This window comes from Hyphomicrobium sp. CS1GBMeth3 (genome assembly GCF_900117455.1).
Lineage (GTDB): Bacteria > Pseudomonadota > Alphaproteobacteria > Rhizobiales > Hyphomicrobiaceae > Hyphomicrobium_C.
The window spans coordinates 168,140-280,232 of record NZ_FPHO01000003.1 but is presented as its reverse complement, the minus strand read 5'-3'; the positions used below and the strand labels follow the sequence as shown (position 1 = coordinate 280,232).

The window sequence follows — 112,093 nt, the reverse complement described above, 5'->3', positions numbered from 1 at the left end:
GAGCATCCTGATGCCGATCTACGCGACCGTCTACTTTCCGGCACTGCTGCGGGCGTTCGGCGCCAAGATCGGCAAGGGCGTCGAGATCTCGACCGTCTCTCAGGTTTGCCCCGATGTGCTTGAGATCGGCGACAATAGCTTCCTCGCCGACGCCTGCCTCGTCGGCGGCGAGCGCATTCACAACGGCATGCTTGAGACCGGTGCGGTCAAGATCGGTTCGCGCACGTTCATCGGCAACAGCGCCGTGGTGACCGGTGGCCATACGATCGGCGACGACGTGCTGATCGGCGTATCGTCGACGCCGCCGGCCGGCGATCCGGTGGTTCCCGACGGCACGCGCTGGCTCGGCGCGCCTGGCTTCGCGCTACCGAACACGCAGCAGGTGTGCTGCTTTGCGGAAACGCAGATCTTCAAGCCGAGCTTCTTCGCGCGCACTGAGCGGGCTTTCACGGACGCGTTGCGTATCGTGCTTCCGGGCATGATCACGGTGGGATGCACGATCCTCTTTGTCGTGTATCTCGTCGCGGGATTCCGCTCGTATCCGACCTGGAGCGTACTCGTCGGGATGCCGTTCGTCGCCGCCGCGCTGGCGTTCGTCTCCATCGTGCTCAGTGCGATGGTCAAGGAGGCATTCACCGGGACGCACACGGCCGTCGTGAAACCGCTCTGGTCGCGTTTCGTGTGGCACAACGAGCTCGTCAACGGCGTCTACGAGAGCGTGGCCGCCAACGCCATGCAGCCGCTCATGGGAACGCCGATGGTTGCTACGTGCCTGCGTTTGATGGGCTGCAAGGTCGGCAAGTGGTGCTTCATCGAGACCACGCTGTTCTCGGAGTTCGATCTCGTCGAGATCGGCGACCGGGCGTGCCTCAACCTCGGCGCCACGGTGCAGACGCATCTGTTCGAGGACCGCATCTTCAAGGCGGATCGCCTGCGGATCGGCGACGGCTGCTCGGTCGGAAACATGGCGATCGTGCTGTACGGGACCGAGATGCAGGCCGGGTCTGTGCTTGGGCCGCTATCCGTGCTCATGAAGGGCGAGGAGCTGCCGGCGTTGACCCACTGGCACGGGGTGCCCTGCGAGCCGATCGTCCCCGTCGCGGAGCGGCGCAGCGCTGCTGCCTAGGCCTCGGCTTTTGCTCCTCCCATGAGGCAAGGCCCGCCGCCCGAACGAGGGACGGCGGGCCTTATCTCTCCTGGCCCGGTGTTTTTGATTCCTTTAAGCTTGGGGCAAGGAGTCGCCGAAGCGCGCAGGATCAGAAGGGAACCTCATGGCCGTCACAAGGACCGCTCTCGTCTCAGGCGCAAACCGTGGAATCGGGTTCGAAATCGCGCGGGGGCTGGCACGGCTCGGTGTGTTGGCCGTGATCGGGGCACGCGATCCAAAGGATGGCATGGTCGCGGCCGAGAAGCTGCAGTCGGAAGGCCTCGATGTTCCCGTCGTGGCGCTCGATGTCGACAACGAGGACAGCGCCCTCCAGGCCGTGGCCGAGGTCAAGCGCATCTATGGACGCCTCGACATCCTGGTCAACAACGCGGGCATCCTGATCGACGAGCCGGGCGGCTTCAAAGCCAGCCTCTTCGACCTCAAGCCGGAGACGCTGCGGCGCACGATGGAGACCAATCTGCTCGGGCCGATCCGCCTCATCCAGGCCGCGGCGCCGCTGATGCGCGAACAGGGATACGGTCGTATCGTCAACCTGTCGTCGGGCGCGGGCCAGCTTGCCGAGATGGGGAGCGGCTATCCGGCGTACCGGATGTCGAAAGCGGCGCTCAACGCGCTTACCCGCATTGCCGCCAACGAGCTCGGTGGCGGTAACATCAAGGTCAATGCCATGTGCCCGGGCTGGGTGCGGACCGAGATGGGCGGCCCCGAAGCGCAGCGCAGTCCTGAAGAAGGGGCCGACACGGCCATCTGGCTCTCCACGCTGCCGGATGATGGCCCGACCGGCGGTTTCTTCCGCGATCGCAAGCCGATTGCGTGGTAGGCGGCGCCGTGCCGCCGGCTAGAGGCCGCGTACGAGGTTGCCGACCATCAGCGTCAGATAGGCCGTGATCGACAGCCAGAACTCCTGGTGGGGCAGGTAACGCGGCACGGGCACGAAGCCGAGCTTGGTGATCAGCGCCAAGGTCGCGAGAACGAACGAGATCAGGAAGATCAGGATCGTGGGGGGATTGAGCCTCATGCCGCGAACTCCGTTCCTGGCCTCGATTGCCGACGCCTACCGTCGCGCGGACGCCCGATGCGCAGCGCGCCCGCGGCCGCATCATAGGCAGTGAAACTTGGCGTGCAACGGGGAGCGCGTCTGCGACGTACTTCGGCCGGAGCCATGGGGTCGCTCGGCCACATCACGGCGGTGGTCGGGATTGTCGGGGATGAAGCCGGCCGATCGTTTTGGCGCGGGCAACAGCCGGCACCTAGGTGGTGCGGGCTGCCGGATCCGCCGGGATGATGAAGGTCAAGGACCGACCGTCAGTGTCGCGGCAGGTCACGGCGAGATCGCGCGCGCCGTTGGTCGGGGTACCTTCCGCAGGCTCGACGTTCGTCACGGAGATCACCTCGAGGACACGCTTACCCTTGGCCCCCGAAAAGGTGATGCGATCTCCCACGGTCAGATCCGCAGCGAACGGCGCGACCGACCAGGCTGCAGGCTCAAGCGCCGCGCCGGCTGCGTTGGGATGACGTTTCTCCGTCAGCCAGTAGGCTTCGCTGCCGGCGACCAGCGGCCGCTTCGGGTCGGTTTCGATGGCCACCTGCTGGGCTGGTGCCTCAAGGGCCGCCGTAAAGCGTCCGACGACCAGGGCTTCCGTATTGGCGGCGGCAATTCCCGCTCCGATGAGGGTGAGCAGGGCCAAGCCCGTGCTGGCGCGGGCGGTCGGCGTTGCGGGGAGCGAGAAGCGGCGAAGCGTCATGTAAGCAGCCCTCTGACAAACTCCGGATCACGATATTCTGTAACGCTTATAGCGTGGTCGTGGTTCACGCGCGAGCCCGGTGGCCGATTGTCGGGGCTCCAGATAGTTAAAGCTTTACACACGCGGGAGATTTTCGTTGCGCTGAACGGGCCGAGCGCCGGTTTTGCTGGTGGTGGCATAGGCCCGGCGCAGGTGACCCACGAAGGCGACGTTGAAGACCACGATGGCCGTCACGGCACCGGCGAGAAGCACGGCCGAGGCGTTTCTGTCGAGCATGGCGCCGGCCGAGGTGCCGGAGCTGGCTGCGATACCCAGGTGCCAGGCCGTCAGCCCGGCGAGCAGAGCAAAGACCGCAAGTCCCGCCAGCAGATCAGGCAGGTGCTTGCGAAAATGCGGAGATAGGTCCTTACGCGGCATGCGATGGATCCTCCTTTCCAAAGATTCGAGCCTCACGTGATCCGAAGCCGATGACACCGCCGCGCTGTGGCGGGGGTTAGCCCGGATTGTGGCGATTGCAGGCTATTCCTTGGGACGGAAAATTTAATCTTGTGTTTGTGCCCATTGCGACACGTTGGGATTGTCAAAGCCTGTTAGGCCTTAGGCGTATTGAACTTCCGAGGCGCTAAGCGTAGCGTCCGCGCCGCTTGCTGGCACACCACAAGCCAAATCTCTGTCCAACCGGGAAAGATCGCCGCTATGGGCTTTTTTGCCGACAGCCTGAACCGTATACAGCCATCCGCCACCATCGCCGTGTCCATGAAGGCGCGCCAGCTCAAGGCAGAGGGGCGGGACATCATCTCCCTTTCGGCCGGTGAGCCGGACTTCGACACGCCGGACAACATCAAGCAGGCGGCGATCAAAGCCATCAATGACGGCAAAACCAAGTACACCGACGTCGACGGCATTCCGGAGCTGAAGGCGGCCATCGTCGCTAAGTTCAAGCGCGACAACGGGCTCGAGTACAAGGCCTCGCAGGTGTCGGTCGGCACCGGCGGCAAGCAGGTGCTCTACAATGCGCTGCTCGCGACTCTGAATCCCGGCGACGAGGTGGTCATCCCGGCGCCGTGCTGGGTGTCGTATGCCGACATCGTGCTGCTCGGTGGCGGTAAGCCGGTGTTTGCCGAGACGAAGCTCGAGGACGGCTATCGCCTCAAGGCCGAGGCGCTCGACCGCGCCATCACTCCGCAGACCAAGTGGCTGATCCTGAACTCGCCGTCGAATCCGACGGGCGCGGCCTACTCGCACGCCGATCTCAAGGCGCTCACCGATGTGCTCCTGCAGCCGAAGAACAAGCATGTCTGGGTGTTGACCGACGACATGTACGAACACTTGATCTACGACGGGCACAAGTTCTTCACGCCGGCGCAGGTGGAGCCCGCCCTTTACGACCGCACGCTGACCATGAACGGCCTCTCCAAGGCCTATTGCATGACTGGCTGGCGGCTTGGTTATGCGGCGGGTCCGGAGCCGCTGATCAACGCCATGCGCAAGCTGCAGTCGCAGTCGACCTCGAACCCGAACTCGATCACGCAGTGGGCCGGCGTCGAGGCGCTCAACGGACCGCAGGACTTCATCGCCAAGAACAATGCCGTGTTCGTGCAGCGGCGCGACCTCGTGGTCGGCATGCTGAATCAGGCCAACGGGCTCACGTGTCCGAAGCCGGAAGGCGCGTTCTACGTCTATCCGAGCTGCGGGGGCACCATCGGCAAGACCACGCCCAAGGGCGTCACGATCAAGACCGACGAGGACTTCGTGACGGCTTTGCTCGAGGACGAGGGTGTGGCCGTGGTGCATGGCGCGGCCTTCGAGGGCTCGCCGGCGTTCCGCATCTCGTATGCGACCTCGACGGAAGCGCTGACGGAAGCCTGCACGCGCATTCAGCGCTTCTGCGGGAACCTGAAGTAGGCTGTCAGTAGAGCGCGAGGCGGCCGCCCAAAGCCAGGATGCCGCCGAAGACGATCGCGATTGCTCCGGCAAGGCAGCGGCTCATCGACCTTGGTCGCTCATCATGCGTGGAGCCAAAAGAAAACGGGCCGCATTGGCGGCCCGCCGCATCGGATCTTGGATGCTCTCAGCGGCTCGGAAGCAGTGCACGGGGGGAATGCACGCGGATGTCCGAGAGCGAGAGCATGTGCGCGATCCAATGCTCGAACCGCGCGAACGGCAATGACATGCGCCGCGCGGCAGTCGCTGCGGCGGCATGGCCGTTACGCAGCGCAACCTCAGGCTGGAGCAGCGTCCAATCCGTCAAATCTTCCTCTCGCGACGCCATGGCATAGCCCGCCGCGTCCGCTGCTCGGAGAAGAGATTTGTTTAGTGATTCCTTACTCATTGGGGCACGTCCTTTTCAGCGTAAGCGCTACACCGGGCCGTTTGGTTCCGCCAACTCGCCCAACTTTTTCGCCTAGCTTCCGCCTCTCCCAAGGCGACGTTTCTTTTTGCCGTGTCAGTGCCGTTCGGTCTGTTCTCCAGAGCCTTATTGGGCCCTTGCGATGACACGTTCATGATGCTGCCGAAGCGCATTTTCTTCAAGTAATTTTTCGTAACAAACTTCACGAACCGTGCTTGCGCATGTGCGAATACTTGTTGCATTGCAGCAGTTTGCATCGGCCGTCAGGCCCGGGCCCTCAAGACACGGGGCCTTGAGTTTGATCAGCAATGATCAGTGCAAGACTAAGTAGGAAGCCTCTTGCGTCTTTTCTGTCCCGGCGCGACGATCAAGAGGTTGCGCTCCTTCGGGAGGCGCGGGGGTGCGCGACGCGCATCCCTTCGCGCCTCGTAGCGCTCACCCGGAATAAACAATCCGGGAAGCGGGAAGGAGGACACCATGGGGCAATCCGACGGCCCGAGAGGCACTACAGGTGCCGGCTCAGGGCATACTTCGGGCCGCAGCACCCGCTGCATCGCACTGATCGGCCCGTTTCTTTCCGGCAAGACGACGCTGCTTGAAGCCATCCTGGCGCGCACTGGCGCTATCCCGCGCGCGGGCGCGGTGGCCGACAAAACAAGCGTGGGTGACGCGTCGCCCGAGGCGCGGGACCATAGCATGAGCGTCGAGCTCAACATCGCAGACGCGAACTTCCTTGGAGATACATTCACATTTGTCGATTGTCCTGGGTCGATCGAATTCCAGTACGAAGGCGCCGGGGCGCTGACGGCTTGCGACGCGGCGGTCGTCGTCTCTGAACCTGATCCGAAACGCGTTCCGGCGCTGCAGGTGATCCTGAAGCAGCTCGAGGACCGCGGCATCCCCCACCTTCTGTTCCTGAACAAGATCGATGCCTGCACGACGCCGATCCGCGAGATCATCCCGGCGCTGCAGCCCGCATCCACCAAGCCGCTCGTGCTGCGGCAGATCCCGATCTGGGAGAACGGCGTCGCGACCGGCTTCATCGACCTCGCGCTCGAGCGGGCGTTCCTGTTCCGCAAGAACGCGCCATCAGAGATGGTCGAGATCCGCGCGGCCGACATCGAGCGCGAGAAGGAAGCGCGCTTCCACATGCTCGAGCAGCTCGCCGACTACGACGACGACTTAATGGAAGCCCTTCTGTCGGATGCGGCGCCCGAAAACGGAATGGTGTTTGCCGATCTCTCGCGTGAGTTCGAGCATGGGCTGATCTGCCCGGTGCTGATCGGCTCGGCGCAGAACGGCAGCGGTATCCTGCGGCTTCTGAAAGCGATCCGGCACGAGGTGCCGTTCGTCGAGACGACCGCGAGACGGCTCAAGGTCGAGAATGCCAAGAGTGCGGCTTTCGTCCTCAAGACATTGCACACGGGGCACGGCGGCAAGCTCTCGATCGCGCGCGTGCTGACGGGCGAGCTTCCCGACGGGGCCAGCGTGAGTGGCGGAGAGGCGGTTGAGGAACGTGTGGCCGGCGTCCATGCGCTCAAGGGCGAGGAGACGCAGAAGCGTGCCGCGGCGCAGGCCGGCGATACGGTCGCGCTCGGCCGTCTCGACGGCGTCAGGACCGGCGATACGATCACGGCCGAGAAATCCGGCATCGTGCAGATCGCGGCGCCGCGACCGCCCGAGCCGGTGCTGGCATCCGGTATCGGGCTCAAGGACCGCAAGGACGAGGTCAAGCTGTCGTCGGCGCTCGGCAAGCTGATCGAGGAGGATCCGTCTCTCGTCATCGAGCACAACAAGGACACGCATCAGGTGCTGCTCAAGGGGCAGGGCGAAATGCATCTCCGCGTTGCGTTCGAGCGGCTGAAGCGCAAGTACGGTGTCGTTGTCGATCGGCAAAAGCGGCAGGTCCCTTACAAGGAGACCATTCGCAAGCCGATCGAGATCCGCGGTCGGCACAAGAAGCAATCCGGCGGGCACGGGCAGTTCGGAGACGTCGTGCTCACGATCCGGCCGCAGCCACGCGGGGCGGGCTTCGCGTTCGACGACACGATCACGGGCGGCGTGGTGCCGAAGCAGTTCATCCCGTCGGTCGAGATCGGCGTTGCCGACTACATGAAGCACGGTCCGCTCGGCTTTCCCGTCGTCGACGTGGCGGTGACGCTGACGGACGGCTCATTTCATACCGTCGACAGCTCGGACATGGCGTTCCGGCAGGCGGGGCGCCTCGCCATGAGCGAGGGACTGCCCAAGTGTCAGCCGGTGCTGCTCGAGCCGGTGATGGCGGTCGAGATCTCGGTGCCGTCGGAGGCGACGGCGCGCGTCAACGGGCTCATCTCGCAGCGCCGCGGGCAGATCCTTGGCTTCGATGCCCGGGACGGCTGGCCGGGGTGGGATGTCGTGTCGGCGCACATTCCGGAGGCCGAGATCGAGGATCTGATCGTCGAGCTGCGCTCAGCGACCGCGGGCGTCGGCACCTACACGGCGGCGTTCGATCACCTCGCCGAGCTGACAGGACGGCTTGCCGATCAGGTGCTGATCAGCCACGGCGAGGCGGCGGAGTAGGGCGGTCAGGACGCAAGGGCGCCAACGCCCTTGCGTCTTTATTCGGTCCGCTTTGTCTAGCGACGGCGGTCATCACGCTGCTTTGAGCGTGACCACGTTTCTTGAGGAGGCTTCATGCCGGCGAACGGCTTGTAATCGGCGCGCCACCAGCCAGGTTTGCGCTGGCCGGGAGGCGGCGCGCGCCAGCCCGGTCGAGGACGAGGCTTGAACGCGTACCAGCGGTTGCGTTCGCCATACCAAGGCTGCTTTGTGTAGTGGCGACCCCAATAGTCGTTGGCGACGAAACGGATGGCCGGAATGCGGATGGCGGTCAGGCCGATATCCGGCAGAGGCATATATTGGCCGCGATACTCGAAGGCGAGATATTCGCTGACCACCCAGCCGCGGCTGCCGCCCCAAACGACGTCGCACCAGGATTCGTCGCTAAGGCACCCTCGAATATCAACCGGCGTTCCTTCGGGAATGAGATTGACTCTCGGGAAGTCGATATCCGGGCCAGCTCGCATATTGACGTTGGCGGTGGAGTAACCGGGGGCTGCGTGCGCTGCTGCGCCAGCTCCGACGACAATGCCCATCGCGGCAATTATGAGTTTAAGTTTTCTCATTGATGACCCCTCGTCATGGCGTGCGCCGCTAGGAGTCATCGAACGTGGGCATGAAAATGACCTTCAAGATGGCGATTTATTACAATCACCGTAAGATTTTCTGTGCGCAGTCGGAGGGCCCGTAGGTTTGCGGTTCTAAAAGCGAAGTGGAACGCGGCGCGCGACCGTGATCTCCGCGGGCGACAGCTCGCAAGCATAAGCGATGGCTTCGACGCCCGCTTCGCGTGCCACTTGAAACGCCGCCGCGTAGCGCGGGTCGATGTCGGCTGCGAACGTGAAGCTCTGGGCGTCGGCGCGCTGGATCAGATAGAGCATGACGGCGCGGTGGCCGGCGGCGACCATGTTTCCCAATTCGACCAGATGCTTGACGCCGCGCTCGGTCACCGAATCCGGAAACTCGGCGAGGCCATCGTTGCGCGACAAGTGCACGTTCTTGATCTCGACGTAGGCTAGGCCCTTGCCGGGGTCTTCGAGCAGGATGTCGATGCGGCTCGAGAGGCCGTATTTCACCTCGCGCCGGAGGGTGGCGTAGCCCGCAAGTTCGGGGATTTGGCCCGCCGTTATGGCCTCGGTGACGAGGCGGTTGGGGTGGTTGGTGTTGATGCCGACCAGCACCGGGCCGCTGCCCAGGTCGGCCTCGACCAGCTCCCAAGTGTGCGCATACTTGCGCGCTGGGCTGGCGCTGACCGAGAGCCAGACGATGGCGCCCGGCACGGCGAGGCCCATCATGGAGCCCGTGTTCGGGCAGGTGGCGGTGACGATCTCGCCCGTATCGAGGCTCACGTCGGCTAGGAACCGCTTGTAGCGCTTGAGGAGGCGACCGCGGACGAGGGGGGAAGGGAATTGCATGGCCGGCGAGCATTAGTGGCGCCGGCGCGCGTCCGCAATGCCAATTGCGATGGCACGTTCTATATAGATGCGGTCACCAACGAGGAAACGCACGTGTCTGAACCCGTCACCGCCGCGGTGCTCATTATCGGCGACGAGATCCTTTCGGGCCGCACCAGGGATTGCAACAGCAGTGCCATCGCCGCGCACCTGACCGGCATCGGCATCGCGCTGCGCGAGATCCGCGTCGTGGGCGATGTCGCCGAGGACATCATCTCCGCCGTCAACGCGTTACGCGCCCGCTATACCTATGTCTTCACAACGGGCGGCATTGGTCCGACCCACGACGACATCACCGCCGATGCCATCGGTGCCGCGTTCGGTGTTGCGGTCGATATCGATCCGAGGGCGGTGGCGCTGATGGCGCCGGCGTATGCGGCGCGCGGCATCGAGCTCACGGCTGCGCGGTTGCGCATGGCGCGGATTCCGGCCGGCGCCGAACTCGTAGAAAGCGACATCTCGCCGGCCCCGGGCTTCCAAAAAGGCAACGTCATCGTCATGGCCGGCGTGCCGGACATCATGCGTTCTATGTTGGTTGCTGTGACAAACCACCTCAGGACCGGGCCAAAACTTAACGCTGTTTCGATCGTCGTGGCGCAGGCCGAGGGTGAGATCGCGGATCTTTTCTCGGCGCATCAGGCGGCCTACCCCGACGTCGCCATGGGCAGCTATCCTTCTTTTGCGGAAGGGCGTTATAGGACCGAGCTGGTCTTGCGCTGCGCCGATCCGGGTCGCCTCGAGGAGGCGCGTGCAGGCCTCGCGCATCTGCTCGCGGAGCGAGAATTGCTCTGAAACGGGGCGCCGGCGAACGGCGTTAACTTTTAACCATGCGGCAACATCGCCGCTCCCTTGCCATCGTTGCAGCTGCTTCCTTCCGCCCGCTTACACGGGCGGCCGAGGGACACAAGCGGCCGTCTTTCCCGAAAACAACGATGGAGCTGATCGATGAGAACCCCTTCGACCAGGCGCGCGGCCTTGGGCGTTCATAAGATCGGACGGGTGGGACTTGCTTCTCTCGCGCCGGCCGTTGGAGCTTTGCTGCTGGCCTCCGGCATGGGTGATGCCCAGGCCAAGACGCCGGGTAAGACCTACTGCTTTTATGGCAAGTGCCACCGCGTGAAGACGGTCGCCGAGACGCAGGCGCTGATCGGCAAGGAGGAGGTTCTGATGGCCTCCCATTACGATTCCTGTAAGCGTGACCGTTACAACCCGTGTGGCCTGACCTCGTCAGGCGAAAGGTTCAACTCCGAGGCGGCCGACAACGCGGCGAGCCCGATCTACCCGGACGGCACGACGCTGCTCGTCTGGTCGCCGGACACCAAGGTTTCAATCGTGCTGCGCGTCAACAACGCCGGCCCCTACTGGGGCAATCGTCGGCTCGACGTCTCGCGCCGGGCTGCCGAGAAGCTCGGCTTTGCCAAGCGCGGCGTCGCCAAGCTCCAGGTCCGCGTGATCTCCGCGCCGACGGCGGCGGAGGCCCGTTACAAGCGTAACCGCAAGTACGATCCGGTTCCGGGCTACATCGGTGAGTTCGCGAGCCTCGACGAGGCTCAGGCCGGGGCTGCGACCGCCTACATGGTGGCCGGGCTGCCGTCGCCGTTCCCGCAGACAAGCGCGCCGACGGTCGTCGCCGCGGTTAATCCCGCGCAGGTGGCAGGCTCTGCCGGTACGCAGAGCGGCGCGACGCTCGAGACGCCGACGGTACTCGCAGCCGCAGCCGCCGTGCCGGCTGAGGCCGCCCAGCCCGTGGCCATCCAGCTGGCGGCGACGCAGGCTGTCATCCCGACGGCCAAGGTGGCCGGCTTCGTCGCCGTGGCCGAGGTCGAAGAAATTGCCGTCAAGGAAGCCAAGCCGGTGGTCGTGGTGGCACAGGCTGCCGAGGCCGACGCTGCTGAGGCTCCCATCGTGCGCCAGCGCAGCCATGCCGAGCGCACGGCCAAGCGCAACTCGCGCTCTCACCGGGTCGCCGCGCGGCAGAAGAAGCGTCAGGTCGTTGCCAAGCAGCGCCAGGTGGTCGTCGCGAAGCGCGAGCGTACGGTCGTCCAGAAGCGTGCGGTCGCGACGGCGGAGCTACGCGAGCCGCCGGCCCGCAAACAGACGCCGGGCCGCAAGCCGGTTACGCAGGACGGCACCAACGATATGTCGATGTTCTCGCGGCATGTGCATGCCGGCCAGGAGCGGTTGGCATCGCAGGAGCCCAAGCGCCGTCGTCCGGCCTACACCAGCTTGGCGCACTCGCGTGATGGTCACGAAGGCTGATCCGCGTTCGCGGCTCGAAGCATGACGTAGCTGCAGGGGGGTCGTCCCCGTCCGCGGCGCGCGACTACGACGATGCGTCCGTGTCTCCGGGAGGAGATGCGGGCGCTTTCTTTTTTAGACGGTCACGCCGTTCGTCGGCGAGCGCACAGCCTCTCCGGCGGCGTCGCGCCGAGGTTGATCGTAAAGCTCGTAGTGCGTCTCAAGCATGTCGAGGAACATGGCGACCAGGTCGAGTAGCGCGCCGAGCTCCATCTTGCCAGCGACCAGATACTGCTCGGTGACGGTCAGGCTTGCGGCTTCGAGCGGCGCGGGGTCGTCCTCGGCGATGAGGCCGCGCGAGCGCAGGTAGGTCGTAACGCCGTCGCCGGCGTCGAACGCGTAGGACGTCTCGTCGGTGAGGCTCTTGGCTGCGTCCGCGACGATCTCGGTGCTGCTCGTGTAGAGCCGCGTGATCAGTTTGAACTGGCTGTCCACCTTCGCGAGCTGCTGGGCGCTCTTGCGCGACTTCAGAACGCGGGCGAGCAACAGCATCTCGAGCGTGCGCGCGGCCTCGATGGCGGCGCGCTCCTCGTGACGCTGCTCGGTCAGGCCGTCGGAGGCCCTCGCGTCGCCGGCGTTCCAGCGCAGCGTGGACTTCAGGAGATCTTCGCCCGCGGCGAGCGCAGAATCGAGATGGTCGGCCAGAAGGTAGACGATGGCGGGGGCCGCGTGATCGGCGGACGACATGGATGGCTCCCAACTGCTTCCGGCGCGCCGGTCCCTCTCGTGCGTTCGGGATGCTTCGGCTCGTCCGGTCGACTGTTTGACATTCGTTCGACGCAATAGTGGACCGATTCGGGGAGCCTCGAAGGGGCCAGCGCCACGGCATCGACAGCAATGTCGTCAGCTTTCGCATATCTTGGCGAGGTGTTGCGCGAAGTGGTGCGCGGGCGGATGAAGAGCGTCGGGACCGCTTATTTGCTGAGCCAGGCCGCGAACGGCGCAAGCGGCGCAGGATGTCTGGGGGCTGCGCGCTGAACCGCAAGTTCCGCTTCATTGCGGGAGGCGTAGATGCCGACGGGGTCGGCTGCCTCACCGTCATTGTCCGCTACCGCTTCAAGCGGTGCGAAGGAGCCAGCGATCAATCTCGCGGCTGCTGCTGCGGGCCGCGCGACGTAACAACGTCCATCCGGCAGATCGAGCAGTTCGAAGAGAGATGCGGCTGTCGAGAAGTGAGGCGGCATCGCGGGCTCCGGTCTCATGGTCAGCGTGATGTCATGGTCGCCAAAAGCAGGCGCATACGCAGGAGCACATTTCGTCGCTCTTAAACGGAAGAGGGCGGGACCTTGCGGCCCCGCCCTCGTTGTCTCAGCTGCAGCCGCTGGTGGAGCCGCAGGTATCGCATTTGAGGCAGGTGCCGTTTCGAACCATCGTGAAGTTCTGGCACTCGGGGCATGAGACGCCCTCGTAGCCTCTGAGCCGCGCCTCCGCGACACGGTCGTTCGACGAGCGAGACTTCACCACCTGCGTCTCCGAGACCGTCGTGCGCCGGAACATCACCTCGGTGTCGGCCTTGAGCGCGGTCGCGCCTTCGCTGGCGTAGAGCGCGGTGGCGCCCTCGCTCACCGGATAGGCTACGAGATCGGGACGCAGCGAGGACAGGCTCAGCGCCGGGTCGGTCTCGGCGTGGTGCGCGCGACCGCCAGCCGCGGCGAGCCGCAGGTTGCCGCGCATGAAGCCCTTCGACACGACCTTGGTCACGCTCTCCGGCAGGTCGAGGTCGAGTTGCTCGTCGGTCTCCTCGTCTGAGGAGCCGAGGCCGGTCTCGCCCACGATCTCGCGCGGATCGACATGCGCGAGATCGTTGCGGCCGAGATAGGACACGGCGAGCTCGCGGAAGATGTAGTCGAGGATCGAGGTGGCGTTCTTGATCGTCTCGTTGCCCTGCACGAGGCCCGCGGGCTCGAAGCGCGTGAAGGTGAAGGCCTCCACGTACTCCTCGAGCGGCACGCCGTACTGCAGGCCGAGCGAGATGGCGATGGCGAAGTTGTTCATCAACGAGCGGAAGGCGGCGCCTTCCTTGTGCATGTCGATGAAGATCTCGCCCAGCGAGCCGTCGTCGTATTCGCCCGTGCGCAGGTACACCTTGTGGCCGCCGACAGAGGCTTTCTGCGTGTAGCCCTTGCGACGGCCGGGCATCTTTTCGCGCTCGCTGATCTTCGAGCGGCTCTCTGCGAGCTTCAGCTCACGCTCGAGCTCGGTCACGCGCTTTGCGAGCTTCTCGGCCGCGGCCATGATGCGATCGACCTGCGGCTTGTCGGCCGTCATCTGCTCGACGGCCTCGTCCTGCTCGTCGACATCGTCGCCGAGGACCTGCGCGTTCAGAGGCTGCGAGAGCTTGGAGCCATCGCGGTAGAGCGCGTTGGCCTTGAGCGCGAGGCGCCAGGAGAGCTTGTAGCTCTCTTTGCAGTCTTCGACGGTCGCCTCGTTTGGCATGTTGATGGTCTTCGAGATGGCACCCGAGATGAACGGCTGCGATGCCGCCATCATGCGGATGTGGCTCTCGACCGAGAGGTAGCGCTTGCCCTTGCGGCCGCAGGGCGAGGCGCAGTCGAACACCGGCAGATGCCCGGGCTTGATGTGCGGCGCATCCTCGAGCGTCATCGCGCCGCAAACGTGCTCGTTGGCGGCCTCGATATCCTTCTTCGAGAAGCCGAGGTGGGCGAGCAGATCGAACGTCGGGTCGTCGAGCTTCGAGGCTGGGATGCCGAGCGTGCCGGTCAGGAACGCGTCGCCGATCGTCCAGCGGTTGAACACGAACTTGATGTCGAATGCCGTGCCGAGGCTGGCCTCGATCTTCTGGATGATCTCCTGCGTGAAGCCGCGCGACATGAGGGACGCGTGGTTGATGTGCGGCGCCTGCGCCAGCGAGCCGTGGCCGACGGCGTAGGCCGTGATCTCCGCGATCTCGCTTTCGCGATAGCCGAGGTAACGCAGCGCCTCCGGCACGGCGCGGTTGATGATCTTGAAGTAGCCGCCGCCTGCGAGCTTCTTGAACTTCACGAGCGCGAAGTCCGGCTCGATGCCCGTGGTGTCGCAATCCATGACGAGGCCGATGGTGCCGGTCGGCGCCACGACGGTGGACTGGGCGTTGCGGAAGCCGTGCTTCTGTCCGAGATCGATGGCGAGATCCCAGGCGCTCTGCGCGGCGGCAACGAGGTTCTGGTCGGGGCAGCCTGCGACGTCCAGCGGCACCGGCGCGATCGACAGGCGCTCGTAGCCATCCGCCTTGCCATAAGCCGCGCGGCGGTGGTTGCGGATCACGCGCAGCATGTCGGTGCGGTTCGGCTCGTAGTCCGGGAACGTTCCAAGCTCGCCGGCCATCTCGGCCGACGTAGCGTAGGACACGCCCGTCATCTGCGCCGAGATGGCGCCGCAGATGGCGCGGCCGGCATCCGAGTCATAGGGGATGCCCGAGGCCATCAAGAGGCCGCCGATGTTGGCGAAACCGAGACCGAGCGTGCGGTAGCGATAGGAGAGCTCCGCGATCTGACGCGAGGGGAACTGCGCCATCAGCACCGAGATCTCGAGCACGATGGTCCAGAGCCGGCAGGCGTGCGCGAAGCTCTCGGTGTCGAAGCTCTTGTCCTCCGGCTTGCGGAAGGTCAGCAGGTTCAGCGACGCGAGGTTGCACGCCGTGTCGTCGAGGAACATGTACTCAGAGCACGGGTTCGAGGCGCGGATCGGGCCCGACTGCGGGCACGTGTGCCAGTCGTTGATGGTGGTGTGGAACTGGATGCCGGGATCGGCGGACGCCCACGCGGCATGGCCGATCTGCTCCCACAGATCGCGGGCGCGCACCGTCTTCACGGTCTTCTTGCTGGTGCGCGAGGTCAGCGCCCACACCTTGTCCTCTTCGACGGCGTTGAGGAACTCGTCGGTGACGCGCACCGAGTTGTTCGAGTTCTGGCCGGAGACGGTGAGGTAGGCCTCGCTGTCCCAGTCGGTGTCGTAAGTCGCGAAGTCGATGTCCTTGTAGCCCTGGCGCGCGAACTGGATGACACGGTGCACGTAGTTCATCGGCACGTCGTCACGGCGTGCGTCCTTGATGGCGCGCTTCAACGCCGGGTTCTTGGCGGGGTCGAAGCAGGCATCACCTTCCGCCTCGCAATTGACAGCGGCTTTCATCACGGCCTTGAGGCGCTTCTGGCAGATGCGCGAGCCGGTGACGAGAGCGGCCACCTTCTGCTCTTCCTTCACCTTCCAGCCGATGTACTCCTCGATATCGGGATGGTCGACGTCGACAACGACCATCTTGGCAGCGCGACGCGTGGTGCCGCCCGATTTGATGGCGCCGGCTGCGCGGTCGCCGATCTTGAGGAAGCTCATGAGGCCCGACGAGCGGCCGCCGCCGGACAGCTTCTCGTTGGCGCCACGCAGGCTCGAGAAGTTGGAGCCGGTGCCCGAGCCATACTTGAAGAGGCGTGCCTCACGGACCCAGAGATCCATGATGCCGTTCTCGTTGACGAGATCGTCGTTCACCGACTGGATGAAGCAGGCGTGCGGCTGCGGGTGCTCGTAGGCGGACTGCGAAACCGTCAGCTCGCCGGTCTGGTAGTCGACATAGAAGTGGCCCTGGCCGGGGCCGTCGATGCCATAGGCCCAGTGCAGGCCGGTGTTGAACCACTGCGGCGAGTTCGGCGCTGCCATCTGACGAGCGAGCATGTAGCGGTGCTCATCGTAGAAAGCGCGCGCGTCCTCCTCGGTGGTGAAATAGCCGCCCTTCCAGCCCCAATAGGTCCAGGTGCCGGCGAGACGGTCAAAAACCTGGCGGGCGTCCGTCTCACCGCCGAAGCGCTCGTCCTCCGGGAGCGCTGCGAGCGCGCGCTCATCCGGAGCCGAGCGCCACAGCCACGACGGGACCTGCGTCTCCTCGATCTTTTTCAGGCGGCGCGGCACGCCGGCTTTGCGAAAATACTTCTGGGCCAGGATGTCGGCTGCGACCTGGCTCCAATCCTCGGGCACCTCGAAGCCTTCGAGGCGGAAAACGACGGATCCATCGGGGTTCTTGATCTCGGAAGTCGCGCGGCGGAACGTGATGCTCTCGTACGGAGATTTGCCGGCAGTGGTGAAGCGCCGCGTGATCTTCATCTTTCCCTCGTGCAGTTTCGATGTTCGGACGGGCGGCGCAACGAGCTACGGAATGGCGACGCGATTTATCGGTTGTATTTCGGACACACTTCACCTGCGGACCGCCAAGGCATTTGACGGCCCTTCGGACAGCTTCCCGTGCTGTCGTAGACGCAGGCGCTACTATGTCTGATGAGCACTTTTGAGCTCGCCGCCCGCTTCCCCAGATTTCCCCCTCAGGCAGGGCGGCGATGGGTCAAAGCTAGCCTGATTCGAGTCAGGGCGAAATAGTGGCGGCCTAGATTTTGTGGGTCGCAGAGGCAGCCACATCTATATCTAGTGGTGTTGGCAAGTTGGGGATTGGGGGCCGGAAAAGCCCGAAAAATCAGGCTTGGCGCCGAATGCCGCAAAAATGAGCGTGTGTAAAAGCTCGCATTCCTGGGTTTCGGGCCGGCTCCCAGAGCCTAATCCGATTCCGTTTGTCGCAGGTACCCAGGCGCATGTTGTAATTCTGCCGCAAAGGCTGTGGCAGCAACTCGGGCCGCATGCTGTTCCGTGGCGGCCGGCGCGGGACAATGCGCACTGGCGCTCCGGCAAGCGACAGGTTAATCCCAATGGAATTGCGGTGCGGAGGCGCGGTTCATGGGCATCTTCAGCGAGATCTTCAGCTGGTGGGGCGGCAATACGTGGGGAACGCGGCTCACCATCGCGCGGCAGGGCCGGTACGTCGGCAGCGACGACTTCGGCAACCGCTACTATGAGCAGATCAAGGGGGTCGGGCCTGAAGGTCCGCTCGGCCGCCTTCGGCGCTGGGTGACGTACACCGACCTCGCCGAGCCGTCGAAGGTGCCGCCGGAATGGCATGGCTGGCTGCATTATACGTTCGATACGCCTCCGACTGAGGAGCGCTATACGCCGAAGCACTGGGAGAAGCCGCATCGTCCCAACATGACGGGCACGCCGGAAGCGTATCGCCCAGCCGGGTCGATTCTCGGAGCGGGCCAGCGGCCCCGCGCGACGGGCGATTACAAGCCGTGGCGGCCGGAATAGCCTAAAACGGCGCCGATGGGGTTGCCCAGCCATGGCTACGCCATCGTTGCGTCGCAGTTGAGCATTCGGCGCATGCGCGTCAGGTGTGCCGCGTCTCCAATCGCAAATGCAGGATTCGTTTTCATGATCGGCCTCGGAACAGGCATCCGGCACGTCGCGATGAAGGGAAGGGTACGTTTCTGTGGGCCGCTCGTCGTGGTGGTTGCAGCTGTCGCGGCCACGCCGGCGGGTGCCAACGAGCGGCTCGAGAATCGCGTCGCGGTGTTCTCGGCCCTCGACAAGGTGACGGCGACCATCAAGACGCTCGAGATCCCGATCAACGAGACGGTGCAGTTCGGGGCGCTGAAGGTTACGCCACGGGTCTGCTACACGCGTCCGCCGACCGAGCAGCCGAAGACGACAACCTTCGTCGAGGTCGACGAGGTGCAGCTCGACGGCAATGAGAAGCGCGTCTTCTCCGGCTGGATGTTTGCGCAGAGTCCGGGGCTCAATGCCGTCGAGCATCCGGTGTTCGACGTCTGGCTCACCGATTGTCAGAAGCCGCGCAACGCTGTCGCTCAGCGGCCGGTGCCCAGTCCCGACAATCCCGAAGGGGCGGTACCGTGGGGCGTCGAAACCGAGCCGACGGACGAGCCGCAGGAGCTACAGCGGCGGCGCGTGCGGCGCTGAGATAGGTCACCCGCGCTCACAACTGTGTCGGCCAGGACTCACGCCAGTAAGGAATGACGCGTGCGGTTACCAATCCCCCGTCTTTTCTCTACCGCGAATCCCTCTTCGCGAGCATTCTCCGCATCAAACAACACATTGCGCCGCCCTAGGGGCCTGATCCATCGGAAGTTCCTCGTGGAACCGACGATTGCGTGACGGTTTATTAACGTGAGCGCAACCGTTGGCTGGCTTCTTGCGGCCGAGACATTGGGAGCCTCCGCATGTTCGATACCCGCTCCATCGCGTATGACGCGACTTTCATGATCCTCTACATCGGGCTCGCCGCCGCGATGGCGGTGCTGTCGCTGTTGCTACTGGCGTTCGCCGCGCTCGACATCGAGTTCGGGCCGCACCAGGTCTGGGCTGCGGTGGTGAACATTGCCGGCTGGGCTTTGCTGCCCTTTGCGCCGCGTCTGTACCGGCGGCTCGTCGGCCACCGCTTCTCGTGGCGCGCCAACAGTGCGCTGGGCGGCCAGATCTAGGATCTAGGCTTTGGTTCTGCGCATTTTCTAACGACGAGCCGATGCCGCTTCGCCGGAAAATGCTTTATCCGATCAGCTTGGCGGCGTGCGGCGCGAAGTAGGTGAAGATGCCTGACGCGCCGGCGCGCTTGAACGCCAGCAAACTCTCCAGGATCGTCTTGTCGGCATCGAGCCAGTCTTTTTCGGCGGCGGCCATGATCATCGCGTACTCGCCCGAGACCTGATAGGCGAAGGTCGGCACGCGGAACGTCTCCGAGACGCGGCGCACGATGTCGAGATAGGGCATTCCAGGCTTCACCATCACCAGATCGGCGCCTTCGGCGAGGTCGAGCGCGACCTCGCGCAGCGCCTCGTCGCTGTTTGCCGAATCCATCTGATAGGTGCGCTTGTCGCCTTTGAGCAATCCGCCGGAGCCGACCGCGTCGCGGAACGGGCCGTAGAACGCGCTCGCGTACTTGGCGGCGTACGACATGATCTGCGTATCGGCGTGTCCGGCTTCCTCGAGCGCACGGCGGATGGCGCCGATACGGCCGTCCATCATATCCGATGGCGCCAGGATATCGGCGCCTGCCTCGACCTGGACCAGCGATTGACGGACCAGCACGGCGACGGTCTCGTCGTTGGCAACGTGGCCGTCGATCAGGAGGCCGTCGTGTCCGTGGCTCGTATAGGGATCGAGCGCGACGTCGAGGACGACTCCGACGTCGATGCCGGCGGCCTTGATGGCGCGCGTGGCGCGGCAGACGAGGTTGTCCGGGTTCAGGGCCTCGCGGGCGTCGTCTGTGCGCAGTTTCGGATCGGTGCTCGGAAAGAGCGCGATGGCCGGAATGCCAAGGGCTTCAGCTTCGCAGGCGGCTTCGACGATGAGATCGACGCTCAGACGCGAGACGCCGGGCATGGAGGCGACCGGCTCGCGTTGCCCTTCGCCTTCGATCACGAACAGTGGCCAGATCAGGTCATTGGGCGTGAGGCTGGTTTCGGCGACTAGGCGACGCGACCAGGCCGCGCGCCTGTTGCGGCGCGGGCGGACGGCCGGATAGCCGCCGATCGCGGTCTGGTGCGCCGCCGTTGCGGCGCGGGGCGATAAGGGTTTGTGCAGGGTCAACGCGAAGCCTTTCGTCCGGGATCGGCGCGACCATCCCGCCTCCGGCCCCCGAGCGCAAGCCCCTTGTTAGACCGATGATTTACGCTCCGGACTGATAGGTTCCGACGCGATCGTGGTCTGGGCTGTGTAAATCAAATCAGTCGCAGATCTTGCGGAATTTGCGCTCGGCCATGTCCACGTGGAAGTGGTTGCGGTGGGCCTCGTTGGCCTCGGGGCCAAGCGTCGTGCCGAAGATCTGGCAGCCCGAGGCGTGGACCCCGTGCAGGAAACGGGCGGTCGCGTTTTTGGGGGGCGGCGCCTTGACCTTGGCGGCCTCCTCGGGCGGCAGGGCGGCGACCAGGGCCGCTTCCTCGCGCGAGAGGCGGCGTTTGCCGGCCTGCTTCTGGCGGTCCGCTTTCTTGGTGCGCTTGTCCTTGTTGGAGCCTTTGGCCTCCTTCGTGCCGGTAAGGTTTGTAGACTGGGTTTCGATGTCGCCGTCGCGGGTGACGGACGCGTTCACGGCCAACGAGGATTTGGCGTCCTTGGCCAGACCTTCGGCTAAGGTCTTGCGCGGCAGCGAGGTGACACGCCCCTCGGCGGCCGCGTCGGCCACCTCCGCGCGCTCCTTGGCAGCTTTCTCAGCGGCGATCTTTGCCGCTGCGGCCTTCTCGGCGGCGGCGCGGGCGGCCACGACCTCTTTCAAGACGTCGCGCCGCGTCTCGCCCCAGTGGGCCAGCACCACGGCCTGGTCGCCCTTGCGGGTGGTGAAGCTGCGAATGTCGAGCGCATTGGCCTTGCCGTGCTCCGAGAGCTTGTTGCCGATGCGGCCGTAGGCCATGCGGCAGGAATAATCGCTCATGGATTCCATGCGGATGACCTCGGAGCCGAGGTGGCGCTTGGCGGCCGGCTGCACGTCCTCCTTCACCCATTTGGTGAGTGCGACGACCAGTTCGCAGGAGACGACGGGCGGCGGAGAGAGCGCGACCTCAGGGCTTTTTCCGATCGATACGAGGCGGACGGGCGCCATGCTTCCGCAATCCCCCTGGCGCATCGGCGGCTCGGGGATCGTGACCGCGTCCACGCCCTTCAGGAGCTGGGTACAGCGGGCCCGCGCCAGCTCGACCTCGGCGGCCGGCCATTCGTTGGCGTTGGTGGGCTTCTGCTTCTCTGCGTCAGCCTTTTTGTCGGCTTCGGGCTTTGCAGTGGGTGCAGGCTCCGCTTTGGCGGCTTGTGCAGCACTTTCTGCTGCCGCCTTGTTCTTCGCGATAACGGCGGGCTTTTTTGGATTTCGCTCGGGAAGCGGAATGTCGGCCGTCTCGTCAGCCGGGGTTTCAGGCTCCGTCTCGTCGGTAGCAGGCTTTTTCTTGCGGGACTTCGATTTGCGCGGCTCGATGGCGTTCTTGGCGGCGGTGGCGGCTTTCGACGCGGCCTTGGTGGCATCGATCACGATCGTCTCGAAGGCGTTCGTCACCGTCTCGGGGATCGACGGGTCGGCAGCGTGCGCACCGGTGGCGACAGTCGCGGCGAGGGCGAAGACAACGGCGGAGCGATACCGCATACGGGGTGCGATGCTGAGGCCCATTCCGTCCCTTGATTGCAGGGGCCCGCGGGAGCAGGCCGGCCTTGAGGTGGCGCGCGACGAGGGCGCTGCGAATCAGGCAGGCAGTTTCATCTCGCCGACGGAGCCTGTATAGCCGCGAAATGTGGCCCCAAGTGGCACCGTCCCCGCAACGCACGCATAGTTCGATTTGGGGTTGGCGACGGCGGATTGCGAGTCCACGGAGAGATTGATGGGCGAGACGGTAGACGAGACGCTGAGGGTCGAGATCGTTGGATCTCTGACGTTGCTCACGCTGGCGCGATCGCGCGCGCTCAACGCGCTGACCGAGCATATGCGCGCGAAGCTCTCGGAAGCGTTGTGGTCGGGGGCGCGCGATCCGCAGGTCTATGCGGTCGCCATCCAGTCCGAAAGTCCGCGCGCGTTCTCAACGGGTTCCGACGTGCGGGAAGTGATCCAGCTCGCGCGGAGCGATCTTGCCAGAGGCCGTAAGGCGTTTGCCGACGAATACGCGCTCAACTGGCAGTGCGAGTGCTTCTCCAAGCCGACCGTGTCGCTGATCAATGGCCTGGCCATGGGCGGCGGCATTGGCATCTCGCTCTACGGCACGCATCGGGTGGCGGGCGAGGGCTATTCGTTCGCGATGCCGGAGACCCAGATCGGGTTGTTTCCGGATGTTGGGGTCTGCCACGCGCTGTCACGGATGTCGGATCACGTCGGCATGTATCTGGGGCTCACGGGGCGCAGCATCGGGCGCGCGGAAGCGTATGCGCTGGGGCTCGTCACGCACTGCATCGACGCCTCCGAGTTCGAAGCCATCAAGACGGCGCTCGCCGATACGTGGCCCGTCGATACTGTGCTCGACGAGCGTCACCGGGAGCCCGGTGCGGGCGAGCTTCTGCCCTGTCGCGCGCTGATTGCCGACTGCTTCTCGGAACCCAGCGTCGAAGCGATCCTGGCGCGTCTCGAGGCTGTGAGCGGCGCGCATCGCGACTGGGCGCAAGAGGTGGTTGCGGATCTCAGGCGGCGCTCGCCGGTCTCGCTCAAGATTACGCACCGGCATATCCGAGAGTCGCGCGGCCGAGATCTCCGACAGACGCTCATCGCCGATTACAGGATCGCCGCGCACATCCTGGCGGCGGACGGTGACTTCTACGAGGGCGTGCGCGCGATGCTGATCGACAAGGACGGCCCGCCGCGCTGGTCGCCTCAGCGCATCGAGGATGTCAGTGACGAGATGCTGGACCGCTATTTCGCGTCGCTCGACGCTGATGAGATGCCGTTGCCGACGCGCGAGGAGATGCAGGCGGCGCGGGCATAAGGCGGGTCTCGGTGTGTAATGGCGGGACCGAGATTCACCGCATATTTACCCAACAGATTGAGCTAATTTTTATGGATCTCGCGTAGCCTCCACATCATCAGAACCGGAAAACCGGTCGCGTCAAACAGGTTGTTGTGTGTGAGGCAGGGTTATGAACACCGCTAGCAATGCGGAGCGCAAGCGTGCGCCCGTGGACCAGGGTCCAAATCTTCGTTCGGAGTATGTGCAGAGTCTTCATCTCATCGAGCGTCTGCACCGTCTCCTGCTCGATGTCATCAAGGACGAGTTCGATCGCACCGGAACGTCGGACCTCAACGCCGTGCAGGCGCTCTTGCTCTACAACATGGGCGACAACGAGCTGACGGCCGGTGAGCTCAAGAGCCGCGGCTTCTACATGGGCTCGAACGTATCCTATAATCTTAAGAAGCTCGTCGAGATGGGTTACATCGACTACGAGCGCAGCGACAGCGACAAGCGCAGCGTGCGCGTGTCGCTGTCGGCTAAAGGCCGGCAAGCTGCTGACGTCGTCACCAAGCTCTACCAGCGTCAGCTCGGTTCGGTCGAAGCCGTGGCTCAGGTCACAAGCGATGAGCTGCAGGGTCTCAACAAGGCCCTGGCGCGACTCGAGCGCTTTTGGACCGACCAGATCCGCTATCGGCTGTAGTCCTCAGCCGCCTGCATACAAAGCCAGACGCATGAGGGGTGCCGCGGGGCGCCCCTTTTGCATTTCTGAGGGACAGCTCTCCTAAGGGGCAGCTATGGCACGCAGATCCGGTCTCTCGCTTCGCATTTTACTTGTGGCGGAGCCGCATCACCCCCGCCCTGGAGCGGGGCAGGGGCTTTTGGTCGGGCCGGGAACATGCAATTCTCCCGGTAAAACGGTATCTCGTACGGGATGCGGTTGCTTGCGCGCGGTAGCGCACACAGCGGCGCACAGGGAGAGCCGGCCACCACGCACCAGGCTGGGGCCGGCGTTTGCGAGGGGGATTCCATGGCGGTGTCGATATCAGGCGCGCGTGGCAAGAGCATTCGCATGGGAGCGGTGGCGCTCGCGTTTCTGCTTTTCGCCCGTCCGGGCTTGGCCATGGACGACTTCTGGACCTTGCAGTTCGGTCCGAAGGACGGCGGTCCCAGCGACATCGTGACGGAGCGCCAGCGGCTGCGAGAGCTCGAGCGCAATCCGCCGCCGGGATATCCGACGCTTTCGCCGAAGAACGTCGCCGCGACGCGCGCGGCCATCGAGCGCTACGAGGCGATCGTCAAGGCCGGCGGCTGGAAGCCGGTCCCTGACGCCGTAGTGAAGCCCGGCGAGCAGCACTTTGCTTTGGTCGAGCTGCGGGACAGGCTCATCGTCTCGGGCGAGCTCAGCCCGGATGCAGCTGGTGGCGACACGCTCGACGGAACTTTACAGCAAGCGCTTGAGGCTTATCAGTCCACCAACGGGCTGACGCCCAATAGGCGTCTCGACAAGGCGACGGTGGCTTCGCTCAACGTGTCGGCAGAAGATCGCCTGAAGCAGCTCAAGGTCAACCTCAAGCGCATCACGGAACTGTCCGGCGTGGCCAAGTCGCAGGGCAAGTATGTCGTGGTCAACATTCCGGCGGCGCAGGTCGAGGCGGTGGCCCTCAACAAGGTGATCTCGCGGCACACGGGCGTGGTGGGCAAGGTCGACCGGCCGACGCCGATCCTGCGCTCGTCGATCACAGAAATGAACTTCAACCCCATCTGGCGGCTGCCGCCGACGGTGATCAGCAAGGATCTCATCCCGCAGGGGCGTGAGATGCAGGCCAAGGGCGAGAACGTTCTTCTCAAGACCGGCATCGAGGCCTACAGCAACGGCAAGAAGGTCGATCCCGAGAAGGTCGATTGGAGCTCGCCCGCGGTGAAGTCCTACGCGTATCGGCAGCCACCGGGTAAGGACAATCCGCTCGGCTTTGTGAAGATCAATTTCGCCAACAGCGATTCCGTCTACATGCACGACAGTCCGTCGGAAGGTCTTTTCGGTCGGAATTTCCGAGCAGCAAGCTCGGGGTGCATTCGGGTCCATAACGTCGAGCGGCTCGCGTACTGGCTGCTCGGCCAAAATAGTGGCTGGGACCAGGAGCGCGTCGAAAAAATGAAGGAAACCGGTGAGCGCAAGGACGTGCGGCTCGCGACGCCGGTGCCCCTGCATTTCGTCTATATTTCGGCCTGGGCGACCGAGGACGGAACCATCCATTTCCGCCGCGATCTCTATAATCGTGACGGCGTAGCGGAAATCGCGACCTCCTATTGAGGCGCTGAGCGCTATTAGGCATCCCTTGATCCCTATCAAGGCAAGCGGTGTTTTTGCGCTGCAAAAAGGATGCTGACGCGACGGATACATTCCGTTGCCGCGTTTCTTACTGGCGGTGCGCGGCCTATTACTGCGGCATAAGAGCCGTTGCACTGTAACAGTTGGCGCGCGATGCTAAAGAAAACACGGTTTGCTCGATCTGGCTCGGTGCCGTTCCTCGGAAACTGGTTTGCACATTTCCGAAAGCACACCTAAAACCAGCCGCGCGCCGGAGAACAAAGGTCCGAGGAATACGTCGATGGTCGATTATGCGGGGCAGCTTAGGGCATCTCTCGATGCGATCCGGCGCGAGGGACGCTATAGGGTGTTCGCCGATGTGAAGCGTCACCGTGGCCAGTTTCCCGCCGCAGACCATGTCACGCCCGAAGGCGCCAAGCCGATCGTCGTGTGGTGCTCCAACGACTACCTCGGCATGGGACAGCATCCCAAGGTTATCGCCGCCATGCACGAGGCCATCGACTTGGTGGGTGCGGGCTCGGGTGGCACGCGCAATATTTCCGGCACGACGCATTATCACGTGGAGCTCGAGCATGAGCTCGCGGATCTGCACGGCAAGGAGCAGGCGCTGCTCTTCACCTCGGCCTACGTCGCCAACGATGCGACGCTCTCTACGCTTGCGAAGCTGCTGCCCGGCTGCGTGATCTTCTCCGACGAGAAGAATCACGCTTCGATGATCCAGGGCATCCGTCACGGCGGCTCCGAGAAGCGCATCTTCCGCCACAACGATGTTGCCGACCTCGAAGCGAAGCTGAAGCAGGTGCCGCGCGACGCGCCGAAGATCATCGCGTTCGAGAGCGTGTACTCGATGGACGGGCACATCGCGCCCATCTCGGCGATCTGCGATCTTGCCGAGAAGTACGGGGCGCTGACCTACCTCGATGAGGTGCATGCGGTCGGCATGTACGGCCCGCGCGGGGGCGGCATCGCCGAGCGCGACGGTGTCATGGGTCGCGTCGACATCATCAACGGCACGCTGGCGAAGGGCTTCGGCGTCATGGGCGGCTACATCGCCGGCACGCGCGACCTTTGCGACGCGATCCGCTCCTACGCGTCGGGCTTCATCTTCACCACGTCCCTTGCGCCTGCGATTGCGGCAGGTGCGCTTGCGAGCATCCGACATCTCAAAGTCAGCTCGCTCGAGCGCGCCCGCCATCAGGAGCGCGCACGCGCGCTCAAGAGCCGGCTCATGGCGGCCGGACTGCCGGTGTTCCAGAATCAGAGCCACATCGTGCCGGTTCTGATCGGCGACCCGGTGCACTGCAAGGAGGTCACCGATCGCCTCCTCGACCAGCACGGCATCTACGTGCAGCCGATCAACTATCCGACCGTGCCGCGCGGGACGGAGCGCATCCGCCTCACGCCCGGGCCGCATCACACCGACGCGCAGATGGACTATTTGACCAACGCGCTCGCCGAACTGTGGGCCGCTTGCCCCGCTTCCGTCGGACGTACCGGCAAGCTCGCCGCCGAATAGGCGCGTCTTCTCCCATTGCGAGGCCCGCCGGGTTTATCCTCGGCGGGCCTATTTTTTTGGTGCCCGGGCCTACGCCGGGCATGTTGCAGCGCACAGCAATTACTGGGTGCGACGCGACTTCCCTGTTGCTATTGGCTGGCGCATGGTAAGGGCGTGCGAAAGTAGGGTTCCCTGTGCCGCATCCCATGCCAGCGCCGGATGCGGGCGGCGCGCCATCCCGCTTTTTTCGAGTTAACCCTTTCGACGCTGTCCAGCTTCCGTTCAATTTCCAGCCGGATCTACGAGGAAACGTCCATGCTCAACACGAAGGCCGAGAGCCCGACCCATCGCTTCTTCAAATCGCACATCGCGGAGACGGACCCCGAGGTCGCGTCGGCCATCGACAAGGAGCTGGGGCGTCAGCAGTACGAGATCGAGCTGATCGCGTCTGAGAACATCGTGTCCCAGGCCGTGCTGGACGCGGCCGGCAGCGTGCTCACCAACAAGTACGCCGAGGGCTATCCGGGCCGGCGCTACTACGGCGGCTGCCAGTACGTGGACATCGTCGAGGACCTCGCCATCGAGCGCGCCAAGAAGATCTTCGGCTGCGGCTTCGCCAACGTGCAGCCGAACTCGGGCTCGCAGGCAAACCAGGGCGTGTTCAATGCGCTCGCCAAGCCGGGCGATACGATCCTCGGCCTCAACCTCGCCCACGGCGGCCACCTCACGCACGGCGCGACGGTCAACCAGTCCGGCAAGTGGTTCCGCGCAGTGCATTACCAGGTCGAGCCTGATACGCATCGCGTCGATATGAATAAGGTGCGTGAGATCGCAAAGGCGGAGAACCCGCGCATCATCATCGCCGGTGGCTCGGCCTATCCGCGCCAATTCGACTTCGCGGCGTTCCGCTCGATCGCTGATGAGGTCGGTGCGCATCTCATGGTCGACATGGCGCACTTTGCCGGCCTCGTCGCGGCCGGTGAGCATCCCTCGCCGTTCCCGCACGCACACGTCGTCACCACGACGACGCACAAGACGCTGCGCGGCCCGCGCGGCGGCATGATCCTCACCAACGACGAGGGCATCGCCAAGAAGATCAACTCGGCGATCTTTCCCGGCATCCAGGGCGGTCCGCTGATGCACGTGATCGCCGGCAAGGCGGTGGCGTTCGGCGAGATCCTGACGCCGGAGTTCAAGAGCTACGCGAAGCAGGTGATCGTCAACGCCAAGGCAATGGGCGAGGTGCTCGTCAACTCGGGCTTCGCGCTGGTCTCGGGCGGTACGGACACGCACCTCATCCTCGTCGACCTTCGTCCGAAGAAGCTCACGGGCAACATCTCGGAGAAGTCGCTCGGCCGCGCGCACATCACGTGCAACAAGAACGGCGTGCCGTTCGATCCGGAGAAGCCGATGGTCACCTCGGGCATCCGTCTCGGTGCGCCGGCCGGCACGACGCGTGGCTTCGGGGAAGCGGAATTCCGCGATATCGGCCGCATGATCGCCGAGGTTCTGGAAGGCCTTGCCAAGAATGGCGAAGCCGGCAACGGCGCCGTCGAGGAGAAGATCAAGGCCGAGGCGACGGAGCTCTGCAAGCGCTTCCCGATCTACTGATCCGGCACTTTCCCGTTGGGGAGAGGCGCGGGGCTGGCGTTTCGCCATCCCTCAAACTGAATTAGAAGAAGGCGCCGGGGTGGTGAGCCCCGGCGCCTTTCAGTTCGGAGACCGATCGATGCGCTGCCCCTACTGCTCCTGCGAGGAAACGCAGGTCAAGGACAGCCGGCCAACGGAAGAGAATGCGGCGATCCGTCGGCGGCGCGTGTGCCCCGATTGCGGTGGCCGTTTCACGACCTTCGAGCGCGTGCAGTTGCGCGAGCTGATCGTCGTCAAGCGCTCGGGGCGCAAGGTGCCGTTCGACCGCGACAAGCTGCAGAAGTCAGTCGCGGTCGCGCTTCGGAAGCGGCCGATCGAGACGGAGCGCATCGAGCGCATGGTGTCGGGCATCGTGCGCCAGCTCGAGAGCTCGGGTGAGACGGAGATTCCGTCCTCAACCATCGGCGCCTATGTGATGGAGGGGTTGCGCGCGCTCGACCCGGTGGCGTACGTGCGGTTTGCGTCGGTCTACCGTGATTTCCGTGAGGCCGCGGATTTCCAGGAGGTGCTCGGCGAGATCGCGCGCGACGACGTCTCCGGCGCGCTGCGGCTGGCAAAGAAGCATTAAGGTACGTCCGCGCTGCTCTGGCGGCAAGGGCGGAAGGCAGTCATGAGTTTCTCGTCTTTCGACGCGCACATGATGCAGATCGCGCTGATGCTCGCGCGGCGGGGGCTCGGCACGGCCGCGCCCAACCCATCGGTCGGAGCTGTCGTTGCGGATGAGGCGACGGGCGAGCTCATTGCGCGCGGCGTAACGCAGCCGGGCGGTCGCCCGCACGCGGAGCCCGTGGCGTTGGGGCGGGCTGGCGCACGGGCGCAGGGTGCCACGCTCTACGTCACGCTCGAGCCGTGCGCGCATTTCGGAAAGACGCCGCCGTGCGCGGATGCCGTCGTTGCGGGGGGGCTCAAGCGCGTTGTCATCGGTGTCGAGGATCCGGATCCGCGCACGCGCGGTGATGGGATCGCGCGCCTGCGCGATGCCGGCATAACGGTCGAGGTCGGTCTTGCTGGCGAGGATGCGCGCTGGGTGACGATGGGGCACATCCTGCGCGTCACCGAGCGGCGTCCGTTTGTACAGCTCAAGATGGCGTTCGCTGAGGACGGCACGATCCCGCGGGGGGCCGACGGGCGCGCGCGAATGGTGACGGGGCTTGAGGCACGCGCGCTTGCGCATCGGCTGAGGGCGGAGGCCGATGCCATTCTCGTCGGCGCCGGCACGGCGCGCGACGACGATCCGGAGCTGACCTGCCGTCTGCCCGGGCTTGCGGGGCGGTCGCCGACGCGGGTCGTGCTGTCGCGGGGGCTCGATCTGCCGGACGGGCTCAAACTGGTGCGGAGCGCCCGTGATGTTCCCTCCTGGGTCTTCTCGGCCGAGCAATCCGCGGCGGAGCGGACGCAGGCCTTTGAAGCTGCGGGTGTCCGCCTCGAGCGTCTCCCGGCCGGGGACAAAGGGCTGGTGCTGCGGGAGGTGCTGGCGCGACTCGCTGATGCCGGCGTGACGCGGCTCCTGGTCGAGGGCGGGGAGGCCGTCTGGCAGGCCTTCGCCGATGCCGGTTTGGTGGACGAAGTCGTGATTTTTCAGGCCGGAGCGGCTGGAGGCGAGCCGACCCGGCTCGCGGAGCTTGCCGCCCGGTATGCTCAGGGGCTAGATCTCGCGCTCACGGCGCACCGGAGCGTCGGAGCGGACGCGGTGGCGTTCCTCCGTGCACGGCAGTCCGTCCCACTCTAGGAAGCGAAAACGTGTTTACGGGCATCATTACCGACGTCGGCGAGATCATCGGCCGCGAAGGCGGGCGGTTCGCCATCCGCTCGCATTATGACGCCGACGGCATCGCGCTCGGCGCGTCCATTGCGTGCGACGGCTGCTGCCTGACGGTGGTCACGGTGCGGGCGGACGGCGATGGCTCCGCGTTCACCGTCGACGTTTCCAACGAGACGCTGTCGAAGACGACGCTCGGATCCTGGGAGGCGGGTTATGCTGTCAACCTCGAGCGGGCGCTGCGCGCGGGTGACGAGCTTGGCGGACATATCGTCTCGGGACACGTCGACGGCGTGGGCGAAATCGTGGACATGCATTCCGACGGCGAGAGCGTGCGGGTGTTGATAGAGGTGCCGACAGAGCTGGCGCCTTTCATAGCGCCCAAGGGCTCGGTTGCGCTTAACGGCACGTCGCTCACTGTCAACGAGGTCGAGGGCCTGCGCTTCGGCGTCAATCTCATCCCCGCGACCTTGACCCAGACGACCTGGGGGCGCAAAAAGCCCGGCGACGAGGTCAACGTAGAGATCGACCTCTTCGCCAGATACGTGGCGCGGATCATGGAGTTTCGCGAGTGAGCATCGGGCTCGAAAAAGTGGTGTATTCGGAGGGCGGCGGGTTCCTGTCGTCGACGGCTGAGATCGTAGACGACATGCGTAATGGCCGCATGGTGATCCTGGTCGATGCCGAGAGCCGCGAGAACGAGGGTGATCTCGTGATCCCCGCGCAGATGGCGACGCCGGATGCGATCAATTTCATGGCCAAGCACGGGCGCGGCCTCATCTGCCTCGCGCTGATGCAGTCGCGCGCCGAAACGCTCGGCCTCGATTTCATGGTGCCGACGGCGCGCGAGCGCACGGCGTTTACACAGTCAATCGAGGCGCGCGAGGGCGTGTCGACCGGCATCTCGGCGCACGATCGCGCGCGCACCATTGCAACGGCCATCGATCCAACCAAGGGATCAGAAGATATCGTCTCGCCAGGTCACGTGTTTCCGCTGGTCGCGCGCGAGGGCGGCGTGCTGATCCGCGCCGGGCACACGGAAGCCTCTGTCGATCTGGCGCGCATCGCCGGGCTCTATCCGGCTGCGGTGATCTGCGAGATCATGAACGAGGACGGCACCATGTCGCGGATGCCGGACCTCGTCCCGTTTGCGCAGCGGCATGGTCTCAAGATCGGTACCATTGAGGATCTGATCGCCTATCGGCTGAAGCACGACCGGCTGGTCGAGCGCGTGGCGCAAACGAAAGTCGACAGCGCGTTCGGCGGCGCGTTCGACCTTCACGTTTTCACGACGACGGTCGTGCCGGTCGAGCATCTGGCGCTCGTCAAGGGCGACCTCTCGGCGCCTGGCCCCGTTCTGGTGCGCGTACATGCGGTCAACGTGCCGGGCGATCTGCTCGGTATCGGCGGCATGCACGGCTCCGTCGCAAAGTCGATGCAGGCGCTCGAGCGAGCGGGGCGTGGCGTTATCGTGCTGATCCGCGACCTCGGGCCGAAGAGCGTCTCGGAATGGGTTGTCCGGCAGTCGTCAACGGGTGGTGGCGAGAAGGCCGTCCGCGGGCGGCGGCAGCTGGACATCGGCGTCGGCTCGCAGATTCTGCGCGAGCTCGGCGTCGTAGATATGGAGCTGCTGACCAACGCACCGGACGATGTTTATGTCGGCCTTGAAGGCTACGGTCTGCGCATCGTCGGCACGCGGGCCATCGAGTAGGCGGCATGGTCAGAGACGAACATCATAAGCGCCCAGCAATGGAGCTGCATTCCGGCAGCACAGTGCGCGTGCTCATCATCGAGGCGCCGTATTACCAGCAGGTGACGGACGAGCTCATCGCCGGCGCACTGGCCGTGCTCGATCAGGCGGGAGTGGGCTATGATCGGGTGCCGGTGCCGGGGGCGCTCGAGATCCCGCAGGCGTTGGCGCAGGCCGTGACCGCCGGCCTGTTCGCGGGGAGCGGGCGCGACGTCTATGCCGGCGCCATCGTGCTGGGCTGCGTTATCCGAGGCGAGACCTCGCACTATGACATCGTTTGCAACAACACCAATCACTGGCTGATGGAGACGGCGATCCGACACAACATTCCGGTCGGAAACGGCGTGCTGACCGTGGATACGGAAGTGCAGGCGCTGGCACGCGCCAAAGGTGGCGCCGATGGCAAAGGCGGGGACGCGGCGCGCGCCTGCCTGAGACTGATCAAGCTGGCGCGCGATTTCGGTCGGCGTGCGTCATGAGCCTTCCGAAACGCAAGAAAAATACCGGAGACACACCGAAACCGCGCACGGTCTCGCGCATGGCGGCGGTGCAGGCGCTCTATCAGATGGACCTCGCGGGGACCGATGCGGGCGACGTGATCGCGCAGTTCATGGCCGCTGAAGCGGCTCCTGCCGCAAAGCTCGACGGTGAGCCGGACAGTGAGGTGGAGACGCTCACCAGTCTCGAGGGCGCGGATACCACGTTCTTCGCCGATGTGGTGAAGGGCGTCGTGCGGCGGCAGCGAGAGATCGATCCGTTGGTCGATCAGCAGCTGCGCACGGGCTGGCGACTGGTGCGCGTCGATTCCATTCTGCGCGCGATCCTGCGCGGGGGCGTGTTCGAATTGCTCGAGCGCTCGGACGTGCCGGCGCGCGTAATCATCAACGAGTACATCAACATCGCCAAGGCGTTCTTCGAGGCGGACGAGCCCAAGGTCGTCAACGGCGTGCTGGACCGCATCGCGCACAAGCTGCGGGCCAAGGAGTTCGAGGCACCCGGCGAAGGAGGCTAAGCGTGGCCGATGACGACGCGGGGGGCGAGGACGAGCTGATCGCGACCATCTTCGCGCCGCTTGCCGCGGGCTTTGCCGGTGCGCTTGGTCTCAAGGACGATTGCGCGGTTCTTTCGCCGCCGCCGGGCGAGGATCTCGTGCTGACGACGGATGCCGTCGCGGCCGGCGTGCATTTTTTCGCCGACGATGGGCCCGCGGACATCGCCTGGAAGGCGGTTGCGGTCAATGTGTCCGACCTCGTTGCAAAAGGTGCGCGGCCGGTTGCCTACCTGCTGTCGCTCTCCTTTCCGGATCGCCCGAAGCAATCGTGGCTTGATGGATTCGCGCGGGGCCTGGCGGAGGCGCAGGCTGCCTTCGGGATCGCGCTTGCGGGTGGCGATACGGATCGGCGGCCCGGACCTCTTTCAGCCACGGTCACGGCAATCGGCGCCGTGCCGCATGGGTGCGCAGTGCGCCGCACGACGGCGCGGCCCGGCGACGTGCTGTTCGTGTCGGGCACGCTCGGCGACAGCGCGCTCGGGCTTCGCCTGCGCCTGCAGCCGGGATGGGCCTCAGATCTCGGACTCGAGGTGGCTGGCGTCGAGGCGCTCATTTCGCGCTATCTGAGGCCCGAGCCGCGGCTGGCGCTGGCGCCCCATCTGCTGGCCTTCGCCACGGCGGCGATGGATGTGTCGGATGGCTTGATCAAAGACTGCGGCAGGATGGCGCGCGCCTCCGGCATTGGCGCGCACATCGATGCTCGCACTCTGCCGCTCTCGTTCGCTTTTCGCGCTGCATTCGATCGGCAGCCGGCGCTGTTGGAAGTGGCCTTGACGGGAGGCGACGACTACGAGGTCCTGGCCGCCGTCCCACCCGCAAATGCCGTCGATTTTCGGCGTGCAGCAGCCGAAAGCGGCATCTCCGTCACTGCTGTCGGACGGCTCTCGGACGGCGCTGGTGTGTCGATCGTGGGGAGCGATGGAAAGCCCCTCGAAGTCGCCTCCACGGGGTGGGATCATTTCCCACTTTCGCCGCGGTCTCGCCCTTAAGGGATACGGCGACGTTTGCCGTTCGTTCCAAGGACTTGCACACGTCTCATTGCGAATAAGTCTTTGTTTGGCCATATCGTGCGCGTCTAACGGGCATGACTCGCGCTTCGGCGCCCAGTGGGCCTGCGCACCCCAGAGGGATGGGATAACCGGTGACTTCGTTCTCTACGCTTTTTCGCGGTGTCGGCCTTGCGCTTGTTGCGGCTGCTGCTGTGTCTCAGAACTCCGCCGTCGCGCAGGGTGCGAACTGGTGGGAGGGCATTACCGGTTTTGGCTCCCCAGACTACACCGGCAAGCAGGCCTCGCTGGAACGGGCACCCGCGCGGCAGGATTCGCTCAACGATCTTCGTCCCAACGAAATCCCGTGGCGCAGCGACGAGATGCTCGCCGCCATGGAGAAGGCTATCGCGCGCTACGAGCGCATCGTGAACAGCGGCGGCTGGCCGATCATCTCCGGCAATCGCATGTTGCGCCCAGGTGACGACGACGAGCGCGTTGCGCAACTGCGCCGCCGGCTGATTGCGAGCGGTGAGCTCTCGCGCTCTTCGAGCGCCAACAGCTACTCGTTCGATTCAGATGTCGAACAGGCCGTCGTGCGCTATCAGGAGAACAATGGCCTTCGCACGACCGGGCGCGTCGATCAGCCGACGCTCGCCGCGCTCAAGATGACGGCCGAGGAGCGCCTCGCGCAGCTCAAGCTCAACCACGGGCGCATTCTCGAGCTGGTGCAGCAGCCGCCCGAGGAGCGCTACGTTCTCGTCAACGTGCCGGCGTTCCAGCTCGAGGCTGTCGAGCGCTATCAGACGGTGCTGCGCCATCGCGTGATCGTCGGGCGTCAGGGACGCGATACGCCGTCGCTGAAGACCACGATCCGGGCGCTGAACTTCTTCCCCTTCTGGCGCGTGCCAGACAGCGTTGCAAAGCTCGACGTCTTTCCGCGGCTCGTGAAGGAGCCGGACTATCTCGCGAAAGAGCGTATCCGTGTTGTTTCTGGCGATTTCAACGGGCCCGAGATCGATCCGACGGCCATTGACTGGTCGCAGGCCGACTCGCGCGTCGTCAAACTCAAGCAGGATCCCGGACCACAGAACGCGCTCGGGCTTGTGCGCATCGACATGCAGAACGAGCACGGTGTTTACATGCACGACACGCCGATGAAGGATCTCTTCCGGCAGCGCGCGCGGGCGTTCAGCGCCGGCTGCGTGCGCGTGCAGGACGTGTTCCAGCTGGTCGAGTGGCTGGCGCGTACCGAGCCCGGTTGGGAAAGCCCGGGGCAGGTGCAGGCGGTCGTTGATTCCGGGCAGGCGGTCGACCTTCGCCTGACGCGGCCGGTGCCGGTCTATTTCGCCTACATCACGGCCTGGGCCGAAGCGGATGGGCGCATTTCGTTCCGCCCCGATATCTATCGCCGCGACGGTGCAGTAGCGATGGCGGACGTGTTCGATCCCGATGCGCCGCCGCCGCCGTCGGCGGGGCTCGCGCCCTAAGTCTTTGTTCGAGAGTCTGATTCACGGTCTCGATGCGGGCCCTCCGTTGTGGCTCGTCTCCGGAAAGACTGTTTGAGCTTGCCTTCGGCCAGACGCTCGCGCCTCAAATGATCAGGCTCTCGTTCTTGGGCTTGTCTTCGGGCGGGCGCGGTGGAATTCTCCGCTCCGCTATGCTCGCCTACATCACACAATCCGCAATGGAGACCGTCGACCTCGTTCGGCGGCGCTGGCCGGTCGTGCTCGTCCTTGTGCTCGCGGGCGGCTGGATCTGGTTCGCTTTCTGGCTTTCCGACGTGCAGGGGCGCATGGATCTGCCGCGGGCCTATTCCGTGCGCATGACCTGCGAGGACGATCCCGAGGCCGAGCTGTGGCGCGGCGGCTGCGATCGTATCGAGACCGATCTTCAGAAGGCAGGGCGGCCTGGCTTCCTCGATCTCTACAACGCGTTCGTGGTCGTGCATCACAAGCCGGGGCCGGGGGCCGCCGCGGCCGCGCAATTTGCCGGCAAACCAGCCGAACAAGGTTTCGAGCTGGCGCCGCTGCTCGCGGGGCAGCGCTACGGCCTGGCGATGGTTGCGCCGGAGTTCGAGCAGGTCAAAAGCAGTGCGCACGCGGAAGCCGTAATCGCCGAGATCGACAAACGCGATCGGGCGCTGCTCGTCATCGGGCGCGCCGGCCTCGGCATGGATGCGCTGATCGCGGGGGCGCTCGCAAACTTCGTGCATCCGGGCGTCATGGTGGACGGCGCCGTGCAGTATGTTGCGGTGCTAACGGGCACCGCGAAGACCAGCGATCTTGCAACCGGACTTTCGCGCCAGCGGTGATGCGGCCTCACGGCTTGATGCGGTAGCCGGTCTTGAAGATCCACCAGACAGCGACGAGGCAGACGCCGAGAAACGCCAGTGTCATGCCGAGGCTCGTTGCGACGTTGACGTCCGAGACCTCGTAGAAGCTCCAGCGGAAGCCGCTGATCAGGTAGACGATCGGATTGAACAGCGCCACCGTCTGCCAGAGTGGCGGCAGCATGTTGATGGAGTAGAACGTGCCGCCGAGGAAGGTCAGCGGCATCAGCACCAGCATGGGGATGATCTGCAGCTTCTCGAACCCATCCGCCCAGATGCCGATGATGAAGCCGAAGAGCGAGAACGTCACCGCCGTCAGAACAAGGAAGCCGATCATCCAAAGCGGATGAGCGATGCGGATCGGCACGAAGAGGCTCGCGGTGGCGAGGATGATGAGACCCAGGATCACCGACTTGGTGGCCGCGGCTCCGACATAGCCGAGCACGATCTCGAACGGCGAGACGGGCGCGGACAAGAGCTCGTAGATGGTGCCGGCAAAGCGCGGGAAGTAGATGCCGAAGGCCGCGTTCGACGTGCTCTCGGTGAGCAGCATCAACATGATCAGCCCCGGCACGATGAAGGCGCCGTAGGGGATGCCGTCGATCTCGGCGATGCGCGAGCCGATGGCGGCGCCGAAGACGATGAAGTAGAGGGACGTCGAGAGTACGGGCGAGAGGATGCTCTGCATGAGCGTGCGTCCCCAGCGGGCCATCTCGAAGCCATAGATCGCGCGCACGCCTTCGAGGTTCATCGGGAGTTCCTCACGAGATCGACGAAAATGTCCTCGAGCGAGCTCTGGCTCGTGGAGAGATCCTTGAAGCCGATATTTGCTTCGCGCATATCGTTCAAAAGTGCGGTGATGCCGGTGCGGCCGGCTTGCGTGTCGTAGGTGTAGACGAGTGAGGCGCCGCCGGGCGCCAACTCGAGACCGTGCGCGGCGAGCGATGGCGGGATTTCGTGCAGCGGCTCGTGCAACTCGAGCGAAAGCTGCTTCTTGCCGAGCTTGCGCATCAGCTCGGTCTTGTCCTGCACGAGGATCAGCTCACCCTTGGTGATGACGCCGACGCGGTCGGCCATCTCCTCGGCCTCTTCGATGTAGTGCGTGGTGAGGATCACGGTGACGCCGTCGTCGCGCAGACGACGGACAATGTCCCACATGTCCTTCCTGAGCTCGACGTCGACACCCGCGGTCGGCTCGTCGAGAAACAGGATACGCGGCTCGTGCGCGAGCGCCTTGGCGATCAGGACGCGTCGTTTCATGCCGCCGGACAGCGTCATGATGCGGGCGTCCTTCTTATCCCACAGCGAGAGGGCGCGCAGCACCTTCTCTATGTAGTCGGGCGAGGGTTTCTTGCCGAACAGGCCGCGGCTAAAGCTGACCGTCGCCCAGACGCTCTCGAACATCTCGGTCGACAGCTCCTGCGGCACGAGGCCGATCAGGCCGCGCGCGGCGCGGTAGTCGCGCACGATGTTGTGGCCGCCGACGGTGACGGTGCCGCCCGTCGCGTTGACGATGCCGCAGATGATGCTGATCAGCGTCGTCTTGCCGGCGCCGTTGGGGCCGAGCAAGGCGAAGATCTCGCGCTCGCGGATATCAAGATCGATGGTCTTCAGCGCCACATGCCTCGAGGCATAGGTCTTGCGCACGTCTTTGACCGAGATGATGGGCTTCATGCTCTCTTCCGGTGTCGGGGGCCGGGCCTGCGAGCCTCCACATAGGCGCATCGCGCCGGAGCCGCAAGCGGAGCGCGGAAGCATTACTGTACAGGGACGGGTCTGATCCAGCAGCCGGTCAGGCCGGCACTCCTGAGGTCGTTGCAGAGCGTCTTTGCGTCGTCGTGCGTGCGCGGCGGAATGAGAGAGAGCCGGTACCAGGTCTGGCGGTCCTGCCCCTGCACGCGATCGACGCGGGCCTTGGCGTTGCCGAGAAGGTTCGGGTAGGCGCCCTTGAAGCTGCGATAGTCCTGCTGCAGCTCCTCTGTGCTGCGCCGCGTGGACAGAACCACGAGATAGGGTTGCTCCATGGCGGCCGGTGCGGCGGCGATGACGGTTTCGCCGGCGGTGCGCATGGGCCCCATTTCGGTGCTCGCCAAGCGGCCGTCGCGCTTCGTCTCCGTTGCCTCTGTGCTGGTGGCCCGCTGCTCGGAGAGGTTGTCCCCCGTCAGGCTTTGAGCGGCGACAACCAATCCTGCGCCGACGGCGAGCGCGGCGAGCGCCACGGGCACGGGCTTGGTGACACCAGCGAGGGCCGCGGTGCGGAGCCGCGCAACGATGTCGGCCGGTTGCAGCGACGGCTGTTTGGTTTTTCTGGCGGGCGCGGGGGCCGGCGAGCTCTTGGGGACAGGCAGGTTCTTTGAGGCAGGGGGGCTCTTTGGCGCGGATGGACGGGGCGCAGTGGCTGGTGCGCTTCCGTAGGCCGGCGGCGGAGGCTGCGGGTAGGCCTGACCGGCTGCGGCTGGGGGGGCAAACGCGTAGCCCGCCGGAGACGGCGCCGCCGCTCGTGGACGCGCCGGCTCGCCGGCATAGCGCAGCGCGTCTTGCTCGATCTCACGCGAGACTGCCAGCAGCGCCTGGTGCACGCGCTGCGAGTCACGCTGATAGGCGTTGCGGGGGCCCGCCAGTTTCTCCTCGAGAATCTCGAGCAGGTCCAGGGCGTGGCGTTGGCCGCCCATGATGTGGGTCAGAATGGCGAAATCGAGTGCTTCGTCCGGCGGCAGGCTGGACATGATCTGCTCGACGTCGCGCTGGATGCCAGTGATGACGTGGACGGTCGAATCGACCTCGGGGCGGAGGGCGGCCGGAACGTAGTGGGCGCGATCCAGGATCTGGTGCAGACGGCGCGCAACATTGCGCGAGATCTCGCGGATCTGCTTGCGCTCTAGCGTTGCATCACGGTCGTATGCGGCCATCGTGTCGGAGCCCTTCCGAGCCATGCCTTAGCCGGCGTGGCATTCGGGAAACATGTCACGCACGATCTCGACGGAACAGCCGGTAGCGCCCTCGATGCACTGATAGTTGATCACGGGCGCCGCCCCCTCGCTCGCGATCGAGATCTGGGTGCGGATTTTCTTGACGAAACATCGCGCAAGATCGCGTCCGTTCGCAAGCTCGATCGATGCGAGCACGCTTTCATCCGGGCAAACGGTATTCGAGATCACATACGTTGCCGCAGACGACTGCGCGACATTCAGGCACTCCGGGGCGGCCGGCTGCTGCTTCGGCTGTGCCGGAGCCTCGCCACCGGCCGCAAGCGCGGCGCCGAGCAAAACTGCGGCTGCGAGCTTGCGGCCGCATCCGTGAGGGGTCATGTTCGCGGACGTCGACAGGCGCATCTTACGGGATACTGGTTCTTGTGATTCTGAAAGCAGGCGTGCCCGGCAGGAGTGCGCGATTCGCGGCGAATAGCGCGCCCGGCCAGGGCCCGCACCCCGCGTAGGCGACCGAGATGGCCGATATGTGGTGCCGTTGGCGGCGCGGCTCGCGCGTACACAGGAAACCTGGAAACCCGGCCCCCTTCATCTGACTGACACATGGCAGTGCTCTGAAGAAATTAGATTTTTCTATAGCTTAGTGGAGCGTGGACGTAGATTTTTGTCTGTGTGGTAGATATTTGAGGATATCTCCTGCAGACGCATCTCAAGAATCGGCGGTAATTCGCATGCCATTCTACACGAATGACGAAATTCGCGAGATCAAGCGGGCCTTCGACCTCGCCTGTGCCGACCTTGGCCTCAGGCCCAACAGCCGGAGCCGGCCCCTGCGGGAGGAGCTCGGAAGCCTCATGTTCGATATTGCGGCTACAGGGGTCGACGATTGCACGTCGCTTCGGCGGCAGTCCGTGCGGCAGTTCCAGCGCGCTGTGGGGGCTGGTGTTCTGCCGGATGTGGCGCGCTCCACCGCATCCTCGAAACGCACGCCGAGCGATCGATCCGGCCATTGAGGATCTGGGTTTGCTGCGCTTGCGTCGCGGCCCCCGTCAGAAATGGTAGCCGCGCTCGCCGTGTTCGCTGAGATCCAGCCCGGCGCGCTCCTTGTCCTTCGGCGGACGCAGGCCGATCACCAGATCGACAAACTTGAACAGGATCAGCGACAGCACGCCCGACCACACGAGCGTCAGCGCGACGGCTTTGACCTGGGCCGTCATCTGGGCGGCCATGTCGTAGCCGATCTGGATGGTGCCCGGCTGGGAGAGGTAATCGGGAACACCGGTTCCGCCGAACCGAGGGTCGACCAGCAGGCCCGTGGCCAGCGCGCCAAGAACGCCGCCCACGCAATGCACGCCGAATACATCAAGCGAGTCGTCGTAGCCGAACCGGCTCTTTATCCACGTACAGGCACCGTAGCCGACGAAGCCGGCGACGAAGCCGAGCGCAATGGCGCCCATGGGGCCGGCAAAGCCGGCCGCGGGTGTCACCGCGACAAGACCGATGACCATGCCGGTGATCAGGCCGAGCGAGGTCGGTTTGCCCTTGATCGCCCATTCGACGAAGGCCCAGGACAGGGCAGCCGTTGCGGTAGCGACGAAGGTGTTGCCCATGGCCAACGCGGCGGCGCCGTTGGCCTCAAGGTTCGAGCCGCAGTTGAAGCCGAACCAGCCGACCCAGAGCAGGGCTGCACCGACCATAGCCAGCGTCAGCGAGTGCGGCGGCATCGGCTCGCGTCCGTACCCGGAGCGGGGGCCGAGCATCAGCGCGCCGACGAGGCCTGCCATTCCGGCGTTCGCATGCACGACGGTGCCGCCCGCGAAGTCGAGTGCGCCCCACTGGTTGATGAGGCCTGAGGTTGCAAGCAGGCTTGTGAGATAGCCGTCGGCGGCTGCCTTGGCGTCGCCTGTGGCGGCGGCTGCGGCGCGGGCTGCCTCGCTCACGGCGTCCGGCCCCGGCCAGTACCAGACCATGTGCGCGATCGGGCAATAGACGATGGTCACCCACAACGCCATGAAGAGCAGCAGTGCGGAGAATTTGATGCGCTCGGCAAATGCGCCGACGATCAGTGCCGGTGTGATGGCGGCGAACGTCATCTGAAACCAGATGAAAGCGTACTCCGGAATCTGGACGCCGTGAGAAAACGTCGACGCCAGGGATTCGGGTGTGACGCCGGAAAGGAACGCTTTCGACAGGCCGCCCACGAAGGGTGCCGTGCGCAGGTCGCCGGTGAAGGAGAGGCTGTAGCCGTAAAGCACCCAGATGATGCAGATGAGGCAGACTGTGGCGTAGACCTGCATCAGGGTTGCAAGCACGTTCTTGGTGCGCACGAGCCCGCAGTAGAACAGCGCCAGCCCGGGAACGGTCATCAGCAGCACGAGCACGGTCGAGACCATCAGGAAGGCCGTGTCCGCCTTCTCGACAGCCGCGGCGGCCGGGGCGGCCCACGTGGTCGCGATCAGCAGCGCAGCCAGTCCGGCGGCTCGTCCTATCGTCATGGTGTTGTGCTCCTGATCCGACGCCCCGGCTAGGTTTGCCCTAAGGTTCTGCCGTCGCTTTCTTCCCTATACAGATGTGCAGTGAAGCAATCCATGTGCCGGATCGCCGACTAGATGCCCATTTCCTCTGTTACCTGCTCTGCTTGGGCTCGGAACAGCAAGTTCTGCCGCAGCTTTAATCGTGATGCTTAAATGTCCGTCATCAAACATACTTGTCGCATCGACATTGCTGTTCTACGAACCATTCTAGTGTGAATTAATCTTGTGCGGGGGTAGTGGGCCGCGATTGGAGAGTTTCGGGGTATCAATCGCTTGCGTGTGGAAGCCTGTTGGGGTGGCCGCAGATGGCACGCACTGTCGAACCTAAAATGGATGATCTGAAGCGATTGCTCCGCCGGCTCGATGGCCTCGACGGAAGCAAGGGGCTCACAAAGAACGCCGAGCAGCCAGAAGCCGAGCAGCGCGGATATGTGGGCGCGTTGCGGGGCGCGCCTGTTCATGGCGACGAGGAGACGGAGGTTGCTACCTCCGTCGCTGCGCAGGGCGTCAAGAAGGGGCCAAGCGCCCCGATTTTCCTTGCGGCGCTCATCGCGGCCGTCGTCTCGACGGTTACGGTCTATATGGTCATGTCCGCCCAGGATGGGCCGGGTGGCCGGGGCGCAGGCTCGCCGCCGGCTTCGGAGCGTGTCGTGCCGAGTAAGCTCGACTACGCCCCTCCCGCTGTCCCGGGCGGCACGGCGCCACGCCAGTCAAACGACGCCATCGACGCCCTTATACGGCGGGCCGAGCAACTTCTTCGGGACGGGGACGTGCCCTTGGCCCGCGCCCTTCTCGCCCAGGCTGCGGAGCTCGGCTCGGGCCCGGCGGCGCTGCGGCTCGGGCGCAGCTACGACCCCTCCCAGTCCGAAACATTGCGTTATGCGGACAGTCAGACTAACCCTGCCCTTGCAAAAGCCTGGTACGAGCGCGCGCTGGCCCTCGGCACGCGCGAAGCAGCCGGGTATATCTCCAATTCGGACGGCCAATAAAGCCGGCCCTTGCGACGACATGCCGATGAGATCGGGACGTTCGGACACGTTTCGGCCACGTCTTTCGTGATTTTGCGTTGGGGTGGCTGAGACAACGCGATGGCCTGGAGGCTCTGAACGCGTGCACGCGAGCAGGACGGGGGAGGATGTCTACGCGTCGGGACGCATCGGGGCCCGGCTCGAGGGCTTGCGTAAACAGCTCCTGAGCTGTGGCGACGTGCTGGCCGGGCTCGTCGAGCCCACCTCGCGCCCCATGATCGGGGACGCGCTACAGAATCTTCGCCAGCTCGAGTGCCGCGTCGCCGTTGTCGGGCAGATCAAATCCGGAAAAAGCTCTTTCATCAATGCGCTCGTGCGCAACCCGCGCTTTCTGCCGACGAGCGTTACCCCTTGGACGACGGCGGTCACGAGCCTGCACTTCGGCCAGCCTGCGCCGGGGGGATATGCGGCCGTTTTCACGTTTTTGCAGCGAACCGAGTGGGATCAGCTCGCCGAGGGGGGCGGCAAGGTCCGCGAGCTGACCGAGCGTCTGGTGCCTGATTTCGAGCCCGAGCTTTTACAACGGCACGCCGAGATGCTGCGCATACGGGCCAAGGAGCGACTCGGCGACGAGTTCGAGACGCTGCTCGGGCAGGCGCACTACTTCGTCAACCTCGAAGCTGGGACGCTCGAGCATTACGTCTGCTCGGGCGACTTCTCGGGCTCGCCGGCCATCGGCAAGTACTCCGACATCACCAAGGCGGCGGACATCTACTGCCAACAGGGCCCGTTCGATTTCCCGTGCACGGTCATCGACACGCCGGGCACCAATGATCCGTTCCTGATCCGCGACGAGATCACACGCCGCAGTCTCGGATCGGCCGACGTCTACATCGTCGTGCTGACGGCCCGCCAGCCGCTGTCCGAGAACGATGTGGCGCTGCTTCGCATCATGCGGGGTCTCAACAAGGATCGCATCGTCGTCCTGATCAACCGCATCGACGATCTCGCCGATATCGATAGCGAGCTGCCGCAGCTCGTCTCGTACGTGCGCGAGAAGCTGGCGATGGAGTTTCCCGGCTCGAACATTCCGGTCGTCTATGGCAGCGCATGGTGGGCCAACCAGGCGCTGTCCTTCGATCAGGAGGCTGCCGCGCGTATCCTGCGCCGCAAGTCCTCGAATTATCTTTTGAGGGCGGGCCTCCTGCAGCCTGGCGAGCTCGGCGCGGCGGCGCTGCAGTCCGATGATGTCTGCGAACGGCTTCGCCAGTCGATGTTCGCGATGTCGGGTCTCCCGGCCGTCAACCAGGCGGTCGACACGCTGATGGGCACGGCGCAACCGACGTATGTGTTGCGTCAGATCACGCGCTCGTTCGCGGAGATGGCACGGGCGTGCGAGAGCGCAGCGCGCAGCGAGCTGCAGATTCTGCTCGCATCCGCCAACGAGACGCGGGGCACGGCACGGCCTGCCGACCAGAAGCGCGCCATCTACGGGCAGGAGCGGGAGCTTCTCGCGACAGTCGCTGCCAACATCGAAGCGTCGGCGGCGGGCATCGAGGCGCAGCTCGCGCGCATCATTCAGGAGGAGAAGGAGCGGCTTCGCAATTCGCTGCAGGCCACGATCGATCTGCATGCCGGCCGCGAGCGGGACGTCTTGATTGACACGCTATCACGCGGGCGCTCGCCGCGGGTATGGACGCACGAGGGCGTCGAGCTGCGCCGTGCGCTCGCCAACGAGTTCCGCGCGGGCTTCGAGCAGGCCGCCCATCGGCTGACATCTTTTCACGCACGTGTCGTACCCGAGCTGCACAAGCTCATGCGTTCGCTGGTGCCGGAGCCGGACCTTGTCGATCCGCGCGGCGACAGCCTTGCCATCCCGACGCCGACCATCGCGCCGTTGAGCCGCATGCTGGTTCTCGACCTCGAGACCTCGAAATGGCGCGTCTTCTGGAGCCGGCAGCCTTCGCTGGAAGCCTCGGGTGCGAAGATCGAGCAGCTCATTCGAACCGAGTTCGCACCGATTGCCGACGAGCTTGTGCAACTTGCCGGAAATGCATTTCATCACTTCAGCACGACGACGATCCGGTGGTCTTTCGAGGCGTGCCGCAACATCCAGCACGCGCTCAAACGCCGGCTCGAGCTTCTGATGGCTGACTATGACCAGGCGCTGCGTCCAGTCGACCCGCAGCAGGCGACACAAAGCCTCAACGAGCGGGTCCGGATTCAGGCACAGCGCCTTAAAGATAACGAAACCCTGACCCAACATCTGGAAAATTTGGCTCACTACATCGACACGGTTCTTAAAGCCGAAGGTTCCGCCGCGACATGAACAGCGTATCCCTGCAGTATCCCGAGAGATTAAGGGCTGCACGGGAGCGTCTCATCGGGACCAACATCACCGACGAGGCGCTCAACGTTTGCATCTCGGGTCTTCAGCGCGTCGAGAACGCGCTGCGCCGGCCGTTGCGTATCGTCGTGCTTGGCGAAAGCAACGCGGGCAAGACGTCGGTCACCGATCTCTTCATCGGGCGAGGTCTGTTGCCCACCAGTGTGGTGTCCAACACGGGCATTCCCGTGATGATCTCGTATGCCGACAAGCCGGCCGTTTACGGGATCGATCACGAAGGCACCCGCATCCGGGTCGATAGCGATAGCGACGATGCGCTGACGGACCTTCCGTACCGGGCGCTGCAGGTCGCGCTGCCGATCGAGCGGCTCCGGAGCTATCAGATCCTCGACACGCCGCCGTTCGTGAACCCGGCTTCGTTCGTTATGGATGCCGACATCGTGATCTGGTGCACGGTGTCGACGCGGGCGTGGACCGAAAGTGAGCGGGCCGCCTGGGCCGCTTTGCCGAAGCGCTGCAGCCGCTACGCGCTGCTCGTTGCCACGCACAAGGACGGGCTCGATGCGGAGGACGACATCCGGCACGTCACGGCGCGGCTGAAGAGCCTCACCAGTGATCAGTTCCGCGACGTGGTTCTGGTCGATGCCGAGGGTGTGCGCGACGGCTCGGATCCGGAACCGGAAGACGATGCTACAAACGGCGCCGATGCGCTTCGCCTCGCCATTGCCCGGCTCGCCGCTGACATCATGGAGCGCAAGACGCGCAAGGCCGAGAAGATCGTGCGCCGGCTCGCCCGACTGACGTTCCATCACTTCGCGAGCGACGTGGTGCGACCCGAGGCGCTTGAGATCCTGATGCGCTGGGAGACGCATGCACGCCAGCAGCTCCAGCAACTCAAGGATGGGCGGCGGACCGTGCAAGAGACGATCGAGGCGCTGCTCGTCGCCTACGCGGCTTGCGCCGAGAAGCTGCGACCCGGCGTGGTCAGGGGCGAGGATACCATCGCGGGCTCGACGTCGCGGGCGCTGGCGGCTCCGATCCGCTGGCCCCAGCAGACGACGGCCGCGGCGCGCCTCGTGGAGACGCTGGCCTCCGACCTCACGGGCCTGTTGCGCATGCTGGCAGGGCATTCGACGTTCGAGGATCCGACGGTGCGGGCCGAGTATCAGTCGGCGCGCAGCATCGTGCTGGCCCTCGCCGACCTCGACGGGGCATTCGACGCCCTTGGCCGCATGCTCGGGGCCTCGCTAGTCTCCAAAAAAGGCTGATCCGGATATTGGACTATGGCCGCGCGGTTTACCGCGCATTAATCCGGCCGGGTCTAAAAGTTAAACTGAATTATCTGGGCTTTGCGACGGGCCGGTTCTGTGTCAGCCTCCTTCCTGGGGGATGACGTTCGAGGGGCCGGGTGTCGGGGGTGAACCTGTTCCTGCCACACTCCTGTTGGAGGAAGGAACCTCAGTCCGCCGCGTCGAGAAGCGTTGCGTCAGGGTCGTTCGTGGTGCTCAGGCCGTTCATCCTCATCGGAGTTTTATCGGCGGCGACCGGGGCACTCGCGGAGCCTGTTCCTCTCGGTGGCGATGCCCTCGCGGATACCGTTTCCGGCTCGGTGGTCGAGATCGACACGCCGCTCGGCACCAAAGTCCCCATGCGCTTCGGAAAAGATGGCCTCGTGTCGGCGGAAGCCGGCGTGCTGGCGCCTGTTCTCGGCTCCGCGAAGGACCGCGGGCGCTGGTGGGTGGACGGCGAGAAACTCTGCACCAAATGGTTCCGCTGGTTTGAAGCGCAGCCGCGCTGCCTGACGATCCGTCAGGAGGGTGCGAAGATTTACTGGCGCAAGATCGACGATGGAGAAACCGGGACCGGGACGCTCGTCAACTGGTCTCCGCCTGAGCAGAAGCCTACCGTGGTGGCCAAGGCCGAGCCAGAGCCGCTCAAGAAGGCGCCTGCTCCCAAGCAAGAAGAGCCGGCGGCCCGCGAGGAAGCTCCGCCGCGCCAGGAAGAGAAGGTTGCGGTGCTGTCCGCCCCGGAGGCTCCGGCGGCGGAGGTGGTGCAGCCTGAGCCCGATTTTGCCCCGATGGTTGTCGCGCGTGCGGAGGAGCCTGCGGAGGCTTCCCAGCCGGCGCGGGAAGACGGCGTCATCATGCATTTCGGTGGTGCCGGTTTGCTAGAGGCTTCGACACGCGTCGGGGATGACGCAGGCGCGTCCGCTCAGCAGCCGCTGCAGGAAATCATTCCGGCTCCGAAACGTCCTGCGGTGCAGGCTCGCGAAGCAGCCAAGGCGACCCCCAAGGCCAGTCCTGAGACGGCGCCCGCGACGAGCACCAAGGTTGCCGTACAGCGACGCGTCCGCGAGACACAGCCTACCGCGCCGAAGCGCCTCGCGAGCGCGACGGCGACCGGTTGGGGTGGTGGCGAGGCTACGGCTGGGGCCAGCCGGACGACCCTTTACCGGGTGACCGGCGTGCATCGCTCGGATGTGCTCAACGTGCGGCGGGGACCGTCTGAGCAGCATGCGCAGATCGGCTCCATTCCGCCAACCGGCCGCAAGGTGAAAATCACCGGGCAGTGTCGCGCGGACTGGTGTCCCATCCAGTATGGGCGCGTCACCGGTTGGGTGAACAGCTTTTATCTCGCAGAAGAGAACTCGCGTCAGAGCTCCGCCAGCGAAGTCTACATCGCTCGGCCCTGAGTAGCTGCGCACCGCGCGCTCAACCCGCTCCATAACCTCCTGAAAACGATGTGATCGCGTCGCGGTGTGACGGGTTCGGGGTGTCCCTTTCGGGAACCTTACGGACCGTCGCGTTGTTGCGCGCTCATAGGGTCGGACGGAGACCTCACATCGTCTCCGCAAAAACAAAAAAAGGAGTTGGAGATGAACAAGCCGACCCTTGGCCTCGCTGCACTGGTGATTATGAGCGGTGCAACGTTGGCCGTCGCCCAAGACGGGCCTGGCGAGAGGATGCCGGGGCCTGCACAAGGGCTTGAGCGCGGTCCTGCATCCGATGGACCGCGTGGTGATGGGCCTCGCGCGGATGGTCCTGGTGCAGGTGCCGTTCGAGAAGGCGCTGGAGACGGTGTGCGTGAGCGTGGCCGTCGCGCTGAAGGTCCGAACCCAGCGGCGCGGACAGATCCGCCCAAAGGTGAGCCAAGCGGCGCAAAGCGCGAAGATGGCTCGGCGGGTCGCGATGGCGACCGCAAAGTTCGTCAGCAGTCCTCCGACACCGACAAGGGCGCAAAGCGCGAGAAGCGCGATACCTCGCGGGCGGATGACGCGGCGAGCAAGAGAGACGCTAGGGGCAAGTCGGACGACGCATCGGGCAAGAAGGACGCCAAGGCAAAGTCCGATACTGAGCGCGGCGACCGTCAGCGGGCAAAGGCAGAGCGCGGCAAGGATGCCGATGATCCTGAGCGGGCTGCAAAGTCCGATGCATCCGATAAAGCCAGTGGGCGCGACAAGGACCAAGCGCGGCAGGCCGAACGCGGCCGCGCTGCAGAGGGCGACCGCACGGCGCCCGAGCAGGTACGCAAGGCAGATCTCTCGGGTGACAAGCGCGAACGGGTTGGTGCCGCGTTGCGGGGCGACCGCGAGTTGAAGCGGCGCACGGATGTCGACATCGACATCTCTGTGGGCACTCGTCTGCCCCGCGATTGGGATTACGTGCCAGTGCCGGTGGCCGTGATCGAGATCGTGCCCGAATATCGAGGTTATATGATCGTGTATGTCGAGGACGAGTACGTCATCACCGATCCGGTGACGTACGAGGTCGTTGCCGTGCTGCCAGCTGAAGGCGGCCCGCGCTATGCCGGTGGCGGAGGTGGCGGCGCCGAGCACTGCTCGGAGACGCTGACGCTCACCGACGACGAGCGCGACTACATCGTGCGGTCGATTCAGATAACGGATGAGGTCGACGTGTCCGACATCACCGTCGGCTGGTCGGTGCCGGGCGAGATCGAGCTCAAGACCTTCCCGGAACCGATTGTCGAGCGCTCGGGCGAGCTCGCAGCGTGCCGGTATTTCATCTCCGATGATCAGATCGCAATTGTCGATCCGGAAGAGGACACCGTGGTGCTGCTGATCGAGCACGACGATTGAGCAACAGGCTGTCCGGGTGGCGGCGGACGTGCCGCCACCCGGAAGCGTGAAGAAGCAAGGAGGCCTCGATGCCTCAGAAGAAACCAATGGCGCGACGCAAATCCCGCTATGCGGTGCGGCGTGACGCAAAACGGAAATGGTCTGCGGACGTGACGCGCAAAAGCGATGCGCTCGATCTTGAAGAAAATGTATTCAAGAAGTCGAATCCCGCCGAGATCGCGCAATCTCTCAAGCGATCCGCGGAGCACAGCTCGCGTCGCAAGAGTGAGCCCTATCGCTCGGCGATGTCTATGCTGACGTTCTTCATCAATCGCGCAGGCTCCTCGCTGTCGCGTCATCGCCAGCATGTTCTCGAGCGAGCGAAGGGGGAGCTTAGAAAGGCATTCGGGAGAGAGACGTGATGACCCAAGCGGCTGCCGCGCTTGCCCGCATACGCCTCGAGGCGCTCGGTTGCGAGCGCTGTCCGCTCTACCGTAACGCGACGCAGACCGTGTTCGGCGAAGGGCCGGTTCCGGCATCGGTCATGCTTGTTGGCGAGCAGCCGGGTGACCGCGAAGATATCGAAGGCCATCCGTTCGTGGGGCCGGCAGGACGTGTTCTCGACAAGGCACTCGCGGCAGCGGGCTTCGACCGCACCGACGTCTACGTGACCAACGCGGTCAAGCACTTCAAGAACGAGCCGCGCGGAAAGCGGCGCCTGCACAAGCGTCTGACGGCGGGCGAAATCGATGTCTGCAAGGTATGGCTTGAGTCCGAGATCAAGCTCGTTCGCCCGAAGGCGATTGTCGCTCTCGGCGCCAGTGCCGCGCGGGCCCTTCTCGGGCGGCCGGCCGGCATCGAAGCCTTGCGGGGTAAAACGTTGGCGTTCGGCGAGGCGCAGTCGCTGTTTGTCACCATTCATCCGTCGCTGTTGCTCAGGATGCCCGATCGCGCGTCGCGCGAAGAAGGGTTCGAGCGCTTCGTGCAAGATCTCGCGCGGGTCGTGTCGGCGATCAGATCCAGTGAGACCCGGAAAGCGTCGCGGCGTGTGACCTTGCGGAACTCCGCGCAGCCCGCGGGTTTTTCCGTGCGATGAACGAAGTGCTCAAATATCTGGGTCAGATGCTGCGGCGCACGTACGGGACAATCGTACAGACGCCGATGCCGTGGCGCATGATCGACAAGTTGGCCGCTCTAGAAGAGAGCGAAGAGAAGAACACCCCGCTTCCATCCGCGTCACAGAAGGATCGCGCAGAACCGCAACGCCGCTCGCAGCGAGATTGATCCAGCGCATTGCCGCCACATTTGATTGGTGGTTAGGATCGCTTGGATTTTGGGAAGGGGGGCTCGCGTGCGCACTGTGTTTGCATCCATTCTTGCGACTATGTTTGTTCTCGATGCAACTGCCGCCGCCGCGGCCGGCTCGCTCCAGAAGTCTCTTATGAAGCTCGAGCCCGAGGAGCGCGCTCATCAGGCTTGCGTCATCAAGGGGCTCGAGGCCGTGCGGCGTGACAAGCGCCTTAAAGCCGCCGATAGGTTGATGCCGGACACGTTTCGGCGCGCTCGTTTCGAAGGCAATATGGTCTCGGCAAAGGGCGCTGCCGTGCGGGCCAAGGAGCACTGGTACGCGCTATCGTTCGAGTGCACGGTGTCTGATGACCAGACGCGAGCTTTGGCGTTTAGCTACAAGCTTGGTGATGAGATTCCACCCGAAGAGTGGGAAAATGCTGGCCTCTGGAAGTGAGCTGCGGCTTCGTCAGGTGGCGTCGCGCGGGGCGCGAGCGAGCAGGTCGCGCAGCATCTCGACGACCCGCAGGGCGGGCTCGCGTCCCCCGCACTGGATGCTGATGCGGGCGCCCTCGAACAACAGGAACACCTCGTCGGCAAGCAGCTCGGGATTGTGGTAACGCGAGTCCCGGAACAACTCTACGAGGTGGCTCCGCTTGCGCCGCTTGTAGTCCTCGATGACGGTTCGAGCCGGGTGGTCCGCCTGGAGCTCCACCGCCGCATTGGCTAGCGCGCAACCGCGCTCGGCGCTGCTGGTCAGGATCTCTTCGACATGGTCCACCCAGGCGTTGAGGCGCTTTCCTGGATCGTCAGGAAACGTCGTCGCAAGGCGCTTCCAGAGGGCGTCGCCGTCCTCGGCCAGTCCACGCGCGTAGGCAACGACCAGTTCGTCCTTCGACTTGAAATGACGATAGAGCGTCATTTTATTGGTCTGAGCTGCTTCCGCGATCAGCTCGACCCCAACGGCGTGCACCCCATGGCGATAGAACAGCTCGCGGGCAACGGTCAGGATACGCTCCCTCGGGGGGATCGGGGTTGAATCTGCGTCAGATTTGCTCGGCGTCTCGGCCAGGGCCTTGCTCATCGCATCTTGACTGCTATGTTACCGCTCAGTACTCATCAGGGTGTTACCGGTCAGTACCGCCCCTTGTATCTAGGATAGTTCAGGCGTCATATCAATCTCACCCACGCAAGGTTCGTAGTCTGATTCTCGGATTTTCGATCCCTGCGCAACACTTTTGCTCAAATCCTGATCTCAAACAGGAGCGTGACGTGATCTCGAGTTCGTGCGCTGGAGGGTTTATGCAACTCAGTGGCTTCCGTCCCGCTGTTGCGGCTGCTTTGTTATTTGTGCTGCCCCTCGCGGCTTGTGGCGATGCGCCACAGCAGACACAGGCTGCCCCTCCTGCGCCGAAGGTGACCGTCGCCAAGCCGGTCCGCAAGCTTGTCTCCGATTATGACGAGTATGTGGGCCGGTTCGTGGCGCTGGACTTCGTGGAAGTGCGGGCGCGTGTGTCGGGCTATCTCGATCAGATCCATTTCGTGGACGGGCAGCTCGTCAAGGAGGGCGACAAGCTCTTCACGATCGACCGGCGCCCGTTCGAGGCATCGCTCGAGCAGGCCAAGGCCGCGTTGGAGCAGGCGCGCGCAAACTTGGCCTTTGCAGAAGCTGACCTCAAGCGCGGATCGCATCTCGTTCCTGGAACCTCCATTACGCAGCAGACGCTCGACCAGCGGACGCAGGCGAAGCGCGTGGCCGAGGCCTCGGTCATGTCGCAGGAAGCTGCTTTGAAGCAGGCAGAGCTCGATTTGCAGTTCACCGAGCTCAAGGCGCCGATCTCGGGGCGCATCGGTGATCGCCGCGTGTCGATCGGAAATCTGGTGACCGGAGGAGCCACCGGGACCACGACGCTGCTTGCGACGGTGGCCTCCGTCGATCCGATCCGCTTCGAGTTCACGATGGATGAGGCGTCCTACCTGCGCTACCTCAACGCCGCGACGGCACAGGCCTCCAGCAGCGCGAACCGCGGCATGTCGCTGCCTGTGAAGCTCAAGCTCATCGACGAGGACAAGTTTATCCATGAGGGCAAGATCGATTTCGTCGACAACGCGATCGATCGCTCGTCGGGCACCATCCGCGCGCGCGCCGAATTCAAGAATTCGGACGGCAAGCTGACGCCAGGCATGTTCGGGCGCATTCAGATCACCATCGCACCGCCTGAGATGGCACTTCTGGTTCCGGACAGCGCCATCGGAACGGAGCAGGTCCGAAAGTTCGTGTTTGCGGTCTCGGAGGATCAGGTGGCCAACCCGAAATACGTGACACTCGGGCCGGTGGTCGACGGGCTGCGCGTCGTCACGGGGCTCGACGCCAACGACACCGTGGTCGTCAACGGGCTGATGCGCGTGCGGCCAGGCGTAAAGGTCGCGCCTGAAACGGCAACGGCTACCAGCGATTCCAAAGATCAGGTCGTCGGTACGAACTGACATCCTTTTCGGTGCTTACGCGGCGGGCCGGCCGGTTCCGCCGCGTAAGAGACCCAGGCTGCAGGACAAAATTCCATGCGCATGTCGCACTTCTTCATCGACCGGCCGATCTTTGCGGCTGTGATCTCAGTCGTGCTCATTATTGTGGGCGGGGTTTCGCTCGAGCGCTTGCCGATCGCGCAGTATCCGGAAATCGCGCCGCCGGTCGTCAACGTCACCGGACAGTATCCGGGCGCCAGCGCCGAGGTTGTGGCCAACACCGTCGTTGCTCCGCTTGAACAGCAGATCAACGGCGTCGAGAACATGCTGTACATCTCGTCGAATTCGACGGGTGACGGTCGGTTCTCGATCGCAGTGACTTTCGACCTCGGTACGGACCTCGATACCGCGCAGGTGCAGGTGCAGAACCGCGTGGCGATCGCGCAGCCGCGTCTGCCGTCGGACGTGCGCAACATCGGCGTCACGGTGGCCAAAGCCTCGCCTGACCTGATGATGGTCGTGCATCTGCTGTCGCGCGACCAATCTCGAGACACGCTGTTCATCTCCAACTACGCCAGCGTCAACGTCGTTGACGTTTTGAGCCGCGTTCACGGCGTCGGCTCGATCACGGTGTTCGGCAGCCGTGACTACTCCATGCGCGTGTGGCTCGATCCCGACAAGCTGCAGTCTCTTGCGCTGACGTCCGGCGACGTCGTGACGGCGCTGCAGAGACAGAACGTGCAGGTTGCGGCAGGTATTCTCAACCAGCCGCCGATCGAACAGCCAGGCGCGTTCCAGATCTCGGTGCAGACGCAGGGCAGGCTTGCCGATCCGGATCAGTTCGGTGAGATCATTGTCAAGCAGAGCGGCGACGCCGTGGTGCGCCTCAAGGACGTGGCGCGGGTGGAGCTCGCGGCGCTCGATTATGGCGTGAACTCGTACCTGGATAAGAACCCAGCCATCGGTCTCGGTGTGTTCCAGCTGCCGGGCTCGAACGCCATGGACACCGCGGAGCGCATCAAAGCCGCGATGGCAGAGCTCTCGAAAAGCTTTCCGTCCGGCCTCGAATACGCGATCATCTACAACCCGACCGAGTTCATTCAACAGTCCGTCGACGCCGTCGTGCATACGATCCTGGAAGCGGTCGTGCTCGTCGTGCTTGTCGTGATCCTGTTCCTGCAGACTTGGCGCGCGGCCATCATCCCCATCGTGGCTATCCCGGTGTCGCTCATCGGCACCTTCTTCCTGATGGCGATGTTCGGCTTTTCTCTCAACAACCTGTCGCTGTTCGGCTTGGTGCTCGCGATCGGTATCGTCGTCGACGACGCGATTGTCGTGGTCGAGAACGTCGAACGAAACATGGCGAACGGGCTCAGTCCACGCGAGGCGGCCTACACGACGATGGAGGAGGTGGGCGGCGCGCTGATCGCGATCGCCCTCGTGCTCTCTGCCGTGTTCGTTCCGTCGGCCTTCATCACCGGCATCTCCGGGCAGTTCTATCAGCAGTTCGCGTTGACCATCGCCGGCGCGACGGCGATCTCGCTGCTCGTGTCCCTGACCCTGTCGCCGGCTCTTTGCGCGATGCTGCTCAAGCCGCACGCCGCGGGGGAGCACAAGAGCGGCGGGCTCCTGATGTGGCCGGTGCACGCATTCTTCCGGGCGTTCAACTGGAGCTTCGACAAGATGGCCGTCGGCTACGCCTGGATGGTGGGCCGACTGGTTCGCCTGGCGGTGGTCGTGCTCGTCGTTTACGTGGGCGTTCTTGCATTCGGCTTGAACGAGTTCCGCAAGACGCCCGTCGGCTTCATCCCCGGTGTCGACGGCGGCTATCTCATCACGGTGACGCAGCTTCCCCCTGCGGCGTCGCTCGCGCGCACCAACGAGGTCAACAGGCGCGCTGTCGAACTCGCGCTCGAGGTGCCGGGCGTAGCGCACGCCGTGAATATCGTCGGCTTCTCGGGTGCCACGCGTACCAACGCGCCGAACGCCGGCGCTGTGTTCGTGGTTCTGAAGCCGTTCGAGGAGCGCGCCAGAGATCCGAACCAATCCGCGCAGGCGATCCAGCAGGCGCTACTCGCCAAGTTCTCGACGATCCAGGATGCACAGGTTCTCGTCGTGCCGCCGCCGCCCGTTCGCGGCATCGGTAGTGCCGGCGGTTTCCGTATGATGATCCAGGATCGTGCGGGTGCAGGACCTGCGGCCCTGCAACAGGTGGTCATGGCCATGATGCAGCGGGCGAACCAGACACCAGGTCTGATGCAGGTCTACTCGCTGTTTGAGAACGCGACGCCGCAGCTTTATCTCGACATCGATCGCGTCAAGGCGGAGATGCTGGGTGTCAACGTGGCCGACGTCTTTGCAGCTTTGCAGACCTATCTCGGCTCGGCGTATGTCAACGACTTCAACCTGCTCGGACGCACCTTCCGCGTCACGGCGCAGGCCGACGGCGACTTCCGCGCCAATACCAAGGATGTGCTCAAGATCCGCGTGCGGAATGCAGCCGGCGACCCGGTTCCGCTCGGCACGTTCACGACCGTGCGCGACATCTCTTCGCCTTCGCGCGTGCCGCGCTACAATCTCTATCCGGCTGCCGAGCTCGACGGCTCGGCAGCGCCGGGCTACTCGCAGGGGCAGGCCATCCAGCTCATGGAGCAGATCGCGGCCGAGACGTTGCCGCAAGGCTTCGGCTTCGAGTGGACCGAGCTCGCCTATCAGCAGATCCGAGCCGGCAACACAGCGGCCTTCGCGTTCGCGTTGGGCGTCGTGTTCGTGTTCCTGGTTCTGGCTGCACAATACGAGAGTTTGACGTTGCCGATGGCGGTGATCCTCATCGTGCCGATGTGTCTCGTGGCCTCGATCGTCGGCGTTATCATGCGCGGCATGGACAACAACATTCTGACCCAGGTGGGCTTCATCGTGCTCATAGGTCTGGCCGCGAAGAACGCCATTCTGATCGTCGAGTTCGCGGCCCAGCTCGAGCATCAGGGCAAGAACAGGTTCGAGGCAGCCAAGGAAGCGGCACGGCTCAGAATGCGGCCGATTCTGATGACATCGCTGGCCTTCATCCTCGGCGTGGTCCCGCTGGTTTGGGCGGTCGGCGCGGGCGCGGAGCTGCGCCAGGCGCTGGGAACGGCCGTGTTCGCCGGCATGATCGGCGTCACGGTGTTCGGCCTCATCTTCACGCCGGTCTTCTATGTGGTCTGCCGGTGGCTGGGAGAGCTCTTCGCGCGGCGGCGCCCTGCCGCAAAGGAGCACCAGGCCCCCACTCCAGCCGAGTAGGCAGCGCACACAGATTTCGAAAAACAGCACAGGCCGGATCCCCGATCCGGCCTGTGCTGTAACGGAACCCATTCTGGCGTCTCAACGTTGAGGCGTCATGCGCCTCGCCCCTCAAGCAGAATTGCGCCCAGGCCGTCGTGTTTCTGGCGTCGTCCCGGCGCCAACTCCTGCTGACGATCCTGCAAGCCGGCTCTTTGCCACGCGCAAGCTGTCGCTCGAGCTCATCCGGCCGCTCAGCGCGGAGGACATGACCGTGCAGGCCATGCCCGACGCCAGCCCCACCAAATGGCATCTCGCGCACGTCACGTGGTTTTTCGAGACCTTCGTTCTGAAGCCGCATCTGCCGGGCTACCGTCTGTTCGACGAGACCTTCAACTACTGTTTCAACTCCTATTACGAGAGCCAGGGCGAGCGCCATCCGCGTCCGGCACGAGGGCTTCTGACCCGGCCTTCTGCAGGGCGCGTGCTCGACTATCGCGCACACGTCGATGAGGAGCTCGAGCGTCTGGTCCGGTGCGGGCTGGAGCCGGATGGTGAGCCCGCCCGGCTGGTCGAGATCGGCATCAATCACGAGCAGCAGCATCAGGAGCTTCTGCTTACCGACATTCTTGCGCTCTTTGCGGCCAATCCGCTGCGCCCTGCCTATCGGCCGCGGTCCAGAACGGCGGATATCGGTACGGCAGGCAGCCGCTCCTCTGACGAGGTTGCGTGGATCGACCATCCGGGCGGCGTGTTCGAGGTCGGCCACGACGGACGCGGCTTCGCGTGGGACAATGAAGCGCCACGGCACGAGGTGCTGGTACAACCGTTCCGCAATGCGGATCGGCTGGTCACGAACGGCGAGTGGCTCGCGTTCATGGCCGATGGCGGCTATCGCACGGCGTCGCTATGGCTCGCCGACGGCTGGGCGACGGTCAGTCGCGAGGGCTGGCAGAGCCCGCTCTATTGGGAGAACCGCGACGGAGACTGGCACATGATGACGCTCGAGGGGCTTATGCCGGTCGAGCCCGAGGCGCCGGTGTGCCACGTCTCCTATTTCGAGGCGGATGCGTTTGCGCGCTGGGCCGGTCAGCGGCTGCCGACGGAGTTCGAGTGGGAGATCGCGGCGTTCGGCCTCGCCGTTACCGGCAATACGCTCGGAACGCATGCGTTGCGGTCGCGGCCGGCCGCGCGGAGCGTGCCGGATGCGCCGCGACAGATGTTCGGCGATGTGTGGGAGTGGACGCAAAGCGCCTATCTGCCATACCCGGGGTACCGGCCTCCCGAGGGCGCCATCGGCGAGTACAACGGCAAGTTCATGGTTAGCCAGCAGGTGCTGCGCGGAGCCTGTTGCGTTACCCCGGATGGGCACTCGCGCGCGACGTATCGCAACTTCTTCTATCCGCACCAGCGCTGGCAGTTTGCCGGCGTGCGGCTCGCCGCGGAGGCGGTCTGATGCGCGCCGGAGCGGTTGCAATCTCGAATCTCGTGCGCGATCGCGAAAGCGGGGAGAGTGAGTTCGCCGCTGCTGTCGTGCACGGGCTTTCTCAGAAGCCGAAATCGCTGCCGTCCCGGTTCTTCTATGACGCGCGTGGTAGCGTGCTGTTCGAAATGATCACGCGGCTGCCGGAGTACTACCTGACACGGACGGAGACGGCGATCCTCGATGCGCACGCGACCGAGATGGTCGACGGGCTTCCCTCCCACGGCGTGCTGGTCGAGTTCGGATCCGGCTCTAGCCTCAAGACCGAGATCCTGCTCGCTGCGGCTCCGGCCGGCATGGCTTATGTGCCAATCGACGTTTCGGAGGCGGCGTTGGCAGATGCAGGCCACCGGCTTGTCCGACGTTTTCCGGAACTCGACGTGAGGCCGATCGTCGGAGACTTCTCGCGCCCGATCCGATTTCCTGCCGATCTGGTGAGGCGGCCGAAGCTCGGGTTCTTTCCCGGGTCGACGATCGGGAACCTGAGCCCTGCGAACGCTGTCGAACTGTTGAGCGGATTTGCTCGATCGCTCGGAGCAGACAGCCGTCTCATCGTCGGTGTCGATCTCAAGAAGGATGTGCAGCAGCTGGTCGCTGCATACAATGATCGCTTTGGCGTGACGGCGGCCTTCAACCTCAATCTGTTGGCGCGCATCAATCGGGAGTTGGGCGGGAGCATCGATCTCGCGACGTTCCGCCACGAGGCGCTTTATAATTCGAGCGAAGGGCGCATCGAGATGCATCTGGTCAGTTGGGTAGCGCAGGATATTCGCGTTGCCGGCCGCCATTTCCGCCTTGAGGCGGGCGATAGCATCCACACGGAGAACTCTTACAAGTACGCGATCGAGCAGTTTCGCGATGGCGCGCGTGCGGCCGGCTGGCATGCTACTCGCGTTTGGACAGATAAAGAGCAGCAGTTCAGCGTGCATGAGCTTGTGGCGATGCCGAAGGCGCCGGATTAATGCAGGCGGAGTTGATTGCGATCAATGCAATCAACCACCGAAAGCCGTATTCTTTTGGGTTCCTAATTTCTGAATTGTGTTTTTTATTTCTTCGCTTGGCGCGAAGCCGCATCGCATGCTCGTTTGACTTGTTTTTTCTCTCGACTCACACGAATGCTGCTTCCCGCTACCTAGGTGTGCCAAGCCTCAGACTTGGCTGGTAAAAATCTTCATGGCCGGCGTCAGTATAATGTTTTTGCGTGACATCTGAATGTGATGGCGGGGCCGGTTCTTATCTTTACTCCGTTTGTCCATTTCTGAAATGCGGGCGGCCTTGAGGCGATCCGGATTGGACTGGGAGAAGGTGACGTGAACTCAAATAGCTCGATTGGGGCCCGACTTGTATTTAATCAGATTGATGAGGACACTCGGTGCCTACTCAGAGAGTACAAGGGGTTCCTCGCCGCAGAGTTGCCCGGTGTTCTCGACGCCTTTTACGAACACCTCACCAAGTTTACGGAGACGGCAGCGTTCTTCAAAAGCCGCGACATGATGATGGGCGCGCGGGATGCGCAGCTGCGCCACTGGCAGACGATTCTCGATGCAAAATTCGACGGGACATACGAAGCCTCGATCAAGCGGAACGGCGAAACGCACCATCGCATCGGGCTCGATCCGCGCTGGTACATTGGCGGCTATAATGCGCTGCTCAATGGTCTCCTGCAGGCGATCGCACTCAGAATGCCGCAGGCGGCGGTTGGCTCGGATTGGAAAAACAAGGCAGCCCCGACAGATCGCAGGGTTCAGTTGCAGAGCGCCGTGCTGAAGGCCGCGATGCTCGATATGGATCTCGCCATTTCCGTGTATCTCGAGGCTGGGCGGCGCGAGCTAAACACGCTCGCGGGATCGGTCGTGGCGATGGCGGGTGACGTCGCGCAGACGGCTGCGGAGCTGGAACGTGCTGCCGAGGCGGTTTCGACCGCGGCGCGCTCGGCCACGGACCAGACGGCCGCCGTTGCCTCCGCCGCCGAGCAGGCCTCCGCCAACGTGCGCACCGTGGCCGCCGCGGCGGACGAGCTTTCGGCATCCGTGAAGGAGATTTCGCGGCAGGTCGCGGGCTCGACCGAGATCGCGGGGCGCGCGGTTTCGACTGCGGACAACGCCTCCGACAAGGTGCGCAGCCTGTCTCAAGCCTCGCAGACCATAGGCGACGTGGTGGAGTTGATCAGCAACATCGCGCGGCAGACGAACCTCTTGGCGCTCAACGCCACGATTGAGGCCGCCCGCGCCGGCGAGGCCGGTAAGGGCTTTGCGGTGGTTGCGCAGGAGGTGAAGTCGCTCGCCAACCAGACGGCGAAAGCCACAGCTGAGATCGGATCGCAGATCTATGCCATCCAGGGATCGACCGCAGACGCCGTGGGGTCGATCGGCAGCATCGGCGATATCATCGAATCCATCGACCAGATAGCGAACACCATTGCGGCGGCGGTGGAGGAGCAGGGCGCGGCAACGGTCGAGATCGCGCGTAACGTGCAGGAAGCGGCGCGCGGAACAGCCGACGTTGCCTCCAACGCGGTGGGGCTTTCCAACTCGGCGGAGTCGACCGGGTCGGCCGCGGCGCAGATGCTGGCGGCAGCAAAGCGGCTGGGTGCGCAGGCCGAGGAGCTCAAGAGAACCGCGCAGAGCGTCGTCTCCGACAAGGCGGCGTGAGGGCGTTTTTATTGGCTCAGCTATTGCCCCGCGAGGGCGCGTCGTGCCTGCTCGAACGTGTGCTCGAGCGTTTGCCCGGCGTCGATCCGCGCCCACGAGATCGGGCCTGGATCGCGCTCCACCTGGGCGCGCACGACGGCGGCGTCGGAGTCCGAGGCGTCGCCCTTGCGGGCTTCGACGCGGGCGATTTGCGTCTCGAGCGAGGCCTCCAGCCATAGCCCCGCGAAGCGGGCACCTGTCGTCGACGCGATGGCGGCGATGCTGTCGCGCTCCTGCGATTTCACGGACACGCCGTCGAAGATGATGCTGTGGCCGGCGGCGAGGGCGTGCTCCGCCTTCTTGTAGAGCGTCCCGTACACGCGGTCGGAGACCTGCTCGGAGTAATGCTCAGGCGAAAGTCGTTCGGTCTCGGGCTTGGCGAACATGCGTTTGCGCTCGACGTCCGTGCGCAGCACGAGTGCGCCAGGCGGTGGCTCGAGGTCCGGGGCGAGACGTGCTGCGAGGGTTGATTTGCCGGTGCCGGAGAGACCGCCGATGGCGATCAAGGTCGGTCTCGCGGGCGTCAAATAGCGGTTGGCGGCGCTAAGGTAGGACACGGCGCGCGCGATGTGCGCTGTGGTCTCGCCGTGGGATTTCTGGCGCGCGCTTTCGAGAGCCACGAGGCCGCGGATGGCGGCGCGTGTCGCGAGAAAGAGCGGGAGGGCGGCCAGTCCATCGATCTCGCCGCCGGTCGGCTCGGCGCCGACGTAGGTGTTGAGCACGATGTTGGCGGCGGCCCGGTCGCCGCGCACGTCGAGATCCATCAACAGAAAGGCCAAGTCGTAGAGGACGTCGATGGTGGCAAGGCGCTCGTCGAATTCGAGCGCGTCGAATGGGATGACTCGGCCCGCCAACAGAACGATGTTACCGAGGTGCAGATCTCCGTGGCAGCGGCGCACGTGGCCCGCCTGGCTGCGCGCATCGAGCAACGGCGCGAGACGCTCGACCTCTGCAAGGCTCAGGCGGCGAAACGCGTCGGTGAGCTGCTTCGTTTGCTCCGGGCTCGCCTGGACGAGGGACGCGGCGAGGTTGGCAACGGTGTCGTGCACGAGAGCGGCGCCTGAGATCCCCATGACCAGTGGCGCTGCGTGATGGTAGCGCGCGGTCATCTCAGCGAGCGCGCGGGCGGTTTCCCGCGGCAGGGGCCCCTGCTCCGCGACGTGGGCCAGGAGCTGGTCCTGTTCGAAGCGATGCATGACCAGCGCGGCGTCGACGGGGGTGCCTTCATCAAAGGCGAGCTTGCCGTCGGGCCGGCGGCCAATGGCCGTGAGGCCGATGTAGATCTCCGGCGCCTGGTCGCGGTTGAGCTCGAGTTCGCGAGCAAGCGCGCGCTGGCGCTCGGCCAGCGTGGTGAAGTCCAGGAAGGGCAGCTTGACGCGCTTCTTGACCTTGTAAGCCTTGTCGCCCGCGAGCACGACCACGGCGGCGTGCGTTTCGATGGTCTCGATCCGCTCCGGGTGATCCGGGTAGGAGGCCGGGTCGGTCAGAAACGCGACCAGCTCCGCCGCCGCGCGCTCGGGCTCGGCAAGATCTTGAGGGTGGCGTTCGTTCATCGCGGCGTTCCAATTGATAGGGAGGCCCGCTCCATGGCCCAAGTCCACAAAGCGAGCGGACTTACGCTATCCGTTTTGCGTGTTTTTGAGATACCAGCCCCACGGCTCGCTGCTCTGGTAGGCCGTGATCTGCTTCGGCTCAAGGAAGTTCATCAATCCCCAGGTGCCGAGCTCGCGGCCAACGCCGCTTTTCTTCATGCCACCCCATGGCGGCTCGAGGAAGTTGGGCTGCGAGCAGTTGATCCAGACGACGCCAGCCTCGAATCGATCGGCGACGCGCTCGGCACGTTCGATATCCTTGGTCATGACCGCGGCGGCGAGGCCGAACTCGGTTGTGTTGGCGAGATCGAGCGCGTGGTTCTCGCTGTCGAACGCGGCGACGGACAGAATGGGTCCGAAGATTTCCTCCTTCCAGATGCGAGCGTCGGCGGGGACATCGGTGAAAATGGTTGGCTCGACGAAGTAGCCGGCGTTGAAGCCGGCGGGGCGGCCGCCGCCTGTCACGAGCGTTGCCTCGCGTTTGCCGACCTCCATGTAGCCCAGCACCTTGTCGTATTGCGCGCGGCTGACCAGCGGGCCGAGTTGGACACCCTCGGTCATGCCGTCGCCGATGACGATTTTCCTGGCCTCCTCGGCTAGGCGCTCGACGAGGCGTGGCGCGATGCTGCGCTCGGCGATGAGGCGGGAGGTGGCGCTGCAGACCTGGCCCTGGTTCCAGAAGATGCCGAACATCACCCACTCGACGACCTGATCGAGGTCGGCGTCGGCGAAGACGACGATGGGCGATTTGCCGCCAAGCTCGAGGCTGAGACTCTTGACATCCTGCGCAGCGGCGGTGGCGACGGCGATGCCGGTCGGTACGGACCCCGTGAAGGCGAGCTTGCTGACGTCGGGGTGAGCCGCGAGGGGCGCGCCTGCGTCGCGGCCGAGGCCGGTGACGACGTTGACGACGCCGGGCGGAACGCCGGCCTCGTGGCAGATGCGTGCCAGCTCGAGCGCGGAGAGTGGCGTGTATTCCGAGGGCTTCAGAACCAGCGTGCAGCCGGCTGCGATGGCGGGTGCAACTTTCCAGGCTGCCATCAGCAGCGGATAATTCCACGGCACGATGAGGCCGGCGACGCCGGCAGGGACGTATTTGACGCGCGTTGAAAAACGGGCGTCCGGTACAGCGATCGGCTCGCCCTGGCGCGCGTCCAATTCCTCGGCGTAGGTGGCGTAGAGGTTGAAGCAATAGATTGTGTCGGCGATGTCGCCTTCAGCCTCCGCGAGCGGCTTGCCGTTATCTTCCACCTCGAGGCGCGCGAGGCGGTCCTTCTCGGCTTCAATGCCCGCCGCGATGGCGCGCAGAAGTGCGGCGCGTTCGCGCCCCGTGGTGCGTCCCCATGGACCTTTTCCTGCGCGTTTTGCGGCGGCTACCGCGCGGTCGATGTCGGTTGCGCTGCCGGCTGCGATGGCGGCGAAGGGGCGCTCGGTCGCGGGATTTATGACATCGAGCGTGCCACCCTGAGCGGCGTCGACCCAGGCGCCATCGATGAACAGCTTCGGCTCCATGCGTATCCTTTCGAAGTGTAGGGCTATGCGAGAGCGGCGGCGAAAGCCTCGAGGAAGATGTCGGCGTGCTTGCGCCGGAAGGCGAGGGGCGGGCGGATCTTGAGCACGTTGCCGAACTTGCCGGCGGTGCCGATCAGCACATTGCGCTCGCGCATGGCGTTGACGAGCAGCTCGGCTGCGGCCTGGTCCGGCGCGCCGCTGTCCGGGTCGGACACGATCTCGACGCCGATATAGAGACCGGAACCGCGCACGTCGCCAATCGACGGGTGCGTTTTCGTGAATGCCGCGAGGCTGTCGCGCAGGTAGGTTCCGGTTTCGAGCGCGTTTTGCTGCAGGTCTTCGTTGGCAATCGTTTCGAGCACGGCAAGGCCGGCGGCTGCCGCGACCGGGTTGCCGCCGAAGGTGTTGAAATACCCGTTGCGGCTGCCGAAGCTGGCCAAGAGGTCCGGCCGGATGGCGACAGCACCCATGGGGTAGCCGTTACCCATCGGCTTGCCCATGATGGCCATGTCCGGAACGATGCCGTGGCGCGCAAAGCCCCACGTGGCTTCGCCCGTGCGTGCAAAGCCCGGCTGCACTTCGTCGGCGATGAACAGGCCGCCCGCGTCGCGGATCGCGGCCACGGCCCCCGTGAGGAAGCCGGGATCGCCCGGGAAAATGCCGTCGCTCGAGAAGATAGTGTCGGCGATCAGAGCGGCGGGGGCGAGGCCGCGGCCGTGCAGGGTCTCGATGGCGTCGCGGACGTCGGCTGTAAAGCGCGCGCCAAGCCCCTCGGTGCCGCCGCGGTAGGTGTCGGGTGCGGGTACGAGCACCACGTGCGGTGGGAGCGGCTCGGTCGTGGCGGAGGAGGGCGAGACCTGCGTCACCGCGAGCGTGTTGCCGTGGTAAGCGTTCTCGGTGGCGATCAGCCCCGTGCGGGCCGTCAGGCTGCGGGCGATGCGGATCGCAAGATCGGCGCTCTCGCTGCCCGTGCAGGTGAAGACGATGTTCGAGATTTCCTCAGGCATGGTTGCAAGAAGGCGCTCGGCGTAGGCGTAGACGCCTTCGTGCAGATAGCGCGTGTGCACGTTCAGAATGCCGATCTGCCGGCTGACGGCCTCCGTGACGGCGGGGTGGCAATGCCCGATCGAGGGAACATTGTTGTAGGCGTCGAGGCAGCGCGTGCCATCGGCCTCGATGAGCCAGACGCCTTCGGCGCGCACGACGTGCAGCGGACGCTTGTAGAACAGCATCGAGGTGGGGCCGAACGTGGCGCGGCGGCGTCGGACCAGTGCCGCCGCGGCTGGGTCGAGCGAGTCGGCGCCGCTCTTCATATCGAAGGCGTTCAGCTCAAGGATCTTTTGCGTTCCAGTCACGGTACCTCCGCTGGGCCGCGTCAACACCAGCATGTTTCTCGCACGAGAACGTTGCAGCGAATGCGGGCCTCCGTCAAACTCGAAACCGTGTCATTCATTCGGGGGTATCGCATGCTGACTTCGATTGCAGGCCGGTCGGTCATCGTCACGGGCGGAAGCAAGGGCATCGGCAAGGGGATCGCGAAGGTCTTCGCGAAAAACGGCGCCAAGGTGCTCGTGGTGTCGCGAACGCTGTCCGATGCCGAGGCCACGGCCGAGGAAATCAAGGCGGCTGGCGGCACCGCATCCGGCATTGCTGCCGACGTCACGAAGTTGGACGATACTCAGGCGATGGCGGAGGCGGCGCAGTCGCGTCACGGTGGGCTTGACGTGCTTTGTGCCAACGCCGGCATCTTCCCGCAGGGCACGATCGAAGAGCTTTCGCCCGAGGATTGGGATCAGGTATTGGACACCAACCTCAAGGGGACGTTCCTGTCGCTCAAGGCTTGCCTGCCGGGGCTCAAGGCGTCGGACCAAGGGCGCGTCGTGATCACGTCGTCGATCACGGGGCCGGTCACCGGCTTTCCGGGGTGGACGCATTACGGTGCCAGCAAGGCCGGCCAGCTCGGCTTCCTGCGCACGGCATGCCTCGAGCTTGCGAAGTACAAGATCACCGTCAACGCCGTGCTGCCGGGCAACATCAAGACGGAGGGGTTGATCGCGCTTGGCGAGGAGTATCTGCAGTCGATGGCGCAATCGATCCCGCTCAAGGCGCTGGGCGAGGTCGAGGATATCGGCTACGCGGCGCTGTTCCTCGCGTCGAAGGAAGCGGCCTACATCACCGGGCAGACGATCATCGTCGACGGCGGCCAGATCCTGCTTGAGAGCCTGGATGCGTTGAAGTGAGAGGACGTGCTGCTCAGGCCCTCCTCACCGGGCCGCGTCATGGACGCGGCCGACCTCTCCCCAACGGGGAGAGGTGAAGAAGTACCGTCCCCTCGCGCAAACTCCGCCTCTCTCGGAGGGTGAGGGCGCTAGCCAAAGCGGGAAAGGTAGCGCTCGCACAGCGGCACCGTGCCTTGGGTGTAGGCGACGCCCATGGAGCGGGCGAGGTCTGTGTCGGCATGCGAGCCGATCCAAGCGACGAGCAGGATCCGGCGCAGCATGACGAAGGTCGGAATCTCCGCCTCTTCCTCGGGCGAGAGGCTGCGGAAGCGGCGGTAGCCGCGTATCCAGGCCCCGATCAGGTCGGGCACCTCGGGCGCGTCTTCGAAAAACGAAACCGTCGTGGCGCAGTCGTAGAGGAACCACGAGAAACCGCAGTCGTCGAAGTCGATGACCTTTACCGCGTCGCCGTCCATCAGGAGATTGGCGAGGCGCATGTCGCCGTGCACGAGGCCGAAGACGTCGGGCCCGGTGCCGAAGCGGGCAAGGCGGCGCTCGATCACGGCGACCGTCTCGGCCAAAACCGCCTCGATCTCAGGCGTGAGCCCCATGCCGTCGCGCCATCTGCCCCAGTGCGGGGTGGCGCCGAGGCTTGTGTCGAAATTCCAGGTGTGGCGCTCGAACCAAGGTGGCGGCGTCCATCCGCGCACGTGGGCATGCATGCGGGCCGCGGTTTCGCCAAGTTTTTCGAAGCCCGCGGCATCGTTGGCGGCGGGCTCTGCTCCGCTCTCCCATTCAAACAGCACGACGTTGCGCGGGTTGCTGAGCCGGTCCCCTGTCACGGTCTGGATCAATTCGCCGTCGCGGCCCGTCAAGGGGCTCGGGACGTCGGCAGCGCCATCTTTCTTCAGCGCCGCCAGCCAGGCCAGCTCGGACGCGATGGCGGTCGGCGAATGATAGCCCTCGCGGTGGATGCGCAGCGCCCAGCGGCCACCGTCCGGGGCGTCCAATCGGTAGGTGACGTTCTCGGAGATGTTGATAAGGGTCGGCGTGACGCTGTCAGCTAGCGGAAAGCGCCGGATAGCCTCCATGGCCAGTTGATCGAGCGTTTGCGTTGGGTCGGCAGTGTCCACCCGTCTGTCCCCCGTCCCTGTGTGTTCCAAATGCTTCGGCCTCGCCTTGGCGACGGCCACACTGTAGAACCGATCAGGCAAAAGGTCAGAGGTCAACCCGTCAAAATTGCAGTACGATGAAGGGCAAACGCAAACTAGGCGCCGTGGGCGCGCAGCGTAAGGCGGTAGCGGCACAGGGCCCATTGTCGCGCGCTTCGCTGCGTGTTCGGATCGTTTTTCCCGGCGGGCGGCAGATGGGCCCTGGCAAAGCGGATCTTCTCGAGGCGATCGAACGGACCGGCTCCATTTCGTCGGCGGCGCGTGAGCTCGGCATGTCTTATCGGCGCGCGTGGCTGCTGGTCGACGAACTCGGCAAGCTGTTCAAGCGGCCAATCGTGTCGACGGCCGCGGGCGGCGTCCAGGGTGGTGGCGCGGTGCTTACGGATTTCGGGCGCGCCTTGGTGGCTGCCTACCGCAGGATCGAGGATCGCGCGGCCGAGGTGGCGAGGGCGGAGCTCATCGCTTTCGAATCGGACCTCGCCGACGTGTGATGGCTCCCTTCGCGGGGGCTACTTCAGCACCGTGAAGCCTGCATCCTCGAATACCTTTGTGGCGTCCGGCGTCGACAGGAATTCGAGGAAGGCCTTGGCTTCGGCGTTGGTCGACGAAGCTGTGACCGCGACCGGATAGACGACGGGTGGGTGGCTGTCGGCAGGGAAGGTGTCCACGACCTTGACGCCGGCATAGCTCTTGGCGTCGGTGGCGTACACGATGCCGAGAGGGGTCTCGCCGCGGGCGACGTAAGCCAGCGCCACGCGCACGTTCTCGGCGCCGGCAACGTTTGGCTCGATCACATCCCACACGCCGAGATTGGTGAGAGCCGTCTTGCCGTAAATGCCGGCGGGGACCGAGTCCGGCTGACCCATAGCCAGGCGTTCGTTACCGAGCGCGTCGGCCAGCGCGAAGCCTTTCTCGATCTTCAGCGTCGTCGCGCTGTCCTTCGGCGCGATCAGCACCAGCGCGTTGCCGAGCAGGTTCTTGCGCGAAGCGTCGTCGATCAGCTTGCGCTCGGCGCTCCAGTCCATCCATTTGAGGTCAGCCGAGATGAAGAGATCCGCAGGCGCGCCGGATTCGATCTGCTTGGCGAGGGCGGAGGATGCGGCGAAGGACAGGGTCGCCGTCTTGCCGGTCTTGCTCTTCCAGTTCTCGGCGATGCGCTCGAGCGCATTCTTGAGGCTCGCGGCGGCGAAGACGAGGACAGGCTTGGTTTCGGTTGCGTTGCTCTGAAACGGTTGCGCGTCCTGAGCCTGGGCGATCAGCGGTCCGGCGAGGGCGAACGCAAGGGCACACACCGACAGTCGGGCGAGCTTCGTCATCGTCGAAATTCCGGGTTTTCTGTATTGGTATGAATATAACGAGCCATATGCGATTGCATCATGTCAAGCATTCTGTTGCCGCTTTCTTTCTCAGCGATCGATTTGTTGGGATATATCGTATGCGGCGCCGAGGATAGCGGCCGACTGGGGGCTATCGCTAGGCCTGGGTGAGCTCGGCCCCAATGCAGACGCGGTTGCGTCCGCTCTGCTTCGCGTTCATCAACGCACGATCGGCGCGCCGCAGGGCGACCTCGATTGGTTCGTCCGCACTCCAGCCTGAGACGCCGAAGCTGCAGGACACGTGGAAAATGCCGGTGTCCGCGTTGAAAGCGTGGCGGGCGACGGCGCCTCTGATCACCTCGCACCAGTGCGCGGCTTCGGCGGCCTCCAGCACGGGAAACGCAATTGCGAATTCCTCTCCGCCAAGCCGTGCGACGATGGGTGCTTCCTCGCTGGCGAGGCGTGCGACGGCGCTGATCACCGCGTCTCCGGCATCGTGGCCGTATGTGTCGTTGATGCTTTTGAAGCGATCGATGTCGAGGAGGCAGACGGACAGAGGGTCGGAAGCATCGAGTTCGCGGCGCTTGGTCTCCATCGTGGACATGAACGCTCTGCGGTTCAAGACGCCGGTCAGATAGTCAGTCTCCGCCTGCTCGACGAGCTGGCGCTGGAGCGTAATCATGCGGTTGGCGGCGCGCAGGCGCGCCATCAGCTCTTCGCGGCGGATGGGTTTCACGACGAAGTCGTCGGCGCCGCAATCGAGCGCTTCGGCCAGTGCGCGCTCGCTGGTGTTCGAGGACATGACGATGACGTGCAGGGGGCGCTTCTCGCCGACCAGCGTGCGCACTTTCCAACACAGCTCGAGACCTGGAATCGGCTCCAACTCCAAGCTGGTCAGCACGACGTCAACGGTTGGGGTCCTCTCGACGTAGTCGAGCGCGAGGTCGGATGCCGAGAAGCAGTCGACGTAGCATCCCGTTGCCTCCAGCTCGGCGGCGAGCTTGTGCTGTACGACCCGGCTCGGATCGATGAGGACGATGTGCATCTATTGGGCTTTCAGAGGCCGACCACTGACAGTGTTGTAAGCGCCGCAGGTGAACAGGGGCTTACCACCGGGAAGGGGAGGGAGATCGCAAACGAAAAGGGCCCGGCTGCAGCGTCCCTCGCCCTAGAAAGTGGTGTGGTGCCGGCGGCATGATCGGGAGGGAGTTGCCTGCCGGCACCACGAGCATAACGCCACCCGTGCTCTAGGGTCGGGGAGGGGGTGCGGATGGCGTCAGCTATTCGAAAGCCTTCCGGAGATATTGGAATTCGTGGACCCTTTACCAAGTTCCTCCGGGCCGACGGGTAACGCGGGCCGGGCGCCGCAGTTCCGCAGCCCACGGCCTTCCCATCCCGGGCCATGCGAGGCTCGCCTCATGGAACTTTATTCCCACATGAGGCGTTGGGTCTCGTCCGCCGATACTGCGAAGGTCGTTTTGGGAGGATACGGCGCTGAAGAGTCAGCTCTTTTCGGCTGTCCGTAAGTTTGGAAGGCGATGCGCGGCGTTGGGTGGCAGGCCAAGAAAATGACGCGTCCGACCGGCGGCGCACACCATTTTGGGCCTTGCTGGGTCCATGATCGAGGGGGTGTTGCTAAAATAATGATGATTGCGATAGGGCCGGCGCCCCCGGCCAACCGCGCGGGGACGAGTTTTCGAGGGATCCAAACAACATGAGCACTCAAAAATCCGTTCAGCCGGCTCAGAGTGTTGTGCCAGAGGACACCATGGGTATCGAGCCAACGGCAACGATCGACGAAGCGATCCAGGGCGCGCTTGGGCGAAAGCTCCGCGAGACCTATGAGCAGGTTGTTCGGGAGCAGGTGCCAGACAAGTTCAGGCAGCTCCTCGATCAGCTCAAGAATTCCGAGACCGACGGCGCAAAAGGCGCGGGGGACGCGAAGGCTGACAATGACAGCACCTGACTTCGAACAAGACCTTGTCGGTGCGATCCCGCATCTTCGTGCGTTTGCGCGGTCGTTCGCCAACGATCCGGCGCGCGCCGACGATCTCGTGCAGGAGACGCTGGTCAAGGCATGGAATAGCCGCGATTCCTTTACGCCGGGGACGAATTTCCGCGCGTGGCTGTTTACGATCCTGCGTAACGTCTATTTCTCGCAGCACCGCAAGCTGAAGCGCGAGGTGGACGATCCGGATGATCAGTATCAGCATTCGCTGGCCGTCCAGCCTGAGCAGTATGGGCACCTTGATCTTGCCGATTTCCGCGCGGCGCTCGGGTTGCTGCCGTCGGATCAGCGCGAGGCGCTGATCCTGGTCGGTGCCGAAGGCTTCTCTTACGAGGAGGCCGCGGAAATCTGCGGCTGCGCAGTCGGTACGATCAAGAGCCGGGTCAACCGCGCGCGCAACAGGCTGACAGAGCTCCTTGGTGACGATGAGCTCAAGAGCGGATCGGCGGCCGCCTCAGCGATGAGCAACGCACTGGCAAAGCAATCAGCGCGTGGCTGAACGGAAGCTTAGCCTTTGGGTTAATTTGAGTTTTACTCGCGGAACCTTCGTTATCGGTTATGCGTTTTGCACGAGGGTCGCGACCCCCTCGCGGGTTTGCTCAGTAGGGAGAGAATCATGTCGCTTGCAGAGACGATCGCGCCTCAACTTCCTTACCTGAGGCGCTTCGCACGCGCGTTGACGGGAAGCCAGGAGGGCGGCGACGCCTACGTGGTGGCCGTGCTCGAGACCCTGGTTGCCGATCCGCAGAGCTTCCCTGACACTCAGATGAAGCGTGTCGGATTGTACAAGTGCTTCCTCAAAGTCTGGAACTCGATCCGTCTGAACCGAGACGCCATGGAGCCCAAGAGCCAGGCCGACCGCAGCCTGGAAGCGATCACGCCGCGGCCGCGGCAGGCTTTCCTGCTTGCCTCCGTCGAAGGCTTCACCACCCAGCAGATCGCCGAGATACTTGAGTGCTCGACTGATGAAGTCAGCCGCCTCATCGAGGAGGCAGGCGAGCAGATCGCCGAGCAGACTGCCACCGACGTTCTCATTATCGAGGACGAGCCCTTGATCTCGATGGATCTCGAAGCCCTTGTCAAAGGGCTCGGGCATCGGGTGTCCGGCGTCGCACGCACACATCGCGAGGCGATCGCCGAGGTCAGGAAAAAGCGACCCGGACTTGTCCTTGCCGATATCCATCTGGCGGATGGCAGCTCGGGGCTCGACGCCGTCAATGAAATTCTGCTCGGTTTCAATCTGCCGGTCATCTTCATTACTGCGTTCCCCGAGCGCTTGCTTACCGGCGAACGGCCGGAACCGACGTTCCTCATCACGAAGCCGTTCGAGCCGAACACGGTGCGCGCCCTCGTCAGCCAGGCACTGTTCTTCGGCACCGACGCGCATGTTCCGGACGCGTCGTCCGGGCTTGCCAGCCAGCAACGCGGGCCTAGGCTGGCGACAAGCTCGGATGCTAGGCCCTGATTAACCCTCAACGCCGATGTGTTGAGATAGGGCGGTTGCGGACATATGTGCGGGCCGAAGTCGCGCGCATTTGTGCCTGATCCAGGCTATACTCCGCCTACAACTTCGGCGTGATCCACGCTCGGAATGGTCGGTCTCCTTTGGTGTATGCTGAAGGAGTTTCGTGCCCGCCGGCGGATCGGGTCTGGCACAAGGGTGTTACGAGATGGCGCGTGTGCTGGTTGTCGACGATGAAGCACTCATCGCGATGATGCTGAGCGACCTTCTGACCGAGTACGGCCACGAGACCGTTGGGCCTGCCCATACGGAAGATCAGGCGCTCAAGCTCGTTGCCTCGACGCGCATCGACGCGGCGATCCTCGATGTGACGCTCGGCGATCATGATTGTTTCGCGGTGGCGGAGGCGTTGGGAAAGCGCGGTGTACCGTTCGCATTTGCAACGGGACACGGCGCGCAAGCCATGCCCGATGCCTTTCGGCAGCACATTACACTGTCCAAGCCGTTCGACTTCGAGGTGGTCCGGCGGCTGGTCGACGATCTCGTGGCTTCGGGCGCCTAGGCGGGCTAGGGCGGTTTTCTACGGGCCTTTGCCGCTGGGTTTGAAAGCGGCCGCCCGGAACCATATTTCCTGTGTAAAATTCAATCATAGAGCCGACCGCTGCTCTTAACGTGCCGAGCCTCCAATGTCGGGTGCCGCAGCGCCACTAGATCTTCTCGTTGTCGACGCCGTTGCCGATCGTCATGAGGCGTACGGCAAGCTGCTTGCGGGCTTGGCGAGGCAGGTGGTGACAACACGTTCCGGGAAGGACGCGCGGCAGCTTCTTCGCGACGGGGAATTCGGGGCCATGCTGGTGAACATGGATGGCGCCGATGGCGCGCGCTCAGATCTTTGGGATCTGGCGTCTTCGGCCTTGCGGTCGTCCGACACACCGGTGATCGTTATCGCGGAAGGGCAGCCGGATGTCGGCGACGCGGGAGCCACCATCGATTACGTGCCGACGGAGTTCTTAAGCGAGCTTCTGGCGCAGCGCGTTTCGTGCGTCTTGGAGCTCCGGCGGCTTAGGGTCGAGCGGACCGGCGACGAAGCGCGCATCGCCGCACTTGAAACGCAGGTGCACGACCTCGGTGCCGCCGTTCTCGAGGAGAAGCAAATCTCGGGTGCGCTTCGCCGCAAGGTCGGGGAGCAGGCTCACCGAAGCAAAAATCTGCTCGCAATCCTGCAATCCGTGGCGATGCGCACGGTCAGCGATGGGCGTAGCATTCCCGAGGCGCGGGCGGCACTGATGGGTCGTTTTCGGTCGCTCGCGCGCTCACATCAGCTTGCTTCGTCGGCCGACGGTGTTGGGGTCGAGATTGCGGAGGCCGTGGAGGCGGAGCTTGCCGACATTGCCGATCGCGTTGCGGTCAGCGGCCCTTCTGCGCGGCTTACGGCCTCCGTGGCGCAGACGTTCATGCTGGCGCTGCATGAGCTTGCTGCGAATGCGGCTCAATACGGGGCGCTCCGCACGGACGAGGGGGCCGTGACCCTCGGATGGACGTTCTTCGAATATGGCGCGGATCGCTATCTCGAGGTTGTTTGGCGCGAGCATGGCGGGATGCCGCCGCAAGCCCCGCCGCAGTATGGTTTCGGGCTTGCGCTCGTATCTTCGTTCGCTGCAACCCGCGCCGACACGCCGAGCATCAGCTTCGAGGGGGAGGGCATCGTCTGCCGGATGCGTCTCTCGCAGGACGCGATCGTGGCCGGGTGAAGGGGTGAGCTTCCGTCCCTGATCAAGTGCCGAGGCGGCGCGGCGTGGTGAAATGCTCCAGATGACCGCTCGCGCTTTTCACATCCTTCCAGCTTGCGACGTCGAACGAGAAGACCGCGTAGGCGGCCGTCGGAAACTCCTGCGCCATGGCGGCGAGCAGCTTGCGGTCGGCTTCGCCCACAAGTTCGAGCGCGAGCGCGTGCAGGCCCGGGTTGTGTCCCACCACCAGTACATGGGTCGCGGTGTCATTCAGCTTTGCGAGCGCACTGCGGATGGCACCGGGCGCTGCAAGGTAAAGGTCCGGATCATAGATCACCCGCGGCGTTGGAGGTCCAAGCTCGGCGAGGAGCAGGGCAAGGGTGGCGCGGGTGCGCATAGCGTCCGAGCAGAGCACGAGGTCCGGGCGCAGCTTCTCCTGTCGGATGAATTTCGCGACGGCCGGGATGGCGCGGACGCCACGCTTGGCCAGTGGACGCTCGTGATCGTCGAGCTCCGGGTTGGCCCAGCTCGACTTTGCGTGGCGGAGAAGGGATAGAGTCAGCATACGGCGAGCATGGTGATGTACGCTCGCCAGTCAAGCCTTTGCGCAGGGAAGCGTAACCGGATAGGCACTCCGGCTTTTATTCGGCCCTCAAAAGCGCTGCAGCCGGCCGAGTTTCGGCCGGCTGCGATTCCGTGCAGGCTTCAAAAGCCGGCGGCCTAGATCTCGCCCTTGAGGCCCTTCTCGAAATATTTGTGCACGATCTTTTCCTGGTTCTCGAGCAGCCAGTCGATGGACGGCTCGTTCGTCATCGCCTTGTGGATGGCGCGCGTGGTCGCCTCGCGGTGGATGTCGAACAGGATCTTGTGGTCCAAGTTGTCGATCGTAGCCACAGAGGGATTGAGCCACACCGAGACGATGATGCCGAGGTCGTTGGCCTTCTCCTTCGGAATGTCGCCGGCGCGCACGGCGTCGAGCACGCCCATGGCCGTCGCGTACTGCACGGTGCCCATCAGGATGTTGGTGTAACGCTCGCTGGTCACCGTCACCTTGCTCACGCAGATCGTGGCCGGACGAACCATGACGTCGGTGTTGAGCAGGGCGAGCACGCGGCTGTGGCCCGCAACCTGATTACCGAGCAGGTTCGCGAAAGCGGTGCCGAGCGGGCCGTCCATCTCGCCGATGGCAACCTCGGGTTCAGCAGCGGTGCCAGGTGGGCCGCCTGCGACGAGTGCCTCTCCAACTCGAATGCCGATGCGTCCGCTCATGCCGTTTCTCCTTTTTTGACTGCGGTTCACGTTGCGGGCGCAGCATACTCGGCAGCGGACTCGAAGAGCCAGTGGGCGAAGCTGTCGGCATAGCTACGAAACAGCGCAACCTCATATGTGGGTTGGTCATCGACCTGCCACAGGATGACGCCGATGTGGCTTGCGTGCGTGATGGCGACGTCGCCCGGCCTGAAGGCGCGCGGATGCAAGTCGAGCGGAACACCCTTGGCCAGGACGCTGCGGGCGTGGGGACCGGCGATTCGTACCACGACACGGCCATCGGACTGGTCGACGACCGAGGCGATACCGGAAAGTTGCTCCTTCAGCTCGCTCTCGAGATCGCGTCCGCCTTCACGCTCGGCCAGGGCCAGCCAGTGGTCCGGGCCCGCCCAGACAAAGGCGGTACCGACGCCTGTGACGCGAGAGGTGCCGCGTGGCAGCTCGACGCCGTAGCCCGTGTAGATGGCCTCACGCAGTGCGTTCTCCTTGCCCTGGATGGCAGCAAAGCTCGCGAGCGTCAGCGTCTCACGCGGCGTGACGGTGAGGCCGGGCGTCGCCAGCGGATGCCAGTCGTGGAATGCGGATGCCGGTGTCAATTGATCAGCCACGAACGCGCCCTCCTTCGGGGTCCACGAATACCGGCGAGACGACCTCGACCAGCGTGTCGCCGCCGCGCACGGGGTCCACGGCACGCACGATCTCGCCGATACGCTCCGGGCCACGTTTCAACAAGCCGAGCCCGATCCAGTGCCCATTCGACGGCGAGTAGGCGACCGAGGTCATGTAGCCTTCATCGTTCTCGGCAGTGGGCGTCGCGTCGCGGGCGATAAAGTGAGCCCCCGAGCGCAGGCGCGCCGAGCGATCCACCGGGCGGAAGCCGATCAGCGCCGGCCGGTCGGGATCGGCGAGGCCGGGCCGCTTGCCGAGCACGTGGCCGATGAAGTCCTTCTTCTTGGCCACCATGCCGCCGAGGCCGACGTCCTGGGGCGTCGTGTTGCCGTTGAGCTCGGGGCCCGAGATGTGGCCCTTCTCGATGCGCATGACGCCGAGCGCCTCGGTGCCGTAGGCGCAGACGCCGAACTCCTCGCCGGCCGCCATCAGGCGGCGGATCAGCGCGTCGCCATAGCGGGCCGGGACGCCGATCTCGTAGGCGCGCTCGCCCGAAAACGAGAGCCGGTAAAGACGTGCCTTGATGCCGCCGCAGACCGTGATCTCGCCGACACCGAGATAAGGGAAGCCGGCGTCGGAGATGTCGAAAGCGGGGTCGACGATCTTCTGCAGCAGCGCGCGCGACTTGGGACCCGCCACAGCGTACTGTGCCCACTGCTCGGTGGCAGAGACGATCTGCACGTCGAGCTCCGGCCATAGCCACTGGGCACAGTACTCCATGTGCTGCACGACCTTCACGGCGTTGGCGGTAGTCGTGGTGATGAAGTAGTGCGTCTCTCCGAAGCGGGCGACGGTGCCGTCGTCCATCAGGACGCCGTCCTCGCGCAGCATGCCGCCGTAGCGCGCCTTGCCGATGGCAAGCGTCTTAAGGCCGTTCATGTAGATGCGGTCGAGGAAGATCGCCGCGTCCGGGCCTTGGATGTCGACCTTGCCGAGCGTCGAGACATCGCAGATGCCGACGGCGTTGCGCACGGTCGTCACCTCGCGAGAGACGGACTCGAGCCAGTCCTTCTCGCCGGGACGCGGGAAGTAGCTCGGCCGCAGCCAGAGGCCGGTCTCCACGAACTTTCCGCCCTGCTCCTTCGCCCAGCGGTAGGATGGCGGCAGCCGCGTCGGCTTGAAGCTCTTGCCGCGATGATGGCCGGCGAGCGCGCCCAAGGCGACCGGCGCATAGGGCGGCCGTGCGATAGTAATGCCGGTCTCGGGGATCGAGCGGCCCGTGATCTCGGCCATGATGGCCAGCGCGTTGACGTTGGCCGTGCGGCCCTGATCGGTCGCCATGCCGAGCGTGGTGTAGCGCTTCAGGTGTTCGACGGCGCGAAAACCCTCGCGCTCGGCGAGCTCGACATCCTTGTCGGTAACGTCGTTCTGCTGGTCGACGAACGCCTTGCCGTCAGGATCAGGGACACGCCACAGCGGCGCGATGGCATCGCTCTCGGTGGCCGCCGCTGGGATGGGCACGGCGACCGCCGTGTGGCCGCTCTCGGTGGCGGCGGAGGAACCAGCTGCGTTGCCTGTTGCGAGGGCTTTATCGAGTGTGACGTCGCCGCCGACCGCGCCGGCGAGCGACATTCCCGTCGGCAATGCACCGGGCAGGAAAGCTTGCAGGCGGTCGCTCCACACCGGCTTGCCGCCGAGGTGGGTCGTGAGCTGGATGTTGGGATTCCAGCCGCCGGACACGGCAATGAGATCGCAATCGAGCGTCAAAGTTTCCCCTGCCGCCGTGCGGACAGTGACGCCGCTGACGCGGTTGCGACCGTGAGCGCCGGTGACGACGCCGCCCGAAATCAGGCGCGTTCCAGTCACGGTCGCAATGTGGCTCATGGAGGCGCTGGCTTCGGGGCGGCTGTCGACCAGGGCTATGACGTCGACACCTGCGCGTGCGAGGTCGGCCGCCGTCGTGGCACCGTAGTCGTTGTTGGTGAACACAACCGCGCGTTTGCCCGGCGCAATGCCGAACCGGTTGATGTAGGTGCGCACGGCGCCTGCAAGCATGACGCCGGGGCGATCGTTGCCGCCGAAGACGACCGGTCGCTCGGTGGCGCCAGAGGCCAGAACGACCTTCTTGGCAACGAGCCGCCACAAACGCTGGCGTGGTGCGCCGTGCACGGGCTTGGCCACATGATCGTTCACGCGCTCGAGCGCGCCGTAGGTGCCGCCATCATAGGTTCCGAACACCGTCGTGCGGCGCAGGATGCGAACCTCGCGGTTGCGGGAGAGCTCGGCCTCCACGGTCTTGACCCACTCGTGGGCCGGGTTGCCCCCGATCTCGGCCGCATCGTCCACGGCGCGTCCGCCGAGCGCGGCGTTCTCATCGACCAGGATCACGCGGGCGTTGGTGCGCGCTGCTGCCTGCGCAGCCGCGAGGCCAGCCGGACCCCCGCCGATGACCAGCACGTCGGCAAATGCGGTCACCTTCTCATAAGTGTCGGGGTCGGCATCGTCCGACGCGCGTCCGAGGCCCGCGGCGCGGCGGATCAGAGGCTCGTAAAGCTTCTCCCAGAGGGCCGCCGGCCACATGAAGGTCTTGTAGTAGAAGCCCGCGACGAAGACCGGCGAGAGCAGCGAGTTGACCGCCATCAGATCGAAGCTGAGCGACGGCCAGCGATTCTGGCTCATGGCCGTGAGGCCATCGTAAAGCTCGGCGACGGTCGCTTTCGTATTCGGCTCGCGGCGCGGGCCCGTGCGCAGCTCGACGAGTGCGTTGGGTTCCTCGGAGCCTGCGGAGAGGATGCCGCGCGGGCGGTGATATTTGAACGAGCGGCCGGTGAGGACGACGCCGTTGGCCAGTAGCGCGGAGGCCAGCGTATCGCCGGGATGGCCGACGTAGGTCTTGCCGTCGAAGGTGAAGTGCAGCGTCAAGCTGCGGTCGACCAGACCGCCGGTCGCGAGGCGGTTCGGCTGGCGGCTCGACTTCGTTTGCTCGAGGGCTGCCATTATGCGTCGTCCTTCACTTCAGACTTGCTGGTGTGCGCAACGTCGCGTGCCAGCTCGACGGAGGAGATGGCGTGTGTCGCGACGTTGCGCGTTACCACCAACCAGGCGTGGCAGCCGGCTGCGTGATACCAAAGTTCTCGATGAGGCCCTGCGGGGTTCGTCCGCTCGTAGGTGTAGGCAACGAACTCCTCGGCGGCCGTCGGGCTCGTGAAGTCGGGGCGTTTGAGTGTGGCGTCGCCCGAGTAAAGGAACTCGTCGAGGCTGCGTTCGCCGCAGTGGGGGCAGGCGATTCTCATCGCTGGTGCTTCCTGTTCTTCTCTCTTCTCGCGAGTCTGATTCACGTCATCGTGCGAGCAGAAGGGCTCGCATTTCCGACAATCAGGCTCTAGTGCAGGTTCGGATGCGGGCCCATGCCCTTCTCGTCGATGGCGTGGCCGGTTGCGAAGCGGTCGAGGCGATAGGCGCTAGCAACGGGGTGCGGCTCGTCGCGCGCGATCAGATGCGCGAAGCAGGCGCCGGAGGCGGGCGTTGCCTTGAAGCCGCCGTAGCACCAGCCGGCGTTGAGGTAGAGGCCGTCGAGCGGCGTCTTGTCGATGATCGGGCTGCCGTCCATCGACATGTCCATGATGCCACCCCAGTGGCGCAACAGGCGCACGCGACCGATGCGCGGCATCAGCGCCATGCCGCCTTCGCAGACGTCCTCGATGACCGGCATGTTGCCGCGCTGGGCGTAGCTGTTGTAGCCGTCGAGATCGCCGCCGAAGACGAGACCGCCCTTGTCGGACTGGCTGATGTAGAAGTGCCCGGCGCCGAAGGTCACGACGCCGTCGATGAACGGCTTGATGGCTTCGGTGACGAAGGCCTGCAGCACGTGGCTTTCGATCGGAAGGCGCAGCCCCGCCATGGCGGCCACGCGTGAGGAGCTGCCGGCGACGGCGACGCCGATCTTCTTGGCGCCGATGGTGCCGCGCGAGGTCTCGACGCCCGTAATGCGTCCGCCCTCGCGCCTGAAGCCCTTGACCTCGCAGTTCTGGACGATGTCGACGCCGAGCTGATCGGCGGCGCGCGCGTAGCCCCAGGCCACGGCGTCATGGCGCACCGTGCCGCCGCGCCGCTGCAAGAGGCCACCGTGGATCGGGAAGCGACCGTTGTCGAAATCGAGGAACGGCACCATGCGGCGCACGGCGGCCTGATCCAGCAGCTCGGCATCGACGCCGTGCAAGCGCATGGCGTTGCCGCGGCGGGCGAAGGCGTCGCGCTGCCCGTCCGAATGATAAAGGTTCAGGACGCCGCGCTGGCTGACCATTGCGTTGTAGTTGAGGTCCTGCTCAAGCCCTTCCCAGAGCTTCATCGACAACTCGTAGAACGGGATGTTGCCGGGGAGCAGGTAGTTCGAGCGCACGATCGTGGTGTTGCGGCCGACGTTGCCACCGCCGATCCAGCCCTTCTCCAGCACGGCGATGCGGAGCGGACCGTAGGTCTTCGCGAGATAGTAAGCCGTTGCAAGGCCGTGGCCGCCACCGCCCACGATGATGACGTCGTAGTCCGGTTTCGGCTCGGGGTTGCGCCAAGCGGGGCCCCAGCCAGTGTGCCCGCGCAGGGCCTCGCGCAGGACGGAGAAAATCGAATATCGGGTGCTCGACATCGCTGGCTCGCTCTTCGCAACAGTCGATTATGCTTAAGAGGTCATGCGATTGTGGGCGATATAAGTCTTACTTATACTAGCGCCCATGCGTGAACTCTCCCCAACCCTGCCGTTCGACCTCAGATCGCTCGAGATCTTCCTCGCCGTGTGCGAAGCGGGGGCCATGTCGACGGCCGCCCGGCAACTCGGGCTGACGCAGCCGGCGGTCTCGCTCGCCATCGGGGACCTCGAGCGCAAGCTCGGGTTCGCGCTGTTCGATCGCACGGTGCGGCCGCTCGCGGTGACGGTGGCCGGCGGGCTTCTCCGGCAACGGGCGGCGGCGCTGATTGCCGAGGCCCGGCAAATCGGGCCGCTCCTGCGGGAGACCGAGCACGGCAGGCTGCCGCTGATCCGCGTTGGCCTCGTCGATTCCCTCTCTCGCGTGCTGACCGATCCGCTTGCGGCGTTTCTTGCGACGAAGGCGGACGAGGTCTCGATCCTTTCGGGGCTCACCGCCTCTCACGCCAGCGATCTCCTGACGCGGCGGCTCGATCTTTTTCTGGGTGTCGACGATCTCGAGACGTGGGCGGGTCTCGAGCGCTGGCCGCTCGCGAAAGAGCCTTACGTGCTGGCGCTGCCGGCAGGCGAGGAGGCGCCGCGCTCTGTTCCGGCGCTGCGCAAGCTCGCTGAGCGTCTGCCGTTGATCCGATTCAGCTCTCGGTCGCGGACCGGGGTCGAGATCGACGCGCACCTGCGGCGTCTCGGGGTCGCGGCAGCGCGCGCGTTCGAATTCGACACGCCTTATGGCGTGACGTCGATGGTGGCCGCGGGGCGCGGCTTCGCGATCACGACGCCGCTCTGCATCGCGGAGGCGGCGGTTTCCGGCGCGCGGGTGGTCACGGCGGCGCTCCCGGGACCGCAGATTTCGCGCAAGCTGACGTTGGTCGCGCGCCACCGCGAGCTCGGCCGCTTGCCGCGCGAGCTTGGGCAGAAAGTGCGGGATGTGCTGGTCGCGGCGGGGGCCGAAACCGCCTGAGATTTTATGAAATTGCGATCGCGAGCGGATCTTGTTAGGTCAAGGCAGGCAGGCCCCGTAGCTCAGCTGGATAGAGCATCAGATTCCTAATCAGGGGCTATTAGGCTCAATGTTTATGGCCGTATGCTTCTTCTCGGTGCCGCTCCGTCTGAGCGTGCACAGCTAACTCACTAATTAATTGCTGAAAAACGCTTATTCTGGCACAGTTTTTGTGGCTGTCGAGCGCGGCTTGTGGCGAAGTTTATGGCCATTGAGCGCCCCCGTTTGTAGCTTTGATGTAGCCCGGACCCCGGAGAAGCCTCGTGGCAAAAATCAAACTAACCGATGCAAAAGTGCGCTCATTGCGCCCTCGAGAGAAACCGTTTGATCTATGGGACAGCGATGCGCGCGGGCTAGGCGTGCACGTCAGCCCGACTGGGCTCATGACGTGGGTCTACTATGGTCGTCTCCCTGGCAAAAAGAGTCCCTCTAGAGTTGCCCTCGCGCCGGTCGGGAGCGGGGCCACCGAAGGCGATCCTGTCGGACTTGAGGCAGCTCGCACGAAGGCACGGCTGTGGTATCAGGCCATTCGTGCGGGCGAGGATCCGCGGGTCTCCGAGAAGCGCCAACAACGACTAAGGGCTGAAGCGCGCACTAACACATTAGCCGCCGTGGCCGCTGACTACTTCGTGCACATCCGAACCCGCGAGAAGCCTATGTCGCGGCCTGATGAGGTCGAGGGCACGTTACGGCGCGGCTTCATCGACACGCTCGATGCGGACGGCTTACCCCTTAACGAGCGACCTATCGTCGATATCACCTGGAACGACGTCAAACGCGCGGTGCTCTCAAAGAAGGCTGAGCTTCGCCGAGGCACCGACCAGCCGAAAGCCGCGGCAGGGCGAACCCTCTTTCGTCTTACTCGCGCGTTCCTGAATTGGGCCGTCGAGGAGGAAGCGTACGGCCTTAAGGCGTCACCCTGCGCTGGGCGCCGCCCGAAGGGGATCCTCGGCACGGCTGAGCCCCGCAAGCGTTGGCTCAAGGACTATGAAATCCGCTTGTTCTGGAAGGCGACCGAGAGGTTGGGTTATCCATTCGGCGACATGCTTCGCGTGTGCCTTCTGACAGGCCAACGGCGCGGCGAGGTCGCGAGTATCGAACGCGATGAAGTTGATTTCGCGCGGGCCGAATGGATTGTGCCGGCGCGCAAAATGAAGATGAAGGATCCCCATTTTGTGCCGCTTGCGCCTCAGGTGGTAGAAGTCCTGTCGCGAGCGCCGCGCCATAACGAGGGGCAATTCGTTTTCTCGGGTACGGGAGGAAGAGAACCAGTATCGGGCTTCTCGAAAGCGATGAAGCGCCTTCGCGATGAAATGAACGCGCTCCATCGCGAGGAAACGGGCAACCCGAAAGCGGAGCTTGAGCATTTTCGCTGTCACGATTTGCGCCGAACCTGCCGAAGCAAAATATCGAGATATACAACTCAGGAGATCGCCGAGCTGATCATTGCTCACCGCCCAAAGGGCATCGTGGCGGTTTACGCGCTTTACGATTTTGCAGACGAGCGGCGAGAAGTCCTTCGGCGCTGGGCGCGGGAGGTGGAATCGATCGTCACCAAAAAGCCGGCGGAGGTCATCCCGTTCAGCGCGGCAGCGCGGCTCAAAAAGCCCGGTCTGATGAGGCTTCGGAGGCGTGGATCCTTAAAGTGAACTATCAGTTTTTACGGCTAACCGATTGGTCTATCCACCATTCCGTCGCTTTCTGTCTATTGACAGAACGGCCCCTTACTGCCAGGTTAACCTTACCGCCCAGCGGAGGGCACCCCCACATCGACCGGAGACTGACAAATGCACACGAGCGACTGCGTGCCCTGGCACGCGACCGACCTGGTACGGGTTCGCGAAGCAGCCGATTGGCTGCGAATGGACCCTTCAAATTACTATAAGAAAGCTCGAAAGGGCCTCGTGCCGAAGCCGATCAAAAACGGCCGATCGGCCCGCATTCTCGGCAGCGAGCTAATCGCGATGCACGAAAGAATGGTGAGCGCCCGAAACAAGATGATCGCATAAGAAAACCCCGCGAGCGGCTGCTTCTCGCGGGGTTTTGACGTGTGACAGTGATTTCGATGCGACAGCTTTTATTTATCGTATAACTCAGAACTCGTCAAGACTTTCGAGGCATTGCCGCTCGTTTTTGCTCAAGCAGAAACGAGGATCCCCATGTCACGAAAAACCGTTTTTACTAAAGTTGACGCGCACTCGTTTGCGCTGCGCTTCCTCCGCACTAGCACCGAGTTCAGCGAGCTTTGGTACTGTGACTACTGGCGCGGCTTGACGACTGACGGCCTGCCGCTCGTTGGCTACGAACTAGATGATGAGATTGAGCGCACCTTTTTCCTTCTATACGGCGCCGGACCTTCGCCGCGTTTCGTGCGTCGCGTCGTGCGCGCGCTCGAGGTGATCTGTCGGAATCGCGCTGGGTGGGGGGTGGCCGCATGACCACGTCAACCAAGACAGCCGCTCTGAAGATGGCCAAGCGGGGGTTCCGGGTTTTCCCGATCATCCCCGACACAAAAATTCCGTTCGTTAACGAGAAGTCTCCCGACTTCAAGAAACTGAACGACAACGAGAAGGCGTGGTCACGCAAGCATCCGTCGCTGTGCGGCGGCATACACCTTGCCAGCAAGGAACCGGAGGTCATCAAACGCTGGTTCGCTGAAGTGCCGTCGATGAACTACGGCGTCTCCGGTCAAGGCCTCTGCATCTTGGACGTCGACACCAAGAACAACAAACCAGGCATTGAGGAGCTTTGCGAGCTCGGCGATATCCCCGAGACATTCAAAGTCGCAACTCCGCTCGGTGGTCTGCATATCTATTTTGCAAGCGAGAGCGTCGGTCAGCGCAACATCCGGCCCTCGATCGAGATCCGGAGCAAAGGCGGCTACGTCGTCGGCCCTGGCTCGGTGTTCGCCGGCAAGAAATACGTCGTCATCGCTGATCGGAAGGTTGCGGAGCTACCGGAGCACATCCGCTTTGAGCTTGCGAAGACGCCTACCCGCGACACGAACGCCGCAACGGCTGTTGCAGCCCTAGACACTGATGCCGCAATCGAGAACGCAATCGCGTTTTTGCAGCTGGAGCCTGGCGTAGAAGCAGACCGCAACGTCACGGCGTACAGAATCGCCTGCCAGCTTAAGGATATCGGCCTGTCGCCCGCCATGATCGCATCCGTCATGATGGAGCACTGGAACGACAAGAACGACGAACCACTAGAAGCCAGCGAAATCGAAACGGTCGCTCACAACGCTCACCAGTATGGTCGGCACTCGGCGGGCTCGAGCAATCCGGAAGTCGAATTTGGCGACATATTCAGGGAGCTGCCTAAGGTTCTTAAGGACCTGCAGCGACTGCCCTACGAGAGTCGCTGCTTCGCGGACATTGAGCCGCAAGCTATTCGGTGGCTTTGGGAGGACCGGATTGCCCTCGGCAAGCTCACGCAGCTCGCAGGTATTCCGAAGGTAGGGAAGAGCCAGTGCACCGCGGATATAGCAGCGAGAGTAACTACCGGGGGCCAATGGCCGGACGGGGGAACTGCGCCATCAGGTTCGGTGATACTTATTACAGGTGAAGACGACGCCGCCGACACGATCCGACCAAGGTTCGACGCCGCTGGTGCCGACGTTCAGCGCATTCACTCTTTCGATTGGGCATTAGTTGAGAGCGGAAAGAGAGAACAGTTCCACGTTGAACGTCACGCCCCCGCTCTACGTAGAATGATCCAGGACATTGGAGATGTGCGCCTTGTCGTCATTGACCCTATCCCGGCCTACATGAGCGGTGACGACACCCACAAAACAGGAGAAGTCCGAAGCGCTCTCTTGCCGCTCCAAAATCTTGCGGCAGAGGAGGGCGTGGCAGTCGTTCTGGTCAATCACCTGAACAAAAATTCTAAGGAGAAATCCGCCATCAACCGTGTCGGGGGTAGCGGCGCTTTCGTTGCTGTGTGCCGCTCCAACTGGCTTGTCGCGCTTGACCCGGAGGATGAGCGCGAGCCGCATCAGCAACTTCGGTTGCTCCTGCCGATCGGATCCAACATTGGCCGAGACGCTGGAGGGCTCGCTTTTCACGTTGAGGATGTGGTCTTGCCAGGCGGGATCAAAACTTCCCGGCTGAGGTTTCAGCCGGCGCGGGTGACTCGGTCAGCGGATGACGTCCTCGCCGCCGTCAGTGACGGCGCAGGCGGTGCTGTTTTAGAGGCTGAGGCATTCCTTCGTCGAGAACTCGCGGGCGGGGAATGTCCGTCAAAGGTCGTGATGAGTCACGCGACGCATCTGGGAATAGCGCCGGCCACTTTGAGCCGCGCAAAGGCTCGGCTGAAAGTCACCGCCGTCAAGCAGGGCAAAGATTGGTTCATGAGGCTGCCGCCGATTGCTAGGCCTGACCCCGCCGAAGAGTTCGGCGACATTTTCAAGTGATCCAGCGGGAAGGATATCAAGAGCGCGGTCCGACTACCTTGATAGATTTGATAGCCTTGATAGCCTTCCGGCTTTCTTCTCAAAAGAAGAATATCAAACATATCAAATATATCAAAAAAGTCGTATAAAGGGGCTGATATTCTTCCTGATCACCTTCTCCGCCGAAATTGCCCTTCGTGCGGGGAAGCTTGCAAACCTCTACAACTCGAAATTTTCTGCGCCTTAAAGTCGACGGTCCGCGAATGAGAGAGCCCCTGATCAATAATATGAGGGTGTATTGCAAAAATACTTGCAATATTGGCATATTACTCCCATAATAGCATTTGCAACTGAAACCTAGAGCTACATTAAAGCTACATTTGACTGGGAAAGTACCCCGAAAATCGCGCGTCAGTATCGTTAAGGAGTTGAGTGTTGTCACCGAGAAAGCCCGCCAAAGAGCGCCGGTCGCGGAAGGGCATCAAAGTCTTCCTGCCGTCCCTAGCGCAGCTCGATCGCAGGACACGCGCCGCTCAGCTCGTGTTTGAGCGCCGGTCCAGACTTATCTCCGACTTAGGCGGGGAAGATCGTCTCTCGTGCGCGCAGATCGCGCTCATCGAGAAGGCGGCCGTAATGGATACGTGGCTCGAGGCGACATCGGCTGCCTGGCTCAAAGGTGAGCCCCTGGACGTCTCGTCTTACACGACGACGGTCAACGCACTGAACCGCACGCTTCAGCTTCTGGGGCTCCGGAGACAGCCCAAAGACGTCACTCCGGACCTCAAGAGCTATCTGGCCTCCAAAGCCGCTGTAGCGGCGGACCAGGCGGCTGCGTGACCATCCAGGCCACGATCGACGATGCCCTCTCAGATCCGCTTCTGCTCGGTGCGGCGCTGGGTGACATCAGCTCATGGTCGACGTGGCGGATCATCCTCAAAGCCGCATACGGGCTGCCGCTCAACGATCAGGAGCTTGAGGTATTCTCGGTACTGGCCGGCGGCCGCGATCCGCCCGAACGGCGAGTAGCAGAGCTCTGGATCGTTGCTGGCCGGCGATCAGGCAAGACGCGAGTAGCAGCCGCGGTTGCGACGTTTGTCGCTGCGTTCGAGGATCACGCGAGCAAGCTAGCCCCGGGTGAGCCTGGCTACGTATTGACCCTGTCTCCCTCAATTTCCCAGGCAAGAGCTGTCCGCAACTACGCCGAAGGCTTCTTTCGATCGAGCCGGATCCTGGCACCGATGCTCGGTAAGACGACGGCTGATGAGCTTCACCTGCCGGGTGACATCGTGATCGCCACCCATGCGAACAGCTTCCGCACGGTGCGCGGGCGAACGCTGCTCGCTGCCATTTTCGACGAAAGTGCGTTCTGGCGCGATGAGAGCTCTGCGCTACCCGACGTTGAGACCTATCGCGCGGTTCTGCCGGCGCTGGGCACGACGGGTGGGATGCTCATCGGTATTTCGTCTCCGTACCGGCGTGTCGGTCTGCTGCATCAGAAACACCGCGATCACTTCGACCAGAACGACCCTGATGTCCTGGTCATTCAGGGCGGCACGCAAATGTTCAACCCCACGATCGCGGAGTCGGTCATCAGCCGGGCCCGTGAGAGTGATCCTGAGGCAGCGCGGGCAGAATGGGATGCCGAGTTTCGGTCCGATATCTCCGCATTGCTCGACGACAGATCTATCGATGCTGCTGTTGATTACACGCGGCCACTCGAATTACCGCCCCGTGGAGAGTTCACATACGCGGCCTTCACGGATGCCAGCGCGGGGCGACATGATCATTTCACTCTCTGCATCGGCCATCGCGAGGGTGACAGATTCATTGCCGACGTCATTCAGGGGGCGCAGCCTCCCTTTGACCCCAATGAGGTCGCCAGCCGGTATGCAAAACTCGCGCGCGAATATCGCTGCAACAAGATCATAGGTGACAACTACGCTGGCGAGTGGACGGTCAAAGCGTTCCAGTCTGCGGGGATCTCCTACACGCGATCCGACAAACCGAAGAGTCAATTATATCTCGAAGCGTTGCCGTGGTTCATGCGGGGCGCAATCTCGATCCCGAACCATCAGCGCCTAATCCGAGAGCTCAGGTTGCTCGAGCGCCGTGTTGCTCCGAGTGGCAAAGATCGCGTCGACCACGGTCAGAGCGGTTCCGACGACTACGCGAATGCTCTAGTCGGTGCCCTCGCAGCAGAACTCAAGCCTCGCGGGGGGACACGGGTCGGCTCCATCGGCATCGATGGAAGCGGAGGTCGGGTCAAGATTCGCGACGAAGATGAACCAAAGACGCGGATCCGTTGGGTTCGCGTCGATGAGCTCGGAAACGTTTTGCGGGAGAGCTGGTCATGAGCGACATCCGCATCGGCGACGTCGTGACCTTACCCGGAGCGTATTTCGAGGGCGCGCGCTGGGTTGTCGCTGGGTTCCAAGGCAGCCCCGCTGGCGTGCCGAGCTACGCGCATCTCAAGCTGATCTCCAAGACCGCCAGCGCGTCTTACACAGCCTATCCGCAGGCGCTTGAGTTCATTGAACGCCCTGAGTTCGAAATTGGCCAGCGCGTCACCGTGAACAGCATGCCGGGTGAGATCGTCGCCGAGGATCCCGAGCAGCACCAAGGCGAGAAGCGCTTCCAGATCCGTCTTGAAGCTTACCGCCAACCGATCCCGGGTGGCGGCCAATTCAGACACGAAAACGCAAAAATGAGCGTCCCCGCGTGGGCGCTAACGGTGGAGAACAGGACATGAGATTCACAGAAACCGAGATTAACGCAAAGATAGCGCCGCGATCGGTCCGCTGGCCGGCAGCAGAAACCAACCCGGTATGGAGTGCGCTCCATCGCGTAGTCGCCGTGGCAAAAGAACAGGTCATCGCGGCAGACAAGTTCATCTCTGAGCGCGAGACCGATCCAGACCTCTCCGACAGCGCGAGGATCCGTAAGATCGGTGAAGACGCGAAGCTGTACATCGATCTCCTCATCGTTAACGACTTGCCGGAACTCCAGAGCGCCACCGCTGCGGTTGAGCGGTTTTTCGACAACATAGCGAAAGGCACGTTCGCCAAAGAGCGCAAGCCGGGTCCTTACACATCTGACGATGCTTTGGCGGCGGAAATCCGCGCGCACGTAGCTTCTCAAAAAGGCAAGACCGGACAGACCGACGCGCCGTACCAGTTTGCCTTCAAACATCGCAGCGATCCCCGAGTGTTTGAAGCGATCACAGGAGCGCCAGCGTTCCTGTCAGGCCTGACGGACGAGCAGATGACCACGTTCGCCGGCTCGGCAGCGGAAGCGCTTTGGCCTGATGAGATCCAGGCGAAACGCGAACTTAAAAAGGCGCTCGCCGAAGCAGGCCAAGCGGTGAAAGCCGCTGAACGGATGATCTTCGAACGCTCTAACGGCTGCCTTCTGAAGACCGGCAGTGGCTACCAAGTGAAGCAAATCGGTAGCGGCGCGCCCACCAAAAACTCCTTCAGGCCGAACCCGATGCGGGATCCGGCAGTCGCGGAGGAGCGTCGCCGCGTCGCTAATTCCTAATCCCGGCGTCTCTCCTATCGCCGGGCACCCAGGGGAGGCTGGCCTGATCATCTAGCCTCCCCGTTAGCCTGAGAAAAACGATGTTACAGAACTTTGAGCAGCGGACGGTTGATGACGCCCTCTCTACCTTGCGGGGATACCGCGAAGGCGTATCGAGCGCGAAGCGAGTGCTTTGCGGCAGAAACGTCACTGCTCAGCGTGCCCAGCGCATCGCGAAAGTTCTTATCGAGAACGGCATCACGATCGCCGAATTGCAGCACGCCGCAAACGTGCTCACCGTCAATAGAATTTGTCCTCAATCGCTGAGCCGCATGCGCGCCGAACTGGTCGCGCTGGGCCTCAAGCCCGATAGTCAGTAGGTGCCCGATGACCGACGTAGCTTCACTGGGTTTCGAAGTCGACAGCGCACCGCTTACCAAAGGTGCAACTGAACTCGACAAGCTCGCCGCAGCAGCCAAGCGAGCCGAGGATGCCGCGACCGGCATGGGCTCGCGCGCACAAGATGCCGCGAAACGCGCCGAAGCTGCGAACACCACGGCAGCGACATCGACGCGCAACCTCGGAGACGCATATAGCAGTCTCGATGTTGTCGCACGGCGAGCAGCTGCAGCGGTGGGTCTCATCGCTGGCGCATTGTCGGCTGCCGCGATCAGCGGGCTGGCGGACAGTTACAGCGACCTAAGTGCTCGTGTCGGCTTGGCTGTGCGAAACATGGATGCGAGCGGCGTTGTGATGGACCGCTTGGCCGATATAGCGCGCCGGACGTACTCTTCTCTCGAGCTGACGGCAGAAAGTTTCGTCCGTAACGCGACGACTTTGCGCGAACTCGGCCGATCGGCGAACGAGACGCTCGATTACACGGAAGCCCTAAACCTCGCTCTTGTGGTCAGCGGTGCCCGGGCAGACCGCGCCCGGCAGATCCAGGAAGCAATGACTCGCGCGATGGCAAGCGGGGCCTTGCGAGGCCAGGAGCTCAACACGGTCATTCAAAACGGCGGCCGTGTAGCCGAAGTGCTCGCAGAAGAGCTTGGCGTCGGTGTCAATCAGCTTCGCGGGCTCGGCGAGCAAGGCAAGATCACTGCAGACGTAATTGCGACGGCGTTGATCAGGCGAATGGAGCAGTTGCGTACTGAGACGGAGAAGATGCCGACCACCATTGGCGACGCCTTTCAGCAAATGCGCAACGCGGTGCTTCAGCTGATCGGCGTCTACGATCAGCAAAACCAGTTGTCTGCCACACTTGCCGAAAACTTAAAGTACGTCGCGGATAATCTCGATATAGCGGCAAAGGCGGCGCTCGTCGCGGCTGCTGCGTTCGGCGTTATGTTTCATGCGAGTATTCTCGCGAGCGCTGTTGCGCTAACGAAGGCTATCGGCGTCGGTCTCGTCGGAGCAGTCACAGCTCTTGGAGCGGTCTTGCTGTCCAATCCGTTGACGGCTATCGCGACCGTGATCGCAGGAGCAACAGCGGCTGCTTCCCTGTTCGGCGATGAGTTGCGGAAATCGGAAGGCATACTCGGTTGGTTTGGCGAGAAGGTCGACTGGCTAACCGACAAGCTTTATTTCCTCGGCGACGCCTTCAACGCGGTGCGGCTCAAACTGAGCGCGTCTTCTATCAACGATGACGCCATGCAAGCGGTCGCGCTCAGTATCGCGAAGCTCAACGAGGATCTGCAAGCGTTTGAGGAAGCACGCGACAGAGCGCTGGGAAGCGGTGTCTCCACGACAGTGATCGATCAGACCATTGCGTCCATTCGTGGCCAGATCACCGAGGCTACCAGAGAACACTGGCGCATGAACGAAGTGCGCGAGGCTTCCGAACTTTCGTTCACGGAACTCGTCGCACGTGAAGCACAGAAGCGCCGGGAGCTCTGGGCATGGGAGCGGGGCACCTCGGTCGCACGGGATCTCGGTCTCGATGCAGCTGGAACGCGGTCTCCCGAGATGCCCGATATGAAGGCATACGACCGCCGCACCGAAGCCGTCCGTCGACAGGTTGAAGCCATGAAGATCGAGGCTGAGACCTACGGGATGACTGAGGCCGCCGCTGCTCGATATCGCACGCAACGTGAACTCGAGAATGAGGCTGTGAAAGCGGGGATCGAGCTTACAGCGATGCGCCGCGCCGAGATCCTACTTGAAGCCGATGCCCTTGGCCGCGCGACCGCCGCGATCGAGGCGAAACGCGCTGTCGAAGATTATCAGACGACGATGGAAGCGGAGGCTCAGTCGTATGAGCGTAGGCTTCAGATGCTCCGAGAGTTCGAGGAACAGCGCATCCTGACGACGCAGGAGTCTGCAGAGATGCGGAAGCGGATCGAGCAGGAATACATGCTGCTCGTCGCTCAGACCATGTTGGACACGACAAGCCGCGTTGCCAGCACGCTTGATGCCATCGCCGGCTCAATGGACACGAGCAGCAAGAAGCAGTTCGAGCAGGCGAAGAAACTCAGCCTCGCAAGTGCTGTGCTCAAAGGCATAGAGAGCGCGGTTAGCTCGTATGCGGCTGGCGCCAAGATCGCAGGTCCCCCGCTCGGTGCCGCATGGGCTGCGCTGTCTCTTGCGGTAACGGGGGCCCAGATCGCGAAGATCAAGAGCACCAGCTTCAACAGCAGCGCCGCAAGTGGGGGTATGAGCGGCTCTGGTGGATCAGGCGGCAGCCTAGACGCTCCCACACCGAACCAGGGCGTAGGGCAGCAGGGCACACAGAACGTGACGATCTCTCTCGTCGGGTCTCGCTACAGCCGTGAAGAGGTTCGCGAGCTTATCCAGCAGATGAACGACGTCATGCCTGATGGCATCGTGCTCAATGCGGGTGTCGCAGCGTAACCTTCGGGAAGAGGAATCGGCCTCAAAATGAAGCGGGCCCCAGTGCGGTTGCCGCCGCACAGGAGCCCTTGATCCATCTCACTGGTCTAGCAGGAGACGAACCCATGTCGACATTCTCGCTGTTTACGCGTGCGCGTCACGCGTTAAATTTCAGACACAACTCAAACAAGCACTTACACCCGCCGAGCTCAAGTAGCGGCTTAATCGGCTACTTCCTTGCTGTGCTCACATCGGCAGTGCTCGTGGTCGCAAGCATGGGATTTGCGGCATCGTTTGCGTGGGTAATGGGGTCGACGTATGGACTGTTCCTCAGCATCACGATGGTGCTGATGGCGGTAGGGATCGAGCTCGGCAAGCCTCTGGCGTTCTCGGCTGCAATCTCCGCGCTCCGAGAGTGGCGCCTGATCCCCGCTCTCGCGCTGAGTACGGCAGGGCTCGCGGCTGTCGCATTCAGCGCGACCGCAGAATTGAGCTTGAATGCCACGATGCGCGGCGATCTGGTGGCTCAGCGCTCAAGCAACGCCGATGAGGTGGCAAGCGCCAATGCCAGGTACCTCCGTGTTGAATACGAGCTGACGGCGCTCGCGCCTTCGCGGCCTGCTGCTGAGATCCAGGCTGAACTTGACGGTCTGCTTCTGCGTCCCGGTGTCGACGGATGCCGCGAGATCAACGGGCCCATCACGAAGGAGGTGTGTCCCCGCGTTGCGGAACTCCGCGCAGAGGCTGCACGGGCCCAGCGCCGCGGCGAGTTGCTGTTAGAGCTCAAATCAGCGGAAGCCGATCGGAAGGCGTCGCCGGCCGTGTCTCAAGCGGATCCTGGGGCTGCCGCGTTGAGCGCGTACTTCGCAGCGCTGGGTGTCCCGGTCCCGACAGAGAAGCTCAGCTTGTGGTTGCCGCTAATCGCCGTGCTTGCCCTTCAGACGGGCTCAGCGACGAGCGCGTTGCTAGTGCAGGCTATGAGGCCAAAGCCCGTAGAACCTGCTGTCCCAGCGTCCCAGACGCCTGAGAAGGGCAGCGGGACACCGATGGATCCCGACCCACCCAGTGCAGGGACAGAGCCGTCAGACAGGCGGGGAATTGCCAAGTGGCTTGCAGCGCATGCGAACGGCGCGGCGATTTCGATACGCAAACTTGCTCGCGAGACCGGCCTATCGAAATCTGCATTACATCGCGAACTTCATCGGCTCAAAGAGGCGGGGCTGCTGGTGCTCGAAACGACGTCATCAGGAACGAAGCTTCGCGCGGCGTAAGCGGCCAAGATCGATACGGATAAGGGCTGCTCGAGAGAGCGGCTCTTTCGTTTTGGGCGACAGGATTTTGACAAGAATGTTGACATTAATGTTGACGTTTATACCAATAAAAACAAACACTTAGCTTAGTGATCGGTTAAGCAGAATCGGGCAAGCTCTTGCGCATCAACAGCAAAGGAGACTTAGGGATGACCACCAAAGAAAAGCTGATCGACGCCTTGACGGACTATTGGAACGACGAAGAAGCTAACCCGCCGATTGCGGCCTGGTTTCTTCTCCTTGAGCTCGGTGCGTTTGGCGGGGATCACCGGCAGAAGTCGGAAAGCCTTACATTGCCGGTGCCGAGCTTGGTGCGCTGTGAAGCTTCGGTGGCTGGTGTCTGAAGAGGAGTTTCGCCAGGACCTCATCTGGACCGTGATCATCGCCGAACTCGGCCTGTGCCGCATCCGAGGGTCCTGGTACACGATCCGCAATAATCGCGACCTCCTGCGAGCGGTGAACCGTGAACTCACCGCCGCGGGACTTCGCAAAGCAACGCGAGAAGAAGTCGATACACTAGCGCTCTGGGCGCACCTTATCCGCGGTCGGGGAACGATGCACTGAGCACGTCAGTCTTCCCGAGCGTGCAGCCGCGTCAACCTGCGCGGATCGACCTTCTTGCGTGCGTAGTGCAGATCAAGCTCAGATTGCATTGCCAGCCACGTCTCAGCCGAGCTGCCAACAACGCGCTCCAGTCGCAGCGCGAGTTCTGCCGTGACCGGGCTTTTCTCAGACAGGAAACTATGAAGGCTCTGCCGGCTGATGCCCAGAGCCTCAGCAAACTTGGCTTTCGAAATGCCCAGCGCTGGGAGTACATCTTCCCGGATGATCTCGCCGGGATGCGTAGGTCTGATTGAAGGGTGACGCTTGGTCATTGCGGCAGTCCTGGAGCGCCGGGGAGGGATAGCACGTTGAGAACAAAACGTGAATATATGTTGTGAATTGTGCGTGGATAATTACCTCTTCCGCCCTAGCGCAAGGTCGGCTTGCCTGTACGCTGACAAAAGATAGGGGGAGGAGTTCATGAACGTCAGCAGGCTCGCAGATTTTTCCGCGCGGATTGCGGCTGCCGAAACTGAACAGCGCGTTGGTAAAAAGCTCAGTCAGATATCTGGCTCCTTGCAGAACATCATAAACGATCCTCAAAACGCGCAACATCAAACAGACCTACTCACTCGAGTAAGTGAAACGCGGACAGCGTTGGAGGCCATCGAAGCTCAAATTACGCCTCCGATTGCTGACTTCCTCGAGGAGTTGGACGCGAGCTACTATTTTTCGGTGTCGATGATCGATGACATAGCTCAACTCATTCACACGAACTCAATCACACAGGCCGCAGTAAAAACGGATGTCGACGAGATCCATGCTCGGCGAAGCAAGTTCGTCGAATCTATCACTGCGCTTTCAACCGCACTCAAAGCCGTGGGCTTGGGACCTCGCCCTCTGCAGCCCGGTGAAGCTGAGATAGGCTTCAAGATACCTCGCGCAATATTTGACAATCGCCTCATCGGGTTTTCGGGCGAGCTCAAGTTTATCGAGCGAGTTGTCGAACTCTTCTCAGAGGCCGTCACAGGGCAGCGAGAAGAGGCTGAGTTATCAGAACTCTCCACAACTGAACCGCTTGTCATTCTGCAGCTCTACGCGCCGATCGTAGCCGCGATCGCGGGTTCGATTACCTGGTTCCTTGCAACGTACAAACAGACGCTCGAGCTCCGGGAGCTTAGAGCACGACTTAAAGCGGTCGGCGTAGACGAGAGTGCGATGCTCGACGCAAAGATCGAACAGCTTGTCAATGAGGCCGTGGAGAAGAGGGTCGCAGATGTTGTGACAGTCAAGCTGGAAGACGGGCGCCGCAATGAAGTCAGTAACGGCCTAAGGCTAGTGCTTAAGGATCTGTGGGCGCGTGTAGAGCTCGGTATGACGGTAGAGGTGCGTTTCTTGCCACCTGCAACAAGCGAGGAACCCACCGCTAAAGAGAAGAAAGAACTGAAGATCTACGAGGACCTCAGGAAGATTCAGAGGGAACTCGTGTTCCCCACGATCCGAGGCGAACCCTTCTTGCGGCTCTCTAAGCCAGACGGACCAAAGACGTCAAAGAAAAGGAGCACTCCCTCTAAGGCGAAGAAGTCTCTGCCGAAGAAAGCGGCAACCGATGAGGCAGGGGAGGAGTGAACTTCGCAATCCGATCCTACCGCACCAGCCTTCCGGGCCATTGCATTTTCGAGCAGGATACCTCATCCGTATCAACCTGCTTCGGAGATGTATCGGGAGCAGGCAGCCTGCCGCGTCAGATGTAGCGCTGAACGTAGCTTCGGACCCGCCCCGTGCGTCCTCTCCGTTCAGCTAACCTATTGATTTCGTTGGAAAGGCCCCGTAGCTCAGCTGGATAGAGCATCAGATTCCTAATCTGAGGGTCACAGGTTCAAATCCTGTCGGGGTCGCCAGTACTTAGCCGTTTTGGGCTTCATTTCCAGGCAACATCCTAGGCAACAAATTATCGGTACGCGATCGCCGGCCCGCGCGTACCGGACTTCGCGTGCCAACCGCGCTACATGGACAACCATCGATATCAACCGACGGGAGGTTCGAGTTGCGGATTGGCGATTTCGAAATCGACGCGGAGCGGTACTACAGCGATGCGGAAGCGGGGCAGGCGATTGGCCGGACTCGCTCCACTCTCGCAACTGATCGCTGCAAGCGTCGCGGCTTGCCCTACACGAAGCTGGGGCGGAAGGTTTTCTATCGCGGGCGCGACATCATCGAGTTTGTCGAACGTAACCGCGTAGTTTTTGTCGAACATCGAAAATGAAAAAACCCGTCGGCGCGTTGCTGCGTGCCGACGGGTCAATAGCTGTGTCGCGATGGGAACGACGACAGCGCATGATGTAGCGCGTAGCGCTCAAACGTTCAAGATCCTCGCGACCTCCACAAGGGGAGGTCTGCAAATGCCAAACAGGTTTGAGGCGATCAAAGCCGCGTTAGAACGCGACCTGCGGGCTGAGGAAAAGCTCGTGCTAATCGCGTACATCATGCACTCGGATGTCGCGTTCACGAACGCGTTTCCTGGCAACAGTACGCTCGCGCGTTACGCAGGTGTGAACCCTCGGCGCATCAAGGCTTATCGAGACGCCTTAGTGGCGGCGAAGCTTCTGAAGGTGAAGCAACGCAACGGTGACACATGGCTAGTCGAGGTGGTTGTTGCCGAGTTGTGCGGTGTCGACACCCCTGCTGCCGAGCAGCACTGCCTGGAGAACGCACCCCTGCCAGAAAGCAGCAGTGCTTCCAACCGGCAGGGGGGGGCTGCCGACAAGGAGCAGGGGACCCCTGCCACCAAGCGGCACACTAAGACTCCCTCTAAGACTCCCTCGAAGTCTCCCAGCAAACGAGAGGAGTCAGCACTGTCCGAATTGTTCTCGCTGGACGAGCAAGGGGCAGGCGTCGTCCGCAACGGCTCGGCGTTCAAGTGGCTCGATCCGAAGAACGCGGAACCGCGCAAGCTCACGTTTCAATTCATCGAGCGGCAGGCGCCGGGCGAACCGCGCGAGATCCTGCTCGACTTCGCGGAAAGCGAACTGATCGCAGCCGTCGATTCCGGACTGGGTGGCGGGCTGCACGGGATCATCCGCACGGCGATCGACAAGGGCCGGCTAGCCGCGTTCAAGCGCCGCCGATTGACGCCAGCGAGGGCGCCCGCGTATGCCGACGACGATCGCGAGCCACCTGCCCCGCCACCGATCAGCGAGGGGAGCTGGGACTGATGATGACCGTTTCAACCAAGCTCAGAGCGTCATGCCCATCGACGCTCGTTTGGATCGACGCGTCCGATCTAGGTTCAGACTACTATGACCTCATCCCGAATTGGATGCAGCTCGTAGAGCAGCGCGCGAAACCGTGGTCCAGCGCGCGGTTGCTCGGGTTCATGTGCGCATTGGCCGTGGCCAACGAGGTCAATGATCCGACGGCGCGTATCCACATCTGGCGTTGGGTCGCCCGATACTATCGCGCGTTCCGACCGGATGACGACGCGGTTGATCTTGATTGGCTCGATGATGGGCCAATCGAACTCATCGAACTCGGTTTCATTCGCGTGCGCGGGAAGGGCGTCGAGCTCACCTGGCCGCCCTCCCACGCACTTTACGCGGCCGAACCGCAGGGGACGGCATGACCATGGAAACCATTGCGCGCGATCGTGTGCTCGCCGGCGGCACGCTCGCGTCGATCTCCGCGAAGAAGCTCCTCGATCTCTACGTTACAACGTCCGAACAGCACTTCGGCAGCGAGTGGGGCGCGCGGATGAACATGGACCGGGAGTGGGCCCAGCTGTGGCGTGATGGACGCCTCGTCGAATGCGATGGCGCCGTGTGCTTCGCGATCGGCGGCGATGCGAAGGAGGCGTCAGAAAGCAAAAATCCCGGGCCGGCCTAGATTACCGGCACGGGATTCAAGAGACTGAGCGTCATACGTAGGAGAACCCAGAAAATAGCCCACAACTCTCCCTCGCGCAATCAGCGAAGCAGACCAGCGAGGTACCATTCACGAAATTCGGAAGTCGTAAGCGTGCGTGTGCGTTCCCCTTCTTAAGCTCGAATGCGAGCTTTGAATCATGGAGAAAATACATGACCGACATTGCGAAGATCCCCGGCGACGAAAGTTCAGCGAAGCTTAGACACGCGCAGCAGCAGCTCGCGCGCTGGGAAAACGCGCTTGCCAACGTTGACAACGAACATCGATTACTCGAGGCGGAAGCATCCGCCGATGCTGAAGCTCGCGACGCAGCGAGCTTGAGGCTGGTCGCCGACGGCGATCAAACGGCGCGCGAAGAACTCAGCCAGCTGGCCAAGCGTGCCCGCGATCGCGAAACCATGCGCGCTAATCTCGAACAGAGCCGCGCGGCTGTTGATCGCAACATCGCATTAGCGAAGCGATACGTTTCGCTCGCTGAACCATTCGCGGCGTTGGGCGCGAAGATCGCGCGCTCGCCGGAGATCGCAGAAGCGGCCCAGCATTTCGACGCGTTGGTTGAAAGGGCGGAGGCCATCGCCGCCGAACTTAAGACCGCGGCAAGCGAACTCGCCGCGCTTGGCCTCAATGTCCCAACCTGCGCGTTCCAGCGGCCTAAGCAATCCGCTTTCGAATACGCCAACCGAGCTGTCGAAAATTGGGAAAAATCGTACGCGGAAGCGAAAGCGGCCGTGGACGCATTTGAACGCAACCCGATGACGGACGAGGAAGAAAGTCGGCGACTTCGCGAGTGGGCTGCACGCCAGGACGAGGAAGCAAAGCAGCGCGCAGCCGAAGCGGAGGCGCGGGCAGAGCAGGCGCGCGTCGATGCGTACTGGCGCGAGAGCGAAGAGCGAGAGCGCAAGAGGCGCGAGGATGCGGAACTCGTCGCGGCCGCAGCCGCTCAAGGTGGCCCGGGCACGTATTCGCTCGTCAACGGCGTGGTCCGAAAAGAGCAATGGCGGGGCTTGGGGAGCAACCCACGGGTGTGAAAAAGGTACTACGGGGCCCCGCCATCGCATGCGGGCGCGGCGCGGCCCCGGTTTTTCACCAGATTTATGCAATTTCCCGAGCCTTGCTCAGATTTCATGAGCAACCATTGGTAGCGCGGATGCGAAACCTTCGAAACCTGTAGCATCGCGTAGCATTCCAGATCGGACCTTGAGGGAGACAAACTGATGGCGACGCATGGCACTTCAATTGAAGCACGGAAGGCGCGGCTCGAAGAGTTCCGCGCGCTCGGCAAGCGGATCAGCGCGGAGCGATACGGCACGGGCATCGCGACGGCGATACGATCTGCAGAAACGGTAGCGTCCGCCGGCAATGCCGAGGAAGAAAAGCGGCGCGCCGAATTTCGGGCAGCCGCTCGCGCAGCCCACGCGCGCAGGTACGGCCGGTAGGTGAGGGCGATATGACGACTCTGAACGTCCAAGCCGTTATCACGGCAGTCGACCGGCTCAGCCCAGGTTTGGCGGCAATGGGCGGCCGCATCGCGGCCATGCAAAATCGGTTCAACAGCGCAGCTACGGCCGCCGCTTCATTCGGGCAGGGTGCCGGCATCGCTGCGGCCGGCCTGATCACCGCTGTCACGTCGGGCCAGTACGCGTTGGACAAAGCGCTTCGCCAGTTTCAGGTGGTCGGTTCGGCGACGGATAAGCAGCGCCAGGAAATGCGCTCGCTTGCAGATCAGGTCGGCGTAAAGCTGGGCATGCCGCAGCTCGATCTGATCGTTGGCGCCACCGAACTCCTGCAGGCGGGCCTCGAAGCAAATGATCTGTTGGGCAAAGGCTCCGATGGCGTCACGATGCTCGAAGACATGGCATCGGCTGCAAAGGTGGCGGGCGAATCCATTGCCAGCATGGCGGCGGATCTCGTCATCCTCGCCAAATCATTCAACATGCCATGGGCAACAGGTCAGGACCGGCTCGAGTCGATGCGGCAGCTCCAGGGCTTGGCGGTGGTGGCGCCGCGATACTCGCCGGATAGCCCAACTGAGCACGTCCGCGCGCTGGCGGAGTTCGGCGCCATCGCCGAACAGCTCGGTATTTCACCGCGCGAAGCATCCGCCCTGCAAAGCACCTTGTCGCTGGCCGGCTTTACAGGCTCGCGCGGTGGTATGGCATGGAAGACCATCCTGCAGCGCATGCTCAATCCGACGCCGGCTGCCCAAGCGCAGATGATGGCTGGCGGGTTCAACTATGGAAGGATCTTCAAAACCGATCTCTCTGGCCTGACCGCTGATACGTTCATCAACGCATTGGGCATGGGCGGCGTCCATGCTGAAAAGGCGCGGCATGCCATCAATCGTCACATCAGATCTGGCGTCGCACAGGGCGATGATCTGAACCTGTTGAAGTGGAAGGCCGACCTCGAGGACGCGATCTCATCGTCGCTGGGACTGAAAAAGGGCGACGCGCAAAACCGGCGCATCATCAAGAAAGGCATCGATAACATCACGGCGACGACGCAAGGCGGCCTTGACGTGGTTGCGTTCCTTGAAGAGTTGCAAAAAATGCCGGTTGCCGCGTTCAAGGACCTCGCCGGATTGCATCACGCGACAAAGATGGCGGTGATGAACACTCAGGAAGCGCTACGCCAGTACCGGGAGATTTACACCCGGGCTGAACGCGAGGCACCGTTTGCAATCCGCGAGGGTCTAAAGGTTAAGCTTGAAGGCTTCGCTGCGAGCGTCGACCAACTCGGCTCGGCGTGGACTGCATTTAAGAACTCGCTTTCAACGACAGGAACCTTTGGCGCGGTCCTCGATAAGATCGCGGCGGCATTGAGGGGGCTCTCTGAAATGGAGCCGGGTCGCCTAGACATGTTGTCGAAGGCGATCACGGGGCTCGGCATTGGATTGGCTGGGCTCGCCGGCGCCAGCGCTGGTGTATGGGTGCTCGCGAAACTCGGAGCCATCATGACGGGCCCGCTCGGCAAGCTGATTGCCGCGGGCGGTCTCGCAGCGCTGTTCGGCGGCTTTGAACAACAGCAATTCAACATCAATGGCGCGATCCAGAACGGCCCCTCGCCGATCATGGAGCTCCTCGGCGAGCTGGCGACGACGGGGAGCGAACTCGTCGGGTTGATCGACGATATCGGCAAGGCTGTCGCGGAAATGGGCGGAATCGAGATCGCCGGCTCTTCACTCGTCCTCGGATTGACGCTGATGAGCGCGACGCTGCGCGACATCCGGCAGAGCATCGAGTTCTTCAGGAACTTCCAATTCACCCCGAGGGAAAACTCGGGCCTGATGGATTTTCTGAAGCCGTTCGATGCCCAGGAGTATGCGCGGCAGAAGCGCGGCGGGCCGCTGCCCGGCGACGGCGAGCGCAGCTGGTGGAACCCGCTGCCCGATCGGCTGCCGGCGCCGTATGACGATTGGTGGAGTCGTTTCAAATCTTGGTGGTCGGCCGATCCGCAGCAGCTTGGCGGGAATGTCGAAGGGCTCGGCAACTCTGCCGTGGTTGATCGGCTGAACTCGCCGCTTCAGGTCACTTTGTCCGAACCGCCGGTCGCCAGATTGGAAGGCGCAGGGACCGTAGATGTGCGCGTCCGCGTCGAGGGCCCGGGCGAACTGACCGGCGTATCGGCCGCCGACGACGGAAAGAACGTCTCGCTCAAGACGGGCGGGGGCATGTCCGATACGAACCGATGAAGGGGATGATGTCGATGAGCAATCGCAAAATGAAACGGGCGAGGGCGCATCTCTTCGAGCACCTTCCCGCTGCCCTCGGTTATGCCCACGCGATGAACGATATCCTCGCCCTGGACATGAACACGATGCTGACAGTCGCGGCGGAGGCGGGCATCCCCACATTTGGGGCGCTCGATGCCGCGATGATCCAACACACAGCGGCGATCCTCGTGGCGAAAGACAGGGCGGAGCGGGAAGCGTTGCTGGATCGCGTCGCCGCGCATCGCCGAGCCATTAGCCTGTACGGCTACCGAGGATCTGCCGTCGCGATGCTGCTCGCACCGATCTCGAAGGAGATGCCGCCGGCCTATTGGCATTTTCGCGTACTGCTCGACGAGAACGGGCGGGTGATGGATGCCGACGCTGAGCGGCACGATGCCGTCAGCGGGCTGCCGTCCGCGAAGATGTTCCATTAAGCACAGGGGGCATTGCTATGGCGCGAAAAGGCCACGCGAATAGTGCGACCGCGGCGAGGAAGAGCGCGAGGATGAGGCAGTGGCTTAACGCAGAAAAAGCTTGAGCACAGGCCAGAATCGTCTGCTTTCTGATTAAGTTATTCGGGCGTTTGCATAGGGGAAGATGAGGATCGCTCACGCGGTATATCGAAACCGGAAGGTAGTGCTCTACGGCCTGCTAGGTGCCGTTGCGTTTTGTTGCGCTATGGCCGCGTTCGACAATGCCAACGTGTGGCTGAACAGGGCGGGATTAGTGGCTGACATTGCGGGTCTGTTGCAGTTGGAAGTCAGCGGCGTGTTTGACCTCTTGGCAAAGGCTGCGTTTGACGCAGATAAGCGTGGCGAGAACATTCCATCATCCTTGGCGCGCGAAATCACAGCGACCCCAGAAGAGGATATCACGTGGAGCATACGCCTCTCCGATTGGCTTAAAACGTCGCCTAAAGCCGGCGTAATTCTCATTGGTATAGGCTGCTCATTGCAGCTGCTAGGAAGCTTCTTCTGAGGGCGCGTCCGAGCCCATCCACGCGTCGGACGCGTGCACGTCGACCGCGACCCGCTCGCCGTCCTTTTTCCTCGGCCCGCGATAGCGCTTCCAGGTGCCGGGGAAGCCGAACACCGGCCTCTCTTGCTTGACGCTTCGGATGCCCACTTGCGCATCCGCGCTTGCGCCATCCAAAAGCGCAAACCAGTGCCAGCCGGCGGGGCTCCAAGCGCCCGGCCGAGTTGCGCCGCGTCCTGTCACGCGGAGCGGCGTGTCGCCGCAAACGGCCTCACATGCAAGTCGGCGCTCGCTGCGAATTTGCGCGGGATGCAAAATATCGGATAGCTGCGTCCACCTATCCGCGTGAACGAAGATAGAACGCTTGCCAGTCGGAACGTGCAGACGCAAGCGCAGGGCCTCGCGCTTTTGCATGACGCGCAAATTTTCGTTCGCCGCATCGTTTGCACGGCCGCTCAGCTTTGTCTTGCTCCCGATGATGGTTCGAACAAAGTCGGTGGCGCATCGTAAGCGCGGAGCATCGTCATGCGTACCATCGAGCCCCAGAACAACACGTCGCGCACGTTCGGCAGCACCGGGCACCTGTCGGCGCGCATCGCCAATCTCCTCGAAATAATCGAGACCATCCTCGAATGCGGCGAGCCAGGCAGGCGCCGAGATGAAGCGGCGCTTGGCCTTGTGCGCGCAGTAAAAGAAGATGCCGACGAACTTGCCGATTTGCTGAACTGAGTTGAGGCTGTCCGAAAATCGAACTACTATCGCCAGTATGGCTTCAGCGAGAAACAACGGCGAGGACGTTTGGGCGCGGTTCGCGAAGCTGCTCGGGGAGCCGCGCCTTTCAAACAAGATCGCCGCTGTGCTGGGCGTCTCGCCCAAGCACGTATTCGTGCGTAGACGCGAAGGATGGCCTGTTTACGCGGTAACGCTGCTGGAGTTCATGGAAAGAACGCCCCGCCATAAATGGCCGGAGCAACTCCGCATCCGCATCGAGAAAGCGGCAACGCCGGGGGCGTAGGAGTTGCTCACTTACAGCTCCAATAGGTATTGAAAAAATACGATACTGATGACGGTTGAAGGGCGGATCAGCCTCGAAACCAACGAAGCCCGAAGCGCGGGAACGCCTCGGGCCTCTCAATCCATGTTGCGATCAAGGGGATCACAAATGATTTGGAAAAATAGTGCACGGCATGCCGCCGTGCAAGGGGTGATGGCTGCGAGCGCAACGCTCTCGGCCTCATACTACGCAAGCCAGGCGCCAACGATCGCTGTTTCGATCATTGGTTGGACCGTAAACCCGGTCGCGGTTGGGCTCGGCGCTACTGCGTTCGCGCTCGATCTTCTGAAGCCCGAGATGCTTCGGCTCGCGGGGACGTCCGGCGCCGGCGCAGCTCGCCGCATCGCCGCCGGCGCGGTGTTCGGGGTGCTGTTCATCGCTTCGATGGTTGCCGTCGATGGCATGCTGATGAAGCTTCGTTCCGAGTGGAGCGGCGCTCGCCTCAGCACGATGGGCGAATACGATCGTGCCGAGGCCGAATACAAATCGGCCGAGGCAGAGCTGGCGAAGCTAAAAGCGGTTCGATCGATTGCGGACGTAAAGGCTTCGATGGACGCCGCGCCGGTGCCGCGTAACGTGTTTCGCCGAACTGACCAATGCACTGATGTGACGCGGGACGACAGCTTTGCGGCCTGCAAGCCTATTCTCGATCTTCGCCAGGAGATGGCCCAGGCGATCCGCAAGCGCGAGCTCGAGGGCAAGCGCGACGCGGCGAAGGCGAAGCTCGACGCGACGCAGCGACCGGTGGCAGCCGACCCGCAGGCGGCGGCGTTGGCCAAAGCGTCCGGGCTCGATGAGAGCATCATCAGCTACTTGCTGGTTGCTATCATCGGCTTCGCGGTCGAGCTCGTTGCCTGCATCGGCCTCTGGCTTCTCACGGACAAGCCGCGGGGGCAGGAGGAAGAGGACGAAGCGCCGGCGACGATTCCGGTCACGGCCGAACGTCGAGCCCTCGATTGGGTGCTCGGCGAAATGGCCAAGAGCGGGGGGAAGCTGGCGATCATGAACACCGCCATCGCGAAGCGGTTCGATGTTGACCCCGGCACCGTCACGCGCTGGCGCCAGCGCTGGATCGAAGACGGCAAGATCACCGAAGAACGTTTGGGCCGTTACATCATCCTTGGCGTAGCTTCGTAGGAGCAACCCATCGGCACACACTTGGCCCTCGGCGCATCGGCGTCGGGGGCGCTTTCTTATGGCGGGACACTTGGTGAAGCCTTGCTCCGCGTTGCTTGCCGTTGCCGGCGAAATTGCAGGCGCTTGCTCCCCGCAAGCGGCCCCCAATTCGGCCCAGACAGTTCGATGCTGCAGGTGCTCGCCAGTCAACATTCAATCGGCTGCAAGCCGCCGCGGCGTGGGCCGCAACCAAATGGGGAGTACAATGGCAAGCCTGATAGCCCGGGAAGGAATCTACTACGGCCGCTATATCTATTACGTCGGTCCCAAGGGCGCTCGTCGTCGGAAGGAGAAGCGTAAGAGCCTCCAAATCAGCAACCCGTCGGAAGCGCGACGGCGGCTGGTGGCCTGGGAAGACGAGCTCGAGGCGACGAAATGGGGCGAGTGTTCGAAGCTTCGGTTTGAAGAGGCAGCGCTTCCTCGACAATCACGCAAAGATGCAGCAACCTCTGCGCGGTATCAGGCACATCTCCGCCGGCTCAAACCGCACTTCGATGGCAAGCTGAAAAGTGTTACCGGATCGCACGCTTAAGATGTTGGCGATGGAGGACGGTAAAATTGACGGTGCGCGAGATCTAGCAGCGCCGGTCTAACCTGAAACACAGGCGTCATGCTTAACGACCAAGTTGGCGCGTGCAGGGGGATGGATCGCATCAGGGGCACGTTCCCTTGGAGGCACAGCACAGCGTCGGTGTCAGATCAAGATACAACTGAAACAATCACATGGCCTACGACATAAACCACATAAGCCGCGCTCGGGAGTACGCCTTCGGTATCAGCTGGGGGAACCTCTATGGAAAACCGGGGCCGCTCACTGTTTTTTTTCGGGATGAGGATCTTTCTCCTCAGGATGTAGTGAGTCTGGCTGCAGCTCCGGTGAAGATAAGGCCGTCGCTCGTGCAGGGTGCGCCGCTCCCGGAGTTGCTTGGGGTGGACCCATGCATCGTATCTGCACGAGCTCTGAAGATCATTTCGGAATTCCAGCCGCAGGGCATCCTCTCCATTCCGCTAAGTTTGCTTCGCGAGGAGGACGATAGCCCTGTACCTGATTATTTTTTACTACAGGTCCGCACCTTCATCGACTGCATCGATTTTGATGCAACGCAATTTACGGCGGATCGGGATTTGAGGCGGCCCGGGAAAGTGGATTCGGTAAGCCACCTGATCAGAGATACGTACTGAAACGCTCCAGCATTCTCGGCCATCATTTTTGGCGCGCTTCTCGGACGGTCAACGCCACGGGGTCGAACAGAGCGCTCTATTTCATATCCGACGATCTGTACGAGCGGTTCGCGCAGGAGGACGTCAAAGGGTGGGGGTTTCAACCCTGTGATTGGTCATTGAACGGCTAGTGTGGGAAAGGTTGGGGGCGATCATGGACACGCCGCAAATATCGTCGTCGGGCGAGAAGGCTTATATTGCAGCCAACATACCTACGCCTAGCGACGGTCGTGATCCTGTCTGGATAGGCCGATCTGAGATGGTACGGCCTAGGCGGTAAGCTCTTTAGCGCAGCGCACGAGTTCGATCGGAAGAGCGCTCAGATCTTTCGCGTTGAACTTCATTCCGAGGTAGTCGCGAGCTACTTCGGCAACTGACTTTGCTTGCCCCATATCTCTTTTGCGCTTGATCGGCTCGCGCGACGATTCCTTGGACATCCATAGTTTGTGAAGTGCGTAGACCCTCGGATCGATGCAACTTATCCACAGTGGGAGCCCATCGCTTCCGATCACGATCTCATCGAACTTCGGCGCGTTGATCAGCCATTGCAGGCCGATGATAGCGCTCGCGGTCATGTCATGATCCGCGTCGGAGATCTTCGAAACCGCCGCTCGCGCCTCGTCCTTTTCCAGGGGGCGAATTAGATCTACATAGTAACCGTCTTCGTTGACGGCTCGATAGTGACCCGGCTGCGCTTCGAACGATCTGTCGACGCGGCGTAGCAAACCTATCAATCCCTCGGATCGTAGTTCTGGTGCCACTGCGAGGCTCAGTTTGCGGCGCGAATCCCATAGGAGATCGATGTCCGTAGTTGCAGTAAGACCGCCGTCGAACAGAACGCCCGCCCGAGCTTCATAGGCGTAAAGCGAATGGGTTCCGACGACAAATAGCTGTTTGCCAAGTAGGCCGACCTCGTCGAGCTTGCGCAGCACCTTTGCTGCCGTGTCAGGCACCCGTCCGAGCCCGTGGGCTCGGTTGATTTTTTTCATCGCATCCAGCCGCTTCGCCAGGCGCGTGATACGTTGCCGGAGGCGGGATCGCTGTTCCGTGTAGCTGGCCTTGGTCGCTTCGGTCTCCGGCGAGCGAGCGCCGAGGCTTTCCCACGACGTGCCATAGCGGCGCTTCAAATATTGGCGCTCACCCGTCTTCACCCAATGCATCGAACCCTGATAGCTATGCCGAAACTCGCGATCGGCATCGCGCCAGGGCCCGAACAGTTGCCGTGCGTCGACGAACTGACGGCGTTGCTCATCGTTCAATTCGCTGTAGCGCATGTCTAGCCTAACCATTTGATTTTACAATAATTGGTACAGATTTGATCGAAATTCAAGAAGTTTTTACCAATTACAATAAAATCAATCGGTTAGCCTATCTGGAGGATGTTCCGGCGCAGGGGCACCAAATGTCGGGGAACCCCGGTATTTGACCGATTGCGGACAACCCACGTGATGCCATAAGGCGTAATATGTACATGGGGCACAGAGCCGATGGGGGGTGTCCTGACGCCTGAACAGTTCATATCGACCTGGAAGCACTCTGACCTTAACGAGCGTCAGGGCGCGCACATCCATTTCAACGGGCTCTGCGATCTCCTTGGCGTCCCCAAGCCCACCGGTACCTCGCTGATGGACCAGGGCTACGGCTTTGAGATCAACGTCGACAAGGCAGGTGGTGGAGGCGGCTACGCGGACGCTTGGAAGCGCAACTGCTTTGCCTGGGAATACAAAAGCCCCGGCAAGGACCTCGGCGAAGCGCTGAAGCAGCTTCGTCTCTATGCCAGCGACCTTGAGAACCCGCCCCTCCTCATCGTCTCAGACATGCGGCGTATCGAGCTGCACACCAACTGGACCAGCATGGTCCAGGAGAAGCACGCATTGCAGCTTGAGGACCTCGCCGATGCGCGCCTCCGGCAGAAGCTGAAATGGGCCTTCGACGAAGCCAGCGTCGAGCATCTGAAACCCAAGCGCTCAGCTAACGCGACTACGGAGGAGGTCGCCCGCAAGTTCGTGGCCATTGCTCAGAGCCTGCGCGACCAGGGTCACGATCCGGAGAAGGTCGCCCACTTCGTCAACCGCATGGTCTTCTGTATGTTCGCGGAGGACGTGGACCTGCTGCCGAAGCGCCTGTTCGAGCGCATGCTGGAAGCAAGCCTCGGCGATTCAAGCCAGTTCGTCGCCAATGCCGAGGGACTGTTCGGCGCTATGGCCAACAAGAATGGCCGCGTGGGTTTTGACGCCATCCAGTGGTTCAACGGCGGCCTGTTCGAAGACAGGGCAGCTTTGCCGCTGACCGCTGACGACATCCGCGTTGCCCTCGAAGCCACACGCGCCAACTGGTCCGAGATCAATCCGTCGATCATGGGCACGCTGTTCGAGCGCGGGCTCGACCCCGGCAAGCGATCGCAACTTGGAGCGCACTATACGGATGCCGAGAAGATCATGATGATCGTGCGGCCGGTCATCATCGAGCCGCTGCTGCGGGAGTGGGCGGAAGTGCGCGGCGAGATCGAGGTCAAGGCGGCCCAGGCAGCGCGCGCGAAGTCCGCGAGCGCCAAGACCAAGACGATGAATGAGGCGCAAGCGATGCGCATCGCGTTCGTCGAGCGGCTGAAGAATTTCCGCGTGCTCGATCCGGCCTGCGGGTCGGGCAACTTCCTCTATCTCGCGCTCAAGGCACTCAAGGACATCGAGTTCCGCGTCAACTTCGAGGCCGAGGAGTTGGGCCTGCCGCCCGCGTTCCCGGCCGTCGGGCCGGAGTGCGTGAAGGGTATCGAGATCAATCCCTTCGCGGCGGAGCTGGCGCGCGTCTCAGTATGGATCGGCGAGATCCAGTGGATGCGCGAGAAGAACTTCGGAGTCTCGGACAACCCTGTTCTGAAGTCGCTCAACACCATCGAATGCCGTGACGCGCTGCTCAATCCCGACGGTACCGAAGCCGAGTGGCCCGAAGCCGACGTCATCATCGGCAATCCGCCGTTTTTGGGTAGCCAGCGTATGATTGACTTTCTCGGCGAGCCATACGTTAGGCGGGTGCGCCCAATATTTGAAGATCGGCTGGGCAGTGCGGTGGATCTCGTATGCTATTGGTTCGACAAAGCATGGAGGCATATCAGCGAGAGCGCGTGCTCACGCGTAGGGCTTGTGGCGACAAATTCCATCCGTGGCGGTACAAACAGAACGTCGCTGAAGCCAATAACCGAGGGCGGAAGAATCTTCGAGGCGTGGAGCGATGAACCGTGGGTAGTAGACGGGGCTTCAGTCCGCGTGTCCGTTATCTGCTTTGATGGCGAGCCGGCTTCTGACGCGCGCCTCGACGGTTCCGAAGTTGCAGAAATCTTCTCGGACTTAACTTCAACCGTCGACATCGTAGGCGCAAAGCGTCTCGCTACTAACAAGGCCATAAGTTTCCAAGGTCCAGTGAAGGTTGGTCCATTTGACGTCGATGGTGATGTCGCCCGGTCATGGTTACTTGCTCCAAGAAACCCTGATGGGAGCAGCAACACTGAAGTGTTGAGGCCGTGGGCAAATGGCCTCGATATTACCCGACGCCCTGAAGGAAAATGGATCATAGATTTCGGCCAAATGAGCGAACAACAAGCCGCAATGTTCGAGGCTCCGTTTCGTTTCGTCCAGGAGCACGTGCGTCCAGTAAGGTTACTGAATCGAGACAGCCAAAGAAGAGCGAACTGGTGGCGCTTAGGCCGATCTGGAGAGGATCTGAAGAGGGCAACAAATTCGCTTCAGCGACAGATAGTGTCGCCACGCGTTGCAAAGCATCGAATCTTCGTGTGGGCGCCAGCCAAGCTGCTGGCTGACTGCCAACTCATCGCCATTGCCCGCGACGATGACACGACGTTCGGCATTCTGCATTCGAAGCTCCATGAGCTGTGGTCGCTGCGCATGTGCACGTGGCTCGGCGTCGGTAACGATCCGCGCTACGCGCCGACTACCTGCTTTGAAACCTTTCCCTTCCCGGAAGGCCTGACGCCGAACATACCGGCGACTGACTACGCGAACGACCCACGTGGGCTGGCCATCGCTGCTGCCGCCGCGCGCCTGAATGAGCTGCGCGAGAACTGGCTCAACCCGCCTGATCTCGTCCGGCGCGTGCCCGAGGTCGTATCTGGTTACCCGGACCGCGTCCTGCCCATCGACGTTGGGGCCGCCGCGATCCTGAAAAACCGCACGCTTACCAAGCTCTATAACGAGCGTCCGGCATGGCTCGATCACGCCCACAAGGAGCTCGACGCCGCCGTGGCCGCCGCCTACGGCTGGCCAAAGGATTTAACGGATGATCGAGTCTTGGAGCGCCTATTCGCTTTAAATCAGGAGCGTGCTGCAAAGTTGGAGTAGCTCAATCCGAGTATGGCCCCGGCCACGACTGGCCTCGTTGCGCAATCATATCAGCGAGCACTCCCGGCAACGTCGTCAGTTCCCGCTCGATTGCGCCGAGCCTTATCTTTAGCTCGTCGAAGTCGGCGAACATTGCCTTGAAGCGAGAAGCGTTCAGCCTCTGCTCGTCCGTGAGCACTTCGATAATACTTCTCATCGCTGATCTCCGATGTTCGTTGCCTACCTTAACATTTGAAGTTGCGCCCCGACGGGCAAAGGTCACGGCCGCAGGCATTAGTCTTGGGGGCGGTCGCAGGCAATCAACTAGGAGACAGCGCGTTGCCGGCGCACAACACCCGAAACGTATGACCAACGATCGACAACTACCGAAGCGAGTTCGGTGGACATGAAACCGTGGCATTTACACCGGCACTTCTAAGGAGATCGGTAACCAATTGGAATGTCTCCTCGCGAGACGTGCCAGGGCCAATCAGAACTACATCGATGAGCTCATTAAGGTCGACTTGGGAAAAATCCAACTCAACATAGCGAATGACACGTGGGCCCGAACTTCTGAAATGCGCCGGTTTCCGCGGCTGGATGGTGTTTTCCCTTTGTACAAACAAGCAGCGCCACTCTCGCTCACTCCGAAAATCCGGATTCTTTAGCAGTCCCGCCACTTCGCAGATCCAGCGCTCGAGATTGCCACTGCGCTGTGTCAAAACCATCAGGTCAACAAACTCTTGCGGGTCGCTAGACGCTTGTTCGCGAAGAGCTCGTTCGCTGATAGCAGAACCCCTGAGGCCGTCCCTCATAACTTCCAACTGTGCGGTAAGCCATTCGTTGAATATGGGCGCACCGAGGTAGCGTACCGGGCCACACACAAAATGCTGGTCAACCGCTAGCTTTTCGAGGGCAGACAGCCGAAATCCTACACTGACACCGTGGGAAGGAACATAAGCGCGCCATTGCGTAAGGTCATTTCCGTGCATGCTGAACGAGGCCGCGAACATCGCGACGTGCATTGACGCTTCCCGAAGTACCGCGAGATGATCGAGGGCGTCCTCTGCGTCTTCGGAGGATATGCCTATCTCTTGGCCACGTGCCGAGATAGCAGCCTCAACGACTTCAAGGCCAATGCTGAGCTCTGCGGAATCGTTGAGCTGGCGATAGTCAGTGCAGAACATCGATCGACTTGAAAGAATACCACCCAGTGCTGCTGCGGTAGTGTAATGATAAACTTTGCCATCGAACGGCCGCTGATAGGAATCAGGCCAACGCTGGAGTTTGCCCGCGCCCTCGGCCTTTGGCAGACGACCAAATGGATTGTGAATTTTCAACGAGTCCTCATGGAGCGGAGCGCGCGGTCGGGGAATCTTCATCCGACGGAATATCGTGTCCTGAAGCGAAGCATCGGGATAGTTCATCGGGCGCGCTGTCCACGATTTCCCCAGCTCGGTTTGTTCCCGTTAATCGCAATTATCGGGAACTGCCGTAATCGTTGCCACAGCTCTTCCTGCAGACGGGAGCTTCGAAGATCAGCTTCGTTCCCAGGCAGAACTCGGCTGCTCGCTTTGCCGAGAAAGCGGAAATCTGAGCAATGGAAGAATTGAGCGGTAGTTCAAGCGATCACCACGTCCGCCAGGCCCACCGTAGCGGACATCGGCATCGGCAATGTTCGTAGAATCTGGCCATTATCGACGAAACCTCGGGATCCAACTGTCGATGAGGCGATCTTCGTCGTCCTCATCGACGTAGCCGTACCCTTCATCTTCAAGGCTCGGGCAGGTAAGCACTGTAAGAGTACGGTCGTAGCGGTTGTAATGTTAATTCATGGCTCATCCTTCTTAGATGCTGCGGCGGCGAGGGAGAGGGCGCAGCTGGAAAGGTGTTGTTACGAGCCCGTCGGCCAAGCCCCGCGCAGCTATCAGACTGGAAAACGCTCTCCTCGCTCTTTCCCCTGTCCTCAGTTTGAAATAGGTAAGTCTACTGAAGACTTGGGGCATGCTTGCATCGAAGGACCAACCGCGGCGCTGGATGGGATAAAGGGATGGCTTACCACTTCGAATTGCTTGGTGATGATCGGTTTCAGAAGCTTTGCCAGTCCGTAATCGCCGTCATGCACCCCGACATCCAATGCTTGCCCGTGGGGCAACCAGATGGCGGACGGGATAGCTTCAGAAGAAGACGCGGTAAATTCATTGTATATCAAGTTAAGTTTGCAAAAGACCCCAACTCGAAGACTGAGCGAGACGCAGTCATGTCCGCAATTAAGTCCGAAAGAGCG

General features: G+C 63.1%; 107 protein-coding genes and 1 tRNA gene (2 of these 108 cut by a window edge). 74 read left to right on the top strand and 34 right to left on the bottom strand.

From position 1 onward, the window contains the following. On the top strand, window positions 1–1,126 hold the 3' portion of the coding sequence (locus CS1GBM3_RS08640; RefSeq protein WP_072394556.1) for a Pls/PosA family non-ribosomal peptide synthetase. 2,921 nt of this gene lie to the left of the window's left edge; 1,126 of the gene's 4,047 nt are visible here — the last part of the coding sequence; its start codon lies beyond the left edge, outside the window; its stop codon occupies window positions 1,124–1,126. Between the two features lie 145 nt (window positions 1,127–1,271). Further along, window positions 1,272–1,988 (top strand): SDR family oxidoreductase, encoded by a 717-nt coding sequence (locus CS1GBM3_RS08635; RefSeq protein WP_072394553.1) that lies wholly within the window; start codon window positions 1,272–1,274, stop codon window positions 1,986–1,988. Between the two features lie 18 nt (window positions 1,989–2,006). Here CS1GBM3_RS08635 and CS1GBM3_RS08630 read toward each other — a convergent pair whose 3' ends face one another. The 3 genes from CS1GBM3_RS08630 to CS1GBM3_RS08620 all read right to left on the bottom strand — a co-directional run bounded on the left by CS1GBM3_RS08630 (window position 2,007) and on the right by CS1GBM3_RS08620 (window position 3,330). Further along, entirely contained in the window at window positions 2,007–2,186 is a 180-nt protein-coding gene (locus tag CS1GBM3_RS08630; RefSeq protein ID WP_072394549.1) for a hypothetical protein, read from the bottom strand. A gap of 232 nt (window positions 2,187–2,418) precedes the next feature. Continuing rightward, a complete protein-coding gene (locus CS1GBM3_RS08625) occupies window positions 2,419–2,913 on the bottom strand; it encodes a hypothetical protein (RefSeq protein ID WP_072394546.1) in 495 nt (164 codons plus the stop codon). A gap of 114 nt (window positions 2,914–3,027) precedes the next feature. Further along, window positions 3,028–3,330, bottom strand: coding sequence for a hypothetical protein (locus tag CS1GBM3_RS08620; protein WP_072394543.1), 303 nt, complete (start codon window positions 3,328–3,330; stop codon window positions 3,028–3,030). Between the two features lie 279 nt (window positions 3,331–3,609). On the opposite strand from CS1GBM3_RS08620, the gene CS1GBM3_RS08615 reads away from it, so the two are divergent. Then, window positions 3,610–4,818, top strand: a complete 1,209-nt coding sequence (locus tag CS1GBM3_RS08615; RefSeq protein ID WP_072394540.1) for a pyridoxal phosphate-dependent aminotransferase — start codon at window positions 3,610–3,612, stop codon at window positions 4,816–4,818. Window positions 4,819–4,984: 166 nt separating this feature from the next. On the opposite strand, the gene CS1GBM3_RS08610 is transcribed toward CS1GBM3_RS08615, so the two are convergent. After that, a complete protein-coding gene (locus CS1GBM3_RS08610; protein WP_072394537.1) occupies window positions 4,985–5,245 on the bottom strand; it encodes a hypothetical protein in 261 nt (86 codons plus the stop codon). Between the two features lie 495 nt (window positions 5,246–5,740). On the opposite strand from CS1GBM3_RS08610, the gene CS1GBM3_RS08605 reads away from it, so the two are divergent. Then, window positions 5,741–7,825: an elongation factor G gene (locus tag CS1GBM3_RS08605; RefSeq protein WP_072394534.1), complete on the top strand. Its 2,085-nt coding sequence runs from the start codon at window positions 5,741–5,743 to the stop codon at window positions 7,823–7,825. Between the two features lie 56 nt (window positions 7,826–7,881). Here the strand turns inward: CS1GBM3_RS08605 and CS1GBM3_RS08600 are convergent, their stop codons facing one another. Next, window positions 7,882–8,430 (bottom strand): SH3 domain-containing protein, encoded by a 549-nt coding sequence (locus CS1GBM3_RS08600; RefSeq protein WP_171946467.1) that lies wholly within the window; start codon window positions 8,428–8,430, stop codon window positions 7,882–7,884. Window positions 8,431–8,565: 135 nt separating this feature from the next. Next, a complete protein-coding gene (gene sfsA, locus CS1GBM3_RS08595) occupies window positions 8,566–9,279 on the bottom strand; it encodes a DNA/RNA nuclease SfsA (protein ID WP_072394522.1) in 714 nt (237 codons plus the stop codon). A gap of 93 nt (window positions 9,280–9,372) precedes the next feature. Between sfsA and CS1GBM3_RS08590 the strand changes: the two genes are divergently transcribed. After that, on the top strand, window positions 9,373–10,110 hold the full coding sequence (locus tag CS1GBM3_RS08590; protein ID WP_072397342.1) for a competence/damage-inducible protein A: 738 nt from the start codon (window positions 9,373–9,375) through the stop codon (window positions 10,108–10,110). A 153-nt stretch (window positions 10,111–10,263) separates the two neighbouring features. Beyond that, entirely contained in the window at window positions 10,264–11,577 is a 1,314-nt protein-coding gene (locus tag CS1GBM3_RS08585) for a septal ring lytic transglycosylase RlpA family protein (protein ID WP_083567358.1), read from the top strand. A 114-nt stretch (window positions 11,578–11,691) separates the two neighbouring features. Here CS1GBM3_RS08585 and CS1GBM3_RS08580 read toward each other — a convergent pair whose 3' ends face one another. From CS1GBM3_RS08580 to CS1GBM3_RS08570, 3 genes are all read right to left on the bottom strand, one after another. Beyond that, on the bottom strand, window positions 11,692–12,303 hold the full coding sequence (locus CS1GBM3_RS08580) for a hypothetical protein (RefSeq protein WP_072394508.1): 612 nt from the start codon (window positions 12,301–12,303) through the stop codon (window positions 11,692–11,694). A gap of 227 nt (window positions 12,304–12,530) precedes the next feature. Beyond that, window positions 12,531–12,800: a hypothetical protein gene (locus CS1GBM3_RS08575; protein WP_072394505.1), complete on the bottom strand. Its 270-nt coding sequence runs from the start codon at window positions 12,798–12,800 to the stop codon at window positions 12,531–12,533. 124 nt (window positions 12,801–12,924) lie between these two features. After that, the gene (locus CS1GBM3_RS08570) at window positions 12,925–16,707 is read right to left on the bottom strand and encodes a vitamin B12-dependent ribonucleotide reductase (protein WP_072394502.1); all 3,783 of its coding nucleotides are present in this window, start codon (window positions 16,705–16,707) and stop codon (window positions 12,925–12,927) included. 621 nt (window positions 16,708–17,328) lie between these two features. On the opposite strand from CS1GBM3_RS08570, the gene CS1GBM3_RS08565 reads away from it, so the two are divergent. From CS1GBM3_RS08565 to CS1GBM3_RS08555, 3 genes are all read left to right on the top strand, one after another. Further along, window positions 17,329–17,736, top strand: a complete 408-nt coding sequence (locus CS1GBM3_RS08565) for an NADH:ubiquinone oxidoreductase subunit NDUFA12 (protein WP_072394499.1) — start codon at window positions 17,329–17,331, stop codon at window positions 17,734–17,736. Window positions 17,737–17,859: 123 nt separating this feature from the next. Continuing rightward, window positions 17,860–18,405 (top strand): DUF2155 domain-containing protein, encoded by a 546-nt coding sequence (locus CS1GBM3_RS08560; RefSeq protein WP_244534598.1) that lies wholly within the window; start codon window positions 17,860–17,862, stop codon window positions 18,403–18,405. A 260-nt stretch (window positions 18,406–18,665) separates the two neighbouring features. Beyond that, complete coding sequence (locus CS1GBM3_RS08555; protein WP_072394496.1) at window positions 18,666–18,926, top strand: hypothetical protein; 261 nt, start codon at window positions 18,666–18,668, stop codon at window positions 18,924–18,926. Between the two features lie 64 nt (window positions 18,927–18,990). Here CS1GBM3_RS08555 and hemB read toward each other — a convergent pair whose 3' ends face one another. Both hemB and CS1GBM3_RS20095 read right to left on the bottom strand, forming a co-directional pair. Further along, entirely contained in the window at window positions 18,991–19,974 is a 984-nt protein-coding gene (hemB, locus tag CS1GBM3_RS08550; protein ID WP_244534697.1) for a porphobilinogen synthase, read from the bottom strand. 193 nt (window positions 19,975–20,167) lie between these two features. Further along, window positions 20,168–21,592 (bottom strand): extensin-like domain-containing protein, encoded by a 1,425-nt coding sequence (locus CS1GBM3_RS20095; protein ID WP_072394493.1) that lies wholly within the window; start codon window positions 21,590–21,592, stop codon window positions 20,168–20,170. Between the two features lie 208 nt (window positions 21,593–21,800). On the opposite strand from CS1GBM3_RS20095, the gene CS1GBM3_RS08540 reads away from it, so the two are divergent. The 14 genes from CS1GBM3_RS08540 (at window position 21,801) to CS1GBM3_RS08475 (ending at window position 36,187) form a co-directional block, all read left to right on the top strand. Then, window positions 21,801–22,889, top strand: coding sequence for an enoyl-CoA hydratase/isomerase family protein (locus CS1GBM3_RS08540; protein ID WP_072394490.1), 1,089 nt, complete (start codon window positions 21,801–21,803; stop codon window positions 22,887–22,889). 151 nt (window positions 22,890–23,040) lie between these two features. After that, on the top strand, window positions 23,041–23,553 hold the full coding sequence (locus tag CS1GBM3_RS08535; RefSeq protein WP_072394488.1) for a transcriptional regulator LdtR: 513 nt from the start codon (window positions 23,041–23,043) through the stop codon (window positions 23,551–23,553). Between the two features lie 327 nt (window positions 23,554–23,880). Further along, the gene (locus CS1GBM3_RS08530; protein WP_244534597.1) at window positions 23,881–25,164 is read left to right on the top strand and encodes a L,D-transpeptidase family protein; all 1,284 of its coding nucleotides are present in this window, start codon (window positions 23,881–23,883) and stop codon (window positions 25,162–25,164) included. Window positions 25,165–25,462: 298 nt separating this feature from the next. Then, window positions 25,463–26,698, top strand: coding sequence for a 5-aminolevulinate synthase (gene hemA / locus CS1GBM3_RS08525; protein ID WP_072394485.1), 1,236 nt, complete (start codon window positions 25,463–25,465; stop codon window positions 26,696–26,698). Between the two features lie 294 nt (window positions 26,699–26,992). Further along, window positions 26,993–28,288 carry a serine hydroxymethyltransferase gene (gene glyA, locus CS1GBM3_RS08520; RefSeq protein WP_072394482.1) on the top strand — a complete coding sequence of 432 codons (1,296 nt, stop codon included), beginning with the start codon at window positions 26,993–26,995 and terminating at the stop codon, window positions 28,286–28,288. A 118-nt stretch (window positions 28,289–28,406) separates the two neighbouring features. Next, complete coding sequence (nrdR, locus tag CS1GBM3_RS08515) at window positions 28,407–28,895, top strand: transcriptional regulator NrdR (protein WP_072394479.1); 489 nt, start codon at window positions 28,407–28,409, stop codon at window positions 28,893–28,895. Window positions 28,896–28,937: 42 nt separating this feature from the next. Continuing rightward, on the top strand, window positions 28,938–30,056 hold the full coding sequence (ribD, locus tag CS1GBM3_RS08510) for a bifunctional diaminohydroxyphosphoribosylaminopyrimidine deaminase/5-amino-6-(5-phosphoribosylamino)uracil reductase RibD (protein WP_072394476.1): 1,119 nt from the start codon (window positions 28,938–28,940) through the stop codon (window positions 30,054–30,056). An 11-nt stretch (window positions 30,057–30,067) separates the two neighbouring features. Then, entirely contained in the window at window positions 30,068–30,661 is a 594-nt protein-coding gene (locus CS1GBM3_RS08505) for a riboflavin synthase (RefSeq protein WP_072394473.1), read from the top strand. Window positions 30,662–30,663: 2 nt separating this feature from the next. After that, on the top strand, window positions 30,664–31,797 hold the full coding sequence (gene ribB, locus CS1GBM3_RS08500) for a 3,4-dihydroxy-2-butanone-4-phosphate synthase (protein WP_280173508.1): 1,134 nt from the start codon (window positions 30,664–30,666) through the stop codon (window positions 31,795–31,797). A 5-nt stretch (window positions 31,798–31,802) separates the two neighbouring features. Beyond that, window positions 31,803–32,315 carry a 6,7-dimethyl-8-ribityllumazine synthase gene (gene ribH, locus CS1GBM3_RS08495; RefSeq protein WP_083567354.1) on the top strand — a complete coding sequence of 171 codons (513 nt, stop codon included), beginning with the start codon at window positions 31,803–31,805 and terminating at the stop codon, window positions 32,313–32,315. Next, a complete protein-coding gene (gene nusB, locus CS1GBM3_RS08490) occupies window positions 32,312–32,848 on the top strand; it encodes a transcription antitermination factor NusB (RefSeq protein ID WP_072394465.1) in 537 nt (178 codons plus the stop codon). Before ribH ends, nusB begins: the two co-directional genes overlap by 4 nt. A 2-nt stretch (window positions 32,849–32,850) precedes the next feature. Continuing rightward, entirely contained in the window at window positions 32,851–33,876 is a 1,026-nt protein-coding gene (gene thiL / locus CS1GBM3_RS08485) for a thiamine-phosphate kinase (RefSeq protein WP_072394462.1), read from the top strand. A 152-nt stretch (window positions 33,877–34,028) separates the two neighbouring features. Continuing rightward, window positions 34,029–35,363, top strand: coding sequence for a L,D-transpeptidase family protein (locus CS1GBM3_RS08480; protein WP_072394459.1), 1,335 nt, complete (start codon window positions 34,029–34,031; stop codon window positions 35,361–35,363). A 170-nt stretch (window positions 35,364–35,533) separates the two neighbouring features. Further along, window positions 35,534–36,187 (top strand): hypothetical protein, encoded by a 654-nt coding sequence (locus tag CS1GBM3_RS08475; RefSeq protein ID WP_139247858.1) that lies wholly within the window; start codon window positions 35,534–35,536, stop codon window positions 36,185–36,187. A gap of 7 nt (window positions 36,188–36,194) precedes the next feature. Here the strand turns inward: CS1GBM3_RS08475 and CS1GBM3_RS08470 are convergent, their stop codons facing one another. The 4 genes from CS1GBM3_RS08470 to CS1GBM3_RS08455 all read right to left on the bottom strand — a co-directional run bounded on the left by CS1GBM3_RS08470 (window position 36,195) and on the right by CS1GBM3_RS08455 (window position 39,513). Beyond that, entirely contained in the window at window positions 36,195–36,956 is a 762-nt protein-coding gene (locus CS1GBM3_RS08470; protein ID WP_072394452.1) for an ABC transporter permease, read from the bottom strand. Next, the gene (locus tag CS1GBM3_RS08465; protein ID WP_072394448.1) at window positions 36,953–37,879 is read right to left on the bottom strand and encodes an ABC transporter ATP-binding protein; all 927 of its coding nucleotides are present in this window, start codon (window positions 37,877–37,879) and stop codon (window positions 36,953–36,955) included. The genes CS1GBM3_RS08470 and CS1GBM3_RS08465 overlap by 4 nt, the downstream gene beginning before the upstream one ends. Window positions 37,880–37,962: 83 nt before the next feature. Beyond that, window positions 37,963–39,114: a hypothetical protein gene (locus tag CS1GBM3_RS08460; protein WP_072394445.1), complete on the bottom strand. Its 1,152-nt coding sequence runs from the start codon at window positions 39,112–39,114 to the stop codon at window positions 37,963–37,965. 27 nt (window positions 39,115–39,141) lie between these two features. Continuing rightward, window positions 39,142–39,513 (bottom strand): hypothetical protein, encoded by a 372-nt coding sequence (locus tag CS1GBM3_RS08455; RefSeq protein ID WP_139247857.1) that lies wholly within the window; start codon window positions 39,511–39,513, stop codon window positions 39,142–39,144. Window positions 39,514–39,863: 350 nt separating this feature from the next. On the opposite strand from CS1GBM3_RS08455, the gene CS1GBM3_RS08450 reads away from it, so the two are divergent. After that, a complete protein-coding gene (locus CS1GBM3_RS08450; protein WP_072394439.1) occupies window positions 39,864–40,145 on the top strand; it encodes a hypothetical protein in 282 nt (93 codons plus the stop codon). A 36-nt stretch (window positions 40,146–40,181) separates the two neighbouring features. On the opposite strand, the gene CS1GBM3_RS08445 is transcribed toward CS1GBM3_RS08450, so the two are convergent. Further along, complete coding sequence (locus CS1GBM3_RS08445; protein ID WP_072394436.1) at window positions 40,182–41,627, bottom strand: ammonium transporter; 1,446 nt, start codon at window positions 41,625–41,627, stop codon at window positions 40,182–40,184. A gap of 368 nt (window positions 41,628–41,995) precedes the next feature. On the opposite strand from CS1GBM3_RS08445, the gene CS1GBM3_RS08440 reads away from it, so the two are divergent. The 9 genes from CS1GBM3_RS08440 (at window position 41,996) to CS1GBM3_RS08400 (ending at window position 50,800) form a co-directional block, all read left to right on the top strand. After that, window positions 41,996–42,655 carry a hypothetical protein gene (locus CS1GBM3_RS08440; protein ID WP_072394433.1) on the top strand — a complete coding sequence of 220 codons (660 nt, stop codon included), beginning with the start codon at window positions 41,996–41,998 and terminating at the stop codon, window positions 42,653–42,655. A gap of 121 nt (window positions 42,656–42,776) precedes the next feature. Next, a complete protein-coding gene (locus CS1GBM3_RS08435; RefSeq protein ID WP_072394430.1) occupies window positions 42,777–44,963 on the top strand; it encodes a dynamin family protein in 2,187 nt (728 codons plus the stop codon). After that, window positions 44,960–46,249: a P-loop NTPase family protein gene (locus CS1GBM3_RS08430; protein ID WP_072394428.1), complete on the top strand. Its 1,290-nt coding sequence runs from the start codon at window positions 44,960–44,962 to the stop codon at window positions 46,247–46,249. The genes CS1GBM3_RS08435 and CS1GBM3_RS08430 overlap by 4 nt, the downstream gene beginning before the upstream one ends. 233 nt (window positions 46,250–46,482) lie before the next feature. Beyond that, window positions 46,483–47,673, top strand: a complete 1,191-nt coding sequence (locus CS1GBM3_RS08425; protein WP_139247856.1) for an SH3 domain-containing protein — start codon at window positions 46,483–46,485, stop codon at window positions 47,671–47,673. Between the two features lie 183 nt (window positions 47,674–47,856). After that, complete coding sequence (locus tag CS1GBM3_RS08420) at window positions 47,857–49,077, top strand: DUF1236 domain-containing protein (RefSeq protein ID WP_139247855.1); 1,221 nt, start codon at window positions 47,857–47,859, stop codon at window positions 49,075–49,077. 86 nt (window positions 49,078–49,163) lie between these two features. Then, window positions 49,164–49,478 carry a DUF3175 domain-containing protein gene (locus CS1GBM3_RS08415; RefSeq protein WP_348533609.1) on the top strand — a complete coding sequence of 105 codons (315 nt, stop codon included), beginning with the start codon at window positions 49,164–49,166 and terminating at the stop codon, window positions 49,476–49,478. Next, window positions 49,478–50,152, top strand: coding sequence for a UdgX family uracil-DNA binding protein (locus tag CS1GBM3_RS08410; RefSeq protein ID WP_072394417.1), 675 nt, complete (start codon window positions 49,478–49,480; stop codon window positions 50,150–50,152). Before CS1GBM3_RS08415 ends, CS1GBM3_RS08410 begins: the two co-directional genes overlap by 1 nt. Then, window positions 50,149–50,340 (top strand): hypothetical protein, encoded by a 192-nt coding sequence (locus CS1GBM3_RS08405; RefSeq protein WP_072394414.1) that lies wholly within the window; start codon window positions 50,149–50,151, stop codon window positions 50,338–50,340. The genes CS1GBM3_RS08410 and CS1GBM3_RS08405 overlap by 4 nt, the downstream gene beginning before the upstream one ends. Window positions 50,341–50,407: 67 nt before the next feature. Beyond that, window positions 50,408–50,800, top strand: a complete 393-nt coding sequence (locus tag CS1GBM3_RS08400) for a DUF930 domain-containing protein (protein WP_244534596.1) — start codon at window positions 50,408–50,410, stop codon at window positions 50,798–50,800. Between the two features lie 12 nt (window positions 50,801–50,812). On the opposite strand, the gene CS1GBM3_RS08395 is transcribed toward CS1GBM3_RS08400, so the two are convergent. After that, window positions 50,813–51,427, bottom strand: a complete 615-nt coding sequence (locus tag CS1GBM3_RS08395) for a TetR/AcrR family transcriptional regulator (RefSeq protein ID WP_072394408.1) — start codon at window positions 51,425–51,427, stop codon at window positions 50,813–50,815. Between the two features lie 218 nt (window positions 51,428–51,645). Between CS1GBM3_RS08395 and CS1GBM3_RS08390 the strand changes: the two genes are divergently transcribed. From CS1GBM3_RS08390 to CS1GBM3_RS20250, 5 genes are all read left to right on the top strand, one after another. Then, window positions 51,646–52,830, top strand: a complete 1,185-nt coding sequence (locus CS1GBM3_RS08390; protein WP_072394405.1) for an efflux RND transporter periplasmic adaptor subunit — start codon at window positions 51,646–51,648, stop codon at window positions 52,828–52,830. Between the two features lie 75 nt (window positions 52,831–52,905). After that, window positions 52,906–56,088 carry an efflux RND transporter permease subunit gene (locus CS1GBM3_RS08385; RefSeq protein WP_072394402.1) on the top strand — a complete coding sequence of 1,061 codons (3,183 nt, stop codon included), beginning with the start codon at window positions 52,906–52,908 and terminating at the stop codon, window positions 56,086–56,088. Window positions 56,089–56,185: 97 nt separating this feature from the next. Continuing rightward, entirely contained in the window at window positions 56,186–57,523 is a 1,338-nt protein-coding gene (egtB, locus tag CS1GBM3_RS08380) for an ergothioneine biosynthesis protein EgtB (protein WP_083567350.1), read from the top strand. Then, window positions 57,523–58,512, top strand: a complete 990-nt coding sequence (gene egtD / locus CS1GBM3_RS08375; protein WP_072394399.1) for an L-histidine N(alpha)-methyltransferase — start codon at window positions 57,523–57,525, stop codon at window positions 58,510–58,512. The genes egtB and egtD overlap by 1 nt, the downstream gene beginning before the upstream one ends. A 348-nt stretch (window positions 58,513–58,860) precedes the next feature. After that, the gene (locus CS1GBM3_RS20250) at window positions 58,861–60,201 is read left to right on the top strand and encodes a methyl-accepting chemotaxis protein (RefSeq protein ID WP_072394396.1); all 1,341 of its coding nucleotides are present in this window, start codon (window positions 58,861–58,863) and stop codon (window positions 60,199–60,201) included. A 20-nt stretch (window positions 60,202–60,221) separates the two neighbouring features. Here the strand turns inward: CS1GBM3_RS20250 and CS1GBM3_RS08365 are convergent, their stop codons facing one another. The 3 genes from CS1GBM3_RS08365 to CS1GBM3_RS08355 form a co-directional block, all read right to left on the bottom strand. Further along, window positions 60,222–61,793: a bifunctional aminoglycoside phosphotransferase/ATP-binding protein gene (locus tag CS1GBM3_RS08365; RefSeq protein WP_072394393.1), complete on the bottom strand. Its 1,572-nt coding sequence runs from the start codon at window positions 61,791–61,793 to the stop codon at window positions 60,222–60,224. A 66-nt stretch (window positions 61,794–61,859) separates the two neighbouring features. Continuing rightward, complete coding sequence (locus CS1GBM3_RS08360; protein ID WP_072394391.1) at window positions 61,860–63,344, bottom strand: aldehyde dehydrogenase family protein; 1,485 nt, start codon at window positions 63,342–63,344, stop codon at window positions 61,860–61,862. Window positions 63,345–63,367: 23 nt separating this feature from the next. Next, the gene (locus CS1GBM3_RS08355) at window positions 63,368–64,681 is read right to left on the bottom strand and encodes an aspartate aminotransferase family protein (protein WP_171946533.1); all 1,314 of its coding nucleotides are present in this window, start codon (window positions 64,679–64,681) and stop codon (window positions 63,368–63,370) included. 129 nt (window positions 64,682–64,810) lie between these two features. Here CS1GBM3_RS08355 and fabG point away from each other — a divergent pair, with 129 nt between their 5' ends. Further along, complete coding sequence (fabG, locus tag CS1GBM3_RS08350) at window positions 64,811–65,584, top strand: 3-oxoacyl-ACP reductase FabG (protein ID WP_072397334.1); 774 nt, start codon at window positions 64,811–64,813, stop codon at window positions 65,582–65,584. Window positions 65,585–65,712: 128 nt separating this feature from the next. On the opposite strand, the gene CS1GBM3_RS08345 is transcribed toward fabG, so the two are convergent. After that, complete coding sequence (locus CS1GBM3_RS08345) at window positions 65,713–66,696, bottom strand: phosphotransferase enzyme family protein (protein ID WP_244534595.1); 984 nt, start codon at window positions 66,694–66,696, stop codon at window positions 65,713–65,715. Between the two features lie 233 nt (window positions 66,697–66,929). Here CS1GBM3_RS08345 and CS1GBM3_RS08340 point away from each other — a divergent pair, with 233 nt between their 5' ends. Then, window positions 66,930–67,226 carry a winged helix-turn-helix domain-containing protein gene (locus CS1GBM3_RS08340; RefSeq protein WP_244534594.1) on the top strand — a complete coding sequence of 99 codons (297 nt, stop codon included), beginning with the start codon at window positions 66,930–66,932 and terminating at the stop codon, window positions 67,224–67,226. An 18-nt stretch (window positions 67,227–67,244) separates the two neighbouring features. Here CS1GBM3_RS08340 and modA read toward each other — a convergent pair whose 3' ends face one another. Then, entirely contained in the window at window positions 67,245–68,051 is an 807-nt protein-coding gene (modA, locus tag CS1GBM3_RS08335; RefSeq protein ID WP_072394384.1) for a molybdate ABC transporter substrate-binding protein, read from the bottom strand. A gap of 157 nt (window positions 68,052–68,208) precedes the next feature. Continuing rightward, window positions 68,209–69,096 (bottom strand): GGDEF domain-containing response regulator, encoded by an 888-nt coding sequence (locus CS1GBM3_RS08330; RefSeq protein WP_072394381.1) that lies wholly within the window; start codon window positions 69,094–69,096, stop codon window positions 68,209–68,211. 669 nt (window positions 69,097–69,765) lie between these two features. Between CS1GBM3_RS08330 and CS1GBM3_RS08325 the strand changes: the two genes are divergently transcribed. The 5 genes from CS1GBM3_RS08325 (at window position 69,766) to CS1GBM3_RS08305 (ending at window position 73,272) form a co-directional block, all read left to right on the top strand. Next, window positions 69,766–70,017 (top strand): NepR family anti-sigma factor, encoded by a 252-nt coding sequence (locus CS1GBM3_RS08325; RefSeq protein WP_210186208.1) that lies wholly within the window; start codon window positions 69,766–69,768, stop codon window positions 70,015–70,017. After that, window positions 70,004–70,558 (top strand): sigma-70 family RNA polymerase sigma factor, encoded by a 555-nt coding sequence (locus CS1GBM3_RS08320; RefSeq protein ID WP_072394376.1) that lies wholly within the window; start codon window positions 70,004–70,006, stop codon window positions 70,556–70,558. The genes CS1GBM3_RS08325 and CS1GBM3_RS08320 overlap by 14 nt, the downstream gene beginning before the upstream one ends. A gap of 117 nt (window positions 70,559–70,675) precedes the next feature. After that, on the top strand, window positions 70,676–71,524 hold the full coding sequence (locus tag CS1GBM3_RS08315; protein WP_072394373.1) for a response regulator: 849 nt from the start codon (window positions 70,676–70,678) through the stop codon (window positions 71,522–71,524). A 205-nt stretch (window positions 71,525–71,729) separates the two neighbouring features. Beyond that, a complete protein-coding gene (locus CS1GBM3_RS08310) occupies window positions 71,730–72,083 on the top strand; it encodes a response regulator (RefSeq protein ID WP_072394370.1) in 354 nt (117 codons plus the stop codon). Window positions 72,084–72,207: 124 nt separating this feature from the next. Further along, window positions 72,208–73,272, top strand: a complete 1,065-nt coding sequence (locus CS1GBM3_RS08305; protein WP_072394367.1) for a sensor histidine kinase — start codon at window positions 72,208–72,210, stop codon at window positions 73,270–73,272. Between the two features lie 22 nt (window positions 73,273–73,294). Here the strand turns inward: CS1GBM3_RS08305 and CS1GBM3_RS08300 are convergent, their stop codons facing one another. The 6 genes from CS1GBM3_RS08300 to CS1GBM3_RS08275 all read right to left on the bottom strand — a co-directional run bounded on the left by CS1GBM3_RS08300 (window position 73,295) and on the right by CS1GBM3_RS08275 (window position 79,771). After that, a complete protein-coding gene (locus CS1GBM3_RS08300) occupies window positions 73,295–73,816 on the bottom strand; it encodes a SixA phosphatase family protein (RefSeq protein WP_083567346.1) in 522 nt (173 codons plus the stop codon). Window positions 73,817–73,971: 155 nt separating this feature from the next. Then, a complete protein-coding gene (fae, locus tag CS1GBM3_RS08295) occupies window positions 73,972–74,520 on the bottom strand; it encodes a formaldehyde-activating enzyme (RefSeq protein ID WP_072394360.1) in 549 nt (182 codons plus the stop codon). A gap of 26 nt (window positions 74,521–74,546) precedes the next feature. Beyond that, a complete protein-coding gene (locus CS1GBM3_RS08290; RefSeq protein ID WP_072394358.1) occupies window positions 74,547–75,128 on the bottom strand; it encodes a sarcosine oxidase subunit gamma in 582 nt (193 codons plus the stop codon). Beyond that, window positions 75,121–78,126 (bottom strand): sarcosine oxidase subunit alpha family protein, encoded by a 3,006-nt coding sequence (locus tag CS1GBM3_RS08285; RefSeq protein ID WP_072394355.1) that lies wholly within the window; start codon window positions 78,124–78,126, stop codon window positions 75,121–75,123. The genes CS1GBM3_RS08290 and CS1GBM3_RS08285 overlap by 8 nt, the downstream gene beginning before the upstream one ends. Beyond that, window positions 78,126–78,422, bottom strand: coding sequence for a sarcosine oxidase subunit delta (locus tag CS1GBM3_RS08280; RefSeq protein WP_072394352.1), 297 nt, complete (start codon window positions 78,420–78,422; stop codon window positions 78,126–78,128). The genes CS1GBM3_RS08285 and CS1GBM3_RS08280 overlap by 1 nt, the downstream gene beginning before the upstream one ends. An 89-nt stretch (window positions 78,423–78,511) precedes the next feature. Beyond that, entirely contained in the window at window positions 78,512–79,771 is a 1,260-nt protein-coding gene (locus tag CS1GBM3_RS08275; protein ID WP_072394348.1) for a sarcosine oxidase subunit beta family protein, read from the bottom strand. Window positions 79,772–79,856: 85 nt separating this feature from the next. On the opposite strand from CS1GBM3_RS08275, the gene CS1GBM3_RS08270 reads away from it, so the two are divergent. From CS1GBM3_RS08270 to CS1GBM3_RS08210, 12 genes are all read left to right on the top strand, one after another. Continuing rightward, window positions 79,857–80,786 carry a LysR family transcriptional regulator gene (locus CS1GBM3_RS08270; protein WP_072394345.1) on the top strand — a complete coding sequence of 310 codons (930 nt, stop codon included), beginning with the start codon at window positions 79,857–79,859 and terminating at the stop codon, window positions 80,784–80,786. A 1,037-nt stretch (window positions 80,787–81,823) separates the two neighbouring features. Then, window positions 81,824–82,474 (top strand): site-specific integrase, encoded by a 651-nt coding sequence (locus tag CS1GBM3_RS20080; RefSeq protein WP_244534593.1) that lies wholly within the window; start codon window positions 81,824–81,826, stop codon window positions 82,472–82,474. A gap of 510 nt (window positions 82,475–82,984) precedes the next feature. After that, complete coding sequence (locus tag CS1GBM3_RS08255) at window positions 82,985–83,263, top strand: hypothetical protein (RefSeq protein ID WP_072394336.1); 279 nt, start codon at window positions 82,985–82,987, stop codon at window positions 83,261–83,263. Then, window positions 83,260–85,239, top strand: coding sequence for an AAA family ATPase (locus tag CS1GBM3_RS08250; RefSeq protein WP_139247853.1), 1,980 nt, complete (start codon window positions 83,260–83,262; stop codon window positions 85,237–85,239). The genes CS1GBM3_RS08255 and CS1GBM3_RS08250 overlap by 4 nt, the downstream gene beginning before the upstream one ends. 414 nt (window positions 85,240–85,653) lie before the next feature. Beyond that, complete coding sequence (locus tag CS1GBM3_RS08245) at window positions 85,654–86,055, top strand: hypothetical protein (protein ID WP_139247852.1); 402 nt, start codon at window positions 85,654–85,656, stop codon at window positions 86,053–86,055. Beyond that, the gene (locus tag CS1GBM3_RS08240; RefSeq protein ID WP_072394330.1) at window positions 86,052–87,572 is read left to right on the top strand and encodes a hypothetical protein; all 1,521 of its coding nucleotides are present in this window, start codon (window positions 86,052–86,054) and stop codon (window positions 87,570–87,572) included. Before CS1GBM3_RS08245 ends, CS1GBM3_RS08240 begins: the two co-directional genes overlap by 4 nt. Then, the gene (locus tag CS1GBM3_RS08235; RefSeq protein ID WP_072394327.1) at window positions 87,569–87,967 is read left to right on the top strand and encodes a hypothetical protein; all 399 of its coding nucleotides are present in this window, start codon (window positions 87,569–87,571) and stop codon (window positions 87,965–87,967) included. The genes CS1GBM3_RS08240 and CS1GBM3_RS08235 overlap by 4 nt, the downstream gene beginning before the upstream one ends. After that, complete coding sequence (locus tag CS1GBM3_RS08230; protein ID WP_072394324.1) at window positions 87,964–88,755, top strand: hypothetical protein; 792 nt, start codon at window positions 87,964–87,966, stop codon at window positions 88,753–88,755. The genes CS1GBM3_RS08235 and CS1GBM3_RS08230 overlap by 4 nt, the downstream gene beginning before the upstream one ends. 80 nt (window positions 88,756–88,835) lie before the next feature. After that, window positions 88,836–89,114 carry a hypothetical protein gene (locus CS1GBM3_RS08225; RefSeq protein ID WP_072394321.1) on the top strand — a complete coding sequence of 93 codons (279 nt, stop codon included), beginning with the start codon at window positions 88,836–88,838 and terminating at the stop codon, window positions 89,112–89,114. Between the two features lie 7 nt (window positions 89,115–89,121). Next, window positions 89,122–91,584: a tape measure protein gene (locus tag CS1GBM3_RS08220; protein ID WP_072394318.1), complete on the top strand. Its 2,463-nt coding sequence runs from the start codon at window positions 89,122–89,124 to the stop codon at window positions 91,582–91,584. Between the two features lie 221 nt (window positions 91,585–91,805). Beyond that, on the top strand, window positions 91,806–92,834 hold the full coding sequence (locus tag CS1GBM3_RS08215; protein ID WP_171946466.1) for a MarR family transcriptional regulator: 1,029 nt from the start codon (window positions 91,806–91,808) through the stop codon (window positions 92,832–92,834). Between the two features lie 188 nt (window positions 92,835–93,022). After that, entirely contained in the window at window positions 93,023–93,217 is a 195-nt protein-coding gene (locus CS1GBM3_RS08210) for a hypothetical protein (RefSeq protein WP_072394313.1), read from the top strand. 225 nt (window positions 93,218–93,442) lie between these two features. On the opposite strand, the gene CS1GBM3_RS08200 is transcribed toward CS1GBM3_RS08210, so the two are convergent. Next, complete coding sequence (locus tag CS1GBM3_RS08200) at window positions 93,443–93,748, bottom strand: HigA family addiction module antitoxin (protein ID WP_072394307.1); 306 nt, start codon at window positions 93,746–93,748, stop codon at window positions 93,443–93,445. 148 nt (window positions 93,749–93,896) lie between these two features. Here CS1GBM3_RS08200 and CS1GBM3_RS08195 point away from each other — a divergent pair, with 148 nt between their 5' ends. The 11 genes from CS1GBM3_RS08195 (at window position 93,897) to CS1GBM3_RS08145 (ending at window position 102,027) form a co-directional block, all read left to right on the top strand. Continuing rightward, window positions 93,897–95,045, top strand: a complete 1,149-nt coding sequence (locus tag CS1GBM3_RS08195) for a hypothetical protein (RefSeq protein WP_072394303.1) — start codon at window positions 93,897–93,899, stop codon at window positions 95,043–95,045. A gap of 195 nt (window positions 95,046–95,240) precedes the next feature. Next, a tRNA-Arg gene (locus tag CS1GBM3_RS08190) sits at window positions 95,241–95,317 on the top strand. A gap of 146 nt (window positions 95,318–95,463) precedes the next feature. Next, window positions 95,464–95,682, top strand: a complete 219-nt coding sequence (locus CS1GBM3_RS08185; RefSeq protein ID WP_072394300.1) for a MerR family transcriptional regulator — start codon at window positions 95,464–95,466, stop codon at window positions 95,680–95,682. 136 nt (window positions 95,683–95,818) lie between these two features. Further along, complete coding sequence (locus CS1GBM3_RS08180; protein ID WP_072394297.1) at window positions 95,819–96,631, top strand: helix-turn-helix domain-containing protein; 813 nt, start codon at window positions 95,819–95,821, stop codon at window positions 96,629–96,631. Further along, on the top strand, window positions 96,631–97,038 hold the full coding sequence (locus tag CS1GBM3_RS08175; RefSeq protein ID WP_072394294.1) for a hypothetical protein: 408 nt from the start codon (window positions 96,631–96,633) through the stop codon (window positions 97,036–97,038). The genes CS1GBM3_RS08180 and CS1GBM3_RS08175 overlap by 1 nt, the downstream gene beginning before the upstream one ends. Next, window positions 97,035–97,298, top strand: coding sequence for a hypothetical protein (locus CS1GBM3_RS08170; RefSeq protein WP_139247851.1), 264 nt, complete (start codon window positions 97,035–97,037; stop codon window positions 97,296–97,298). The genes CS1GBM3_RS08175 and CS1GBM3_RS08170 overlap by 4 nt, the downstream gene beginning before the upstream one ends. Before the next feature lie 191 nt (window positions 97,299–97,489). Then, window positions 97,490–98,365 carry a hypothetical protein gene (locus CS1GBM3_RS08165; protein WP_072394289.1) on the top strand — a complete coding sequence of 292 codons (876 nt, stop codon included), beginning with the start codon at window positions 97,490–97,492 and terminating at the stop codon, window positions 98,363–98,365. A gap of 186 nt (window positions 98,366–98,551) precedes the next feature. Next, window positions 98,552–98,773 (top strand): hypothetical protein, encoded by a 222-nt coding sequence (locus CS1GBM3_RS08160; RefSeq protein ID WP_072394286.1) that lies wholly within the window; start codon window positions 98,552–98,554, stop codon window positions 98,771–98,773. A gap of 11 nt (window positions 98,774–98,784) precedes the next feature. Next, on the top strand, window positions 98,785–101,028 hold the full coding sequence (locus CS1GBM3_RS08155; protein WP_072394283.1) for a phage tail tape measure protein: 2,244 nt from the start codon (window positions 98,785–98,787) through the stop codon (window positions 101,026–101,028). A 14-nt stretch (window positions 101,029–101,042) separates the two neighbouring features. After that, entirely contained in the window at window positions 101,043–101,483 is a 441-nt protein-coding gene (locus CS1GBM3_RS08150) for a hypothetical protein (protein WP_139247850.1), read from the top strand. Window positions 101,484–101,685: 202 nt separating this feature from the next. After that, window positions 101,686–102,027 carry a hypothetical protein gene (locus tag CS1GBM3_RS08145; protein WP_072394277.1) on the top strand — a complete coding sequence of 114 codons (342 nt, stop codon included), beginning with the start codon at window positions 101,686–101,688 and terminating at the stop codon, window positions 102,025–102,027. Here CS1GBM3_RS08145 and CS1GBM3_RS19780 read toward each other — a convergent pair. Then, window positions 102,010–102,174, bottom strand: a complete 165-nt coding sequence (locus CS1GBM3_RS19780; RefSeq protein WP_171946465.1) for a hypothetical protein — start codon at window positions 102,172–102,174, stop codon at window positions 102,010–102,012. The genes CS1GBM3_RS08145 and CS1GBM3_RS19780 overlap by 18 nt on opposite strands. A 375-nt stretch (window positions 102,175–102,549) precedes the next feature. Between CS1GBM3_RS19780 and CS1GBM3_RS19775 the strand changes: the two genes are divergently transcribed. From CS1GBM3_RS19775 to CS1GBM3_RS08115, 4 genes are all read left to right on the top strand, one after another. After that, on the top strand, window positions 102,550–102,753 hold the full coding sequence (locus CS1GBM3_RS19775; protein ID WP_072394271.1) for a hypothetical protein: 204 nt from the start codon (window positions 102,550–102,552) through the stop codon (window positions 102,751–102,753). 433 nt (window positions 102,754–103,186) lie between these two features. Next, window positions 103,187–104,215 carry a hypothetical protein gene (locus tag CS1GBM3_RS08125; RefSeq protein ID WP_139247848.1) on the top strand — a complete coding sequence of 343 codons (1,029 nt, stop codon included), beginning with the start codon at window positions 103,187–103,189 and terminating at the stop codon, window positions 104,213–104,215. A 244-nt stretch (window positions 104,216–104,459) separates the two neighbouring features. Beyond that, window positions 104,460–104,786 carry a hypothetical protein gene (locus tag CS1GBM3_RS08120; RefSeq protein WP_072394263.1) on the top strand — a complete coding sequence of 109 codons (327 nt, stop codon included), beginning with the start codon at window positions 104,460–104,462 and terminating at the stop codon, window positions 104,784–104,786. A 191-nt stretch (window positions 104,787–104,977) separates the two neighbouring features. After that, on the top strand, window positions 104,978–105,436 hold the full coding sequence (locus tag CS1GBM3_RS08115; RefSeq protein WP_072394260.1) for an imm11 family protein: 459 nt from the start codon (window positions 104,978–104,980) through the stop codon (window positions 105,434–105,436). A 308-nt stretch (window positions 105,437–105,744) separates the two neighbouring features. Here CS1GBM3_RS08115 and CS1GBM3_RS08110 read toward each other — a convergent pair whose 3' ends face one another. Next, the gene (locus tag CS1GBM3_RS08110; protein ID WP_072394258.1) at window positions 105,745–106,749 is read right to left on the bottom strand and encodes a GSU2403 family nucleotidyltransferase fold protein; all 1,005 of its coding nucleotides are present in this window, start codon (window positions 106,747–106,749) and stop codon (window positions 105,745–105,747) included. 213 nt (window positions 106,750–106,962) lie between these two features. On the opposite strand from CS1GBM3_RS08110, the gene CS1GBM3_RS08105 reads away from it, so the two are divergent. After that, on the top strand, window positions 106,963–109,827 hold the full coding sequence (locus tag CS1GBM3_RS08105) for a class I SAM-dependent DNA methyltransferase (protein ID WP_210186207.1): 2,865 nt from the start codon (window positions 106,963–106,965) through the stop codon (window positions 109,825–109,827). 1 nt (window position 109,828) lies between these two features. Here CS1GBM3_RS08105 and CS1GBM3_RS08100 read toward each other — a convergent pair whose 3' ends face one another. Both CS1GBM3_RS08100 and CS1GBM3_RS08095 read right to left on the bottom strand, forming a co-directional pair. Beyond that, window positions 109,829–110,023 (bottom strand): hypothetical protein, encoded by a 195-nt coding sequence (locus CS1GBM3_RS08100; RefSeq protein WP_072394255.1) that lies wholly within the window; start codon window positions 110,021–110,023, stop codon window positions 109,829–109,831. 166 nt (window positions 110,024–110,189) lie between these two features. Beyond that, window positions 110,190–111,233, bottom strand: coding sequence for a DUF2971 domain-containing protein (locus CS1GBM3_RS08095; RefSeq protein ID WP_139247847.1), 1,044 nt, complete (start codon window positions 111,231–111,233; stop codon window positions 110,190–110,192). Window positions 111,234–111,856: 623 nt separating this feature from the next. Between CS1GBM3_RS08095 and CS1GBM3_RS19500 the strand changes: the two genes are divergently transcribed. After that, window positions 111,857–112,093: the 5' end (the start) of an NACHT domain-containing protein gene (locus tag CS1GBM3_RS19500; RefSeq protein WP_139247846.1), read on the top strand. 3,492 nt of this gene lie beyond the right edge of the window; 237 of the gene's 3,729 nt are visible here — the first part of the coding sequence; it begins with the start codon at window positions 111,857–111,859; its stop codon lies off the right edge, out of view.

What these genes read in the sequence shown, in the direction of transcription:
- CS1GBM3_RS08635 (WP_072394553.1), top strand. Translation starts at nt 1,272, where the DNA reads ATGGCCGTCACAAGGACCGCTCTCGTCTCAGGCGCAAACCGTGGAATC.
- CS1GBM3_RS08630 (WP_072394549.1), bottom strand. Translation starts at nt 2,186, where the DNA reads ATGAGGCTCAATCCCCCCACGATCCTGATCTTCCTGATCTCGTTCGTT.
- CS1GBM3_RS08625 (WP_072394546.1), bottom strand. Translation starts at nt 2,913, where the DNA reads ATGACGCTTCGCCGCTTCTCGCTCCCCGCAACGCCGACCGCCCGCGCC.
- CS1GBM3_RS08620 (WP_072394543.1), bottom strand. Translation starts at nt 3,330, where the DNA reads ATGCCGCGTAAGGACCTATCTCCGCATTTTCGCAAGCACCTGCCTGAT.
- CS1GBM3_RS08615 (WP_072394540.1), top strand. Translation starts at nt 3,610, where the DNA reads ATGGGCTTTTTTGCCGACAGCCTGAACCGTATACAGCCATCCGCCACC.
- CS1GBM3_RS08610 (WP_072394537.1), bottom strand. Translation starts at nt 5,245, where the DNA reads ATGAGTAAGGAATCACTAAACAAATCTCTTCTCCGAGCAGCGGACGCG.
- CS1GBM3_RS08605 (WP_072394534.1), top strand. Translation starts at nt 5,741, where the DNA reads ATGGGGCAATCCGACGGCCCGAGAGGCACTACAGGTGCCGGCTCAGGG.
- CS1GBM3_RS08600 (WP_171946467.1), bottom strand. Translation starts at nt 8,430, where the DNA reads ATGAGAAAACTTAAACTCATAATTGCCGCGATGGGCATTGTCGTCGGA.
- sfsA (WP_072394522.1), bottom strand. Translation starts at nt 9,279, where the DNA reads ATGCAATTCCCTTCCCCCCTCGTCCGCGGTCGCCTCCTCAAGCGCTAC.
- CS1GBM3_RS08585 (WP_083567358.1), top strand. Translation starts at nt 10,264, where the DNA reads ATGAGAACCCCTTCGACCAGGCGCGCGGCCTTGGGCGTTCATAAGATC.
- CS1GBM3_RS08580 (WP_072394508.1), bottom strand. Translation starts at nt 12,303, where the DNA reads ATGTCGTCCGCCGATCACGCGGCCCCCGCCATCGTCTACCTTCTGGCC.
- CS1GBM3_RS08575 (WP_072394505.1), bottom strand. Translation starts at nt 12,800, where the DNA reads ATGCCGCCTCACTTCTCGACAGCCGCATCTCTCTTCGAACTGCTCGAT.
- CS1GBM3_RS08570 (WP_072394502.1), bottom strand. Translation starts at nt 16,707, where the DNA reads ATGAAGATCACGCGGCGCTTCACCACTGCCGGCAAATCTCCGTACGAG.
- CS1GBM3_RS08565 (WP_072394499.1), top strand. Translation starts at nt 17,329, where the DNA reads ATGGGCATCTTCAGCGAGATCTTCAGCTGGTGGGGCGGCAATACGTGG.
- CS1GBM3_RS08560 (WP_244534598.1), top strand. Translation starts at nt 17,860, where the DNA reads ATGATCGGCCTCGGAACAGGCATCCGGCACGTCGCGATGAAGGGAAGG.
- CS1GBM3_RS08555 (WP_072394496.1), top strand. Translation starts at nt 18,666, where the DNA reads ATGTTCGATACCCGCTCCATCGCGTATGACGCGACTTTCATGATCCTC.
- CS1GBM3_RS20095 (WP_072394493.1), bottom strand. Translation starts at nt 21,592, where the DNA reads ATGGGCCTCAGCATCGCACCCCGTATGCGGTATCGCTCCGCCGTTGTC.
- CS1GBM3_RS08540 (WP_072394490.1), top strand. Translation starts at nt 21,801, where the DNA reads ATGGGCGAGACGGTAGACGAGACGCTGAGGGTCGAGATCGTTGGATCT.
- CS1GBM3_RS08535 (WP_072394488.1), top strand. Translation starts at nt 23,041, where the DNA reads ATGAACACCGCTAGCAATGCGGAGCGCAAGCGTGCGCCCGTGGACCAG.
- CS1GBM3_RS08530 (WP_244534597.1), top strand. Translation starts at nt 23,881, where the DNA reads ATGGCGGTGTCGATATCAGGCGCGCGTGGCAAGAGCATTCGCATGGGA.
- hemA (WP_072394485.1), top strand. Translation starts at nt 25,463, where the DNA reads ATGGTCGATTATGCGGGGCAGCTTAGGGCATCTCTCGATGCGATCCGG.
- glyA (WP_072394482.1), top strand. Translation starts at nt 26,993, where the DNA reads ATGCTCAACACGAAGGCCGAGAGCCCGACCCATCGCTTCTTCAAATCG.
- nrdR (WP_072394479.1), top strand. Translation starts at nt 28,407, where the DNA reads ATGCGCTGCCCCTACTGCTCCTGCGAGGAAACGCAGGTCAAGGACAGC.
- ribD (WP_072394476.1), top strand. Translation starts at nt 28,938, where the DNA reads ATGAGTTTCTCGTCTTTCGACGCGCACATGATGCAGATCGCGCTGATG.
- ribH (WP_083567354.1), top strand. Translation starts at nt 31,803, where the DNA reads ATGGTCAGAGACGAACATCATAAGCGCCCAGCAATGGAGCTGCATTCC.
- nusB (WP_072394465.1), top strand. Translation starts at nt 32,312, where the DNA reads ATGAGCCTTCCGAAACGCAAGAAAAATACCGGAGACACACCGAAACCG.
- CS1GBM3_RS08475 (WP_139247858.1), top strand. Translation starts at nt 35,534, where the DNA reads ATGCTCGCCTACATCACACAATCCGCAATGGAGACCGTCGACCTCGTT.
- CS1GBM3_RS08470 (WP_072394452.1), bottom strand. Translation starts at nt 36,956, where the DNA reads ATGAACCTCGAAGGCGTGCGCGCGATCTATGGCTTCGAGATGGCCCGC.
- CS1GBM3_RS08465 (WP_072394448.1), bottom strand. Translation starts at nt 37,879, where the DNA reads ATGAAGCCCATCATCTCGGTCAAAGACGTGCGCAAGACCTATGCCTCG.
- CS1GBM3_RS08460 (WP_072394445.1), bottom strand. Translation starts at nt 39,114, where the DNA reads ATGGCCGCATACGACCGTGATGCAACGCTAGAGCGCAAGCAGATCCGC.
- CS1GBM3_RS08455 (WP_139247857.1), bottom strand. Translation starts at nt 39,513, where the DNA reads ATGACCCCTCACGGATGCGGCCGCAAGCTCGCAGCCGCAGTTTTGCTC.
- CS1GBM3_RS08450 (WP_072394439.1), top strand. Translation starts at nt 39,864, where the DNA reads ATGCCATTCTACACGAATGACGAAATTCGCGAGATCAAGCGGGCCTTC.
- CS1GBM3_RS08445 (WP_072394436.1), bottom strand. Translation starts at nt 41,627, where the DNA reads ATGACGATAGGACGAGCCGCCGGACTGGCTGCGCTGCTGATCGCGACC.
- CS1GBM3_RS08440 (WP_072394433.1), top strand. Translation starts at nt 41,996, where the DNA reads ATGGATGATCTGAAGCGATTGCTCCGCCGGCTCGATGGCCTCGACGGA.
- CS1GBM3_RS08430 (WP_072394428.1), top strand. Translation starts at nt 44,960, where the DNA reads ATGAACAGCGTATCCCTGCAGTATCCCGAGAGATTAAGGGCTGCACGG.
- CS1GBM3_RS08420 (WP_139247855.1), top strand. Translation starts at nt 47,857, where the DNA reads ATGAACAAGCCGACCCTTGGCCTCGCTGCACTGGTGATTATGAGCGGT.
- CS1GBM3_RS08415 (WP_348533609.1), top strand. Translation starts at nt 49,164, where the DNA reads ATGGCGCGACGCAAATCCCGCTATGCGGTGCGGCGTGACGCAAAACGG.
- CS1GBM3_RS08410 (WP_072394417.1), top strand. Translation starts at nt 49,478, where the DNA reads ATGACCCAAGCGGCTGCCGCGCTTGCCCGCATACGCCTCGAGGCGCTC.
- CS1GBM3_RS08405 (WP_072394414.1), top strand. Translation starts at nt 50,149, where the DNA reads ATGAACGAAGTGCTCAAATATCTGGGTCAGATGCTGCGGCGCACGTAC.
- CS1GBM3_RS08395 (WP_072394408.1), bottom strand. Translation starts at nt 51,427, where the DNA reads ATGAGCAAGGCCCTGGCCGAGACGCCGAGCAAATCTGACGCAGATTCA.
- CS1GBM3_RS08390 (WP_072394405.1), top strand. Translation starts at nt 51,646, where the DNA reads ATGCAACTCAGTGGCTTCCGTCCCGCTGTTGCGGCTGCTTTGTTATTT.
- CS1GBM3_RS08385 (WP_072394402.1), top strand. Translation starts at nt 52,906, where the DNA reads ATGCGCATGTCGCACTTCTTCATCGACCGGCCGATCTTTGCGGCTGTG.
- egtB (WP_083567350.1), top strand. Translation starts at nt 56,186, where the DNA reads ATGCGCCTCGCCCCTCAAGCAGAATTGCGCCCAGGCCGTCGTGTTTCT.
- egtD (WP_072394399.1), top strand. Translation starts at nt 57,523, where the DNA reads ATGCGCGCCGGAGCGGTTGCAATCTCGAATCTCGTGCGCGATCGCGAA.
- CS1GBM3_RS08365 (WP_072394393.1), bottom strand. Translation starts at nt 61,793, where the DNA reads ATGAACGAACGCCACCCTCAAGATCTTGCCGAGCCCGAGCGCGCGGCG.
- CS1GBM3_RS08360 (WP_072394391.1), bottom strand. Translation starts at nt 63,344, where the DNA reads ATGGAGCCGAAGCTGTTCATCGATGGCGCCTGGGTCGACGCCGCTCAG.
- fabG (WP_072397334.1), top strand. Translation starts at nt 64,811, where the DNA reads ATGCTGACTTCGATTGCAGGCCGGTCGGTCATCGTCACGGGCGGAAGC.
- CS1GBM3_RS08340 (WP_244534594.1), top strand. Translation starts at nt 66,930, where the DNA reads ATGGGCCCTGGCAAAGCGGATCTTCTCGAGGCGATCGAACGGACCGGC.
- modA (WP_072394384.1), bottom strand. Translation starts at nt 68,051, where the DNA reads ATGACGAAGCTCGCCCGACTGTCGGTGTGTGCCCTTGCGTTCGCCCTC.
- CS1GBM3_RS08330 (WP_072394381.1), bottom strand. Translation starts at nt 69,096, where the DNA reads ATGCACATCGTCCTCATCGATCCGAGCCGGGTCGTACAGCACAAGCTC.
- CS1GBM3_RS08325 (WP_210186208.1), top strand. Translation starts at nt 69,766, where the DNA reads ATGAGCACTCAAAAATCCGTTCAGCCGGCTCAGAGTGTTGTGCCAGAG.
- CS1GBM3_RS08320 (WP_072394376.1), top strand. Translation starts at nt 70,004, where the DNA reads ATGACAGCACCTGACTTCGAACAAGACCTTGTCGGTGCGATCCCGCAT.
- CS1GBM3_RS08315 (WP_072394373.1), top strand. Translation starts at nt 70,676, where the DNA reads ATGTCGCTTGCAGAGACGATCGCGCCTCAACTTCCTTACCTGAGGCGC.
- CS1GBM3_RS08310 (WP_072394370.1), top strand. Translation starts at nt 71,730, where the DNA reads ATGGCGCGTGTGCTGGTTGTCGACGATGAAGCACTCATCGCGATGATG.
- CS1GBM3_RS08305 (WP_072394367.1), top strand. Translation starts at nt 72,208, where the DNA reads ATGTCGGGTGCCGCAGCGCCACTAGATCTTCTCGTTGTCGACGCCGTT.
- CS1GBM3_RS08300 (WP_083567346.1), bottom strand. Translation starts at nt 73,816, where the DNA reads ATGCTGACTCTATCCCTTCTCCGCCACGCAAAGTCGAGCTGGGCCAAC.
- fae (WP_072394360.1), bottom strand. Translation starts at nt 74,520, where the DNA reads ATGAGCGGACGCATCGGCATTCGAGTTGGAGAGGCACTCGTCGCAGGC.
- CS1GBM3_RS08285 (WP_072394355.1), bottom strand. Translation starts at nt 78,126, where the DNA reads ATGGCAGCCCTCGAGCAAACGAAGTCGAGCCGCCAGCCGAACCGCCTC.
- CS1GBM3_RS08280 (WP_072394352.1), bottom strand. Translation starts at nt 78,422, where the DNA reads ATGAGAATCGCCTGCCCCCACTGCGGCGAACGCAGCCTCGACGAGTTC.
- CS1GBM3_RS08275 (WP_072394348.1), bottom strand. Translation starts at nt 79,771, where the DNA reads ATGTCGAGCACCCGATATTCGATTTTCTCCGTCCTGCGCGAGGCCCTG.
- CS1GBM3_RS08270 (WP_072394345.1), top strand. Translation starts at nt 79,857, where the DNA reads ATGCGTGAACTCTCCCCAACCCTGCCGTTCGACCTCAGATCGCTCGAG.
- CS1GBM3_RS08255 (WP_072394336.1), top strand. Translation starts at nt 82,985, where the DNA reads ATGTCACGAAAAACCGTTTTTACTAAAGTTGACGCGCACTCGTTTGCG.
- CS1GBM3_RS08250 (WP_139247853.1), top strand. Translation starts at nt 83,260, where the DNA reads ATGACCACGTCAACCAAGACAGCCGCTCTGAAGATGGCCAAGCGGGGG.
- CS1GBM3_RS08235 (WP_072394327.1), top strand. Translation starts at nt 87,569, where the DNA reads ATGAGCGACATCCGCATCGGCGACGTCGTGACCTTACCCGGAGCGTAT.
- CS1GBM3_RS08230 (WP_072394324.1), top strand. Translation starts at nt 87,964, where the DNA reads ATGAGATTCACAGAAACCGAGATTAACGCAAAGATAGCGCCGCGATCG.
- CS1GBM3_RS08225 (WP_072394321.1), top strand. Translation starts at nt 88,836, where the DNA reads ATGTTACAGAACTTTGAGCAGCGGACGGTTGATGACGCCCTCTCTACC.
- CS1GBM3_RS08220 (WP_072394318.1), top strand. Translation starts at nt 89,122, where the DNA reads ATGACCGACGTAGCTTCACTGGGTTTCGAAGTCGACAGCGCACCGCTT.
- CS1GBM3_RS08210 (WP_072394313.1), top strand. Translation starts at nt 93,023, where the DNA reads ATGACCACCAAAGAAAAGCTGATCGACGCCTTGACGGACTATTGGAAC.
- CS1GBM3_RS08200 (WP_072394307.1), bottom strand. Translation starts at nt 93,748, where the DNA reads ATGACCAAGCGTCACCCTTCAATCAGACCTACGCATCCCGGCGAGATC.
- CS1GBM3_RS08195 (WP_072394303.1), top strand. Translation starts at nt 93,897, where the DNA reads ATGAACGTCAGCAGGCTCGCAGATTTTTCCGCGCGGATTGCGGCTGCC.
- CS1GBM3_RS08180 (WP_072394297.1), top strand. Translation starts at nt 95,819, where the DNA reads ATGCCAAACAGGTTTGAGGCGATCAAAGCCGCGTTAGAACGCGACCTG.
- CS1GBM3_RS08175 (WP_072394294.1), top strand. Translation starts at nt 96,631, where the DNA reads ATGATGACCGTTTCAACCAAGCTCAGAGCGTCATGCCCATCGACGCTC.
- CS1GBM3_RS08170 (WP_139247851.1), top strand. Translation starts at nt 97,035, where the DNA reads ATGACCATGGAAACCATTGCGCGCGATCGTGTGCTCGCCGGCGGCACG.
- CS1GBM3_RS08165 (WP_072394289.1), top strand. Translation starts at nt 97,490, where the DNA reads ATGACCGACATTGCGAAGATCCCCGGCGACGAAAGTTCAGCGAAGCTT.
- CS1GBM3_RS08160 (WP_072394286.1), top strand. Translation starts at nt 98,552, where the DNA reads ATGGCGACGCATGGCACTTCAATTGAAGCACGGAAGGCGCGGCTCGAA.
- CS1GBM3_RS08155 (WP_072394283.1), top strand. Translation starts at nt 98,785, where the DNA reads ATGACGACTCTGAACGTCCAAGCCGTTATCACGGCAGTCGACCGGCTC.
- CS1GBM3_RS08150 (WP_139247850.1), top strand. Translation starts at nt 101,043, where the DNA reads ATGAGCAATCGCAAAATGAAACGGGCGAGGGCGCATCTCTTCGAGCAC.
- CS1GBM3_RS19775 (WP_072394271.1), top strand. Translation starts at nt 102,550, where the DNA reads ATGCGTACCATCGAGCCCCAGAACAACACGTCGCGCACGTTCGGCAGC.
- CS1GBM3_RS08125 (WP_139247848.1), top strand. Translation starts at nt 103,187, where the DNA reads ATGATTTGGAAAAATAGTGCACGGCATGCCGCCGTGCAAGGGGTGATG.
- CS1GBM3_RS08120 (WP_072394263.1), top strand. Translation starts at nt 104,460, where the DNA reads ATGGCAAGCCTGATAGCCCGGGAAGGAATCTACTACGGCCGCTATATC.
- CS1GBM3_RS08115 (WP_072394260.1), top strand. Translation starts at nt 104,978, where the DNA reads ATGGCCTACGACATAAACCACATAAGCCGCGCTCGGGAGTACGCCTTC.
- CS1GBM3_RS08110 (WP_072394258.1), bottom strand. Translation starts at nt 106,749, where the DNA reads ATGCGCTACAGCGAATTGAACGATGAGCAACGCCGTCAGTTCGTCGAC.
- CS1GBM3_RS08105 (WP_210186207.1), top strand. Translation starts at nt 106,963, where the DNA reads ATGGGGGGTGTCCTGACGCCTGAACAGTTCATATCGACCTGGAAGCAC.
- CS1GBM3_RS08100 (WP_072394255.1), bottom strand. Translation starts at nt 110,023, where the DNA reads ATGAGAAGTATTATCGAAGTGCTCACGGACGAGCAGAGGCTGAACGCT.
- CS1GBM3_RS08095 (WP_139247847.1), bottom strand. Translation starts at nt 111,233, where the DNA reads ATGAACTATCCCGATGCTTCGCTTCAGGACACGATATTCCGTCGGATG.